86 protein-coding genes (2 of these 86 running past the window's edge) are annotated in these 115,343 nt (G+C 50.9%); 21 read left to right on the top strand and 65 right to left on the bottom strand.

Going from position 1 to position 115,343, the window contains the following annotated elements; translation table 11 throughout:
* The 3 genes from gltB to SH451x_RS21875 form a co-directional block, all read right to left on the bottom strand.
* Positions 1–4,405 carry the 5' portion of a glutamate synthase large subunit gene (gltB, locus tag SH451x_RS21885; protein WP_479359287.1) on the bottom strand. It extends 164 nt beyond the left edge of the window, so 4,405 of the gene's 4,569 nt are visible here — the first part of the coding sequence; its start codon is at positions 4,403–4,405; its stop codon lies beyond the left edge, outside the window.
* A gap of 60 nt (positions 4,406–4,465) precedes the next feature.
* On the bottom strand, positions 4,466–5,611 hold the full coding sequence (locus tag SH451x_RS21880) for a LysR family transcriptional regulator (RefSeq protein ID WP_479359286.1): 1,146 nt from the start codon (positions 5,609–5,611) through the stop codon (positions 4,466–4,468).
* 306 nt (positions 5,612–5,917) lie between these two features.
* A complete protein-coding gene (locus SH451x_RS21875; protein ID WP_479359284.1) occupies positions 5,918–6,190 on the bottom strand; it encodes a hypothetical protein in 273 nt (90 codons plus the stop codon).
* 14 nt (positions 6,191–6,204) lie between these two features.
* Here SH451x_RS21875 and SH451x_RS21870 point away from each other — a divergent pair, with 14 nt between their 5' ends.
* The 4 genes from SH451x_RS21870 to SH451x_RS21855 all read left to right on the top strand — a co-directional run bounded on the left by SH451x_RS21870 (position 6,205) and on the right by SH451x_RS21855 (position 10,799).
* Complete coding sequence (locus tag SH451x_RS21870; protein ID WP_479359283.1) at positions 6,205–6,339, top strand: hypothetical protein; 135 nt, start codon at positions 6,205–6,207, stop codon at positions 6,337–6,339.
* Between the two features lie 168 nt (positions 6,340–6,507).
* The gene (locus tag SH451x_RS21865) at positions 6,508–7,905 is read left to right on the top strand and encodes a MotA/TolQ/ExbB proton channel family protein (protein WP_479359281.1); all 1,398 of its coding nucleotides are present in this window, start codon (positions 6,508–6,510) and stop codon (positions 7,903–7,905) included.
* Positions 7,902–9,749 (top strand): ATP synthase subunit B family protein, encoded by a 1,848-nt coding sequence (locus tag SH451x_RS21860; RefSeq protein ID WP_479359280.1) that lies wholly within the window; start codon positions 7,902–7,904, stop codon positions 9,747–9,749. Before SH451x_RS21865 ends, SH451x_RS21860 begins: the two co-directional genes overlap by 4 nt.
* A gap of 36 nt (positions 9,750–9,785) precedes the next feature.
* Positions 9,786–10,799: a hypothetical protein gene (locus SH451x_RS21855; protein ID WP_479359279.1), complete on the top strand. Its 1,014-nt coding sequence runs from the start codon at positions 9,786–9,788 to the stop codon at positions 10,797–10,799.
* A gap of 38 nt (positions 10,800–10,837) precedes the next feature.
* On the opposite strand, the gene SH451x_RS21850 is transcribed toward SH451x_RS21855, so the two are convergent.
* From SH451x_RS21850 to SH451x_RS21830, 5 genes are all read right to left on the bottom strand, one after another.
* Complete coding sequence (locus SH451x_RS21850; RefSeq protein WP_479359278.1) at positions 10,838–12,049, bottom strand: formylglycine-generating enzyme family protein; 1,212 nt, start codon at positions 12,047–12,049, stop codon at positions 10,838–10,840.
* A gap of 128 nt (positions 12,050–12,177) precedes the next feature.
* Positions 12,178–13,572 (bottom strand): O-antigen ligase family protein, encoded by a 1,395-nt coding sequence (locus tag SH451x_RS21845; protein WP_479359277.1) that lies wholly within the window; start codon positions 13,570–13,572, stop codon positions 12,178–12,180.
* A gap of 360 nt (positions 13,573–13,932) precedes the next feature.
* A complete protein-coding gene (gene gmd, locus SH451x_RS21840) occupies positions 13,933–14,940 on the bottom strand; it encodes a GDP-mannose 4,6-dehydratase (RefSeq protein WP_479359276.1) in 1,008 nt (335 codons plus the stop codon).
* A 113-nt stretch (positions 14,941–15,053) separates the two neighbouring features.
* Positions 15,054–16,052, bottom strand: a complete 999-nt coding sequence (locus tag SH451x_RS21835) for a GDP-mannose 4,6-dehydratase (protein ID WP_479359275.1) — start codon at positions 16,050–16,052, stop codon at positions 15,054–15,056.
* 255 nt (positions 16,053–16,307) lie between these two features.
* Positions 16,308–17,738 (bottom strand): S1C family serine protease, encoded by a 1,431-nt coding sequence (locus SH451x_RS21830; RefSeq protein WP_479359274.1) that lies wholly within the window; start codon positions 17,736–17,738, stop codon positions 16,308–16,310.
* A gap of 249 nt (positions 17,739–17,987) precedes the next feature.
* Here SH451x_RS21830 and SH451x_RS21825 point away from each other — a divergent pair, with 249 nt between their 5' ends.
* Positions 17,988–19,307 carry a glucuronate isomerase gene (locus SH451x_RS21825; RefSeq protein ID WP_479359273.1) on the top strand — a complete coding sequence of 440 codons (1,320 nt, stop codon included), beginning with the start codon at positions 17,988–17,990 and terminating at the stop codon, positions 19,305–19,307.
* A gap of 752 nt (positions 19,308–20,059) precedes the next feature.
* Here the strand turns inward: SH451x_RS21825 and SH451x_RS21820 are convergent.
* The 3 genes from SH451x_RS21820 to SH451x_RS21810 all read right to left on the bottom strand — a co-directional run bounded on the left by SH451x_RS21820 (position 20,060) and on the right by SH451x_RS21810 (position 22,277).
* Complete coding sequence (locus SH451x_RS21820; RefSeq protein WP_479359272.1) at positions 20,060–21,052, bottom strand: hypothetical protein; 993 nt, start codon at positions 21,050–21,052, stop codon at positions 20,060–20,062.
* 1 nt (position 21,053) lies between these two features.
* The gene (locus SH451x_RS21815; RefSeq protein ID WP_479359271.1) at positions 21,054–21,839 is read right to left on the bottom strand and encodes a FliA/WhiG family RNA polymerase sigma factor; all 786 of its coding nucleotides are present in this window, start codon (positions 21,837–21,839) and stop codon (positions 21,054–21,056) included.
* A 180-nt stretch (positions 21,840–22,019) separates the two neighbouring features.
* Positions 22,020–22,277, bottom strand: coding sequence for a hypothetical protein (locus SH451x_RS21810; protein WP_479359270.1), 258 nt, complete (start codon positions 22,275–22,277; stop codon positions 22,020–22,022).
* 391 nt (positions 22,278–22,668) lie between these two features.
* Between SH451x_RS21810 and SH451x_RS21805 the strand changes: the two genes are divergently transcribed.
* A complete protein-coding gene (locus SH451x_RS21805; RefSeq protein ID WP_479359269.1) occupies positions 22,669–23,355 on the top strand; it encodes a hypothetical protein in 687 nt (228 codons plus the stop codon).
* Positions 23,356–23,908: 553 nt separating this feature from the next.
* Here SH451x_RS21805 and SH451x_RS21800 read toward each other — a convergent pair.
* The 4 genes from SH451x_RS21800 to SH451x_RS21785 form a co-directional block, all read right to left on the bottom strand.
* Entirely contained in the window at positions 23,909–27,034 is a 3,126-nt protein-coding gene (locus SH451x_RS21800; protein WP_479359268.1) for an efflux RND transporter permease subunit, read from the bottom strand.
* A 25-nt stretch (positions 27,035–27,059) separates the two neighbouring features.
* Positions 27,060–28,142 (bottom strand): efflux RND transporter periplasmic adaptor subunit, encoded by a 1,083-nt coding sequence (locus SH451x_RS21795; RefSeq protein WP_479359266.1) that lies wholly within the window; start codon positions 28,140–28,142, stop codon positions 27,060–27,062.
* Between the two features lie 146 nt (positions 28,143–28,288).
* The gene (locus tag SH451x_RS21790) at positions 28,289–29,893 is read right to left on the bottom strand and encodes a 2-isopropylmalate synthase (RefSeq protein ID WP_479359265.1); all 1,605 of its coding nucleotides are present in this window, start codon (positions 29,891–29,893) and stop codon (positions 28,289–28,291) included.
* Between the two features lie 251 nt (positions 29,894–30,144).
* Positions 30,145–30,927, bottom strand: coding sequence for a LuxR C-terminal-related transcriptional regulator (locus SH451x_RS21785; protein ID WP_479359263.1), 783 nt, complete (start codon positions 30,925–30,927; stop codon positions 30,145–30,147).
* 347 nt (positions 30,928–31,274) lie between these two features.
* Here SH451x_RS21785 and queC point away from each other — a divergent pair, with 347 nt between their 5' ends.
* The 7 genes from queC to SH451x_RS21750 all read left to right on the top strand — a co-directional run bounded on the left by queC (position 31,275) and on the right by SH451x_RS21750 (position 45,586).
* A complete protein-coding gene (gene queC / locus SH451x_RS21780) occupies positions 31,275–31,997 on the top strand; it encodes a 7-cyano-7-deazaguanine synthase QueC (RefSeq protein ID WP_479359262.1) in 723 nt (240 codons plus the stop codon).
* Positions 31,998–32,175: 178 nt separating this feature from the next.
* Positions 32,176–33,201 carry an AAA family ATPase gene (locus tag SH451x_RS21775; RefSeq protein WP_479359261.1) on the top strand — a complete coding sequence of 342 codons (1,026 nt, stop codon included), beginning with the start codon at positions 32,176–32,178 and terminating at the stop codon, positions 33,199–33,201.
* Positions 33,202–33,266: 65 nt separating this feature from the next.
* A complete protein-coding gene (locus tag SH451x_RS21770; RefSeq protein WP_479359260.1) occupies positions 33,267–34,181 on the top strand; it encodes a DUF58 domain-containing protein in 915 nt (304 codons plus the stop codon).
* On the top strand, positions 34,112–36,469 hold the full coding sequence (locus SH451x_RS21765; RefSeq protein WP_479359259.1) for a BatA domain-containing protein: 2,358 nt from the start codon (positions 34,112–34,114) through the stop codon (positions 36,467–36,469). Before SH451x_RS21770 ends, SH451x_RS21765 begins: the two co-directional genes overlap by 70 nt.
* Entirely contained in the window at positions 36,469–38,778 is a 2,310-nt protein-coding gene (locus tag SH451x_RS21760; RefSeq protein ID WP_479359258.1) for a hypothetical protein, read from the top strand. Before SH451x_RS21765 ends, SH451x_RS21760 begins: the two co-directional genes overlap by 1 nt.
* Before the next feature lie 41 nt (positions 38,779–38,819).
* The gene (locus tag SH451x_RS21755; RefSeq protein WP_479359257.1) at positions 38,820–44,513 is read left to right on the top strand and encodes a coiled-coil domain-containing protein; all 5,694 of its coding nucleotides are present in this window, start codon (positions 38,820–38,822) and stop codon (positions 44,511–44,513) included.
* On the top strand, positions 44,510–45,586 hold the full coding sequence (locus SH451x_RS21750; protein ID WP_479359256.1) for a prenyltransferase/squalene oxidase repeat-containing protein: 1,077 nt from the start codon (positions 44,510–44,512) through the stop codon (positions 45,584–45,586). The genes SH451x_RS21755 and SH451x_RS21750 overlap by 4 nt, the downstream gene beginning before the upstream one ends.
* Before the next feature lie 190 nt (positions 45,587–45,776).
* Here SH451x_RS21750 and flhA read toward each other — a convergent pair whose 3' ends face one another.
* The gene (flhA, locus tag SH451x_RS21745; protein ID WP_479359255.1) at positions 45,777–47,873 is read right to left on the bottom strand and encodes a flagellar biosynthesis protein FlhA; all 2,097 of its coding nucleotides are present in this window, start codon (positions 47,871–47,873) and stop codon (positions 45,777–45,779) included.
* A gap of 159 nt (positions 47,874–48,032) precedes the next feature.
* Here flhA and SH451x_RS21740 point away from each other — a divergent pair, with 159 nt between their 5' ends.
* Positions 48,033–49,145, top strand: coding sequence for a sulfotransferase family protein (locus SH451x_RS21740; RefSeq protein WP_479359254.1), 1,113 nt, complete (start codon positions 48,033–48,035; stop codon positions 49,143–49,145).
* A 13-nt stretch (positions 49,146–49,158) separates the two neighbouring features.
* Here the strand turns inward: SH451x_RS21740 and SH451x_RS21735 are convergent, their stop codons facing one another.
* From SH451x_RS21735 to SH451x_RS21600, 28 genes are all read right to left on the bottom strand, one after another.
* A complete protein-coding gene (locus SH451x_RS21735; protein ID WP_479359252.1) occupies positions 49,159–50,232 on the bottom strand; it encodes an EscU/YscU/HrcU family type III secretion system export apparatus switch protein in 1,074 nt (357 codons plus the stop codon).
* A gap of 3 nt (positions 50,233–50,235) precedes the next feature.
* On the bottom strand, positions 50,236–51,057 hold the full coding sequence (locus SH451x_RS21730; RefSeq protein ID WP_479359251.1) for a flagellar biosynthetic protein FliR: 822 nt from the start codon (positions 51,055–51,057) through the stop codon (positions 50,236–50,238).
* Between the two features lie 33 nt (positions 51,058–51,090).
* Positions 51,091–51,369: a flagellar biosynthetic protein FliQ gene (locus SH451x_RS21725; RefSeq protein WP_479359250.1), complete on the bottom strand. Its 279-nt coding sequence runs from the start codon at positions 51,367–51,369 to the stop codon at positions 51,091–51,093.
* Between the two features lie 49 nt (positions 51,370–51,418).
* Entirely contained in the window at positions 51,419–52,345 is a 927-nt protein-coding gene (gene fliP / locus SH451x_RS21720) for a flagellar type III secretion system pore protein FliP (protein WP_479359249.1), read from the bottom strand.
* A gap of 10 nt (positions 52,346–52,355) precedes the next feature.
* Complete coding sequence (locus tag SH451x_RS21715) at positions 52,356–53,240, bottom strand: FliO/MopB family protein (RefSeq protein WP_479359248.1); 885 nt, start codon at positions 53,238–53,240, stop codon at positions 52,356–52,358.
* Between the two features lie 44 nt (positions 53,241–53,284).
* A complete protein-coding gene (gene fliN, locus SH451x_RS21710; protein ID WP_479359246.1) occupies positions 53,285–53,662 on the bottom strand; it encodes a flagellar motor switch protein FliN in 378 nt (125 codons plus the stop codon).
* 14 nt (positions 53,663–53,676) lie between these two features.
* A complete protein-coding gene (locus SH451x_RS21705; RefSeq protein WP_479359245.1) occupies positions 53,677–54,264 on the bottom strand; it encodes a dihydrolipoamide acetyltransferase in 588 nt (195 codons plus the stop codon).
* Positions 54,265–54,436: 172 nt separating this feature from the next.
* Positions 54,437–55,285 (bottom strand): MIP/aquaporin family protein, encoded by an 849-nt coding sequence (locus SH451x_RS21700; protein ID WP_479359244.1) that lies wholly within the window; start codon positions 55,283–55,285, stop codon positions 54,437–54,439.
* Between the two features lie 44 nt (positions 55,286–55,329).
* Positions 55,330–56,508, bottom strand: coding sequence for a ribosome small subunit-dependent GTPase A (gene rsgA / locus SH451x_RS21695; RefSeq protein ID WP_479359243.1), 1,179 nt, complete (start codon positions 56,506–56,508; stop codon positions 55,330–55,332).
* 72 nt (positions 56,509–56,580) lie between these two features.
* A complete protein-coding gene (ftsH, locus tag SH451x_RS21690; RefSeq protein WP_479359242.1) occupies positions 56,581–58,587 on the bottom strand; it encodes an ATP-dependent zinc metalloprotease FtsH in 2,007 nt (668 codons plus the stop codon).
* Positions 58,588–58,821: 234 nt separating this feature from the next.
* Complete coding sequence (locus tag SH451x_RS21685) at positions 58,822–61,572, bottom strand: RecQ family ATP-dependent DNA helicase (protein WP_479359240.1); 2,751 nt, start codon at positions 61,570–61,572, stop codon at positions 58,822–58,824.
* Positions 61,573–61,721: 149 nt separating this feature from the next.
* Entirely contained in the window at positions 61,722–61,985 is a 264-nt protein-coding gene (locus SH451x_RS21680; protein WP_479359239.1) for a hypothetical protein, read from the bottom strand.
* A 116-nt stretch (positions 61,986–62,101) separates the two neighbouring features.
* Entirely contained in the window at positions 62,102–62,935 is an 834-nt protein-coding gene (gene hisN, locus SH451x_RS21675) for a histidinol-phosphatase (RefSeq protein WP_479359238.1), read from the bottom strand.
* A 130-nt stretch (positions 62,936–63,065) separates the two neighbouring features.
* Positions 63,066–64,868 (bottom strand): multiheme c-type cytochrome, encoded by a 1,803-nt coding sequence (locus SH451x_RS21670; RefSeq protein WP_479359237.1) that lies wholly within the window; start codon positions 64,866–64,868, stop codon positions 63,066–63,068.
* Positions 64,869–64,914: 46 nt separating this feature from the next.
* The gene (locus SH451x_RS21665) at positions 64,915–66,132 is read right to left on the bottom strand and encodes a DUF1573 domain-containing protein (protein ID WP_479359236.1); all 1,218 of its coding nucleotides are present in this window, start codon (positions 66,130–66,132) and stop codon (positions 64,915–64,917) included.
* Positions 66,133–66,242: 110 nt separating this feature from the next.
* Positions 66,243–68,645 carry an O-antigen ligase family protein gene (locus tag SH451x_RS21660; RefSeq protein ID WP_479359235.1) on the bottom strand — a complete coding sequence of 801 codons (2,403 nt, stop codon included), beginning with the start codon at positions 68,643–68,645 and terminating at the stop codon, positions 66,243–66,245.
* Positions 68,646–68,663: 18 nt separating this feature from the next.
* Positions 68,664–69,782, bottom strand: a complete 1,119-nt coding sequence (locus SH451x_RS21655) for an MraY family glycosyltransferase (protein WP_479359234.1) — start codon at positions 69,780–69,782, stop codon at positions 68,664–68,666.
* Between the two features lie 71 nt (positions 69,783–69,853).
* Positions 69,854–70,525 (bottom strand): NYN domain-containing protein, encoded by a 672-nt coding sequence (locus SH451x_RS21650; RefSeq protein WP_479359233.1) that lies wholly within the window; start codon positions 70,523–70,525, stop codon positions 69,854–69,856.
* A 49-nt stretch (positions 70,526–70,574) separates the two neighbouring features.
* Complete coding sequence (locus tag SH451x_RS21645) at positions 70,575–71,393, bottom strand: cupredoxin domain-containing protein (protein WP_479359231.1); 819 nt, start codon at positions 71,391–71,393, stop codon at positions 70,575–70,577.
* Positions 71,394–71,577: 184 nt separating this feature from the next.
* Positions 71,578–71,964, bottom strand: a complete 387-nt coding sequence (locus SH451x_RS21640) for a hypothetical protein (protein WP_479359229.1) — start codon at positions 71,962–71,964, stop codon at positions 71,578–71,580.
* Positions 71,965–71,984: 20 nt separating this feature from the next.
* The gene (locus SH451x_RS21635; protein WP_479362928.1) at positions 71,985–73,601 is read right to left on the bottom strand and encodes a glycine--tRNA ligase; all 1,617 of its coding nucleotides are present in this window, start codon (positions 73,599–73,601) and stop codon (positions 71,985–71,987) included.
* A 234-nt stretch (positions 73,602–73,835) separates the two neighbouring features.
* A complete protein-coding gene (gene prmC / locus SH451x_RS21630) occupies positions 73,836–74,720 on the bottom strand; it encodes a peptide chain release factor N(5)-glutamine methyltransferase (RefSeq protein ID WP_479359228.1) in 885 nt (294 codons plus the stop codon).
* Positions 74,721–74,818: 98 nt separating this feature from the next.
* Entirely contained in the window at positions 74,819–75,892 is a 1,074-nt protein-coding gene (prfA, locus tag SH451x_RS21625) for a peptide chain release factor 1 (protein WP_479359226.1), read from the bottom strand.
* Positions 75,893–76,052: 160 nt separating this feature from the next.
* Positions 76,053–76,295, bottom strand: a complete 243-nt coding sequence (gene rpmE / locus SH451x_RS21620; RefSeq protein WP_479359224.1) for a 50S ribosomal protein L31 — start codon at positions 76,293–76,295, stop codon at positions 76,053–76,055.
* A gap of 299 nt (positions 76,296–76,594) precedes the next feature.
* Positions 76,595–77,395 (bottom strand): 3-keto-disaccharide hydrolase, encoded by an 801-nt coding sequence (locus tag SH451x_RS21615; RefSeq protein ID WP_479359222.1) that lies wholly within the window; start codon positions 77,393–77,395, stop codon positions 76,595–76,597.
* A gap of 251 nt (positions 77,396–77,646) precedes the next feature.
* Positions 77,647–77,931, bottom strand: a complete 285-nt coding sequence (gene gatC, locus SH451x_RS21610) for an Asp-tRNA(Asn)/Glu-tRNA(Gln) amidotransferase subunit GatC (protein ID WP_479359220.1) — start codon at positions 77,929–77,931, stop codon at positions 77,647–77,649.
* A 46-nt stretch (positions 77,932–77,977) separates the two neighbouring features.
* Positions 77,978–78,238 carry a 50S ribosomal protein L28 gene (gene rpmB, locus SH451x_RS21605; protein WP_479359219.1) on the bottom strand — a complete coding sequence of 87 codons (261 nt, stop codon included), beginning with the start codon at positions 78,236–78,238 and terminating at the stop codon, positions 77,978–77,980.
* A 121-nt stretch (positions 78,239–78,359) separates the two neighbouring features.
* Positions 78,360–79,427 (bottom strand): threonine aldolase family protein, encoded by a 1,068-nt coding sequence (locus SH451x_RS21600; protein WP_479359217.1) that lies wholly within the window; start codon positions 79,425–79,427, stop codon positions 78,360–78,362.
* 156 nt (positions 79,428–79,583) lie between these two features.
* Here SH451x_RS21600 and SH451x_RS21595 point away from each other — a divergent pair, with 156 nt between their 5' ends.
* From SH451x_RS21595 to xylA, 3 genes are all read left to right on the top strand, one after another.
* The gene (locus SH451x_RS21595; RefSeq protein WP_479359216.1) at positions 79,584–80,921 is read left to right on the top strand and encodes a zinc ribbon domain-containing protein; all 1,338 of its coding nucleotides are present in this window, start codon (positions 79,584–79,586) and stop codon (positions 80,919–80,921) included.
* 108 nt (positions 80,922–81,029) lie between these two features.
* Positions 81,030–81,938: a TFIIB-type zinc ribbon-containing protein gene (locus SH451x_RS21590; protein ID WP_479359215.1), complete on the top strand. Its 909-nt coding sequence runs from the start codon at positions 81,030–81,032 to the stop codon at positions 81,936–81,938.
* A gap of 127 nt (positions 81,939–82,065) precedes the next feature.
* Complete coding sequence (xylA, locus tag SH451x_RS21585; protein ID WP_479359214.1) at positions 82,066–83,376, top strand: xylose isomerase; 1,311 nt, start codon at positions 82,066–82,068, stop codon at positions 83,374–83,376.
* An 89-nt stretch (positions 83,377–83,465) separates the two neighbouring features.
* Here xylA and SH451x_RS21580 read toward each other — a convergent pair whose 3' ends face one another.
* From SH451x_RS21580 to SH451x_RS21560, 5 genes are read right to left on the bottom strand one after another with little or no spacing between them, the layout of a single operon-like run.
* On the bottom strand, positions 83,466–85,070 hold the full coding sequence (locus SH451x_RS21580; protein ID WP_479359213.1) for an ATP-dependent DNA ligase: 1,605 nt from the start codon (positions 85,068–85,070) through the stop codon (positions 83,466–83,468).
* A 12-nt stretch (positions 85,071–85,082) separates the two neighbouring features.
* On the bottom strand, positions 85,083–86,168 hold the full coding sequence (locus tag SH451x_RS21575; protein WP_479359212.1) for a ligase-associated DNA damage response exonuclease: 1,086 nt from the start codon (positions 86,166–86,168) through the stop codon (positions 85,083–85,085).
* Positions 86,169–86,203: 35 nt separating this feature from the next.
* Positions 86,204–87,163 carry a CNNM domain-containing protein gene (locus tag SH451x_RS21570; protein ID WP_479359211.1) on the bottom strand — a complete coding sequence of 320 codons (960 nt, stop codon included), beginning with the start codon at positions 87,161–87,163 and terminating at the stop codon, positions 86,204–86,206.
* Between the two features lie 11 nt (positions 87,164–87,174).
* Complete coding sequence (locus tag SH451x_RS21565; protein ID WP_479359210.1) at positions 87,175–88,479, bottom strand: CNNM domain-containing protein; 1,305 nt, start codon at positions 88,477–88,479, stop codon at positions 87,175–87,177.
* A gap of 2 nt (positions 88,480–88,481) precedes the next feature.
* A complete protein-coding gene (locus SH451x_RS21560; protein ID WP_479359208.1) occupies positions 88,482–90,323 on the bottom strand; it encodes an ABC transporter permease subunit in 1,842 nt (613 codons plus the stop codon).
* A gap of 316 nt (positions 90,324–90,639) precedes the next feature.
* Between SH451x_RS21560 and SH451x_RS21555 the strand changes: the two genes are divergently transcribed.
* Positions 90,640–90,831, top strand: a complete 192-nt coding sequence (locus SH451x_RS21555) for a Flp family type IVb pilin (RefSeq protein ID WP_479359207.1) — start codon at positions 90,640–90,642, stop codon at positions 90,829–90,831.
* A gap of 4 nt (positions 90,832–90,835) precedes the next feature.
* Here the strand turns inward: SH451x_RS21555 and SH451x_RS21550 are convergent, their stop codons facing one another.
* Positions 90,836–92,056 carry a 1-acyl-sn-glycerol-3-phosphate acyltransferase gene (locus tag SH451x_RS21550; RefSeq protein WP_479359206.1) on the bottom strand — a complete coding sequence of 407 codons (1,221 nt, stop codon included), beginning with the start codon at positions 92,054–92,056 and terminating at the stop codon, positions 90,836–90,838.
* Positions 92,037–93,038, bottom strand: coding sequence for a UDP-glucose 4-epimerase GalE (gene galE, locus SH451x_RS21545; RefSeq protein ID WP_479359205.1), 1,002 nt, complete (start codon positions 93,036–93,038; stop codon positions 92,037–92,039). The genes SH451x_RS21550 and galE overlap by 20 nt, the downstream gene beginning before the upstream one ends.
* 150 nt (positions 93,039–93,188) lie before the next feature.
* Here galE and xerD point away from each other — a divergent pair, with 150 nt between their 5' ends.
* Positions 93,189–94,145 carry a site-specific tyrosine recombinase XerD gene (gene xerD, locus SH451x_RS21540; protein ID WP_479359204.1) on the top strand — a complete coding sequence of 319 codons (957 nt, stop codon included), beginning with the start codon at positions 93,189–93,191 and terminating at the stop codon, positions 94,143–94,145.
* 24 nt (positions 94,146–94,169) lie between these two features.
* On the opposite strand, the gene SH451x_RS21535 is transcribed toward xerD, so the two are convergent.
* The 5 genes from SH451x_RS21535 to SH451x_RS21515 all read right to left on the bottom strand — a co-directional run bounded on the left by SH451x_RS21535 (position 94,170) and on the right by SH451x_RS21515 (position 100,331).
* Positions 94,170–94,661 carry an ExbD/TolR family protein gene (locus tag SH451x_RS21535; protein ID WP_479359203.1) on the bottom strand — a complete coding sequence of 164 codons (492 nt, stop codon included), beginning with the start codon at positions 94,659–94,661 and terminating at the stop codon, positions 94,170–94,172.
* 6 nt (positions 94,662–94,667) lie between these two features.
* Entirely contained in the window at positions 94,668–95,111 is a 444-nt protein-coding gene (locus tag SH451x_RS21530; RefSeq protein WP_479359201.1) for an ExbD/TolR family protein, read from the bottom strand.
* A 32-nt stretch (positions 95,112–95,143) separates the two neighbouring features.
* Positions 95,144–95,914: a MotA/TolQ/ExbB proton channel family protein gene (locus SH451x_RS21525; RefSeq protein WP_479359200.1), complete on the bottom strand. Its 771-nt coding sequence runs from the start codon at positions 95,912–95,914 to the stop codon at positions 95,144–95,146.
* A 147-nt stretch (positions 95,915–96,061) separates the two neighbouring features.
* A complete protein-coding gene (locus tag SH451x_RS21520; RefSeq protein WP_479359198.1) occupies positions 96,062–97,120 on the bottom strand; it encodes a tetratricopeptide repeat protein in 1,059 nt (352 codons plus the stop codon).
* 115 nt (positions 97,121–97,235) lie between these two features.
* Positions 97,236–100,331, bottom strand: coding sequence for a hypothetical protein (locus tag SH451x_RS21515; protein ID WP_479359197.1), 3,096 nt, complete (start codon positions 100,329–100,331; stop codon positions 97,236–97,238).
* Positions 100,332–100,778: 447 nt separating this feature from the next.
* On the opposite strand from SH451x_RS21515, the gene SH451x_RS21510 reads away from it, so the two are divergent.
* Positions 100,779–103,322: a hypothetical protein gene (locus SH451x_RS21510; RefSeq protein ID WP_479359196.1), complete on the top strand. Its 2,544-nt coding sequence runs from the start codon at positions 100,779–100,781 to the stop codon at positions 103,320–103,322.
* Between the two features lie 45 nt (positions 103,323–103,367).
* Here SH451x_RS21510 and SH451x_RS21505 read toward each other — a convergent pair whose 3' ends face one another.
* Both SH451x_RS21505 and SH451x_RS21500 read right to left on the bottom strand, forming a co-directional pair.
* A complete protein-coding gene (locus tag SH451x_RS21505; protein WP_479359195.1) occupies positions 103,368–104,567 on the bottom strand; it encodes a DUF1559 family PulG-like putative transporter in 1,200 nt (399 codons plus the stop codon).
* A 460-nt stretch (positions 104,568–105,027) separates the two neighbouring features.
* Positions 105,028–106,254, bottom strand: coding sequence for an HD-GYP domain-containing protein (locus tag SH451x_RS21500; RefSeq protein WP_479359194.1), 1,227 nt, complete (start codon positions 106,252–106,254; stop codon positions 105,028–105,030).
* Positions 106,255–106,619: 365 nt separating this feature from the next.
* Here SH451x_RS21500 and SH451x_RS21495 point away from each other — a divergent pair, with 365 nt between their 5' ends.
* Positions 106,620–107,681 carry a prenyltransferase/squalene oxidase repeat-containing protein gene (locus SH451x_RS21495; protein ID WP_479359193.1) on the top strand — a complete coding sequence of 354 codons (1,062 nt, stop codon included), beginning with the start codon at positions 106,620–106,622 and terminating at the stop codon, positions 107,679–107,681.
* Between the two features lie 2 nt (positions 107,682–107,683).
* Here SH451x_RS21495 and SH451x_RS21490 read toward each other — a convergent pair whose 3' ends face one another.
* From SH451x_RS21490 to SH451x_RS21460, 7 genes are all read right to left on the bottom strand, one after another.
* A complete protein-coding gene (locus SH451x_RS21490) occupies positions 107,684–109,651 on the bottom strand; it encodes an ABC transporter ATP-binding protein (RefSeq protein ID WP_479359192.1) in 1,968 nt (655 codons plus the stop codon).
* Between the two features lie 92 nt (positions 109,652–109,743).
* On the bottom strand, positions 109,744–110,484 hold the full coding sequence (locus SH451x_RS21485; protein WP_479359191.1) for a CPBP family intramembrane glutamic endopeptidase: 741 nt from the start codon (positions 110,482–110,484) through the stop codon (positions 109,744–109,746).
* A 55-nt stretch (positions 110,485–110,539) separates the two neighbouring features.
* Entirely contained in the window at positions 110,540–111,403 is an 864-nt protein-coding gene (locus tag SH451x_RS21480; protein ID WP_479359190.1) for an ABC transporter permease, read from the bottom strand.
* A 48-nt stretch (positions 111,404–111,451) separates the two neighbouring features.
* A complete protein-coding gene (locus SH451x_RS21475) occupies positions 111,452–111,970 on the bottom strand; it encodes a DinB family protein (RefSeq protein WP_479359189.1) in 519 nt (172 codons plus the stop codon).
* 9 nt (positions 111,971–111,979) lie between these two features.
* Positions 111,980–112,846, bottom strand: coding sequence for an ABC transporter permease (locus SH451x_RS21470; protein WP_479359188.1), 867 nt, complete (start codon positions 112,844–112,846; stop codon positions 111,980–111,982).
* Positions 112,843–113,826: an ABC transporter ATP-binding protein gene (locus SH451x_RS21465; RefSeq protein WP_479359186.1), complete on the bottom strand. Its 984-nt coding sequence runs from the start codon at positions 113,824–113,826 to the stop codon at positions 112,843–112,845. The genes SH451x_RS21470 and SH451x_RS21465 overlap by 4 nt, the downstream gene beginning before the upstream one ends.
* A 210-nt stretch (positions 113,827–114,036) precedes the next feature.
* Positions 114,037–115,343, bottom strand: the 3' portion of a protein-coding gene (locus SH451x_RS21460) for a cytochrome c biogenesis protein (RefSeq protein WP_479359185.1). The gene runs 2,479 nt beyond the window's last position; 1,307 of the gene's 3,786 nt are visible here — the last part of the coding sequence; its start codon lies beyond the right edge, outside the window; it ends in the stop codon at positions 114,037–114,039.

The following is a 115,343-nucleotide window of genomic DNA, read 5'->3' as shown; positions in this document are numbered from 1 at the left end:
GCCCCTTGAGCTCTTCGATGTCTTCGTCAGCGACGACCTCTTCCAGTTCCACAGTTTCAAGATTGCATCGAATGTTGAGTTGTCCATCATTGTCAAGAACGTAAGCTATGCCGCCGCTCATACCAGCAGCGAAATTGCGACCTGTCTTGCCCAAAATGACAACCCGACCACCGGTCATATACTCGCATCCGTGGTCTCCTACCCCTTCAATGACAGTGTAAGCCCCGCTGTTTCGCACCGCGAAACGCTCGGCGGCTCGCCCGCGGAAGTAGGCTTCGCCCATCGTCGCTCCATACAGGCAAACATTTCCTACTAGGATGTTGTCTTCCGGTTTGAAAGTCGATTCCTTTGGTGGATAGATAATGATGCGTCCACCAGACAGACCTTTGCCGACATAATCGTTCGCATCGCCTTCAAGCTCCAGTGTGACCCCGTGCGCAAGGAAAGCGCCTAAACTCTGGCCAGCCGAACCTTTAAAATTGATGTGAATTGTGTCAGTCGGCAAACCAGCTTGCCCGTGCACTTTCGCGATCTCATGACTGAGAATCGTGCCAACAGTACGATTGGTGTTGACGATCGGAAGTTCGAACTGAATCGGCTTCTTGGATACAATCGTTTCGCGACAGCGAGGCAAAATCTCTCTCATGTCCAACGATAGTTCGAGACCGTGATCCTGAGCTTGCATGCATCGCACTTCGACGCCTGCGTGCGGCTTGTGCGCTGGACGCAAGATTGGTGTTAGATCCAAACCATCGCTCTTCCAGTGTTTAATAGCTGCGTCGATGCCCAAGCACTCTGAATGTCCAACCATCTCATCAATAGTTCGGAATCCAAGTTTGGCCATCAGCTCGCGCGTGTCCTCGGCAACCATAAACAGATAGTTGACTACATGTTCTGGTTTGCCCGCGAACTTCTTGCGGAGCTCCGGGTCTTGAGTCGCGATGCCAACTGGGCAAGTATTCAAATGGCATTTTCGCATCATGATGCAACCGAGCGTTATAAGCGGCGCGGTGGCGAAACCGAACTCTTCAGCCCCCAAAAGCGCAGCGATCACAACATCTCGGCCTGTCTTAAGACCACCATCTGTCTGCAGAGTGACCCGCGAACGCAAATCGTTCAAAACTAGCGTTTGGTGAGTCTCTGCAATTCCCAACTCCCAAGGCAGTCCCGCATGTTTGATACTGGTTAATGGAGAAGCCCCAGTTCCTCCAGTGTCGCCGCTGATCAGAATATGGTCCGCGTGTGCCTTGGCGACACCGGAAGCAATCACACCGACGCCGACTTCACTGACTAATTTAACGCTGACACGAGCCGACGGATTTGCGTTTTTCAAATCATGGATCAACTGCGCAAGGTCTTCGATTGAGTAGATGTCGTGATGCGGAGGTGGGGATATCAAGCCGACACCTGGCGTCGAATAGCGGATCTTGGCAATGTAATTATCCACTTTGCCGCCAGGAAGCTCTCCACCCTCGCCAGGTTTTGCACCCTGAGAGATCTTGATCTGTAACTCTTCTGCGTTGGTCAGGTATTCGATCGTAACACCAAATCTGCCGGACGCAATTTGTTTAATAGCAGATCGCTTTGAATCACCGTTTGGCAGCGGGTTAAATCGCACAGGATCTTCCCCCCCTTCCCCGGTATTGCTCTTACCACCTAGACGATTCATAGCAATTGCCAATGTCTCGTGCGCATCGGCGCTGATCGAACCCAGGCTCATCGCCCCTGTACAAAAGCGTTTCACGATTTCTGAGGCTGGTTGCACTTCATCAATCGAAACCGCTGGTCCGAAAACACCAGGCTTCAGTTCAAACAGACCACGCAACGCACAGCGAACTTTCGCATCGTTGTTGATATGATCAGCAAAGCGACGATAGGCACTCTTGTCCCCATTCCGAGCGGCAACTTGAATATCAGAAATTGCATTCGGGTCCCAGCCATGGTGCTCGCCTTCAGCACGCCAATGGTACTCGCCCATATTTGGCAAATTCAAAGTGCCATCGGTCGGCGTTTCCGGGTAGCCGAGTTCGTGGCGTCGAAGCATCTCTTCAGCTAATACGGTAAAATCGCAGCCCTGGATTCGGCTATTCGTTCCGACAAAGCAGCGATTGATGACTTCGTCTCGCAGACCAAGCGCTTCGAAAATCTGAGCACCCTTATAGCTTGCAAGCGTACTAATGCCCATCTTTGCCATGACTTTTAGTAAGCCTTTGGCCACAGCCTTGCGGTACGCTAACACGATTTTCTCATCGTCATACTGTGTGTTATCTAAAAGTCCATCACGCAGTGATTGCCATAGCGCTTCGAATGCCAGATATGGATTGATTGCGTCGGCACCATACCCAACCAACAAGCAATGGTGGTGAACTTCACGCGCTTCACCCGTCTCCACTACCAAACCAATTTGTGTCCGTTTGGCAATTTTGACAAGATGATGATGTACCGCTCCTGTCGCTAAGAGTGTGCTGAGCGCAACACGGTCGGAGCTTACATTTCGATCACTCAAGATGACTAACGTGTACCCATCTGCGATCGCTTGCTCGGCTTCGCTACAGATTCGGTCCAACGTCTTTTCGACGCCGGAGTGCTTTTCGGATCGATCAAATGTAATATCGATCGTCTTCGTCTTCCAACCACGCTTCGTCATATGTGACAACGCTGCCAATTCTTCGTTTGTTAGAATTGGATGCGGGATCAAAAGTCGATGGGCATGTGCTGGTGTGGCGTCAAGCAAGTTCTGTTCAGGGCCAATGTAACATTCCAGCGACATGATCACTTCTTCGCGGATCGAATCGATCGCAGGGTTAGTGACCTGAGCGAATAGTTGCTTGAAGTAATCGTAAATCATACGAGGCTTGTCGGACAAACAAGCAATTGCCGAATCGTTCCCCATCGATCCAATTGGATCGCGAGACTCCTTGACGAGTGGCAACAACATGAAGTTCATCGTTTCGGTGGTGTAACCGAAAGCTTGCATCCTCGCCAGAAGAGTATCAGGGTTGAAACCATGTGGCTCATCGGTAGGCGAGAGCTCTTCAAGCGTAATACGTTGTTCTTGAAGCCACTTTCCATAAGGCATCTTGTCAGCGAACTCTTGCTTGAGTTCTTCGTCAGGAATCAATCGTCCTTCTTTGAAATCGATTAGGAACATACGGCCAGGCTGTAGTCGTCCCTTCTCTTTAACGATGGCTGGATCCACAGGAAGTACACCCACTTCGCTCGCCATGATCACACGATCATCGGTGGTCACGTAGTAGCGACTGGGACGCAACCCGTTTCGGTCCAGTGTCGCTCCGATATAATGCCCATCAGTAAACACGATCGATGCTGGGCCGTCCCAAGGCTCCATCATGCAACTGAAGAATTCATACAGCGCTCGTTTGCCTTCCGACATTGTTTCGTGCTTTTGCCATGCTTCAGGAACCATCATCATGACGGCTTCTTGCAATGTCCGACCATTCATCAGTAGAAATTCCAGTACGTTGTCAAACGTACCCGAGTCACTGCAGTTCGGCTCGACGACAGGGAACAAGTCTTTGATGTCATCGTTATAAAGTGCACTCTTGGCGATTCCCTCTCGCGCACGCATCCAGTTTGCATTTCCGCGGACCGTGTTGATTTCACCGTTATGGCTCATGAATCGCAGTGGCTGCGCTCGATCCCAGCTAGGGAAAGTATTTGTTGAAAAGCGACTGTGGACCATCGCCAAATGCGTCTTGAAATCTTCAGCTTGCAAGTCCTTGTAGTACGGCATGACCTGGGCTGGCGTGAGCATGCCTTTGTAGATTAAGACCTTCGTGCTCAAGGAACAGATATAAAACAGCAGTCGCTCTTTAAGCTTTTCATCGCCACGCAACGCATGGCTAGCTCGCTTGCGGATTAGATAAAGTTGTCGTTCGAACGCCTCGCCTTCGATACCTTCGGCAGCTTCAATAAATAGCTGTTCAATTACTGGTTCCGCTGCACGTGCTGTCGGGCCAATATCGGCGGCGTCTGCATCGACTGGGACCTTACGCCAACCAAGCACCTTTTGCCCGTACTTAACAACAAGCTCCTCAAGTGTTTTCTTGCAGTGCAAACGCGACGTTTCATCGCGCGGCAAGAATATGTTTCCAGCAGCGAATCTATCGTCCGACGGGAGGTTGACTTTCAAATCATCCTTGGCAACTCGATTGAAAAACGCAGTCGGCGAACCTACCAAAATCCCAGCGCCGTCGCCAGTATTGGATTCACAGCCGCAGGCACCGCGATGGTCCATTGCTCGAAGAATCGTGTCTGCGTCAAGGACGATTTGATGGCTAGGTTGCCCTTTGATATGCGCGACGAAACCTACGCCGCAGGAATCTTTTTCGAGTGCAGGGTCATATAAACCTTGCTTGTTGGGAAATCCCGTTTGCACTGCCATGGGTAGAACTACTTTCGTTAAACTATATTACAATTAAATGACTGCGGGAATCGTGGCTTGTCAAACGATGGGCAATGGATCGCTATGTTCGACAACGACGACGCTCTTGGGTGTTTCCGCTGGTCTCGATCCTCCATGTTCATTTCCAGCCTCCAATTCAGAAGAAGCTTCACCAGCTTCACGGCGAGTCTTCTTCTGCTTTTCTTTTCCTCTATCGACATCATTCCTTATCGATTTGTTATGCCGAACCGATGTGCTCGCACTCGCCGCACCTCCATCGTCATCACTGCTGCAATGTGCAGCCGGAACAAGCAACTCTTGGAACTCGCGTGCAACTCTTGATAATGTCTTGTCGCGTCGTTGAAGATAGCCGATTGGACGTGTAAGCGAAAAATCTGCACACGGAAGTCGTTTCAACGAACCTGCGGCTAACTCGTGCTGCACGGTCAATTCCGGCAGGAACGCAAGCCCACTATTCACCACCACCGCATGCTTCACCGAATCGATGTTGTCTAACTCGACAACAATTCGCATCGTAATGTTCACGGCTCGCAGCGCACGATCTATCGCGTGTCGAATGGGCAGCTCCGGAGCAAACGCGACCAAGCCAACTTGCGATAACTCGCTGGGGCTCAAAACCGACTGCGAAGCCAAGCGATGACGCGGCGAACCAACGAGCACCATCGGCTCTTCCCGCCAAGGTGTGGCCAGAATCGTTTTTGTGCTCTCCGGATAGGATACCAAACCGATATCAACCGTACCCTGCTCTACCGCCCGGTAAACTTCGTCCGGATGAGCCATGTGTGTCTGGATCGATGCATTGGGAAACCGACTGCGGAATTCTTCCTCAATGGCAGGAAGGTAGCTAAGCCCAATGGAATAGATCGAACCGACGGAAACGTGGCCGGACACGTCTGCTGCGTTCCCGCGGATTTCGTCAATCAACGCGTCGAAGTTTCGAAGAATGGCATTCGCACCCTCAAAGAATTTCTGACCCTCGGCGGTCAGCCCAAAGGGACGCGTCGACCGATCCAGCAATTTGACTTCAACCAAGTCTTCCAGATGTTGGACCGCTTGCGAAGCCGCTCCTTGAGTCATCCCATGTTCGATTGCGGCGGCTGAAAAATTACGCCTGCGCACGACATCGCAGAAAACTCTCAACGAGCGAAGCTGCATGGAATGGTGCGGTCTGCGGTGATCGAGCATAAATTGTTAGATTAGTTTTTCTAATGCTGGTTTGGGTTGGATTAGAAAGTTCGATAATCATAACTGTGAATGTGCCTCTGTCAACGACTTCCGAAGGAATCGCCGAAATGTGGGCGTGGCAAGCCGCAGATTCGACGTAAACTCTTCCAGATAGGAGGTTTATGACGCGCTCCGTGCGTCTGGAATACAGATCATGCAAGACCTAATGGGCGAAACAACGCCTCCAGGCATCGCTGGCGGAGGAATCGTCGCTATTGGAGCTCAAGCCGCACTTCGGCTCCGTACCGGGAGGTCAGGCGCTGGGAACTAGGTGCGACGGTAGGACGCAGAATAGAGGACAGTTATTGCTCCGGTTGCTAACAAGCTCCACGGAATCCACTCGGCTGGCCGGAAGATTTTGTTCGACGGGGCGGCAAAGCTCGCATTAGAACTTCCACCAAAAAGTGACACAGCTTGCATCTGTTGCTGTATCGGTTGCTCGCCGGCTCCATTTGAAAGTATTGCTTGATCAATCAGCAAACATTCGATGCCAAGGATTAGCAGCACGATTCCGACTGCGGAGAAGAATGCACGCCACATTGGAGATAGGCCTCATGGGATGGATCGCAGGTGACCAGCGATGGGATGTAGCAGCACCAGCTCCGTGGCAGATGGCAGAGTTGCCACCGCAGCTTCCTTTCCGCAGCAACTTCTTCAATCGGTCGCTCCGTTCAAACTTCTTAAGTTAAAGCTAGCTAACTTTGTATCGATAAATTCTGGCGTTGTCCTAACCGCTTCTATTGCCAAAGTCCGCGCGACTAACACTTGCCTTGACGCTCCTTGTTGCAGTCGTGTACTAACCAAGACCCGATTGCAACGGGTGAGCAACGCGTACGAACTATTTTACAGAGAGTCAGATGCAATCAAGAAATCAAAGCGATCAGAAGAATTTTCAGACTTCGCTCTGGACTGGCATTGGGCTGGGCGCGTTGGCAGCTGGTTCATTCTTTGCATTAATCGTACTCGGCCCGCTGGATTACGCCGTTTTGCGACGGTATTCCTTGGGGCATCCCGTATCGATCTCTGCCGTTTTCTTGTTCTCAATCGCCATCGCAGTGCTCGCGCAAAAACTTCAAGCGACCCGTCGCGAAACCCAGGCTATGCGCGTGGCGACCAACAGCTTGCTTGATTTGATGCAATCGATGCCACAAGCGAGTGCGATTGATTCCGTTCGTTGGCTGGATTCGATGTGGCGAGCTCAACGCGAAGCTATTGTTGGGTCCTTCTTCGGCAATCGGTTAAGCAAGTTACTTCGTCGACAGATTCAACGAGGCTCTTGTGAACATTTCGATCAAGACTTGCAAGATCTTGCAGACGACGATGCAACCCAACAGCATGATGCATATTCAATTGTTAGGATAATCTGCTGGGCTATGCCTATGTTAGGTTTCTTAGGAACCGTCGTGGGGATCTCGCAGACGCTTGGTAACATGGACATGAAGTTGTTAGCAAGCGGTGAAGCAAGTGCAATGGATTCGCTCACTGCGGGACTTTACATTGCGTTCGATACAACGGCGGTAGGGTTAGTGCTCACAATTGCTGCCATGTTCGGACAATTTGCGGTCGGAGGCTTTGAATCGAAACTCCGGCAAGCTTTAGATACTCAAGTTGCAGATCGTGCTTATTCTTTGCTCAAGCGAGAAGAAGCGGAACAAGTTGATCATTCAGCACTTGTACAAACGCTTGCCGAACGCATTGTTGATGGCACTGCGAATGCAATCAACCGGTTGATTGAAAGGCAAGAGTCGCTTTGGAGAGAGGCTAACGAGCAGTCGCAGCAAAGATGGCTGAAGCTTCGAAATGAGAGCGGCACGGATCTTAGTGAAGCGTTGAAGAAAGCCATGGATCAATCGTTGGGTGAGTTGAGTCGGGAGGTGGAAAAGGTTCAATCGAACGCCAGCTTAACACTCGAAACACGATATCAACAATGGCAGACTTCATTCTCCGAACAGTCACGCGTAATGCTGCAAAGCCAGTTGGAACTGACCAAGCAGAGTGAGATGTTGGTCGCACTTGTCGACGGATGCGATCGCTTTAAAGCGCTCGATGAAACGGTGCAGCAGACTTTGGGGCGCATGACGGACGTCGATCGTTTTCACGAAGCTGCCGTTTGTCTGGCTGAAGCGGTTGCAATGCTCGGGATCCAGCTTGAAAGATCCGGTCAGATCGGCAAAGGAGTTCGTGGGAATGTACGCCGAACCACCGAGAACAACTTGTTTGACTCGATGGATGGAACTTCGGGGAAAGCGGCATGAGTTCAGGAAAAGCTCGCGGCCAACAAGATTCTCTCGCTCCAGCTCTTTTTCCATTCTTGGCTGTAATGGTTTGCACTATCGGTGCGTTAGTTTTCATATTGACGATCGCTGTGACTCAAGCATCGCAATCAGCTAAGGCCGAGTTGCTTGATGCACATCAAGAGGCTCAGGAAGCTCAGGATTACTTAGACCTAGCAACGAAAGAGCTTCTTGCCGTACGAAAAGATGAGCAGGAGAAGATCGGCCGGGCAATCGCAGCGGTCTCGCACTTGGATAGTCATATTGAACGGCTTGAGAAAGAGCTAGACTCTCTGAAACTAGAAGCAGCCGCTGTTCAAGAAAAGACAAACGATGGCGCTTTGGCGACGTCGCAACATCAAGAGCTGGTCGAACAACTACGGACCAAGGTAGAAGACTTAGAGTTGCAGATCGCGGAGGCTATCGAGTCAAAGAAGGTAAGTCGACCGGCTTTTTCGATAATTCCGTACGTCGGACCGAATGGGACCGCGAGACGACCGATATACCTAGAGTGTGTTGCCGAGGGTGTGCTCATCCAGCCAGAGGGAATTCTGCTTGCCATCGACGACCTCAAGCCACCTCATGGTCCAGGAAACCCGCTCGATGCCTGTCTGCGCACGATCCGCTCAAAAATGCAGGAGTTTGATCAGAGCAGTTTTGCGGCAACGCCCTACCCTTTGCTGTTGGTTCGTCCCGATGGAATAGCATCCTACGCTCTAGCTCGTTCCGCGCTATCGGCTTGGGATGATCAACAAGGGTACGAACTGATCGATGCTGAAATGCCGTTGTCTTTTCCCAGTTCCTTACCTGGCATGCGCGACCAGTTGGAAACCGTCCTAGTCAAAGCGCGCGCTCGCCAAACTGAAATGATGGCCGCGATGCCGCGTCGCTACGCAAGTTCGGATACCTGGGATGACACGCCTTCCGATTTGGCTGTACAGAATGGTGACGAAGCATTTGGCGGTGGAACTCGCGAGTTGGGCGCGGGAGAGCGATTCATCCCCGGAACTGTAGCCAATGAATGGCCGACCATTCCTGGCGTTGCCAGAGCCGATTCACCGCAAGGTTCATCAACTCTCACGTCGATGCAAGATACTCAAATTGGCAGTCGACTTAGCAGTTCCAGCGGTAATTCAAATTTAGCCGAATCCGATTCCGCTTCATACGTCGAAGTTGAAAACGGCAGTGGGCAAGAAGGTCGGTCAGGCGGGCAAGTGAAAGACCAATCCGCTGGTGGAAACCCTCTTGCGCAGTCATCGGGCGCAGCCAGCAACGCAGAACAATCGAGTGCTATTGGTGACCCAGCCGAGGCGATGAGCGCAGAAGCGAGGGCGGAGTTGGCAAAGCAACGGCCCGAACCTGGTACGGCAACGTCTAGCCATACACAGTCTGGCCCGCCATCGGCTGGGCAAGAGCAAGGCGGGCAAGAGCAAAGTTCGGCTGCCGCAAAGGCGCAGAAGGCAAATTCTCAATCCATCGCCAATAGTTTGGGGCATGGGTGGGCGATCCAGCGTAAGCAGCTTTCGAGTACTCCGGTGCATCGGTCGATCGAAATCCGAGTTTTGCCCGACCGATGGCAGATCGTAGACAGTGGGAACCGCAATCGTATCGAACATGAAATATTGCTAGGCCAGGGTCCGCGGGCATGCGCGCAACAGCTCAGCAAGGCCGTTCAAGACCGAATCGAGCAATGGGGCATCGCAGTAAACAACGGATACTGGGTGCCGATCATATCATTGAACGCAACGGCGGACGCACAATGGGCCGAAGAACAGCTGAAAGCTATGCTTGCAGACAGTGGTGTGGAAATTCGGTCTGGCCGCTAACGTATGGGCTTAAAACATAACAAGCAATTGGTATAAATGAAACGCCGTCTCTCTGAAAGCTTCGAAATCAACGCTGATGCGTTTCTCGATACGGTTGCAAACCTTGTCGGGGTGCTCGTCATATTAGTTGTTGTGGTCGCATCGCAGACCAAAATAGCAGCCAAAGCAGTGGTTGAAAAAGTCTTGGCGGAAGAATCTAACTCTATCGTCGACGAACAGCTCGAAACTGCGAAAAGTGTAGAAAAAGATTTGATCCGACAGGCTGAGTCCTTGCGCAAGTATCAGCAAGAATGGTTAGATCGCAAGGCGGAACGGGATCGTTTGCTAACGGAACTGATCGTGCGGCAAGAAGAAGTTGAGCAACAGAAAGAGTCACTTACCGAAGAGCAACAGCAGGAAGTGGCGAATCAAGTCGAGCTCGATGAACTTCAGCAAAAGATTGCATCACTTTTGGCGCAGCAAGGCGACATCGAATCGAGCGAAGTTCCAACTCAAACGATAACCTTGCAGCACTTACCGACACCGATGGCAAAAACTGTGTTCGGCGATGAAGTTCATGTGCTGCTGCAAGGCAATCTGATATCTGTTATCCCGTGGGATACGCTGATTGAGTCGCTGAAAACTCATGCGCAAATGGCGGCATCGCGGGCCGTTCGTTCGGACCGAATTGTCGATACGCTCGGCCCTGTCGAAGGCTTTACCATGAAGTTCGCCCTCAAGGCTCAGCGGGGGTTAATTTCCAATGGCAGTTCCATGTCGATGGCCCAAAGCATATCGCTGGAATATTTTGTTCTTGACCCTACGGCAGATGTGATTCGCGAGGATTTAGAGTCTGCGTTTCAAGTTTCAGGGCGATTGCGAACCGAGTTGTCGCTTCATACACCTCGAAATACAACCATTACCGTGTGGGTCTACCCAGATTCGTTTGGGACGTTCCGGGAGTTGAAAGAACGGTTGTTTGTCGACGGCTATTTGACGGCGGCACGCCCGCTTCCAGAAGGTATTCGCGTAGGTGCGTCGCCGCAAGGAACCTCCAGCACATCGCAGTAGCATGGTAAATGCCGCAACGAGCTTCGAGCAATCCCGCTTTATTGTCCGGCCGCTTTGATATCCTCTGCAAGTTCAGGAACGGGAATTCCTAAAACGCCGCGACCTTCTTCCAGGCGAACATCGACGTCGATTTCGATATCTTCGTTGTCAATCTCCCAGAACTTCGTCAAGAGCTCTTTGTCCAATGGTGTGTACGATCGAGTAAGTCGCATTCCCACGCTGCGAGCTGGGTCGTCGGTAAACCACCAAGGCGATTTTGGAATGTTAGGATCGGAGTCCTTCCACTCTTCATCTTCAGATCCCATGCGAGCCGCACTTCGAAGTCGATCCGCAGTATCTTGAAATCCCCCGCCGCGAACTGTCCTTGACGAGGCCTCTTTAGCCCAGCTGATCGCTTCAGCGGTGCCCAGCGTATCCGCATCGGAAGATGGATATCCGGAAGGATCATAACCATCAATTACCCATTCCCAGGCGTTGCCGTGCATATCAAAGAGCCCGAACGCGTTCGGCGCAAATGATTTGATTTTGGCGGGACCACCGTCAGAATTACCTTCGAACGCTGCATACTCGGCAAGTTTGCTCGCATCGTCGCCAAAGCTATATGCCGATTGGCTTCCAGCGCGAGCCGCATATTCCCATTCGGCTTCCGTTGGCAGTCGATATTGAACTCCAGTCAAACCGCTTAACCATTTTGTGTATTGCTTTGCTGCATACTGTGTCATCGTGACGGCAGGTTGCTGAGGATCGTCGCCCAATTCATAAGTGTGAGAGGGCTCGTACAGCGGCGTCGGAGCCGTAATGGCGTCGACGCGATTGTCTGCCGTTATGCTGCGGATCTTTCTGCGCGATAGGTCTTTGAATACGTTGTACATTCCCATAAACGATTTGTACTCCGCCCAAGACACTTCGCTCTCGCCGATCCAGAACGGATCGATTTTGATTTCGCGTTGTGGACCTTCATCGGCTTGTCTGCCTTCTTCGCTGTCGGGTGATCCCATGGTAAAGGTACCGCCGGGCACGGGAACCATGGTAAACATAAGGTCAGTACCAGGGATTGGAGCCGTATAGGGAACCATGAATTTGCCGTCGACTTCAACGAAAAAGCCCTCAGAGGGCTTCTCTTCGACGATTCCCAGACTCGACCCGTCTGTCGCGGCATCGGCCAGGGTAAAGCTTGTGAGCGAAGCTAAAAACAGGACGGCCAAACAAGGTCGAATTAGGAAATACACAGCGGAAACGTTCAATCGCATTACTTAATCTACTAATGAAGGAAGGTTATCGGAGGGATCAACATTATACACCCGTATGCCAAATCGTAAAATGTCGACGAAACCCGTCAAATCGTGAAACAATATGTGGGTCGATGCCAGACGGATAGTTACGCGGTTGTCGCCGGCAGCAAGTTTTCAGTCTCCGATTGGAGATGCCTCTTGTTGTCGCCTCTCTCTAAAACTAGGTAGACAGGCAGGAGCGTCGTTGCCAACCAAATACAAGTCAACGCGTCTGGAAAGGAGCCTAAGAGCGGGGATTCTACTAGGCCGATGACGACTAGAAAAATTAAACAGCCGCGGACGACCGCAAGATTCAAGCGAATGGCTGTGGCAAAATTCAGCAGAAGCAGCATAAAAACCATCATGCCACCTGGAAAACCAATGGCAAGGATTGGGTGCAATATTATGTTGTGCGAGTGGCCCGACATGTCTTCCATAACTATCGGAGTTGACGCAGCCCCCCAGCCAAATATTGGTCGCTCTACAGATCTCGCCAAGGAATACTGCCAGATGTCCGTTCGTCCTGTAACTGTCGTTACTTCGTCAGCACTTCCCGTTTTGGTGCCTTTCGTGATGATTTTTTCTAACACGAAGTCAAACCCGAGGGAGCTTTCAATTGTCATATAGCCCAGAATTCCAATCAGACAGCCAGCCGCAATGGCTAGATACGTGCCGCGCATTCGCAACAGTGGCAGCATAATCATGAGCGCTGCCGCAGTTCCCGCAATGATTGGTGTTCGGCTTTTCGAAGCGACTAACACGCCTGCAGCAAGCACGAGTATGGGAATAACCCATTTCCAATTAATGTAGCCATCAGCAATACACCCGATGGTAAGTATCAGCATCAGCACCGCATACTTGCCAAGGATGTTTGGATGTGACAAACCGCCGAACCGCTCGACGGTCACAATCCGATTCATAACTTCTTTAAATGTCGCCATCTCTGGTGCGACAACGTACAAGCCGATGCTTACGAGAACATACAGCAGCGCGCCGAACAATGTGGCAAGAACAAACTTGCGGAAACCGAATTCTGCAAGCATGGCCGTCGTTATTATTACGATCGCAACAAAACTGAAAGCGCTGACGAACGCTTTTGTTGGATCCAACGCCATGGGAACTGTGACGAAATGCCAACCCGCTAAGGCAAGGATGAAGAGGCCTGGAAGCGACGAAAGCAACAGTCGAACTTTTTCGCGGTGCCACCATCCCCAAGCTCCTACGACCAAGGATAAAGCCAGAAACGCGAGCCTAATCAAGTTTTGAAACGTGAAGCTTGAGCCACCGGTTTGGATCTCTTTGGCCAAATCGATGTTATTGACAAACACCATCCCGATGTAGCTCACCTGCAAAAAGATCGGGTATAAGACCAAGTTGAAGAATCCTGCCAGATCCATTCGCGCTTGGCGGCTCGCCTGCATCGCTGGTACAGCGTTAAGGCTTGGTGGTGAGAGTTCGCTTGAAAAAGACCGGCAGCGTCGATCAGGAATCAAGGAGTCCATGTTTGGCAGCGATCCACGGAGCTGGCCCGGCCAGCAAAATAGGACAAGAAAAGAACGAAATCTAACGATTTGACATTTAGCCTTACCTGTAAAGATAGTCCGGCCTCGATCGTTGCCAACCGCAGACCGGGATCTAAGCGAATGATTGACCGGTTTAGAGCCGCGGCTGCTAGAATTTATCAATAATGCCGGTAGAAGCGGTCCTAGTGGCTGCTTTCAGCCGGTGACCTTTCTCGTTTGTCGCCTTCAAACCTTGCCGTGTGGGTTCGTTCGCTCTTTCCATCTTGCTGCGGCCAACAAAAAAAGCGGACCGTTTGGCCCGCTTTATTGTTTATCGCGTAATCGTAGCGCACAACCGCTCTAGGCCGCTTGGCGAATTCGAACTTGCGTGCGGCGAAGGGCGATTTCTCGTTCAGCGATTTCAAGATCGCTGTCAACCATCATATTCACCAATTGCTGTAGGTTGGTCTGAGGCTTCCAGTTGAGTTGCTTTTCGGCTTTGGTAGGATCGGCAAGCAAGAGGTCAACTTCGGCAGGACGATAGAATTGTGGGTCGATGACGACAAATTCTTCTGGATCCAAATCGACTCGCTCAAATGCCAAGTTTACGAAGTCTGCAACGCGGCTGGTGATGCCTGTTCCAACTACGAAGTCATCTGGCTTGTCCTGCTGCAACATCAGCCACATCGCTTCGACATAGTCCCCTGCAAAGCCCCAGTCGCGTTTCGCGTCTAGGTTACCAAGCCGCAATTCGCTTTGTAGGCCGCACTTGATTCGAGCCACAGCCGACGTAATTTTGCGAGTGACAAACTCCAAGCCGCGGCGGGGCGATTCATGGTTGAACAAAATTCCTGAGCAAGCATACATGTCGTAGCTTTCACGAAAATTGATCGTTAGATAATGCGAGTAGACCTTCGCAACCCCATAAGGGCTACGTGGATGAAGCGGCGTTGTTTCACGTTGCGGAGTCTCATGGACCAAGCCAAACATTTCACTGCTACTGGCTTGATAAAATCGAATCGATGGGTCAACGCTCTTGATCGCTTCCAGTACGCGAGCAGTCCCCAAACCAGTAATATCGCCTGTGGCAAGCACTTGGTCCCAGCTGGTGCCCACAAAACTTTGCGCACCCAAGTTGTAAACTTCTTGAGGTCGAATCTTTTCGATCAGCTTATACAAAGACGATTGGTCGCTGAGGTCCGATTGGTGAAGCTGGATCTGATCCTGAATATGTTCAATCCGCTCGAAGCTAGGAGTACTTGCGCGGCGAAATGTGCCGTGGACTTCATAGCCTTTTTCTAGCAGAAGCTCTGCAAGATAGGATCCGTCTTGGCCGGTAATGCCAGTGATCAGGGCGGTAGAGCTCATTCCTTTGAATCTCCGATGCGGATGCGTAATGTGATTAATGGGGAGTTTTATGATTAACAAATACAAGCGGGGATGGCTACGCCACTTTTTCTAAATCTCGCAAACTGCACAGACTATGCAGCCTTACGATGTCCTGCGTCTTGTCCGCACAGATTCAAGTCGTGTTCGACCATCATCTGCATTAGCTGTTCTATGTTCGTTTCAGCTCGCCAGCCGAGCTCGGAATACGCCGCCGTCGAATCAGCATACACCGACGCCGCATCGACGGAGCGAGCAAATTTTGGATCAGTCGTAACAAAATCTTGCCACCGGAGATCAACATATTGAAAGGCGATGTCAAGCAATGTTCTTATCGAAGTCAAACGCCCCGTGCCAATTACATAGTCGCGCGCAACGCTGGTCTGCATCATCCGCCACATGCAGTCTACGAAGTCGACGGCATATCCCCAATCGCGGGAAGAATCGAGACAGCCCAATACCAGTTGATCTTGCTGTCCAGTCGCAATCGCAGCTGCTGCCGCAGAAATCTTCCGCGTCAGAAATGTCTTTGGCCGACGCGGCGATTCATGGTTGAACAAAATGCCGCTACATGCAAACAACCCATACTTGTTGCGGTAGACGTCAATCATGTGGTGCGAAGCGGCCTTGGTAACCCCATAAGGCGATATCGGGCGCAGTGTTGTGTTCTCATTTTGGGGACCCTTCTCCGGCCGACCAAAAATTTCGCTCGAGCAAGCATGGAAAAGTCTCGTGTGCGGGCTGTAGTTCCTAATCGCTTCCAGGATCAGGAGCGTAACCTCAGTATTGGCGCGAATCGCTTTGGCGGGAGCCAGCCATGTTTCGGGAACGAAGCTCATGCCGGCCAAATGGTATATTTCATCAGGCTGCAACGTAGCTAAGAGTTGATTCCACTCGTCTTGGCAATTCAGTTCGAATGGGCGAAGGTCGGCGCTGATGGTGTCGTCTAACTGCAGGAGACGCACCGCTTCGCTTTGCCAATAGGTCTCTTTGCGAAGCAAACCTGTTACGGAATAACCGCGCCCGTTCAGTAATGCTGCCAAGTAGTAGCCATCTTGGCCCGAAATGCCAGTGATAATCGCCGTCTTGGACATAAACTCCGCCCCACCATCCATGGTGCTCGCGTTCGAATCGAAAGATCAAGGTTTTGGATCCAGCCATACCCGCTTGCCAAAACCCTTGTACTTACGCGGTTTATCACTAATTTTGCAATCCGCAGTCAATACGAATTAGCGGTCGGAACGAAACCACGCTGTATTTTTGCGGCAAACCAAATGCTTGCAATTAAACAGCAATCCGAATAAACAGATGCGGCACAGCTACCAATTGCAACAAGAATGTGGAACGCGTTATCTTTGCAGAAGAGTTTCCGGACGCCGCCCCAGCTTTACTTTCAGCTCGAGCTCGTTGCCACTACGGGTCACCTTTAGCGGAATAGGGATGCCGCTATCTGTTTCGCCAATCATGCGAATCAAGTCATTGGCGTCTCGGACCTGAGTACCGTTGAACTCAATGATGCGATCACCGATCCTAATGCCTGCACGCAGCGCAGGGGACGCCTTGCCTTCCGCAAAACCAAGCACACGAGCGCCAAGTTCTTGCACGCTCGAGGTTCCAATTTCAACATCATCGAGCGTTTCATTTTGTGAAGCGGGCTTGCCATACAAAATGCTTGGCTTGGCAGCCATGTCCAGTTCCACGCCCAACCAGCCACGCTCCACTTTTCCGTTAAGCCGAATCTGTTCGTAACAACGTTTCGCAACGCGGCTCGGAATCGAAAAGCTTACGCCGCGATAGGTCTCGCCCAGAATGGCTGTATTGATTCCAACGAGGGAGCCATTCTTGTCGACCAACGGCCCACCGCTATTGCCTGGGTTGACCGCCACATCGCTCTGCAGCAAATCGCCATAACGCGGTGCGAGCGCGTTAGCTGACTGCATGTACCGAGTACCGGAGAGGTCGACGCGGTGTTTGCTGGAGATGATCCCGAACGTGATGGAGCCACTCAGTCCAAAGGGGCTGCCTACGGCCCAAACCGTCGAACCCACATCGAGTTTATCGCTATCGCCCCAGTCGATCGCGATAAGGTCCGGCGCATTAATTTTCAGTACAGCCAAATCTGTAGTAGGATCTGAGCCGACGATTTTGGCGCTCACTCGCCGACCGTCCGCCAAGTGTACTTCGACCTTCTCGGCATCCTCGAGAACGTGGTAGTTCGTCAAAATATAGCCGGAACTATCAACGACCACGCCGCTGCCCTGACCCAAGGCAAATTGCCTTGCAAACTCTTCGTCATCGATGACTTTGGCAGATCGTTTGGTCGCGGCGGCAGAAGAATCCCGTGCATGCTGACGCACATCAATTTGAACCACGGTGGGCGTAACGCGGCGACTCACGAGTGCCGACACATCGGAGAGTGTATCAAGGCTGACATTCTTAAGTTGCTCGCCAGCTGTATCGTGTTCTGCTCGCAACTGCCCGCGATACCACGAATACCGTGCCGTTTCCAACATGGGCGGCAGCAAGAAACGTACAGCAACAAGCAGCGTCAACACGATGGAAAGCGAAACAAGCGTAGAAACGAACGCTGCTCGCCAATTTGAATTGCTGGACAGATCTTCAGCAGGATTTACGTGCGAGGAGACATGGGGGGCTTTCACAACGGGTTCCAAAGCGTCAGAATCGAAACCGCTGCCCAAAGTATCGTACTGAAACTGCGGGTAACTAGACGCAGTGACTAGCACTTGGTGTGGAGTCGAATTTTGATCGCTTTGATCCATACGCTCACCTTTTTTCGCAGCCTGACGCGTGCGGAAATTGTATCGAGGTGGTCCTGGGCTTCACGGCCTACGCTCCACAATTGTAGCTGCGCGACCATCACATAAGCAAACGTTTCTCGCCAATCGAGATCGCCCGAAGTGAAAGTCAGCCCCCTTTTGTTGGGCAAATGGACCTTTGCATGCTCTGCGCGAATAGAGGCGGAGACCTATATTCAGCACAATCCATAACCTCTAGCCCCGAAAACATCAATGAATCAGTCAGCCAGTAGCTCGGACAGCACGGTCAATCTGCAAGCAAGAATTCTTCAGGAACTGGCCAAGATAACGCTGCTGGATCCACATTCCCACGTGAATCCGCACTCACCTAGCAGTGAAAATCTCTTGGATCTTCTGGGGTACCACTACTATACCGAACTCGCTCATTCTGCAGGATTGGCAAGAGAATTAATTGAAGATCCAGCGGCCGACAAAAAGACCCGCGTGGGCAGATTGGTTGAGACACTTGGGGCTATCGACAATACAGTTCAATGGAGTTGGATGCTCAAACTGGCCGAGGATCTATTTGATTGGAATGAAGGGACCATCGACCTTAACAACTGGGAACGCCTTTATGATCGGGTCGAAGAATTTGGAAAGCGACCCGATCGTGCTCAAGAGGTCTTGCAGCGTTCCAACGTTGCGAAAGTCTTTCTCACGAATGATTTCGATGACCCATTGACTGGCTTTGATACGGAAAAGTATGTCCCATGTCTGCGGACCGACGACTTAGTTTTTCACTTAGCCGACCCCGCCGTTCGAAAACGCCTCGAGTCTGCCGCTAAACTGGAGATAACTTCGCTTGAGCGGTTGGACGAAGCGGTGCAGCACTTGTTTGATCATTTTTGCTCTCATAATGCAAAGGCGTGCGCAATCTCTTTGCCACCTTCGTTCACACCACGAAAGATTGATCGCGTATCGGCCGTCGCCTCACTACAAAACTTACTCGTCGAAGGAACACTGGCCGATCCGGCGCACCGCGAAGTTATGAGCTACTGGACTTTTTGGAGACTTGCCCAGTTATGCGAAGAACGAAAACTGCCGTTTGATTTGATGATCGGAGTCAATCGGAAAGTCTATCCGGCGGGAGTTTACCAAGGGCAAGACTTGTATGATTCACGTGTATCGATGATTCAATACGGCGAACTCTTTCGCAGTTTCCCGAAAGTTACGTTTCCAATCTCCGTCCTTGCCTCGGTGACAAACCAAGAGTTAGTCGACTACGCTTGGATCTTCCCAAACGTCGTGACGAATGGACATTGGTGGTACAGCAATACTCCATCGTTCATCGACCGGGATTTGCGTAGCCGTATCGAAGCGATTCCGCGCACCAAACAAGTTGGGTACTACAGCGACGCATACAAAGTGGAATTTATCCTGCCGAAGTTTTCGATGTACCGCGATATCTTGGCGACGGTTCTAGCCGAAGATTTCGTGGTCAAGCGACGTTGGAGCGAAGAGCAAGCTGTCACGTTGGGCTCCGATATATTGCGTGGTAATGTCGAGCGAATATTCTTCGCGAACCATTCGTAGCTACGCTCGCGTAAAGCGTGATCGCACTGCGCGTCTTCCCGTAGCTGCGTTCGCCTAGAACGCGGTTGAAGTTCGGTGCGATTTCTGAAAAGTCAGAGTGGGGTTCCTAAAAAGGGTGCCACTGCTGGCTTGTCCAGCAGTGCTCGTGGCCGACGGGTGCGACATGCGAAATGAAGAAGCTCAGCAACTTTTACTTGTCTATTTTCCGTTTGATCCCCAAGCCTGAAAGGCTGACACATCCTCTGCCGGTGGTGATAACCACCGGAAAAGAGCAAGCAAAAAATAAAAAGCCTGAAAGGCTGACACATGTCAACAAATGTGTCGGCCCTCCGGGCCTTAAGGCTTTACAAAGGCTTGGTTCCGGGGCCTTCGACCCCGGCAGAGGATCTGTCAGCCCTTCGGGCTTATATTCAACTACGTGCCCTACGGCTTCTAGGCGTGTCTTGAAACGGGTGCCACTGCTGGCGGTTTCTAAAACGGGTGCCACTGCTGGCTTGTCCAGCAGTGCTCGTGGCGAAACAGCAAACCTTCCCAACACATGCCTGGCTTCTGGCGAAGTCAGCTACGATGCACTTGTATCCTCTTCCGTAGCTGCGTTCGCCTAGAACGCGGTTGAAGTTCGGTGCGTTAACCATTACGTCCCCGGCTTCTAGGCGAAGCCAGCTACGATGCGTTTGCACTTATTCCTGAACTGCGACCGGCAAACAGCTGGCACCAGTCAAAGCAAACTTCCCCAGCCCGCCGCGTTCAGATTACTTCGCAGCTTGACGAATAAGATTTACGGTGCGAACGTCGAAGACTGCATTCTTTTCAATTGCCGATGCTTGGATGCTGATCGAGTATTTGCCTTTAGCATCCAAGTCCACAAAACCAAGCTGCTGCCAGCGAAAGTTTTGAAAGTGGCCGGTTTCGGTCGAAGTGAACTCAAGCGGTGGGATTTCTTTCGATGCGTCGTCGGCCATCGCAAAGCTGACTTTGATCTTGCTGCCCCCCTGCCCCGCTCCGCAACCAGCCAGCGCTGCCACCGCGAAACGTCCTGGCTGGTCCACTGAAAATTCCCAGACGACTTTGTCTTTCAAACTGGTCCAATAACCAACCGTGTTTTTCTGTGGCAGTGGTTCGTACCGGACGGAATCTCCGGAAGTTGCCGCGTGATGACCAGGCAGAATAATCATTCCATCTGCTTGCTGAGTCAGTTGGGCCGACTGCTCCAGTGTTACCGGTCGAGATTGGCAATCGATGGTGATCGATATCTCAAAGGTGTCTTCCGGATCGGCTTGGACTGGAGCTCGCCACCGGATTCGCCATGCGGCGGGCAATGGCATCAAATCGACTGGGCAAAGTTCGCCGTCGAACTCCGCACGCAAACCGATGATAGGCGTTGCCAATCGAGGAATGGAGATACTGCCCGCAGGCTTAACTTTAAATCCATGGAGAACTAACGAGTTGCCAGTGCTGGAAACCATCCAGTCAGGATTCTGCGCAAGCCATGGTGATGTCCAATGAAGCACGTCATCTGTCGGAGTACCGAAGAGCTCCATTAAGCCGAGGTCGTCTGTACCGGCTGATGATTGCACGTTTTGAGCGGACGCCTTAGCATCCGCATTCTGTGCAAGAGCAGCAATCGGAGAGAAACCGATTGCCATCAATCCAAATAGAAAGACAACTGGAGACCAGTTTGTCCGGAGCCGAACGTTGCTGAGTGAAGACCAAGGATCGTGACTCAGCAACGCAGGCATATTCATATTAACTTCCAAATTCTGGACGACGACGTCCCAGCTGTTCTTGCAATCGTTGCACGATGCTGGTGTGCATTTGACTGACGCGGCTTTCGCTCAAGTCGAGCGTTTGGCCGATTTCCTTCATGGTCAGTTCTTCGTAGTAGTACAGGATTATAATCAATCTTTCGTTTCGGTTTAACCCTTTGGTTACCAAACGCATAAGATCGCCTTTTTGGATGCGGCGCGTTGGATCTTCACCCTTTTTGTCTTCCAGGATGTCAATTTCGCGAACATCTTTATAGCTATCCGTTTCGTACCACTTTTTGTTCAGTGATACTAAACCGACCGCAGCGGCTTCGCTCTTCATCTTTTCGAGCTCGCCAAGTGGCAATTCCATATGTTCGGCAAGTTCGTTATCAGTTGGATAACGACCATATCGCTTTTCGAGCGTCTTAATCGCCTCGGAAAGCTTGCTGGCCTTGCTTCGGACCAACCGCGGCACCCAGTCCATAGTGCGCAGTTCATCCAACATGGCACCTCGTATTCGAGGCACACAGTAAGTTTCAAACTTGACACCTCGGCCCATGTCAAATGCGTCGATGGCATCCATCAACCCGAAAACGCCAGCGCTGACCAAGTCGTCGATATCGACGCCGTCGGGCAGCCGCGAACGCAATCGCTCCGCATTATAACGAACCAAGTGTGTGAAAGCTTCAATTAGCGTATTACGCAGCGTCTGATTACTTTGGTCCGCTTTGTAACGAACCCAAACGTCTTGAAGATCGACTTTTGATGCGATCGTCGTTGCCATCCAAACCTCCATGATTGTCCTGGCAAAGGCGTGGCCGAAGAGCCACAAGCTGGCTACTACAACCGAACCGGACTCTAGCGAATCTTGACCCGCAAAGCCATGCCAGTCGTAGCGAATGTTAAATGTGTGTTACGCGAAATCTGAAAGCTTAGCTATCAAACTCTGCAGTTGTCGATCCGATCAACTTGAACTCGTATTGGTCGTACTGTTGCGTTGATCCTGGAAACGTTGAACTGTTTGGCGAAAGTTCGCTTCTACCGATTGCCGAATTAAAGAGTCGGTGATGGTCCCGACGACATATCCGAAAACGGTGAAAGCAAAAGTTAGCGTTAACGCCGATGAAAGCGTTTCGTAGGAAGGCTGTGCGTCGAGAATGGCTCGCAGAGAGCTAATGAGCAGTGCAATTGCTCCCAAACATGCTGCGTATCCTCGCGCCACTGGCACCTCCTTGTGCAAGTACTTCTTCTAGGACAAAACGATCAGTAAGTCTTTTCGACAGGCAAAATAGCCGTGTGCTAGCCAGTCGCACTTATTTCGGTGCGTGCCTCGCAGCAACATGCTTATCGGACCGGCGGCGCTGGAGACTTGAGCGAACGATCGAAAAAAGTCAGAAATTCGCGAAGCCTCAACCGCACACTTTACCAAGTGCATCGGATTGTACCGGTTGTGCCGTTTCAAAAGGCTTTAGGAATTTCGGAAGATTTTCATAAAAAGTTATCTCCTGTAAATCGGCGTAACCTAACTTTGGTTGTTGCCGCGAACCAACGGCATGTGCAAAGGCGATTGGTGCATTCCAAGCCGTTGGGCCAGTTTACTAAGAGATAATTTGATGAGTTTAATGCCTCGACAATCCAGCAGTACCGCTCCAGCTAAAGAAACAACCACTAATAAAGGTTCGTCCAGCTTTGTTGGGCTCACCCACGATGACCTTGAAGCTCATCTGGAAGTGTTTCGCTACGGCGTCTTTGAATTGACCGAAGCGATCCGCCCTTCCTTCGATCTCAAAGTCGTACCGCGGCAAGGCTTTCGTCACGAAGTATATTCGGACGAACAGGCTGGAACGAAAATACCGGTTGTAATGGCTGCGGCTACACGTGACCGACTGTTTGATTTGTTCATCGACATGCTCGAGCCTTTGGGCGAAGTGGTCGATGTGGTGCTCGAGTCAAGCCACAATGGTGATGGCGAGCATTGCGATTTGCTGCGGGAACACATTGATACGCCCGTGCTCAAGAGTGTTCTCTATGATTTCGAAGATCTCTTGCTCAATGACGGCTGCACTGGAATTGCCGTCATGAATCCTCGCAAGCGTCAAGAAATCCAATTTGACGAACACAAGCTGGTGGTCGCCTATGGCTCACCTTTAGAATCGTTCGAACGCATTTTGATCCAGAACGACGTCTATCCCGATGAAGACATGCGATTTTTGACCGAAGCGGAACATGTCCATAGCAGCTCCGATACCTACGCCAACGAATTCGCCAAACTTCGTATGCGTCTAGGCATCGATGAATAAGTCTTTCGAAGCCAGTTCCAAGGGCAAAATAATATTCGTAGCTGCGTTCGCCAGAACGCGGATGATCAGCAAATCGCCACGTCTCTCTGAGACGCTATTTCGAATCGCCGGCAGACTTGAATATGCAGTTCGAAAGGGATGGGACGGAGCGGAGTGAGCTGTGCCGTGATAGGTCGACAACTGCGGATCAAATTTAATCGCTTTTTCAGATGAGCAGTTTGGTTTGAACAACCATGACAAAAAGCTGAGCAGCGATGCAACCCGACCGAGCTTGCCTCGGTCGAAACGGGATCAAAACCAGCCTAAGGCGTCACTGCCCTTGCGTCACGATTGGCGCTTGCCCCCGTCGAACGATGATCCAATCGCTGCGTTCAAGATCATCTATCCACCAAGTCAAGCTTGGTGGTGATATTGAAGCATTCAAACAAAACCTCGCGGCCTATATCTACGTTGGATGTGCTCGCGTCGAACTGCACTGCTGAAGAGTGCAAATCAATTTCGCACGGCGTTGGTTCTAGCATGTCGCTACTCAACCGCTGAGCGATAACGCTTGCTAGCGACCTGCGATGCTGGGTTCGAGCTTGGTTTCGCTCTTGCCAGGATACTCGGACCGAGGCGGTTGCAACTGGAAGTCGAGTAAATCGACCTCCGAGTCATGCTTGTGCTGGGCAGCGATCATCGAATAGAGAGCTGGTACGACAAACAGCGTAAAGATCGTACCAATCGCCATACCAGCGACTAACACAATGCCGATACTGTTGCGCGCTTCTGCGCCAGGGCCAGTGACCAAAACCAGTGGGAAGTGACCACACACGGTCGCAACCGAAGTCATTAAGACGGGACGGAGCCGCGTCTGAGAAGCTTCAATGATCGCACGTTGCTTTGGCACGCCCTGCTCTTGCAAACTGTTGGCAAATTCGACGATCAATATTCCATTCTTCGCAACCAAACCTACCAACGTGATGAGGCCGACTTGGGAATAGATGTTGATCGTCGTTAGATTTAGGCAGGTTAGCACCAACGCCCCACTAATCGCCAAAGGCACCGATCCAAGAAGTACGATCAGCGGATCACGAAATGACTTGAACTGGGCGGCCAGCACCAAGTAAATCAACAATAAAGCAAAGCCGAGAGTGACCGTCAGCGCTGAACCTTCGGAACGAATCTGCCGCGATTCGCCGGCGTAGTCAAGTTGAGCCGAGGTACCGATGACGTCGTTGGCAATGTCCTCTAAAGTCGTTAGCCCTTGCTCTTTGGTGACATGCGGCAGGACTGCGGCGAAGATGCGCACGGCGCTTTGCTGCTGGAATCTTTGTAACGAACGTGGCGCGGTCTCCGGTTCAATCGAAGCAAAGGTTGATACGGGAATCAGCGTACCAGCAGGTGTTCGCACTTGAAGGTCCATCAAGGCAGCCGTTGACTTGCGTTCCTCAGGATCTAACTGTGGAATGACTTGGTATGATCGGTTGAAATAGTTGAAGCGGTTGACATAGCCGCCCCCCAGCAATACTCCCAGTTCTTGCCCAACCGCAGCTTGGTCGAGTCCTAAGTCCGCTAGTTTCTCTCGATCGACGATGACGCGAGCTTGCGGCAAATCGATCTTGAGATCAGTGTCGCAAAACATGAACTGATTCGATGCGCGTCCGCGCTGCGTGATCTCTTGCACAATTTCGAGTTGGCGTTCAACTGGCAAATCGCTCTTCAGGATCAGTTCCACATCGTAGTTGCCAGCACCGGGCAAAGGTGGAACCAACACAGGGAACGCTTCCAGGCCAGGGTTCTGGGAAGCGATCCCGTAGACTTGCGGATAGATCTCTTGTGTATTTCGTTCACGCTGGTCCCAATCGGTGGTTATGACACCTCCAAATCCGCCTGCGGAATTGATGAGCGCCCACATGTAATCGGACTCAGGGATTTCTTGAAACGATTCTGCCAACTGCGAGGCCCATTGGGTGGACGAAAGCAGCGTCGAGTCGGGAGCGGCCGTCAAAGCTACCGATATCGCGCCCTGATCTTCGACCGGCGCGAGTTCTTTGGGAGAAAACATGTAGAGCGGGACAGCAGCGAGGGCGACGATTAGCGTGGCGGCGGCGATTCCCCATCGTAACGGCAGAACGCGCGCAAGTAGCCTTCCATAGGCCGCTTGAGTTTTCGCAAACAAGTGATTTACAAAACGGGTCAAACGGCCCTCTTTCCCCGATTCGCTCAACATGATCGCGCTCATAACAGGGCTGAGCGTCACAGCGACGACACCAGAAACGACAACAGCCGCAGCGAGCGTGAATGCGAACTCGCGGAAAAGCATGCCGGTGAGTCCACCTTGAAAGCCGATCGGTGCATAGACAGTCGCCAAGGTAATGGTCATTGCTATGATCGGACCGACTAACTCGCGTGCGCCGATCAGGGCCGCACGTCGTCGCGAGTTTCCTTCTAGGATATGCCGCTGCACGTTTTCAACGACGACGATGGCATCATCGACGACCAAGCCCACCGCCAAAACGATCGCCAGTAGCGTCAATAGGTTCAGTGAGAAGCCGAGCAAGAACATGATGATCGTCGCTCCGACCAACGACACAGGCATCGCCACCAAGGGGACAATCGCGGTGCGAATAGAGCCCATGAAAACGAAGACGACGATTCCAACGATCAAGATTGTTTCGACTAATGTTTTCGAAATCTCTTTCAGCGCTTGCTCCATGAACTTTGTCGCGTCAAACGCCAACTGCATGTCGACATGCTCGGGCAAAGTGGAGTCTACTTCTTTAAGTGCTTCACGCAGTCGGTGTGAAACATCGATTTCGTTGCTGCCAGGCAGCGGCCAAACGCTCACATAGACCGCCTCTTTGCCGCGATACATGGCTGTCGTCGCAGGTTCTTCCGATCCTAGTTCGACCTTAGCGATATCGCCTAAACGAATGATTGAACCTTCGTTTTGCGATACGATCATATTGCTGAATTCGTCGACACTTTTCAAATCCGTGTTTGTCAGCAGATCGATTTGGACCGTGTCGCTTTTCACGCGACCGATCGCGGCGAGGAAGTTGTTCCTCTGCAGTGCTCGAAACACGTCCCCTGGTGTCAAATTGCGTTCGCTCAAACGTTGCGGCGAGATCCAAATGCGCATCGCAGGAACTTGGCCTGCTTCGATCCCGACTCGTTGAACGCCAGGCAGAATCGATAGTTGCGGTTGGATATTGCGGCTCAGATAGTCGGTCAGGGCAGGAATATCAAAACGATCGGAAGTAAAACTTATATAGAAGGATGCGTAAGGACGATCTGCCCGAGAAAGCGCGATCACGGGGGGCTCGGCTTCCGCTGGCAGCTCGCGGCGAACTTGTTGAAGCCTAGCATTTACTTCCGCCAGAGCTTGCGTACTATCGTGGTTCAAGTTCAAGCGAATCGTAACGGAGCTGACACCAGCGGTGCTGCTGCTTTCGACAAAATCAACGCCCGCGATCGATGATACCGCTCGCTCGATCGGAGTGGTAAGGAAGCCACGCACCGTTTCGGCGCTTGCTCCGATGTAAACCGTGGTAACCGAGATTGAGGTGCTTTCGAGCTTGGGGAACTGCTGGATAGGCAGCGACATGGCGCAGCGAATTCCGACCAAAACGATGATCAGATTTACTACACCAGCCAGCACCGGGTGTTTGATGAAGACGTCTGTAATAGTTTTCATGATGAATAGAATCCGCGCTCGATTGCTATTGTGAGCTTATTTCCGTTTCGGCGAGCAAGATGTTGTCACGGACTTTGAACGAACCATCAGCCACAACGCGTTCGCCTGCTTCGACGCCAGATAGAAGGGCGACAGAATTGCCTTGAGTGAGTCCAACGTGCACCTCACGCGAGACTGCTCGCGGGACACCTTCTTTATCCAACACGGACAGAAAAACAAAGGTCCCCGTCGGGCTGCGGCGCACGGCAGACGCTGGTACTGAGACCGAGTTGATCGAGGCACCGTACTCCACAAGGACTTTTAGTGAATCGTTTGGCTTTAGAGACTCTGGCGGATTCGTGAGTTTAGCTCGTACGTTCAAGCTCCGCGAGACGCGGTCAGCTTGCGAGTCAATAGCGATGACTTCCGCTGACAGATCTGCACCGGCCGACAGCAATAGGACTTGCTGACCGATCTTGATTTCGTCGGCCACGTGCTGAGGGACCGTAAAATCGATATGCAGGTAATCTTCGATTCCTTGCAGCGTGGTGACGAGCGTGCCTTCGGGAAGGTATTGCCCCAGGTGCAAATCGAACAAGCCCACTTCCGCATCGAAGGGGGCTCGCAAAGTCTTCTTGTCGATTAAGGCTTGAAGTCGTTCGATTTCTGCATCAGCTTGCGCCAGAGTCGCTTCCGACTGTTCCAGTTCCATCTCGCTGATAGCGCTGGCTGCGTTGGCTTGTTTATTGCGACGGTAGACGGAGTCGGCCATGCGGCGCGTCGCCTTCGCGCTCTTTAGTTGAGCTTGTTCGATGCGTGAATCGAGTTCGACCAACAGGTCGCCGGCTTTGACAGTCGATCCTGCTACCATGGGAATCTGGGTGATTGTTCCGGTCAGCTCGGTCTGCAGGCGAACCGACCTGGGGGCCAGAGCGGTACCGACAACCGTCGAACTTAAGCGAAACGAGGTGGGCTGCGCGACGGCCGTTCGTACCGCAACGGGCGACTCTGGCGTTGGCGGAGCGGCTGCGGCTTGTTCAATCTGCCAATACTTGGCGTAGGCGATTCCACCCAAAATGCACAAGACTACTACCGTTATGGCGATAGAGCCTACAATCTGACGCAACATACAAAGCAGTCCCAAGATTAACTGAGCACCGATCGGGCAACGATGGCCGACCGATTCCGAGCGAAACGAGCGTAGCCAGGAATTGTAATTGGAAAAACAAGATCTGTCTCAAAAATCGCAAGTTCCGCGGCTTGGCTGCTGCGGAATCAGGGATCTTGATAACGGACAGGGGTATCGCTGCGAAGGTTCTTTTCGGTTTCGATGCGGTTTGCCGCGTTCAGCATGGCAAGAATGGTGGCTTCGACCGAATCGGTAGACACGCCAACGCCGCGGTAAATTTGACCTTCGTGTTCGATTTCCAAGGTGACTTCGCCTTGAGCGTCTCGTCCAAGAGTAGCGCTGCGGACCTGGAAATCTTTGCAAATCAATTTCAGCCCCGTCAGCTTTTCGACAGCCCAAAACGCCGCATCGATCGGTCCGTCCCCCTGTTCAACTTCGGCATGCAACTGCTCGTCGCCATGTTTGAGCCGCAGCGACACTCGGGGCGATTGGTTTGTACCGCTGGAGACACTGAAATCGACAAGCGACCATGCCGGCGTAACGTGACCACTCATCTGACTCTGGATCAACGCGATAATGTCGCCGTCGTAAATTTCCTTCTTCTTGTCGGCCAACTGTTTAAAGCCATCGAACAACTCTTGAATCTGCGAACCAGTCAACTGATAGCCCAACGTACGGACGCGATCAGATAACGCCGCGCGACCGCTATGTTTGCCTAACACAAGGTCGGTCTTAGAAAACCCTACGTCTTCCGGACGCATGATCTCATAAGTCAACGGTTGTTTGAGCATACCGTCCTGATGAATTCCTGACTCGTGCGCAAATGCGTTACGACCGACGATAGCCTTGTTTCGCTGGACGTCGATACCCGTAATCTTGCTTACCAAGCGACTGACAGGAACCAACCGCTGCGTGCGAATCCCGGTGTTACAGTTGTACAAGTCGCTGCGGGTTCGCATCGCCATGACTACTTCTTCCAAAGCGCAATTGCCGGCACGTTCACCGATGCCGTTGATCGTACATTCAATCTGTCCAGCGCCAGCTTGAACAGCCGCCAATGAATTTGCGACCGCAAGTCCCAAGTCATCATGACAGTGGACGCTGATGGTGGCCTTGTCGATGTTCGGCACGCGATTGAAAAGCATCTCAATTCGCTGGTACATCTCCAGCGGAGTCGTGTAGCCGACGGTATCGGGGATGTTGATTGTTGTGGCACCTGCCGCGATCGCAGCTTCGACAACTTGGCACAAGAAATCGTGTTCGGTTCGCGCCGCATCCTCCGGCGAAAATTCAATGTCATCACAATAGGAATGAGCTCGCGAAACTCCAGCAACTGCTTTGGCAATGATTTCATCGCAGCTCATTCGCAATTTGAATTCACGATGGATGGCGCTGGTGGCGAGGAAAATATGAATCCGAGGTTGCTGAGCCTCTTTCAAGGCTTCCCAGGCACGATCGATATCGCCATCGTTGCAACGCGCCAAACCACAAATCGTCGCGCCACGAACGACCTGCGCGATCTGCCGTACCGAAGCAAAATCGCCCGGTGAAGCAATCGGAAACCCGGCCTCGATCACATCTACACCAAGTTCCGCCAGCGCTTGAGCAACTTCGAGCTTTTCAGCAGCATTCATGCTCGCACCCGGCGATTGTTCGCCGTCGCGAAGGGTCGTGTCAAAAATGCGGATCTGCCGCGCAGCTGTGCTAGCAGTAGGACTTTGAGCCGAATTTGCGGTATTTTTATCAGTCATGGGAAGCGAAATCGGAAAAACATTGGAAGTGGCTGCGATCTTACGAGTCCATTTCGCAAGCCAAACGGTCGAGTGTAGTGTAGCAAGTCCAGCAGATTTGATTAGCGAGGCTTGCTGCGGCCCGGTATCAAACTTTGAGTATTACCGAGCGGTACCTAGAAGAGGTCTAGGTTGTAGGAAAGGTTCGGCGATTGATCCGCTGGACGAGAGGCTTCAGGAATCATCTCATCGTCTTCAACGTGTTTTTGCAACTATGACTGCAATTTTGCATCGGTTGTGAGCGGCTGGGATTCGTGGTTTGGAACCGCTGTATCCTTCATTTCGGCCTTAGATAATTTATGGTTCCTTGGCACGAAGGAATGAGCCTCATGTCGAAAGTATCGGTTTCGAAGCGAATCAAATTCGTTGACCGTCTTGACCAAATCGACGACGGAACGCGCTGCAAGTTTGCCGTAAAGTTTGTGCCGCCTCGATTCGATTGCACGTTGCGACACGCCCAACTCCCGTGCGATTGCCTTGTTGGGATCGCCCCGCAAAATCGACTCGAGAACTTCCGCTTCGGCATCGCTGAGCGCCGCAAACCGCTCCTGCAACTGACAAAATTTCCGAAATTCGCTAGCCAAATCCAACATAACAGCCATCGCAGTATGAATCGTCACATCGAATTGCGACTGGGTGTAAGCCGAGTCGATGTAGCTGAACATGCCACGCTGCATCCATTCGACGACGCTGAAGGTGGGAACCTTGTTTCCGATGACCACGACAACGTTATTGTCAGCGAGACGCAACAAGTCTGACATAAAGCTAGCTAATCCACGCTCATCTTCGGTTTCTTCATGGTCAGAAATATTAGGCTGCATCGAGCTGATTTCGACGATGAACAGGCATGCAATACTCTTGGATGTCCGATCGTCTGCAAAAAAGTTGGAGCAGATAAAACTAGACTCTCCCTTGGCAATACGCAGGGCCACTTCAACTCGCTCAGCGGTCGACTGGGATGTGGCGAAAACGAAGGTTTGTCCCGAATTGAGCATTCTTAAGTCTGCGGATGAGGCACTGCCAGCACGCTGGAAATGCGAGCAATATTTGAAAAGTCCGAGTGGTTGTAGATCCTTGAAGTGCGTCGTGCTAAAGGAGATTCAGGCCGCATAAAAGGCTCTTTTAGTGTAATGAAGCGCAATTGACGATATGAACCCCTCAAAATAACGGAAATATTTTTCGAAATTTTTGAACAGCCTAAAAGTCGGCAGCTATTTGCTGCTTGTAGCATTAGCTCGCTATTGGTAACAACTAAATAAACAATCAGCGTGAGTCAGGATACCGATTCGAGTGGACCGGTTTCTGAACTTTCCGCGAAGCCGTAACGATTGAAAACCAATTAATGATAGATCCAAGGAAACGGTCACGGGCCATCGTTCTGCTGAGCGGCGGTCTCGACTCGGCAACTGTGCTAGCGATTGCACAGGAGCAGCAGTTTGACGTGACGGCACTTTCATTTCGCTATGGACAGCGTCATGCCAATGAAACGGAATGCGCAAAGTCAATCGCCAGTAAAGCCAGGGTTGCAAAACATGTTTTGGTTGATGTGGACCTTCAATCTGTCGGCGGTTCAGCGCTCACCGACTCCACTTTTATTGTTCCGAAGCACGAAAATGCACATCAAATTGGAAATTCGATTCCGATTACGTACGTTCCAGCGCGTAATACGTTGTTCTTGTCATACGCCCTTGCTTGGGCGGAAGCAATCGGAGCGCGGGATATCTTTATAGGCGTCAATGCGCTCGATTACAGCGGATATCCCGATTGCCGACCGGAATTTATTGAGGCCTTTGAAAAACTTGCGAATCTCGCGACAAAGGTTGGGGTCGATGCGATTGCAGATCCGTCAAAGCTCTCTATCAAGATCCATGCGCCCCTTATTGCGATGACCAAAGCAGAAATAATCGCCCTCGGAACACGACTGGGGGTGGACTATGCGAGTACTTCGTCCTGTTACGATCCGCTTGAAAATGGTGTGGCCTGCGGATTTTGTGATTCCTGCTTGCTGAGGAAGGCGGGATTTGCTGCAAATCAGCAAGTTGATCCGATTCGTTACGCTGAATAAGCGCGCGTTAAAACGACTTCTGGTTATATTGGTCCGTAGGCATTCAAACCGTCCCATGTTGCAGCGTATCTCCGAGACGCTGATTCGAGTCTCGGAGAGACACGGCTACATGGAAGTTATCTGCCACTGGACTTAGCAAGTTACCGCATTCCCGCCCGCCCTTCCCTCCGCGCATTTCATGCAAACCGAACAGTTATTAAATCAGTCTGATCTTAAGGTTGCCCTCGAACTACAAGAAAAAATGCAGGCGGTGCTCACCGCAATCAGCCAGAAGGTCGTCGGTCAGCATGAGACTCTCGAACAATTGTTGATCGCACTGCTGGCGGGTGGCCACTGCCTGTTAGAAGGTGTGCCGGGGCTAGCGAAAACACTAATGGTCCGTTCGTTGTCGGAATCGATTCATCTGGCGTTCGCGCGGGTTCAGTTTACGCCCGACCTAATGCCGTCGGACATTATCGGAACTGACATCATCCAAGAGTCGCATGAGGACGGTAGCCGTCAGTTGGTGTTTCAAAGCGGCCCGATTTTTACGCAAATTCTGCTGGCTGACGAAATCAACCGTACGCCTCCGAAAACGCAAGCGGCACTACTAGAAGCAATGCAAGAGCATTCAGTAACAGTAGGCCGACAGACTTACAAACTGCCCGAACCGTTCTTCGTGTTGGCAACACAGAACCCGATTGAGCACGAGGGGACCTATCCGCTGCCGGAAGCTCAACGTGATCGCTTCTTACTCCAAGTCATCGTTGGATACCCGTCGCGAGAAGACGAGTCGGCGATTATGGATCTGACGACGGGCCGCGTTCGCAATGAAATTGAAGCAGTCTTGCACGCCGAAGAGTTGCTCCGTTTTCAGACACTAGTCCGCTCGGTACCGCTACCGGAGAACGTGAAGGGCGTGATTCTTGATTATGTCCGGCAACTGCGACCGCTGGAGCCTGACGCTGCTGACTGGGTGAAGGAGCTGATTGATTGGGGACCTGGTCCACGTGCCTGTCAGCACTTGGCGCTGGCGGGTAAAGCTCGAGCGTTGCTTCATGGTCGAGGCGTTGTAACTGTCGATGACATACAAGCTCTCGCCTTACCAGTACTTCGGCACCGTATAGTCCTGTCGTTCGCCGCGACAGCACAAGGTTTTACAACCGACACGGTTCTTGCGAAAGCCTGGAAGCAAATTGCTCCCAAGTCTGTCAGCGCGCTGTAGTTCCGATTGGGCTCTTGTTGCACCGTTTGTTGCGCGTTGCATGGAGCACGCCAAGGATAATTGTTATGAATCCAACTACGCACGCCCACGATCACCTTACAGCGGCTACAGTCCGTGACATTCAGTCGCTGCAAATCTTTGCGCGTCATATCACCGATGGGCTCGCATTGGGACGGCATGCCTCCAAGCAAAAGGGGTTCTCGACGCAATTCAAAGAGCATCGGTTCTATGTTCCCGGAGATCAACTACGGGCATTAGATTGGAAACTGTACGGCAAGACGGACCGTCTTTACACTCGGCAATACGAAGAAGAGATCAATCTGCAATGCGTGTTGGCCGTAGATCAGAGTGATTCGATGAGCTACAGCGGTTCCCGTGCAAACGGTTTGACCAAGTACAATTACGCATGTGCGCTGGCCGCTAGCATTGCATACCTCTTACTTCGCCAGCAAGATGCCGTTGGACTAGCGTTATTAAATGCGGGCGTGACCAATTATGTTCCGCCTCGCAGTCGCCCCGGCTATCTGCAAGATATATTGCAATGCCTGACCACACCAAAACAAAACACTTCATCGCGGCTGGTCGATGCCCTTACGCAATTAGTAGACAGGCTTTCGGGAAGAACTTTAGTGTTCGTTATCTCCGATTTCCTCGACGATCCCGAGCGGATTGTTCACATACTGAAACTGATGCGGGGAGCTCGTCACGATGTTATCGCCATCCAGGTATGGGACTACGATGAAGTCAACTTTCCGTTCCAGCAACTATGTGAGTTTCAGGATCTGGAAGTATCAGGTTCAAAGCGAACCGTCGACTGCAGTCAATTAGCAACTATTTATCGTCAGAACGTTGCCAAATACCAAGATCAGTTAACGAGCGGCTGTCAGCAGCATGCCGTCGATTTGCTTCGATGCACGACAGACCAACCATGTGGCGAAGTGCTGCGAGATTTCTTGACGGTTCGAGGGCGTTCAAAATGATATTCTTGAACTCCTTGCTTCTATTCGGCGCGTTTGCAGCTTCTGTTCCGTTGCTAATTCATCTACTAAACAGGAACAAAGTGCGTGTCGTTCCATGGGCTGCTATGCAGTTCTTGAATGAACGTATTGATCAGCGGTCGCGTCGAATTCGTTGGCAACAGTGGCTATTGTTAGCCATAAGATGTGCAATCCCTCTTTTATTAGCGTTTGTTATGGCGAGGCCTGCCGTCAGCTGGCTAAGCGCCCGGCTAATGCCTAGCACACAGCCGACTTTCCTGATCGTCGATAGTAGCCCTTCAATGCTTGCGATGGAGTCGGTCAAGGCGCTTAGGGTCCCAGATAGTGATGCAAAATATGAACAGGCTGCCATGGGCTCCATCATGAAAACTCTGGAAAGCACGGGAGTTCGCGATCTGAGCCCGACGCTTATACTACCAAACGCAAGCGATTCAGGCAGTTCGCCGAATGCCTCGGCCTCTACTCTCGATTCCGACTTGGATCTACAACAATTTTTCGATTTTCCTCGCATGAGCTTGCGAACTCAACTGGAAGAACTGAAAAAAATCGTACGCGAAAACGTGGATCGTCAGATACGCTGTGTCGTCGTTACAGATTTTCAAAAGTCAATGATAGATCAGTTCAGCAGCTCTCAGCGGGCATCGCTACGGGAAGAGCTCAAACAAGCAGTTTTTCCTCCGGAGTTAGTCTTTGTTCCAAAAACACAATTGCTAATGGGCGGCGTTGAGCGAGAGAATATTTCGCTCCATTTCCAAGCAACCAGCGATAAGCTAGTAGGCTTGAACCAAATTGGGCAAGTCGATTTGCAAATTGCGAATCATGGTCGTGAGCGTGTGGACGGGCTTTCGGTACAACTGACCATCGATGGAAGGAACCATGAGAACTTGCGGGTTGATGTTGCTGCCGGAGAATCGGTGAGTCGCTCTGTGATTATCCCGCCACTTCCAGTCGGCGATCATCTGTGCCAAATTCGCATCGATCGTACTGATTCACTTGCCGCAGATAACCATGCGAATTGGGTTTTACAAGTTGTTCAGCCCGAGCCTGTCTTGATCATCCGCGGCGATACTCAACGCAGACAAGAGTCTACCGTGAGCGCCGATGGAAGTGTATACCTGCAATTCGCCATCGAACCTCCTGATTTTGGTCGCGACAATACCGACGTTGGTACGAGGTTACCGAGGTTGTTTAAAGTGCAAGGTCCCTTTCGCGCTAACGAAAACAACTCGATCGCGAATGCTTTAGAGCAACATGTACAGCATGTGATCCTTTCCAACGTGCCGCGACTGGATGAGGATCTATGGAGCAAAATAGGCGAAGCTACAGAAAATGGATCGTTGGTGGTCTTCGCTGGCCCGGACATCGACCCCAGATGGTACAACGAAGTCGTCCTGCGAAATCAAAAGACTGCTCCTGAGTCCGACGTGCTGATCGTGTCAAATGAACAGCAAAAATATAGCAGTTCCAAAATTGCAGCTCATCCCAATCTGGTCTTACCGTTCAGTCGAACAGTTGCAGGATTCTTTAACGCAACCGACGCCGTGACTGTTGCTCGTGCTTGGGAGATAAAATCGGAGAAGAACGATGGGGAAGCGACTGCGTCGATCGATCATAGATTCGAATCGATTCTATATCATGGTCAAGACGCCACCGTTGCTGCGGCATTTGAGAACGAATCGGGTGGCCGTATGCTTTTGTTGGGTTTTGATACAACTCCTGATCAATCGAGCTTACCGGTAAGCGAAGTCTTCGTGCCGCTGGTGCAAGAGACCTTACGTACTTTGATCTTTGGTTCGCAGGTCAGTCGAAATTTGGAACTTGGGGAAGCACTGCCAGTGCTCGTCAAAAGCAAGTCGGAAGAGGCGAATCACATATGGTACGAATATGCTCCAGCGGACGTTGCGTCGGAGGACAACGAAGATGACCAAACGCAACGAGTTAAAGTCCCGCAGACGGTGGCGAGTCGGCCGCTAGCGTATGCTTATGAAAGGAGTGGCGATGAGCCGAACATTTTGGTGGCTACGCAAATTCCACCCTTCGAGTCAAATTTAGATATAGCAGACACCGAGACAATTATTGGTTTCGTCAGCGAGCTTGGAGGTCGATTGCTAGAGAGCAGCGAAGCTGCCGATGCTCCTGTTGCGCCAGCAAGTGTTGCCGACGATATGAGTCGGTTCAGCGAAGTCTGGCGTTACGTCTTGGTCGCTCTCTTGATGCTGTTGTTTGCGGAGCTACTGGCGCAACAATGGCTAGCACGGAGGGCTGCGTAGTGTCGTTTGATTTTGATGGGAACGGCAACCGTTTGTGGTTATGGGTGGTAGGCCTATTGCTGACCGCCCTGGCATTTTGGTTGTATCGGCAAGAACTCCGCCGCAGAAAAATCGATAGCTGGTTGGGAAAGGCGGCGGCTGCGATGAGAGCATTGGCTGTGCTGCTTATCTTTCTGATGTTGTTGGAGCCTACTTTGCGTTTCCGCCACATCGCAGGTGAGCCCGGTCGTTTGGTGATCGCAGTTGACGACTCGCAAAGCATGGAGCGTGTCGACGAAAATGGTCGTTCTCGCTGGGACGCCGCTGCTGCTGCACTGCTTGACCCAAATCTGTTTCCACTCGCGACCTTACAAGAACGATTTGATTTGACGATCGTTCAATCTAACGGCGAGAACGAGAAGGTGCTTTGGGCTTCTACGGCCAAAACGATAAAAGAGCAATCGATTCCGACAGAGATCATTCAACCCGAATCTTATTCGTCGCAAACGGCACTGGGTGAATTTGTAAAACGGCATGTGAATGATTCAGTCCTGATGTTCACCGATGGCAATGTGACTCAAGGACGATCGTTGGTTGAAGCAGCCGAAGGACGCAGCGTATCTTCGCCTCCACTGTTTTTCGTTGAAATCGGAGATTCGCAGTCCGGTGGTGACTCCCGTATCATTTCCTTGAGTGCGCCGAGCAACGCCGACCGCAAGGATTTGCTTACCGGCGAGATGACTTACGAAGTCGAGACGGCTGAAGACGTGATACTTCAAGTAACGCTAGGCCAGGAGATTGTTTGGCGAAAGGAAATCGATAAAGAAGACTTGAAAGGCGTTAGCACAGGTACCGCTAATTTTGCCTTTCTCATGGAGCCGATTGTTGGTCGGCTGCTCGAGGATCAGTCGCGAAGAAATTTGCAAATTGAAGAACGCTCGATCGCGCTGGAGTTTGTCGCGTCTGTACAGCAATCCAAGCCGGATGTTGAGCTCCGGAATAATACTTTTAAGTTTCGAGTGTGGGTGAGCCTTATTCGAAACCGCGCAATCATGCTTGAAAGCAGGCCTCGCTGGGAGACTCGCTATATTCGCAACGCGCTGGATCGGGACCCAACTTGGGAGATTGAATCGATCGATCTGAGTTCAGACGAACGTTCAGAAAAGCTCAAGCTGGCACGCGTGTTTCAGAATGTCGATACGTTATCACAATATGACTTAGTAATATTTGGCGAGTCGCCCGCGGCTACCTTTCCTGATGCCATGCAGCAAGTCATGGAGGAATATGTTGCGGAAGCAGGTGGAGGAGTCATTTTTCTAGACGGGAGTTTTGGCTATTTTCGAGACGAAAAATGGGGCCGTTTACAGGATCTGCTTCCGGTCGAATTTGTGCGAGACGAAGACGCGTCGGCTGCTGATATTTTGGTGCAGCGTCAGGTCGCATTGACCGAGCGAGCCGCAGCCCAAAATGCTTTCCGCATAGACTCCCAGGCGACAACTTCCGACGAGCAAGCGAGTGCTTGGAGCGAACTACCACCTTTATATGTACAAGCTCTTGTAAGGCCGACAGCGACTGCGACCACACTTGCCGTTGCCCGTAGTAAAGACGATGCTCAAGAACCGCCGGTGTTTGTCGAGCAACGTGTCGGCGCAGGGATGGTGTTCTATTCCGCCACCGATCAGACTTGGAAGTGGCGATATAAACGCGCTGACGCAGTTCACCGATTGTTTTGGACGCAGATTTGCCGCCAGTATTCCCGGAAGCCATTTCTCGTGCGGACGGAAGCGATCGATCTTGACGTCGCGCCTCGTAGCTTTACACCTGACGAGGAAGTACCCATACGAGTGCGTTTGAACCAAGACAAGATTCCTGCAAGTAGCGATAGGCTCGTCTATGCGATCTTGAACTCGCATGATGCGCCGGGCGAGCGGCGATTCTTGTTGCAACCCGAAGGATCTTTACAAGGTTACTATAGAACGTCCATCGCTGGATTGTTGCCCGGCCACTACCGTTTTTCAGTTGAAACGGCGGGGATGTCGCCACTTGAACAAGAAATTGCTGCCGATATCTATGTGGAGCAAAGCAACCGAGCTGAAATCCTGAGTGGCACCCCAGATCATGTTGGCATGATGAAAGCCGCTGAACTAACTGCGGGCACATGTGTCAGGCTAAATGAAATTGGTAAACTTGTAGAACAACTAGATGCAATCGCAAGCGGGCGTGTAGTCCGAAGTAATCTAGCGTTATGGCAGTCTTACTGGATGTTCATACCACTGATTTGTTTGTTAGCCGCAGAGTGGCTCCTTCGAAAACGCGTTGGACTTATATGAGCTGGTTAAACAAAACTTTCGCAAATTCGAATAAGTCGAAATTGAGAACTGAATTCGATCTGGGGGCTGTGCCGCTAGTCAGCTTGTCGACTGAGATTCCAAAAGTCACTTTTGTAAGGCTGCGGTTAATCGCTCAGCGAATACAAAACGTATTGCTTACGCGTTCCGCATGTGCAGCTTGGATTGCATTCGCGATCGCTACGTTGATTGGAATCGTGATCGATGGCAGTTTCTCGCTCCCAATGTTCGGTCGTTGGTTGATGACATTCTCGATTTTGAGTGTGGCTATCGTAAGTTTTTGTTATGCCTACTTTCCACGTGCACGCAGGCTTGCTTCCCCAATGTGGTTAGCACGAGTAATCGAATCGAACGCTCCAGTGTTACGGAATCGATTGCTGTCGTCATTAGAGCTGGCTGCGATGCCACTACTCAGTCGATTGCGGCAGGAGCGGTCGCTTGTGTTAACGCCTCTAACGACAGGCATACGGGTCGGATCGGTTGACTTTGTTGATGCGTTACAAATGCAAGTGGCTGCTCGAATTGAAACAGTTGCGCCTAAACATATCTTACGTTGGAGCTCGATTCGAAACTGGATTTTGGCGGCTATCCTGCTTGCAATGATCTGTTCGCTGGCATTCTTCATACCTGGCATTTCATTTGGCCGGCGTGTCGGGCGTGTGCTTTTCCCGTCCGCGAATATCGGTCGCGTTGCAGCCTATGAATTAGTCATCATCACACCGGCCGATCCGTGGATCGAGGTTCGAAGTGACTTGTTTGCCGTCAAGGCGAGATCAATTGTCGGAACGCCGACGGAGTTAACACTGCAAGTGTTGACTGGCGATGAGCCTGTCAAAGAGATTGTCATGCATCCTAGTGAGCGCGAGGACAATGAATTCGTTCAGAACATTTCACTCTCTGGTGATTATGCAAAACTACGGGTTGTGGCCGAGCAATCAGAAAGCAGTTGGTATGAGCTTCGAATCGTTGACCGTCCAGTTGTTGCGCCCAAGTCGCTATTGCTACGGTTCCCGGAGTACGCACAACTTCCGCCGCTTGAGGTAACGCCATGGGATGGAACAATTGAGGCAGTGACAGGAACTACAGCAACTTTACAGTTCAGCGCCGATAAGGAACTTAGTTCGTCCCAGCTAATAGTGGAACGCGACATTGCCGCGCGATCGAGAGTGATTCAAAACGACGCTAGGAATCAGCCCGAGGTCGTTACTCTCTACCGCGGCAAGAATGGGACGCTGGATGGCGATCTTACTATCGCAAGCAACGCTTATTATTCGATCCGTGCGCAAGACGCCGACACAGGTAAAGAAACCGATCACGCTCGGAAGTATCAGATTGTAGCAATGGAGGACAAGCCGCCCATGTTGGAATGGGCCCATGACTCACCGCACAGCGCCCAGTACGTTTCATCGCAAGACATTCTGCCTTTAAAAGTAAGTTTTAGCGACGAATTTCCGCTAGCCCAAGCCGCGGTGCAGTGGCGAATCGAAAACTCGCCATGGAACGAAATTGTTCTCGATTTGCCTGAGGAACGTTCCGGAGCACTTGAGTGGATGCTCGATCCGATCAGCCTGCAAGGAGAAATGGCAGAACTGATTGAAGTCCGCTTTAACGCCACCGATCGCTTGGCTCAAACTACAACCAGCGCAATTACGCAGTGGGTTATAAGCGAGAGTTACGTATCGGCCGATCGCTGGCAAGTGCTGGAAGGACGATTGCTTTTGGCAAAAACATCGATGGAGCAAGCATCGCAGTGGAAGGGATGGGCTGACCATATCAGAACGATTTCTAACGAAAACCAGGATTTGGCAAGCCAAGCGTTGCCTAAAGTTCCTAGTGACCGTGGAACGCTCGACAAGATGCGGGCGATAGTGTTGACGTTGATTCCCGCAAGTAAAGACTTTGCCGAACAAGACGCTTTGATTGATCTTGAACATGCACTGAACGCCCTTGTGACTTTTGAAATACCACGCTACTTGAATCTCGCCAAAAATCTCCCTGCGCAATCTTCTGATGGTGCTAATCAACGCGATGAAGTTGAGCATGTCAAGAATGAAGCGAATCATCTCGCTAATCGATTCGTATCCTTAGATCGTTCGATTCGGATGCTTCTAGGAGAGGATGTGATGAATGCAGCCGGTCAAGACATGGTGAGTATTATCGAAAGCCAGTCGATTTTTGAGCAAACGCTCGGCTCCATGAACGCTGAACAGATTCAAAATCGACAAGCAGCGATTGGCGGAATCCTAGGGAGATTGCTTACGAGACTAACTAACTTTGCAACGGTATTTGATGATGGCGAAAAGACTGCCCTTCAGTCACACCTGCGAAACCTAAAGCAAATTCATTCCAGCATCTTGTTGACGACGAATCGCGGAGTACTGCAAAATAAGTCGTACTGGGATTCGGAAGAATCACGTCGTTGGATTCGGCAAAACGGAGAACGCTTTAAGCAGTACGATCGATTGTACTCGAGTGTTGGGCAGTTTTCGAACTTGCATCGTGAAAGCCGAAAAGCAACCCGCCACCAGTATGCCGCCTGGATCGACGGCATGCAAACGATTCAAGCGTTGCTTGATTCACTTCAATCTGCGAGCGATGCGTCCGAAACTCTGCTTCTAGTCGAACGATTGCAGCTTGCTACCGATGCGTTGCAAGAATCGTTGAAAGGAACGCGTGAAGCCGAATTATTGCGCACGAGCATTAATCGATACTATGTATCAGATCTAGGCAATATTCGAAGAGCTATAGAAAACATTCTTTCGGCAGGCTTTGGCGACCGTCAAGAAGTAAAGCGAGCACTGGCTGAAGTTTCCGAGGCCAGCAAAATGCTTATTCTGTCGCACCGGTTGAAGCTTGTTGGAGACATGAACGGAACATTTCTGGAAATAGAATCAAGTCCGGACTCGCCTGAAATCATTTTGCGATCGATTCAGCCAAGGAACTACGAAGAACTAATTTTTCAAGTGGAACGCACACGCGAAGGTCTGGATCTCAAGCCAATCGACGACGAGACAAAGCAACAGTTTAATGCAATGTCTTGGGGGCCGCTGGTGCAAGTCATTGGTCAAACAATCAGTCCGCGGCGGTGGTCTAAAGACACAATTCAACGCATGGCTGCATCCATGCGCGAATATGGCGAACTGCTTCAGAATACGATGCTGATGCTGGAGCCGCCTGCAGAAGAAGCCAGACGTACAATTGCGAAATATGTACCGGCGATATCGGAACTGGCAAAAGAAGCGGCGGACGCGGCTTCTAAGACAAAAGAAGCCATGTCGAAGAAAGAAACAGTACCGGATTCACTGGAGAAGCTAGAGAAGGATACTCAGAAAAAAATCGATCAGTTGAAAGAGGGGCTGCAAGACGTCGCGAATGTCCAAGATCTATTAGATGAAGAGCAAGCCGATCTGGCTCGCGATGCAGACGCTGCACTTGAGGCAATCGAAGAGGCTTCAGCGAAAGCTGCCGAGTCTATGAAGAGATCGCAAGCACCGGAGCAGCAGCAATCGGCGATGCAAGACCAGCAGTCGCTGGAGGAACTTCTGACGAAAGTTGGCGAACATTTTGAAAAAGTTGAGCAAGCAAGTGAGCAATCTGAACAACCCAACTATGGCGAATTAGCAGATGAACTTGAGGAAAGCTCACAACAGCCGGCGGACAATGTCGAAGAATACGAAGAAGCTAGTTTCTTGAGGGAAGTCGCGCTGATGACTCCAGAGGACATTCTAAGACAGTTAGAAGCAAAACTAAAGGAACGCACGGAGATGCAGGCGGATTTAAAGAAGATTAGCGAACAAACGGCAAAGCAATCCGACGCCACCATCCAAAGCCTGGCACAAAAACAACGTGAACTGCAGCGAGAATTGGAACAGTCGGACGCATTGATTAGAGCGGCAAAACAAGCTGCCGTTGATCGGATGCAACAAGTGGCAAGGCATGCGAGCAAGCTTGGTGACCAGGAGATGTCTTGGATTCAGCAATCGGCCAGTAGAGCTCAACTAGCAGAATCGCAAGAGAGCATAAACAAAGTCCGCAACGAAGTTCGCTCTGCAGCTCAACAGATCTATCAATTATCTTCTGACGATGCGGTAGCCGACATCGCAGACAAAGTCGCCTCGATTCAGGAGAAGCTACAGACCGTTCTTAAAAATTTCGAAGATGAAACGGGCAAAATACAGAGCGCTGAAGATAAACTGCCTGCACAGGAGCCGCGTCAGTTAAGCAACTTGCAACGTGAAGCTACCGATTGGCAAAAGCGGTTTCGTCGCGACAAAGAAAACTGGTTAAAGGGAGAAACGAATCATCGCACCAACCATGAACGAAACCTTCAGCGGCAAGTCGAAAATGAACAGAAATCGCTAGACCGTTCGCTAGAAAAATTGGAACAGCAACGTAACCGCTTTGAACAATCAAAAAAAGAGGCTCACGATTATCATCAACTGCAAAATGCAGAAAATCAGGTCGCCATTGATCAAACGGAGCTTGATGGTGTACGACTTCGAGCAGCGGCGGCAAGTGAGATGCTAAACGACGTAGAGCGAATGTCAGAGCAACTGCAGAGCCTTGAGACGTCAGAGCTGAGTGCGAATGATCGACACTTAGAGTTAGCAAAGCAGCTAAGTCAGGAAACAGTTGATGAGGTCAGAACTTTAGTTGCAGAAGCAAGCCGAATAGACGAGCAGTTGAACGCTCTGCAGGCTCCTTTGACGCAACGCAATAGCGCTGAATTGGTTGCGATGAAAGAACAAGCGATGATCAACGACCTTGTACGCACAGGAAAAGATTTCGCACGTGTTGGTCGTCATTCAGCGCGACTTGAGCAAGAAGGGATGAGTGAGAAGCTAGAGGAGCTGAAGACTGCTGCAGAGAAAGTCGCGCAAGGTGCTATGAAAGAAGTCGTCGATGGCTTAACACAAAATCTCAAACAGAGTGATCCGAACGTCCTACCTCCGGCACGGCTTACGGAACAAGCAAGCGAAGCAGTAACGAAGAGCCTCGCCAAGTCCGAAGATTTCCTCAAACAAATCGAGGCACGAAGTGAAACTACGCTCGAGGCCTTAAGCAATGCAACTCCGAGGGCTCGTGCAGAGCCGACGGAAGCTTCTTCAGGAAAGGCCCCTTCCTTTAGCGACTATCTCACCGACTCCGAAATGGCGAGGTTGCTCGATGATCTGGACCGAGTCATTTTTGATTCAGAAAAAGCAAACGAGGAGGAGTCAAAAGAACAAGGTCAGCAAAACCAATCAAACTCGGGGCAAAGCTCGGGTTCATCACAAAGTTCTGGGAAACAAGGCTCTAGTCAATCAGCATCGAACGGCCAAAGAGATTCGCAGGGAGCACAAAAGGGAAAAGAGGCAATGCAGTCTTCTGCCGACAAACTTGCAGACATGCTCGCGCAGAAACGTACCAAACCTGAGCCCCCAAAATCGGGCCAGTCTTCCGCAAACGCCGCCAGTCGCCAGAAGTCAGCGCAGTCAACAGGTACTTCAACTGCGTCGGCTGCAGGGGATATTGAATCTAAGTATTCGGCCGGCGGGAGTATTGAAGTTCCTGAACAGAGTGAGGGCGAAGGAGATGCGAAAGACGACTGGGCAAAACTGCGGGAGAGTCAGCTTGAGGATGTATCGTCTGAGAGGCGAGCAGATCGGAACTCACCGCATCAAGAGAGTATCGATGCATATTTCCGAGCATTGTCCAGATTGCGAGTATCGCCATGATGGAACTTAAGAAATTGTGGGAATACCTTTCGGCGTGGCTGCTTATTTGCACTATGACAACCGCGTGTTGGGCTGCGCCACCGTCGGGGGATGTGGAAGCTTCGATTCAACGGGGGATTTCATTTTTGCTTACGCACCAGCGGCCTGACGGTGCGATTGCGGATAGAGCCAACGAGTCGGCGATGACTGCATTATCGATCATGGCGATGGCTTCAACTGGAATAATGCCAACAGACCCTTCGCCTGAAGGAGAAGCAATACGCAAGGCACTGGATTACATGCTGTTGGATGCGAGGCACAATGAAGAGGGATATTTTGGACAGGGAGACGGTTCAAGGATGTACGGTCATGGAATCATAACTTTGATGTTGACCGAGATGAGTGGGATGGGGGTCAATCCGGAACAAGATTCAGTTTTGCGAGATAAGTGTCAGCGTGGTATCGATTTGATACTTGCAGCTCAGAAGATGCCGAAATCGGGCGACTACCAAGGCGGCTGGCGATACGCCCCGAACAGCCATGATTCCGATCTTTCGGTAAGCGTCTGGCAGCTGCTTGCGCTCCGGTCTGCTGCAAACGACCAGTTTGATGTACCTCCCGAGGCAATCAGTCAAGCGGTTGCGTACCTCGACCGATCTTATACAGGGCAACGTGATGATAATGGATTACCCAAACAGGATAAGGCTGGGTTTGGTTATATGCCAGGTGACGGGAATCCTTCGTTTGCTATGACTGCTGCAGGAACTTTGGCGATGCAGATATGCGGAAACTACGAATCACCGTTGCTGAATACGTCTGAAAAATGGCTGTTAGATAATCCGCCGAAGGCGAACGATCGCTTCTTCTATTATGGGATTTATTATTATGCTCAAGCGTTGCATCAACGCGGGGAAAGCGTCGCTGAAAAAGCAGAGCAGCAAGTCAAGAATGTTCTCTTACCCATTCAGAAAGAAAATGGACGCTGGGAACCAAGCAATGGAGAAGAGAACAGCGCGGGGCATGTCTACGCAACAGCGATGGCTATCCTGAGTCTTTCAGTGCGATATCATTACTTGCCGATATATCAACGATAACAAGCGACTGTGCCCTTAAGTTTCAAGACTTGAGTTGTTGTGGCAGAAGAATGAAGGCAAGAGAATAGAGCAAGAATTCATTCTTCTGCCTTCATTCTTTTGCCAACTGATCTCCGGCGCAGTTTCGCGACTATGGATTGCCGGAGTGGGCGTGGATCACTAACTGGCACTAATCATGATTAATGCGATATTAAGCGGCGGCTGACGAGATTGCATCAGACACAATCGCGACCGCTTCTGTGTTGGTGTCGCGGGTTACTTCGTTATAGCTCAACACTCGCAAATCTGGTAAATGCTCTGCTGTAATCTGGCGCAAGGCAGCGCGGATTTTCGGACTGACCAGAACGATTCGCTGTCGACCGAGTTGTTCCAAACGAGTTAGTGCTTTGGCAATTTGGTTGTTAGTTTGTGTCACCGCCGCTGGCGACATTCGTATAAACATTCCGCGGTCGCTATGTTCAACGCCAGCCGCAATGCGGTCTTCCATGGCTGGATCGAGTGTCACTACGTTCAGCACACCATTTTTGTCGCGATATCGATGCGAGATGGTGCGAGCAAGCCGGTGACGCACATACTCGGTCAAGAAGATCGGATCCTTAATGCGCGTAGCGTAATCCCCCAGCGTTTCAAGGATCGCGCCGAGTTGCCGGATCGGCACGTCTTCGCGTAGCAAGTTTTGAAGCACCTGTTGCACTTCAGATAGTTTGAGTACTGCTGGGATCAACTCTTCGACGACGGTCGGTGAGCTCTTCTTTAGCTGTTCGATGAGTTGTTTCGTGACATCTCGTGTCAGTAGCTCTTCCGCATGCCGACGTGCAACTTCTTGAATGTGAGTCGCCAGAACTGCGCCGGATTCAACGACGCGGTAGCCATAGATCTCAGCTTGTTGCCGTTTAGTGGGCTCAATCCAGAAAGCACGTTTACCAAAGGCTGGCTCGGTCGTTTCTTCCCCGGCAATGATCCCTGTGGTTGAACCGGTGTCGATGGCCAGCAACCTATCGGGACGAAGATAGCCGGTAGCCACTTGGTTTCCGGACATCAAGACCTCGTACTCAAACTGCGGTAAGGTCATTTTGTCTTTAATGCGGACCATGGGGAGCAAAATGCCCATCTCAGTCGCCAACGTAGCACGCACGGTAGAGATGCGTTTCATCAGATCTCCACCTCGGTTGGTATCGGCTAGTACGATCAGGCGCGCTCCTAGTTCCAGACGGATCGGATCGACATCCAGGTACTCTTCCACTTTCTTTTCCTGGACAGGCTTGGGCGCCGAATCAACGGCTGCTTTATCAGCGACGGCTTTGGCCGCTTTAACCTTCGCGTTCTTTTGCATGACTACTGCCAAGCCAATGCACCCAGCGCCCATGGTAAGGAGCGGTAGGGTTGGAAGCTGAGTGGTCATCAATAACAAAAGGAAACCACCCGAGACGATCAATGCGCGTGGGTGGGCGAACGTTTGTGAAAGAAGATCGTTCGAGAGATTGCTTTGCTGCGTACTGCGGGTTGCGAGAAGAGCGGCGGCTAGGGAGATCAATAAAGAAGGAATTTGACTAACGAGCCCGTCTCCAATCGTTAGTTTAGAGTAGACTTCGCCTGCCTCGGTTAGTGTCATGCCACTATACTTGGTGCCAATGTAAAGTCCGCCAATAATGTTGATCATCGTAATGATGATTCCCGCAATCGCATCTCCACGAACAAATTTGCCAGCACCATCCATAGCCCCGTAAAAGTCAGCTTGGCGGGTGACCTCTTCGCGACGCTGTTGAGCTTCTTTCTCGTTGATCGATCCAGCCGCCAAGTCAGCGTCAATCGCCATTTGGCGACCAGGCATACCGTCTAAAGCGAAACGTGCGGCTACTTCACCTATGCGAGTCGCACCTTTGGTAATCACCACAAAGTTGATAATGAAGATAATGATGAACAGGATGATGCCGACTTCCAATCGGTCGCCGGAAACAAATTCACCGAACGCTCGAACGACTTCACCAGCTCCGCCCAAGTCATCGCCGCTGTTTTGCGTTAGAATCAGCCGCGTCGTGGCGATATTGAGTACCAGTCGGCCCAACGTCGTCGCAACCAGCAACGAAGGGAAAATGTTGAAGTCGAGCGGCGTCGAAATCGAAATGGTTGTCAGCAGAATAACGACAGAGATCGCAATGTTGAATGACAACGCGATGTCCATCAAGAAAGGCGGTAGGGGGATGAGGATGACTAATAGACACCCAATGATCCCAATTGGAAACAAAAGCTCGCGAAATCGGAAAAGCGTCTGTAGTCCGGTGAACATATAAGCTGAAAACCAATAAGAAAGCAAAATAGCCGCCGTCGCTTTTTAGCGAGTTTTGCTGATTGAAGTCCAGATGGAACAACGCGCCAAATCGACACTTGAGTTTGCAAGTCGTCCGTCTAGAATCGAAATCTTTCAATCCTAAGCCTTTCTGATTGCATGCAAACCAAAAACAAGTTTCCTTGGTACGCACCCCTCTTCTGGCACGGAATGCCCTCGAGAGTTTGGTGGCCGTTGCTGAAAAGCCATGACTGGTCGTTCGACTGGAAACGCTTGCATTTTGTCACTTCCGTATCGCTTACAACACTCTTTACCGATCCTGCAGCAGCTTGCCAGCATTTGCTGTTTGGCAAAGCGATCGAGACCACGAAGTTAGTGGGGCCACCAGTCTTCATCTTAGGCCACTGGCGGAGCGGTACGACCTTACTGCACGAGCTGTTGCATCTGGATGACCGATTTGCTTCTCCCAATACTTACCAATGTTTTGCCCCGTGGCATTTTTTATTGACCGAAGGATTGATGACTAGGTTTGGCAACTTTCTAGTTCCCAAACGGCGGCCGATGGACAATATGAAAGCTGGCTGGAAACTGCCGCAGGAAGACGAGTTTGCATTGATGGCTCTAGGGGCAGAATCGTCGTACACGCGAATTGCATTTCCACGATATCCAGTCAGTATTGATACACTAGCAACTGGGACCTTTCCGCCTGACAAGTTAGAATCTTGGAAGCGAAATTTCGAATGGTTGCTTAAAGCGCTTACCTACCGCTTGCAGAAAACACTTATCTTAAAGAGTCCACCACATACTGGACGGCTTGGCCTGTTGTCCCAAATGTACCCTGATGCGAAGTTCGTTCATATCTCGCGAAATCCAATGTCAATGATTCCGTCGACGATCAAACTTTGGAAATCACTGGACCATGTTCAAGGCTTGCAAGCTTATGAGGATGACGCTTCCGTAGAGGACTATGTGTTCAACTGTTTCGAGCGAATGTATGAGGGTTATAACGAAGCGCGACCTACTTTGCCCGCTGATCGGCTGATCGAGATCGAATACGAAACGCTGATTGCCGACCCGGTTGCGAGCGTTGAAAAGATATACGACAGTCTGGGGCTTGGTCAGTTCGAGTCGGTTCGTCAGAAAGTGCATGATCGCATGGATGTCGATCGAGACTACCAAACCAACGTTTGGAAATGTGAGAGCTCGCTAGAAGAGAAGATTAAAACTCGTTGCAAGCAATATTGTGATCAGTACGCCTACGCATCAAGTTAGGTCATTATGACGCCTACATTCCCGGCATCTTCTTGCCTTTGACTTCGTAGACATACTTGAGTATTTCAGCCACGGCCGAATATTCGGAAACAGGAATAGCTTGACCAACTTTTACGGCTTTGAATAATGCTCGCGCAAGTGGTTTACGTTCAACGATCGGGATTTCATTTTCCAGAGCAAGGCGACGGATCCGAGCAGCGATTAGATCTGCACCTTTTGCGATCACGATCGGTGCTTTCATGGTCAGCGGATCATACTGAATTGCGACGGCTAGTTCTGTAGGGTTAGTCACGACAACGTCGGCTTTCACAACATCGGACTGTAAACGTTGCGTTGATAGCTGACGCTGGACGCGTCGCCGTCTGGCCTTAATATGAGGATCGCCTTGCGTGTTCTTGGCTTCTTCTCGAATTTCTTCGTCAGTCATGCGCAGATCTTGCTCATGCTTCCATTTTTGGAAACCAAAGTCAAGGACTGCAAGAATTACAAGAGCAACCGCAGTTCGCCGAATCATCGCAAAGACGGTTGACCAAACAAATTTTGATACGTCTTCGATGCTCATGCTGCCGGTTTGCATGATCGTGTCCCATTCCATGACTACTCCACCGACAAGGAGTAGTCCCACGAGCGTGACTTTGATGAGACCAAAACCCAGTCGGGTTGAATTCGTAAGAGAGAAGAGTCGTTTGAAGCCTGCAATTGGGTCAATTCGCTGAAAATCGAAAGATAGCTTATTCGGTAACCACACAAGCCCAGTCTGAGATACGTTTACGATCAGAGCCGTAAGGAACAGCAAGCCGGTGATCGGGGCTAGCGCAAGCATGCAACGGTAAGTCACACCTACAAACTCACGTAAATGCGTATTCACATCGTGATTTCGATACGCGGTACTGGTGAGTTGGTCTGCGATGACCTCTGAGAGAACCGTTATCAAGTTTGGGCCAAAGATGTTTAATGTATAAACGGCAGCGAGCAATAGAGTTGCAGACGCAAGGTCCTGACTCTTGGCGATATTTCCTTCCTCCCTAGCCTTCTCGCGACGGTAGGGAGTAGCCTCATGTTTCTTATCACCACCCGAATCAGCCATCGTCTAAGGTGACTCCTCCGGGCGAAAATCATTTGATGCAGAACCTACGATCAAGACCGCTCGGGTCTCTTCGATCCAAGTCGCGATCTCGCGCTGGAATATCCAACCGACTGTTCCAATCGACGCCATCAGTACCCAGGTCATGACAATAACGTTGATGTTGAATCCAATCGCCATAATATTTAATTGAGGCAAGGTGCGTCCGAGCAATGCTGTTGTTAGGTTGGCAAGGATGAGCGCAATGGCAGCGGGCGCAGCGGCTCGCAAACCGATAGCTGCAGCGTGATGCAACATTCGATGGGTATGCATAAGCCATGACTCCTCAAGAAGAACACCCCCAGCTGGGTAGTATTGAAAAGTCTCGATACAACACTGGAGCATTTCCCGATGGCCGCCGACAAATAAGAATATTGCCATCGCCAACCACGAAAAGATCTGGGCAATGACGGAACTTGATTCGTTCGTTGTTGGATCTGCCGTTTCTGCCATTTCCATACTCGCAAGCGACGCAATGATCTGAGCTCCCATTTGCAAGCCCGTAATGATCAAAATTACGCTCCCTCCGAGCATCATGCCGAGGATCAGTTCTTTGGCAATTTGAATTGCCAGCATGGGCAACGCCGATGGAAGTGGAAGGGCATTCTCTAGCGCTAATGGTGTTAGACTGGCGGCGATACTGATGGCGATCAGCGCGCGAACTTGCATTGGTACCGAACTTCCCCGAATCGGTGGCATGAGAGCGAGAAGCGGTCCGATACGCGACAGAACACAGAGAAAGGTCCACAGAAGAGGGTAGAGCAATTCAATTTGTCGGCTTACCTGCATCTGTTCCTCTTTCGAACCAAGTAGTATGGCGTACTATTTCTGTCCGGCTACAAGCGCAGGAATTTGAAGGAACAAGTTTTGACAATAGGAAACAAGTTGACCTGTCATCCATGGCAAGCACACAACGCCTAACAGACCAATGGCGACAAGTTTTGGGACCGTGCTGACCGTTTGGTCTTGGATCTGGGTCAATGCCTGAACTAGCGAGATAAGCAACCCCACAAACATTCCGATAAACAGCAATGGTGATCCAATGATCAGCGCCGTCAGGAGGGCGGAGCGAACTAAATCGATGGCGTCTTGAGTCTGCATGAGGTTGTCAGTTCATTTCATTCGCATGAGGCAACTGAAGAGAGTCGTATCAGCTACCGTAGGTACCGAAACTATCGATAAGCATGTGGACGACGAGGTTCCAACCGTCCACTAACACAAACAGTAGCAACTTGAATGGAGTTGAGATAATCGCGGGCGGTAGCATCATCATACCCATCGAAATTGTGATCGATGCGATGACAATATCTAAAATTAGAAACGGCAAGTAGATAGCAAAACCCATGATAAATGCGGTCTTCAATTCACTGAGCATGTACGCTGGTAGTAAGACTTGGAGCGGCACTTGATCAAAATTCTCGGGCATCGCGCCATCAGGCTTGTACTTCGAATAGAACAATCGAACGTCGTCGTAGTTTTCGGCCATTGCAATTTGATTTGCCATAAAGCGACGTACTGGGATAATTCCGTTGTCCCACGCTTCTTCAACAGACATAGTGGAATTCGGTGCGGTGTATGGCTTAATTGCGTTGTCGTAGACTTCCATCCAGACGGGGGCCATCACAAACAATGTAATGAACAAAGATATTGACGTAATGACTTGGCTGGGCGGAAGCTGCGGCGATCCAATGGCTTGCCTTAACAGTCCAAAGACAACAATGATTCTGACGTAACAAGTTGTCATCAGCAGGATCGCCGGTGCGAGCGATAGGACGGTCAGCAACAGAAGGATTTGCAAGGATCCCGACAGTCCCTTGGGGCTTAGCCAATGCTCTGGACCTGCCAGCAAACCATTCGGATCAGTTGTATCGGAGCCTACAGAATCCTTGAGCCGCTGATTTTCCGCCACGACATCAGCGAGACGTTCGATCAACGTTGTCGTTGGATCGGAGTTTGAAACTGCTGGACCTTGCGCGTGCACATAACTGCTTCTCGAAGCAAGCAACAGGAAAAAGCAACACAAAATGCAACGTTTGACGTTGGACGAGGTAAGGCGTTGGTTTAAGTTGGTCGTCATTTTGTTACCCTTAGACCGCTTCCCTTTTCACTTGCTGCCGAAGTCTGCTCGAGACTGACCTTGTGTTAAGCGTGTCCCTCTTTGAGCCCTCGGCGCCGATGACCTGATTTAAGACACTCTTAAAGCTGGCCGTAATACTGCTCTGGGATTGTTGTTCACAAAGTCCGCAGATGCGGTCAACTTCTTCTTGGGAATCTATCTCGCAAAGCGTTTGCACATTTCCGATCTCATGCGAAACCAGCAGGAGCTTGTTTGCAAATCTGACAACGAGTACTTGTTGTCGCGGAGCGTAACTAGAACGTCCAAGAACTTGAAACACGTCCTTTGGCAGATTGGATTGAGTTGGCTGCCATTTCTTGCGTGTTGCCATGATGAGAACAGCAAAAATCCCAATAACAATCATCAGCGCAAAAACGGTCGTGACTAGTGATTGCCACATTCCCTTCGGTGCTGCCGAGTGCTGTCCGGTTGTCGAGTCGGCGGGTGGAATCGCAATCGATGCGGCTGTGCGTCCAGATTTTTGAGAAATGGGATGCGGGGCAGCGGTTCCGTTGGACACAGGCTGAAGGCTTGCTGTGAAGCTGGCTTGTTGAACTGGCGCATCAACGACTGCGGCCACGTTGGATCGCGGAACTTGCGTCTGTGCAGTTGGGGGCTGCCAATTTGCTGGCGGTGGTGCGCTGTACTGTTTTTCTGTGGTGTTGTTGACGCTAACGCCAGCTGGTCTAGACACTAAAGGACTGCGAGCATTGTCGGACTGCGAGTACGTTCCGGGAGGCGGGAGCGAGAAATCGTCTTGAGCCTTGGACGGATTTTCAGACGGCAGCAGGATGCAAATCGCAATGAAGCATGTAAGCAAGCGATTGCAATTGATGGTTTCAGTGATATGCCGCATTTGTCGGCCTCCATGCCAACTTTCCAATGGATTTTTCAGTCGGATCAGTCTGCGATTTGATCGCTACCAATCAATTGAGCAACGCGGACGCAGAAGTTGTCATTGAGTACCAGCACTTCACCCCGAGCCACAAGTCTTCCGTTGACGTAGATATCAACAGGGTCGCCAGCAAGCTTGTCGAGCGTCACAACCGATCCTCGACGAAGTTTGAGTATCTCATCGAGATGCATTTGAGTACGCCCAAGCTCGATCTTCATTTCAAGATTTACATCTCGAAGTAGATCCATGGAGACCTTTTCGGGCGGTCCCCCATCCCCTATCAATTCTTCTAAATGATAGGGCTGCGCTTTCGGTGTTTGCAGTGCCGCTTCGACATCTTTGAGCGCGGCTTCCGCTTGGTCCAGAAGTTCGTCAGCATCCATGCCAGTCTTTCCTGCTAATCCTCAATTACTTGGTAATCCTGAAACCCCACGCTTAACAGGATTGCCTCTTCTAACAATTCGGTACTTGTCGCCAATATTCGCCGCTGAATCAACCCCAGTTGGTTTTCGTTCAGCTCGTCGAGCGACGAATTCCGTATTTCCAAATGCAAGCGATGACGAAATCTGCCTTCGCGTTCAGTAAAAAGAGCTTTCATCTTGTCCAAGTCTTTAGCTTGCAAAGTCCCGAAGAGTTGGAACTCGACGCGAAACTGGCGATCGCTTCCGGAAGGTGTGAACGTAATTCCGTGCGAGCCCAAATCGAACTCGACAATTCGTTCACCGCTGTTTTCTTCGTGGCTATCAAGTAGGTGCTTTACTTCGGCTTGATGGATCAGCCGAGTTTCCGCCAGCGCCGCGACTTCCTCGCCGCTTGGCACCATAAAGAAGAAGACGGCGGTTTCAGCCATAATGACGAACCCAACAAACCCTACCAAGGCTAACTTGCCCATGATGGACTTTTTTGGCGCGGCGGCGTCACCGTGGCTCGCAGGTGTTTCTGCAGGTGCGACTGGCTTTGGTTCTTCTGTTTTCTTTGCGGACACAACTTCAACCTTTCACAACTCCGTCGCTGAAATGCGACCTCGATTTTTGACCAAAGAACTCTAGGTCTGCGAATCCGAAGATGTGAAATGCAAGCGCTCAGGTTATTTCCCGAAGCTTAGAAAGCTTGATGGTTGTACCGTTTTTGACGGTTACGAGAGAAGTTTAGCCTTTTTAGCGATAGCCGTTGAGCTTCGAAATCCCGCCACCAACAACACCACCAAGAATGGGCGCAACGATATAGACAGTAAGCCAAGAGAGGTCGTCCAGCATTGGCCATGCGACAGTTCCCCAGCCGGCAAAGTACGCAAATAGTCGTGGGCCAAAGTCTCGTGCTGGATTGAAGCATGCTTGCGTCAATGGCCCAATGACGCTTATCAAACAACTGACGGTGAGCCCTATCCAGATAGGTTCAAAGCCAGCGAGGGGCTTTCCGGAATTTTTGGGGGCTGTCAGTGAGAATATGGCAAAAACCAAAACGGCGGTGCCAAAGAACTCGGCAACAAACGCTTGTGAATGGCTAACACGAGTTCGCAGTTCATCGAGCTGCGATTGCTCGAAAGGCGTTTTGCTGCTGGCGATGCTTCCAGGAGCCGGATAGTACTCTCCATAGCACATCGCAGTTGCGATACTACCTGGCTCACCGCGCCGCACCTGTAAGTGCTCTTCTTTCGCAATGATCCAACCCTGGAAAATAAAGAATAGAAAAGCTCCTGCGCAAAATCCGCCAGCAACCTGCGCTAGAATGTAGGGGACGACCAAAACCTTAGGAAAGTCGCGAAATACCGCCAGTGCGATTGTTACCGCAGGGTTCATATGTGCTCCGCTCGCAGCACCAAAACAGTAGATCGAAATCGCAATTGCCATCCCCCAGACGATGGCAATTTGCCAAACACCTGATTGCGCATCTGTGAGTACAGCGGCGTGGACAGCGCCCAGGCCAAAGAAGAGAAAGATGAAGGTCGCTAAGAATTCAGAGAAACATCGGCGCGGCGGTGACAAGTGGTAATTCTCTTCTGCCATTTTAAATACCGACTGTAAATCTACTGTTGAAAATCGCGTTAAAGCTACTCGAATTCATACTCATCTGAAATCGATTGTTGAGTTCCTTGAGGATCGTCGCGCATTTGTACATAGCTCTCGTAACGCCGCACATCTAGCCGATAGTCGGCGACTGCGTCCTTAACAGCACAATCTTTCTCGTGCACATGAGTGCAATCGGGAAAGCGGCAGCGTGACGCTAATGGGCGTATATCACGAAAGAGTCCAGACAGTTCCTCGACGATAATATCCCATAACTGGAACTGGCGGACACCCGGGGTATCAATCATCGCTCCGCCACACTGTAGCGGAAAAATTTGAGCGGTAGTTGTGGTGTGTCGGCCTTTTTGGTTCTCGCTGCTGACTGTTTGCACGCGTTGCAAAAGGCCAGGTTCGATCGCGTTCAAGATAGACGACTTACCGACACCGCTTTGACCGATCACCACGGTATATTTATCGCGCATCAGCCGACGCAACATATCGATATTCCAGTGCTTGGCAGCACTTAGCAGCAGAATTCGATATCCCATTTGAGCGTAGGTGCCAGCTAACGCTTGCAGTGAAGCTGGATCGATCAAGTCGCATTTGTTAATACAAATGCAGGCTTCAACGTGGCTATGTTCGGCTGTTGCAAGTAGCCGATCAATCAGGTTTGGCTTGATGCCAGGTTCAGCGGCGCTAGTCACGATAAGCAGTTGGTCAACGTTGGCAGCGATCACATGGCGTTTTTCCCGACTCGTTCGAGCAAGCTCGCTTCGCCGGGGTTCGATGCGTAAGATCCAGCCCTGCTCTTTTCCTTCCGGGCGGAAGTGAACGTGGTCACCTGCAACGACGACGTGCCGTTGGTCGGTGGCCATGCTTTTTAGAAGTCGCCGTACAGCGCAGCGGAATTCGCGACCATCGTCGCAGCGAACGATCGATTCCAACCCGTGGACGCGGAGCACAAGACCTCGCAAGACTCCAGCTTCGTCGACTCCCAACTGCGGAGTGTCTGAATTCTCAGGATCGCCCTGACTGCCTTCGACGGTGATAGTTCTCCGTCGCGTCCACTGCCCCTTACCGCTTACCCGCTGACGATTCTGCGTATCGATGTCGTCTGATTGCGCCGAGTCGCGGTAACGCTTGGTCAGATCTGCTTCATCTCGCGTTCGAGACTCATACTTTTTGCGAAACTCGACGCGTATCTGTCGCTTCTTTTTAGCCACAACAAAACATTGCCATTGAAAGTTGCTTAATTTTTGTGACCACGAAGCGTGATAACGTTTCGGAAGCGAATGCTAGCTTGGGGTATTAGTAACTTGGAATTCCGCTGGAATTTCATGTTCTTCGTTCTTACCCGCGTGAACACTCGGTCCAATTAAGCTAGTAATTTCGTTCTCGTCCAGCTCTTCTTTTGTCATGAGTGCTTCTTTGAGCGCTTCGAGTTCGCGTCGTTTCTCATGTAGCAAATCAATAGCGCGACGTTCTGCAGCACGCAGAATATCACCGACTTCTGCATCAATGGTCTCTTGGGTATGCTCGCTGAATTGTCGCTGTTGATGCATTTCGCGGCCTAAGAATGGATCTTCATCCGACGTCTTGTAGCTCACGGGGCCGATTTTTTGACTCATGCCCCAGTGCGAAACCATTCGGCGTGCAAGGCTCGTTGCACGTTCTAAATCGTTTTCCGCTCCGGCACTCGTTTCGTCAAAAATGACCCGCTCTGCCGCGCGACCGCCAAGCAGTACAACGAGTTGGTCGCGAGCCTCACTTTCCGAGATAGTCATGCGGTCTTCTTGTGGCACAATGTGAGTGCTGCCCAAAGAACGACCGCGCGGAATGATGGTGACTTTGTAGACGCGCTGCGCACCAGGTAGGTACCAAGCCGCTAAGGTGTGGCCCGCCTCGTGGTACGCGGTGTTAATCAAATCGTTGCGGCTGAGCACTTCTTCACGTTTGGCTCCCATAACAACTTTGTCTCGCGCATGGTCGAAATCTTCCATCGACACGCGAGATTTGTCGTTTCGAGCCGCCCACAGCGCCGCCTCGTTTACCACGTTGCGTATGTCTGCACCGGTCATTCCAACGGTAGATTCGGCAAGTCGTTTCAAGTCGACGTTATCATCGAGCGGAACATCGCGGACGTGCACCTTGAAAATCTCCGTTCGACCCTTGAGTGTAGGTCTGCCAACATTGACGTGTCGGTCAAAACGACCAGGCCGCAGAAGCGCCGGATCAAGGACATCAGGTCGATTGGTCGCCGCCATAATAATGACGCTGTCGGTTGGAGAGAAACCATCCATTTCCGAAAGAATCTGATTCAACGTCTGTTCACGTTCGTCGTGCCCGCCGCCTAAGCCAGCACCACGTTGACGACCGACGGCATCTATTTCATCGATGAAAATGATAGCAGCGCCAGCTTCCTTGGCTTGTTGAAAGAGGTCTCGCACGCGGGAAGCACCGACCCCAACAAACATTTGGATAAATTCGGAACCGTTGACGCTGAAAAAGGCAACGCCAGCTTCGCCTGCCACTGCTCGCGCCAGCAATGTCTTACCCGTTCCTGGAGGTCCGCAAAGGAGTACACCTTTGGGTACGCGACCGCCTAGCTTTTGAAACTTTTCAGGCGCCTTCAGAAACTCCACGATCTCTTGTAAGTCGGCTTTGACGCCTTCCAATCCGGCAACATCATCAAACGTAATTTGCTGTTCGGTCGCTTCGTAGCGTCGTGCTGTGGATCGCGAAAAGCTTGACAAGAACCCTCCACCCATCATGTTTTCACGGGAACGACGTAAAAACATCCAGATCAGTGCTAGGGTCGCTAGTGCAATGGCGACGTACAAGAAGGTTGTAAACTGGCCGGTCATGTCGCCCGGCACCACGTCATAGACAAATTTTGGGTTCTTTGCCCGAAGATCTTCAAGCTGTTGTAGCAGCTTACCGCGACTGACATCGTCGCCGGGTAGTTTGACGTAAAAGTTCTTGCGGTACCGCGCTGGGTTGCCCTGCACATCCTTAGAAGGCTCAATCAACTTACCATCCGGGCCGTACGAGACGATCCGGTCTGGAGGCACGTCAAACGTACCATAGGCGCTGTCGTCATAGATTTTGACATCTAAAATGTTATTGGCGCGTAGTTGTTCGTAAAAAACGGGCGTTTCGATATCCGAAATATTGCGCGCGCTTCGAAACAAGAAGACAATTGCAATGCCTGCGAGGATGATGAAAACGATCACCCATCCTTGCCCCTTCCGCGGCGCTCCTTGAGGCAATTCTTTCTTATCTTCCCTAGCCGGACTGCTCATTCAAATACTTTCGTCAAATTTAGCGATTCGATTCCTCTGCGATCATCGCGCGTAAATAACGCAAAGATTATACCGCTGCCACTACGAAATCCGTAGTACCTAAACCTGTCTGTCCTACGCATTTACATCGGGAGCGGTTTCTTTTCACGTACAAACAGTCTATCGCTTGTGAAAAGTGGCCGAGTATCGCACGCAGTTACCACGTTTTTGAGCTTTATCGACGTTTTCGACCGTTCAAGGCTTAAGTTGCCCTTTGATCAGTGCCGCGAGACGCCCCACGATGACTTCGTCCGTATCGAGGCGAAGTGTCGCGGCGGAGTCCTCTAACCTAAAATTTTTAACGGCCAGTTGCGTTCTGCGATCAAGCAATTGTTCGCAGGAGATCGTTTGTCCAGCATTGGTCGCCGCCACCAAGTCGTCGATGACTTCGCTAATTCCCATGCGGCGAATCGCCATAATTTCCGTGAGCATAAAGCCCTTATCCGCCAGCTTCGCAGTCCAAATCCAGTCGCGGGCATCAATTTTTGAACGCAGCGACTGACCGTCTTGCTCAGAAAGCTGATCGTTTTCCAGTTCTACCATTTGCTGAGGTGTCCGAGCCACAACAACTTCCGAATAGTGAGGCGTCGCATCAAAAGCGGAAGAGGAAGCAGATTGGCTGAACAAATCGGACGGTTCGTTGCTCGATGGCGGAACATTATCGATCAAAGCCTTATCGATCAGCACCTTGTCAACAGAGGCCTTTGGTTCGGAAGACGTTGTCAGGTCGGTTGTTGGTTTTGCGTTAGCCGCCGTCTTCTTAATGGCACTCGACTTCTTCGCAGGTTGAATAAAGCCAAACGCTTCTAATACTGGAGTCGGTATGTCGTACTTGCCAGATAAAAGTTGTTCGCCGTTGGGAGCAATGAATACGGTTGGACGGTTGGCATTCATTTCCTTTTGCTCAAGCAGGCCCGTAAGCAAAAGTGAATCAAGGATGTTAACAACGTCTTTCTTGCGGAAGCTCTTCAAAAGTCCGAACTCGCTGAGCTTGTAAAGTTTCAGACGTTGGACTTTGACTGTTTCGGACCCGCTCAAGTATTCCGCAATTAGTAGTTTGCCGAGACGTCCATGCAATCGTTGAATCGATAGCAAAGATTTTCGAACTAAGTCGGCCTGCTCTTGCGTTATCTCGAGTAATGGCTTAGCCGAATGATCGAGGTGCTCGGGAGCTGATACGTGTTTATTATCTGGTGTATCCGCAGCGGCTTCGTCGCAATTCGGTACAACTGGCCAGCCAACGTGGCCCTGGCAGCGATCGCAACCGCCGCAGGCCTTGCCCGACATGTCGCCAAAGTATTCGAGGATGTTCTGCTGACGACATTGCGGGCTCCGCGCAAACGCTACAACACGATCTAGTTTGTCGTAGTCCGCTTTTTTACGATCTTCCAGCGCCTTGAAATCAATCTCCAGTTTATCAAACGGGACGTTCCGTTGCCGAAAGTGAATCGCTCGCCCCCGAAACGGAGGCACATAATCGAACGCTTCGAGTTTTCGCAATTCGCCTAAGGCTCGTGTTAACGCGTCTCGCTCAAGCCCGCTCAACTGCATCAAGTATCTGGGGTGTACATAGACTGCTTCTTCGCGTTGGTCGCCGACGATTTTTTCGACAGCACGTAGTACCTTACGTCGATTTTTTGACTCTTTTGGCAATAGATCAACAAGTGTCGGAAGAGTGCTGTCGATGCGGACCATGGCGAGGCCGCCGCCGACTTCCAAGCGGTCGAATACACCGGTTTTGGCAATGATTTGTATTGCCGTGTTGACTGCTTCGCCCGACATCTGTGAATTAATTCGATCGCGAATTTCTTCGGCGGTCATCTCAATAGGATCGACGGTTTGTTCGCAAAGAAATTCATATACTTGCTGTACTAATTTCGCCGGTGGATTGGCGTTTTCGATAAAGAATTCTTGGACGTAACGGTCTTGGCTGCTGTACAACAAAACGCAAGCGCTTGGCAGGCCATCTCGCCCTGCCCTACCCGCTTCTTGATAGTACGCTTCTAGCGTTCCAGGCAGATTGTAGTGCACAACAAAGCGTAAATCGGATTTGTCGATGCCCATACCAAAGGCGTTAGTCGCAACGATCGCCCGCAGCTGCCCCGACATGAATCGTTCTTGAATCGACTTGCGTTGATCATTCATCAAGCCAGCATGATAAACGTCAATCGACAGCTCGGGTATTTCCGCTCGGATCATCTCCAGAACCGCTTCGCAGCGTTTGCGAGTCGCAGCATAGATGATGCCAGAACCCTTTTGAGCTCGCAAGTAATCCAAGAGTTCCTTGTTCTTGTCTCGCTCACCATTACAAATGCAAGCGCCAAAGTGGAGGTTGGCTCGCGCAAAACCCGTGATGAATTGCTTAGGCTTCTTTAATCGCAAAATCGATGAAATGTCTTCGCGAACTTTCTCCGTTGCGGTGGCAGTTAAAGCAATGGTTTGCACCATCCCTAGAGCTTCGCGGAATTTACCTAAACGCGCATAGTCAGGGCGGAAGTCATGTCCCCACTCACTGATACAGTGCGCTTCATCGATCGCCAATAGACTGATCGGGGTCGCGCGAATCGCCTCCAAGAATCGATTGTTCCGCAATCGCTCCGGCGCGATATAGACGAGCCGATACTCGCCACGCATTATCTTGTTGAGTCGATCGTTCTGCTCTGTCGGAGATAGCGAGCTATTGATGACGGTGGCGGGAATTCCACGTGCCGCTAACGCGTCGACCTGATCCTTCATCAACGCTATCAGTGGTGAGACGACAATTGTCAAGCCATCGCGGACGATTGCCGGAAGTTGATAGCACAAGCTTTTGCCACCACCCGTCGGCATGACACACAAGCAATCATGACCGTCCACAACGTTGGAGATGACTTCGCGCTGACCGGGCCGAAAACTCTTGAGTCCGAACTGTGGTAATGCAGCGTCGATGTCGTTTAAACTGAGCATCCAATCGTCAGCAATTTCCGCGGGTCAAAAAAAATGGGCAACATGAACGTTGCCCATTATACAGAATCTTGAAAACTACATCAGGCGAAGTTCTGTTTACCTTGCCCAAAGCAGTTTCCACGACAGCTTGAAATTGCGATTTTGCTGATTTATCGGTGGTAACCCAACGACCGAACGACGTTTAGCATCTCGTCGGGCGTGATGTAGCGACGTCGATTTTCGACTTTATATTCGTCGATCGCAATCGCGAGCTCACGGCCATCTTCCGAAAGTTCGGGATAAGAATTACCAAACTGACGCCTTTCGCCAGCAACCGAGCCTGATCCGGTCCGCCGCCGGTCCACGAAACTAGAGCCAGCGTTTACGTTGGCATTGGATTTGTGGTCGGCTGGAAGAGCGAGGGATGCGTCCATTGAGATATTCGTCCAGTTGTGAGGAAAAGTCTATATCACCAAAAACTTAGCTCACGAATCCTAACGAAGCAAAATGAAGTTTCGAAAAACCTAGCATTTGCATCTCGTGAATAAAATCAAAGCTGCGCCCCCCGAAGAGCATCGAGCACTGGGAGATGGACTTTTCCATTTGAGCCGACTGCATGGCCGCTATCGATTCGGTTTTCCCCACGCCAGTCAGTGAATTGTCCGCCAGCCTCCAGCACTACGGGCATTACTGCGGCCACATCCCAAGCATTGACAATTGGATCGAGCATAAATTCCGCTCGCCCCGTTGCAACTAAGTAATATCCGTAGCCGTCTCCCCACGTCCGTGCGATGTAGCACTTGGATTCCAACTGCTGGTAAAGGTCAAATGCGTTGCGTTTTTGAAAAGAGTCCAGCTGGGTTGTGACCAAGACTGACTCAGCCAGCGTGTCGACATTGCTTACGCTCGCTCGGACACACTCTTGCGTTTCCGAGTTTGTCCAAGCGCCGGCGTTTTGGACGCCGAACGCGATCTGACCAAGAGCTGGCATGTAGATGACGCCCGTGTGCGGCTTGCCTTGAAAGCATACTGCCACCAGCGTTGAATAGAGCGGAACGCCTGTGATGAAACTCTTAGTACCATCGATCGGATCAATAATCCACTGGTAGTCGCTGCTGCCCGCTTGTTCACCGAACTCTTCTCCCAAAATCGCATCGTCCGGAAAACGATCCTTAACACGGTCTCGGATAAGAGTTTCTGCAGCGCGGTCGGCAATTGTTACCGGCGAGCGATCAGCCTTCTTTTCCACTTGAAAATTGCGTTGGTTGAAATGTGGAAGAGTCGCATTGCCTGCTGCAATCGCAAGTTCAACAGCAAGCGAGATTCGCCCTTCATGTCCACTGCAAACATGCGAGGGGACTTTCCAGTTTTCGGGAAGTGACATCTTGGTAGTCAGACTCTAATGGGGCTAGATATTGCGACATCGCCTTTTCGGCACAATACCCGAATCTAACCAAGAGGCAACAGGGCATTGCCAGCAAACTTTCAATGTCGCTACCAGGAGATTCGCAAAATCAATGTTCGATCTGCTTCCAATATTTTTCGAAAGCACCATCGTTGTGAAACGCTGGGCTGTTGTCCAAGTCATGGCATTCAAGGCATTTGTCACGGGCAGAGTCCAGCGACAGTCGCATCTCATCTCGCAAGCTTTTTTCAAGTTTATCGTCCACGTCCAGCAAGCCATGTTCATACGCGACATGTTCAGAACCGGGACCATGGCAGTTTTCGCACCCATTACCAGTCAAATGCGCCGACTCCTCCAGCGATAAGTACCCTGTTCGATAAGGGTAATATTGTTGCGCATTCCAGCCCGTGACGTGACAAGATAGGCATTCCGGGTCGAAGTGCCTTGGGACATCGCCGCGTCCTGGAGGTGAAATTATGGAATCCGTTGCATGCGCGTGGGGCGAGTTTTCCCAAACGTCGAACTCGGTTTGGTGGCAATCTGCACATGCCTTGGAACCAACGAATTCTCGATTGCTCGGGTGTGAAAGAGGCTTCAGTCCAAGCCCTTTCAGACCAGCCTTCTGCAGAATCTGTTGATAGTTTGCAAACAGTTTCATCATCCTGTCGGAATCTTCAAACTGGCTGCTCAGTGCAACACGCTGATAGCGAACAGGCTCCTGTGCATCGTCATACAAACCAATTAAACCGGTATACATTCCTTTGACACCGACTTGAATAATGCTGGTCGGAGTGCCTGCAATCGGTTCGGGCTTGTAAGTTGGCTCGCCGTGACCACCTGTCGTAACGACCAAATCAAATAGTGGGACTTTCTGTGCAATCTCGCGAGACTCCTCAAGTGTTCCGTTGACGATTAGCACTTTGTAGTCACATTTTTCGGCCACAATTTTTTGAGCAACTGGCGTTAGCGATGTTACTGCGTCCTTGATAGTGATCTCTCCCTGCGGGACGTCTTTAGCGTATTCATTGCTCAGTACCGAAGTGATTCCAATTTTTCTGCCACTGGGCAAGCTGATAATCTTAAATCGCTCAGGTGCTGCGTCTGTTAAGACGGAGACATTGGCTGAAGTGAAATGCGAGTTAAACTTGCCTTGCAAGTCAGTCAGTTTTACCAAGAGATTCGTTGACTGCAGCTGTAGTTCCTCAGCTCCAAACGCAACGGCGGCATATCCCATCTGCTTCAAAGATTCATTCGTATTCGAGAACTTAATCTCTGCTTGCGGTCCGTGTCGGCGCACTTGGTCGCCAGCATCAATGGGGACCACATTCCAACCCCGTTCACGGATCATTGTCAACAACGTGTCGCGGCGATTGAGTCCACCCTTTTGATTCTCCAAACCGGTGCAGCCACAAGGTTCGATGTAACCATGCTGCCTGCCCGTAACAAATAGACACGCCCAAGGTTCTGGCCAATCCTCAGCAATCTTCTGTGACTTTTCTGCTTCAGAAGCAATAACCAACGGTTGCTCTTTCGCAGGCGGAGTCGCGATTGCTTGTGGTTTCAGCCCAGCGGCCGATTGCAGTGCCTCTTGAAATTGAGGCGAAGAAGACTGCATGCGCACCGTCTCCGAATTGGGCTCGCCAGTCCTTTGAAGTTCGCCGACGACTGGCGTTGCCGGAACCGGCGGATTATCAGCCGAGGCTGAAGACGGAGTTTCCGCGGGGCGAGCCTCTGGAACTATAGGTTTCTCGGCAGGTAGTCGTCCGAGCAATCTTTGTGGGATGTTGCGAAGTCTGAACCGAGGCTCCTGCGCTTTGACAGCTAAGATTCCAGCTGCGGAAATTGCCGAAGCGAATACTCCTGCGACTGCTAAGTTCCTGGCTAAAGTACGACGATTAAGGCGAATCTTCATGACAACAAAGCAATCAAATGGTTAACGGAGTAACGGTTCGCTTTTTTTACTCGACTTTGAAGCGGAGATACATCGAGATTTCCTCAGAGTTCTCGATATTCGCCCGAAAGTAAACTTTTCCGTATTTGCCTGGATTAGAACCCCCACGGTCAATCGGTTCCGTTCCAGGTTCAATAGCAATAGTGCAAGGAAAAAGCATCTTGCGGTCGCTCACAATCGGCTTGCCGAAAGTAATTTTAAGATCATCGGCAATCGACTCGGGCAAAACTCTGCCAACTTCTAAAGTAATATCTTTTTGCTCGCTAACCGCGGAGATGTAAAAGCTTTTGCTCCCACCATCTTTACCGTTAATTCTGCCTAAATCAAAAATGCTCGTTTCTTCGTCGTAGTCTGGACCTGCCAAAATTCGTAAGTCTGAGACACACCGGCCAGTGGTCGGCACCGACATCGGGAATTCGTCAGGGCCAACTACCAAACGAACCTGACCATTAATCGGGCCTGCTACCATGCCCGGTTTGACCGTTACTGTAAAATCCGCAACATATCGGGCGTCGGCATGTTCTGGAACGGAACCTGGTTCCACTCGTGACACTTCATTTTCGACGACAACCGTCTCGGCAAGATCTAAATCTCCCCAGTAACCGTTACACTTGAGCGGTGTGTCTTCGTACGAATAGAGCTTGAACGTTTTCACCACAGTGTCGCGTGAGAGGAACTCGCCAAGTGCCAGCGAGTCTGGCTGCAGAATATAGCTTTGGCCAATTCGTCCTGTGATCGTCAGTTTGACTTCTCGCATCCGAGGGTCGGTCGTACCAATTGTGGCCGTTTGGGCAAAGTCAGGCAGAATCCCTTCAGCGTGCCAGCTCAATTTAACCGGCGCCTCTTCTCCGGGCTCGATGTAGTTTTGATTCACCGATCCAACGGTACATTTGCATGTACTACCGAGCACTTCCAACTTCAGAGGGGCTTCGCCGGTGTTCTTGAAGACAAATTCGTGCGTCCGCGTTGTTCCACGCTTCATGGTTCCAAAATCAAAATCGGTTCCACCAATTACCTCGACTCGCGGCAAAACGCTCGAAGGGAGCATTCCTGATTCTTGCGCATCGGCCCCGCCATCTTTCAAGGAGAGAATTCGCTCTTCCTGAACTGGGTCTAGGGATGCGCCGATGGCTTCGGAACGCTCGGATTTGAAACCGTAAGACTGAACCGCGCCACACAGCGCTCCCAAGGCTCCACCGATGAAAAGGAGTAGGAATGGTTTCATGAAGAACTCGTTAAGTCAAAAATGCGGAATGTCTGAAGAAAACAAAGCTTGGATGAGGTGCGACATCATACCAAAGAGCCGCTGTCGGTGATGCCCTCGGGCATACTATCCTAACGTATTTGCGCTATGGACCTACGAAGGGCTTGGGCCAGTGGTTCAGCTCGTACCCAGCCTTGCTGCCCTCCCACAGGATCGCGACCGTTCTCCCAGAGCTCTTTATTTTTCAAATTAATTTCCGTCTGAACCTCGTTCTGTCCTCCCGTCGAAAAATTTCGCAGTAGAAAAGGAGACCAGTAGACGATGCCAGCCGCAAGCTTACGGTCGAGATGTTCGGTGAATCGGTCGACTTCTTCTGCCTTGGTCAAGAATTCGTCTGCACCTTCGTAGTCGCCGATCATAAAATGGGCAATCGCCGCTTGTAACAACACTTCAACATCGCTCGGATATCGCTCGACCGCCATCTCGTAATCTTTGGCCGCTAGAGTTAGCAACTGGGTGTCGTAGGCAGCCAAATCTTGCCGCCAATGGCCCCGCTGAGTCCAAGCTTCCCAGCTTTGTTGGTCACTCCTGACGTACCCGTCACTCCAATGATCAAAGCGTTCCAACAAAGGTGGTGAAATCTCACTACCTGCGTTTGAGACCAAACCTAAGATCCGATTGTGCTCAGCCGCTCCCGCTAGCCGCCACACGTAAGGGTTCCAACGATCGGAGGCAACGATGTTCGCGGCCGTGACATCGTCAAAACGTGCACCTGGTTGTTGCAGCTGTAACAGAAGAAGTTCAGTTTTGCGAGTCGGCAACCACGCGGACCATATGAAACAACAAAGAAGACCTAACGTAAAAATGCACCAAACCAATCTCTGCGGTCTCCGCATCGCTAATTCTTCGTCTAGTTTGGACGAGGGGCCGAACGCCAGCAAGTGAGCTAACAAAATTAGGACGATATTGCCAACACCCGGCGTCATCCACCCTCCAGCAAACGAAAGCGCGACCAGGCTCGTAATCAGCGCGGCGACGATGGTTGGGCGGGTGAACAAAAAACTCGAAGGATCGTCTGTGTACTTGACTACAAAAATGTAGAATACAATCCCCGATACTGGAATCAAGAATGAATATGGCAACCAATCGGGTGCCGCTCCTGCCAATCCGTATGTTAGCCAAATGCAGCCACATGCCAGCACGATCCCGCTGACGAAAGCTACAGATGTTTTGTAACTGCCTTGCTGCTGCTCAATGCCTGCCAGCATAGACGAGCCGCTAATATCGTTCGTCGCAAAACCCGATTGCCAATTGTAGAAAACAGTCGTGACGAGAAAACATATGAGCAGGATTAAGGCGAGCGGTCCAGCCACAGCTAACGTTTCGAACCACAGACTGTGAGGATCTGAAACTGCCTCCGAGGATAGTGATGGTTTGTACTGTGTGTAGTAGTCTTGGAAATTTCCAACACCGATTCCCAGCAGTGGATGATCGGCCATAATCGTTAGAGTGGTCTGCCAGTAACTTGCACGAAAAAAGAGCGACTTGGCTGACTCGGAAACGATCAGCGGATCCCACCAGTAAACGGCTGATAGCACAATCCCAGCTAAGCAAAAAACGCCCAGCGCGGTTTTGATTGGAGTCCGGCGTGCAAACGCACGCAAATTTTGTTCGTGGAGGATAATCCAGGCAATTCCTGCCAAGCATGCTAGCCAAGCTGTTCGGCTTTTGGTCCAGATCAAGCACATGGCCAGCGGGAGGACGACTATGAAAAAGATGCTGCTTCGCAAAGCTATCGACGAATCGTTGGAATTCACTAAGACGCCGCACAGCAGTACCAGTGCGACGGCTAAAACGATGGCCAGCGAATTGGTTAAAGCAAAGGTTGCCATGGGAGCGCGATCGAGCAGTCTGCTTTCAAAAAGATTTCTCATGGCCGATCCTTCAGGTGCATCAATTCCCGATTCTCGCAAAACAGACTCGGGGTCTTCTTGATAAAGCCGAATATCGTTCTGAAAGGAAACGAGTTTCTGGTAACCACCATGCAACGCCAAGGCCCAACTTGCGAAGATGACGAACCACAAACAAGCTCGGGAAATCTTTTGAGGGGTTAAGTCGGATAGGCCGTTAGAACGAAAAAGACCAATAAGCGTACCTAACGCGACGCCACTACCTAACCATTGCCACAATGTGTTAACTGCGCTGCGAAAGTTTGCGTTCGGACCAGCGTAAAGTGTCGAAAAAGTAACCAACGCTAGCAGCATGGCCCCGCAGAATATGGCAATCCAAAAAGTCAGGTTTTTGCTCCGGCGCTGCACGTTTGGGTTTGCTAAGCAGGCAAGCGACAAACACGAACCGGCACAAAGCCAAACAAGATTTTGGAAGAGAGTACCGCCGTCGGCGATTTCGTTGGTTGTGCTCGGAATCGCAATGCCGAGTGTAAGGCCTAATCCGACAAGGACCACAGTCGCGAAGACAGCTATCTTAGGCAGAAGCGATGAAAGCGCCGGCTGGGACTGGTCGCGGATATTCATAAAACTCCATTCCAATGATCAGGAAGTTCTGCCACGTCCTGCGAGAACTTCGAGCATTGCCATCAAGCTGCATGTGCACAACACAATTATCATGACTATAACAGCACCAAAAACAGTCGTGCGTTGTAACAAAAGCGCGCCCAAAGATGTGGTCAGCGTCGCTAAATAAATCGTGAAAACGGCGCCCCGCTTCGACAGCCCCAGTTCTACCAGCCGATGAGAGAAATGCTTCTTGTCGGCCTGAAAAGGACTGCGGCCTTCGCGGAGCCTTATTAATACGACGCTGAACGTATCGTAGATCGGAATCGCCAGCGCACAAACGGGTGCTAAAATCACGTGCGGCGTGTCAGATCGATATCCTGTGTATGTTGTCAGCAACGTTGCCACTGCAATCCAGAATCCGACCAAGTAGCTACCTGCATCACCCATAAAGATCGTGGCTGGCGGCCAGTTGTGCCAAAGAAATCCAAGCAAGCTACCGAGTAAAACCAAAAGCATGCAGGCAACAAATATTTGGGGCTGAATCCCTGTGACGCTTGGACTGCTGAGCAGCATGACGGCAAGTACCGTACAAATGATTGCTGCCACTCCGCCACTTAATCCATCCATATTGTCGAGCATATTGAAGGAATTGATCAAGGCAACAATCCACAGCATGCTCGCAAATCCAGTGATTACCCCGTTGTCGATAAAAGCCGTAAAGCGGATTCGGAGTCCAAAGACTACAACTGCGGCGACGAGGAACTCGACGACGATTCGTATTTGCCAAGACAACCCGCGTCGATCATCCAACAGCCCGACAACAACCAGCACCATGGCACAGGCGAGCAAGCACCAGAGCTCCACACTCTTGGCACGCATGCCTTCCAAATGTTGTCCCAGAAATCCAAAGCCGAACTGCTCTAATGTGCTCTGGTTGGCTCCGTAGACCACGGCCGTGCCGATTGCGAAGGTGAACAGCATCCCTGCCCAGATGCCCAGCCCGCCTCCAAGAGGAATGGGCGTCGAATGAACCTTCCGGGCATTGGGCTGATCTAACAGCCCCAATTGTTTGGCCGCCTTTTTAACAGCCGCGACCGCGAGCAAGCTCACCACGAGGGACGGAAGCAAGATTGCAACCGCTAATATCCAGACCATCTCCGCCCCGAGTTTAAATTGCCGGACCAAACCTACAAAAGTGCAAGTATCGTCTGACTCAAGTACTTTGCCTACTCGTCCAGATCAAAATCGTCGAACCCCGAGAAATCGTCGTCGGTCAGCTCGCGATTAGCACGAATACGCAGGTTAGGATCATTTGAAATGCTACCGGGGCGATCCCGTTCCAGAGTGGCTGACGGAGCAGAAACGTTGTGAGCCGGCGGTGACTCGCCTTTGCCAATCCATGCTTGAGTTGCAACTGGAATCTTTGTGAGGCTCTGATAGTACCACGCCTTTGAATCCAAAACCGTCGCGCTGTACGACCTCGCCGTCGATATGATTTTCCCGTCTGAAGTAACGACCGAAACAGTTTTCGGCCGCGCATGTTGAATGATTAGATCCTCGATCAGTTGGTCAGCTTCGTCATAGTTTGACGCAAACACGACCATAGGCCCGCCGCTAACTTGTTCGATACAGGGAGCAAGCGTCCGAGTCTTCTTGGAATCAAATACGATCAGTGTTTGCTCAAGTATTTTCGCATCGACGACTAATCGCACGAATCCTACCAAGCGGTCGCGGCTGATCTGCGAGTCGATCGCTCCCCGATTCGCCACCATCAGCGGAGTTTGAAACAAAACGTTGTAACCGTCAATTACCAGCCGAATGTCATTGATCGCATATTCCTCGAAAGGCATGGCAGGACCGTTTAGCCGTTGCGCAAGAATAAAATAGAAAAGGCCCACGCTAGAAATCTAACATGGGCCTTCGAAAAAATAAAACAGTGCGGATCGCTTACTTTTTGAAGTGATCTGCCTTCAATTGGACGACGCCCAGGTCATTCATGCCTGGCTTAAGCGTGATTTCCATAACGCCTTTCTTCCAAGTCGTTGGCTTTCCGTCCATAACGACATCTTCAATCGACCCGTCCGAATTTTCGTGCCAGACTTTCATCGTGATTTTCTTACCGGCTGGCATTTTTTCAATGACAAGTTCACCTTTTTCATTGCTGACGCCAACATAAGGAGAATCTGCAACAATAACAAACGCTTTCATCCAAGGATGGATATTGCAGTCCACGGGAATCGGTGCTCGTTCCGCTTTTGCAACTTTAAACTCTTCCTGGCCGCCTTGCGGAATGATTTTGTTCGCTGCTGGATTTGCAAAGAAGTTGAAGTTGGCATTATGACCGGTTTGATCGGAGTTCTTGACAACAACCGATCCCCCTGCCATAACCGAGAAGATATGAGGCACAAAAACACACTCGACGTTGTCGAGCGTCGCAGGTTGTTGTGCTTTTGCCAACAGATCAGGGTTGATGTCTTTCTCGTCGATCCCACTCTTGCGGTCAGGCAATATGCAGATGTTGGCAATTCCTTTGCTCGCAGGATCAACAATGAGCGTTTGCTCCAACACAGGCTGCGCATGAGCGCCCTGGCACCAGGCGTCTTTGCCCATATTGATCGGATTACGCTCGGGAATCTTGTCGTCTGCGTAGACGAAGGTGACTTTCAGATCGGCCCAATCAGCGGCGGTCGCGACAGCTGAAAAAGCGACGCTCAACGGTGCAGCAGCACAGCTCGCGAGCAACAGACGACTAAGTGTGAATTTCATGGAATCCTCGTTGTAAGTAATCAGAGATTCCCCGCCGCAATCGCAGCAGGGCAAAAGTAGGTGGGTTTATGGATCGAAGCCAGTCTTAAATTTAATCGGCCAGAACGAATGCGTCCACCTCCCGGGGTTTTCCGCAAACGCGTCAACGTTTAAGAACCCCTGGAAGCGTCGAAAGTCTTGTCAATTATGGTTGGCTGCCCGGCTGCGTGACATTACGTACGTCACTTGGCGTCGGTTTTGTCGCGTTGAACTCGTCGAGCCGCAGGTCGGGGCCGATTTGGCGGACACTCATCAGTTGGATCGCCCCTTTTTCATCGACGTGATAACTTGCCAGAGTGCGGATGCCCGCGTCCAGCACGATGATTTGAGTCTTTCCATTGGCGAGCAACTGGACGCTTGAAATTAGGTCGCCGGCAGCTGCGGCCGATGCACTTGATTGGCCGGTAACCGCGTTGGCTGGCCAGTTTTGACCTGCGGATGCCGGACCTTGGGACTGACCGTTGCTCAAGAGTATCGGGCTGCAAGTCAGCAAACTTGCTATTGCGAGCCAGGAAAGTTTAGTCATTTTCATTCGATATCGCTCGCTAAATTTTATTTGTAGCCCTGTACGCGTTGCGTGATCTCTTGCACAACAGCATCCTTATGAACTCGCCATTGCTCTAACGTATCGCGATCGCGGATCGTCACCGTACCATCTTGAACTGTCTGGCCGTCCACGGTGATGCAAAATGGAGTACCGGCTTCGTCTTGGCGACGATAGCGGCGTCCTACAGCACCTTTTTCATCGTAAAACGCGTTGTACTTCTTCTTGAGTTCGCCGTAAATCTCTTTAGCAATTTCCGGCATGCCATCTTTCTTGACCAGGGGAAATACAGCTGCTTTGATCGGAGCAATTCTCGGATGCAGTCGCATTACGACACGCGTCTGCATGTTTCCATTTTCGTCAGGAGCTTCATCTTCGCAGTAAGCTTCACAAAGAAACGCAAGCGTTGCACGATCGGCTCCTGCCGACGGTTCGATAACATGCGGTATAAACTTTTCATTCGTCATGTTGTCACGGTAGCTCAAATCTTTTCCGCTGCCGCGATGACGTGGTTGTCCGTTCTCATCAAGCTCGACTTGCAATGGCCTTGTCTTAGGATCGAGTTTGCCTTCCATGTGCGATCGCAGGTCGAAATCGCCTCGGTGGGCAATGCCTTCGAGTTCGCCATATTCACCTTCGGATAAGAACGGGAACGCATACTCGATATCGGCCGTGCCAACGGAATAGTGGCTAAGCTCATCCTGCTCATGTTCACGCAGTCGTAAACGTTCGCCAGACAGGCCTAACGAAGTGTACCATGCGAGGCGGCGATTGCGCCAATAGGTGTACCAGTCTTTTGAAAAATCGGGATGGCAGAAGAACTCAATCTCCATCTGCTCAAACTCACGAGATCGGAAGGTAAAGTTGCGTGGCGTTATTTCGTTTCGGAAACTCTTGCCTACTTGAGCAACGCCAAATGGTACGGCGACTCGGGTGCTATCGACGACATTCTTGAAGTTTACAAAGATGCCTTGTGCGGTTTCAGGTCTCAGAAATGCAGCGCCTTCTTCGCCCGACAAAGCTCCGACGTAAGTCTTGAACATGAGATTGAACTCGCGCGGTTCCGTCAACGTTGCTAAAGCTGTTGCATCAGGTGCCAAAATCGATTCGGCATGTGCGTGGGCAACTTTATCAAGCGAAACAAACTCGCTGTCCCAAGTCAATTGGTCAGCATCTTTGTTTCGCATGTTGAAAAATTTGATTGCCCGACGTTCCGTGTCTTCATGCTGCGTTTCGGCATCGCCTAGAGTCGTAACAAAAATTCGCTGCCCTTTGGCCGTGACCCATCGACCGCGGACTTGATCAAAGCGGTACCGCTTTTTTGATTCCTTGCAATCGACCATAAAGTCATGGAACAAGTCATAGTGCCCCGAGCACTTCCAGACTTGCGGATGCATCAAAATGGTGCAATCAAGCCCCACCATTTCGTAACACGAAGGTGCGCCTTCAGGTTGGACCATCTCGTTGTGGCCGGAACACATGTCGCTCCACCACGCGTCCTTGATGTTGCGCTTCAGTTCTACGCCCAGTGGGCCGTAATCCCAAAAGCCATTCATCCCGCCATATATTTCACTCGACTGGAACATGAATCCACGTCGCTTGCACAGTGAAACTAGTTTTTCCATGCTAATCATGATGTTTAATTCCTGCTGGTTGATAGCGTATTGACGCTTTGGAGGCGTCAGTCGCCTGGACGGCACTGTTGGCCGCGTTCGATTTTGTTATGTAGGGATTGTTCTGAAACAACTTTCTCAAATCAATTTAAGCGGTAGGGCGCAAGCCCTCCGGTTTTGTGACACAGGACGGCCTGCGCCGCGCCGCTAAAATCGGAAACTGTTTCGGGACAATTCCTTAGAGCCTTAAACTTTAGTAGCTTGCAATACGCGGTGGTGGCCGGCCAGATCCCTGACCAGCTTGACATTCGTCCAACGCGACTCGTCTGAAAACATGGACTTTACTGCCTGAGCAATCATGGGCGATAGTTCGATTAACAGGCTACCACCTGAAAGCAATCGTACATGCGCTTGGGATTCCAAAAGTTGGATCAGCTCGGTCCCTGTTTCACCTGCGACCAACGCAATTCGCGGTTCAAATTCCCGGACGCTGCGATCGAGCGCTTGGTATTCCGATTCACTGACGTAAGGTGGATTGGACAAAATCAGGTCAAAGGTAGGTTCGGCTGGCAACTCGCTTAGCAAGTCGCCTTGGCGGATTTCAATGCGACCGTCAAGTTCATGTCGTTCGACATTTCGCCGTGTCACTTCAAGCGCCCCGTTGTCTACGTCGATTGCTAGCAAACTGGCCTTACTAAATTGCTTGGCAACTGCGACGGCGATGCAGCCGCTGCCGGTGCAAACGTCGACGATTTTCAAAGAGTTGCCGTTTGCAGCCAGCCGGAGCTTGGCCAGATCGAGCGCTGCCACGACGAGGTGTTCTGTTTCCGGCCGCGGTATCAGGCAATCCGAATTGACGTAAAAAGGGAGCGAATAAAATTCCTTGAAACCGACCAAATAGGCGACGGGAGTACCTTCGGCCCGGCGTTTCACCATTTCGCGAAATGAAGCTTTGACAACATCATCTGGGACAGCTTCAAACGCCGTGTACAATTCGATTCGCTTGCAATTCATCGCATTTGCAAGCAGGACTTCAGCGTCCAGACGGGGCGAATCGGAGCCGTTTTTCTTTAAATAGTCGGTGGTCCAGCTGAGCAGCTTGCCAACAGTCCAAACCTCTGGTTGTGTCATACGGCTATTCATTCTTGGTGGCCACAGTCAGCGGCATTCGCATTATTCGCATTGAGACCATGCCAACTCTATCGCAGTGCGATCGCTTGACAAGACGCTCATTCATCCATATCGCCACGCAGTTGGTTACGTTCGTACTCGAGAAGCGCATCGGTTACTGGCTGAAGGTCGCCATTTACGATGTGGTCTAACTTGTACAGCGTCAAATTGATGCGATGGTCCGTAAATCTATTCTGAGGGAAATTGTATGTTCGAATTCGCTCGCTTCGATCACCTGAACCCGAGAGCGACTGCCGCTCAGTGGATCGCTTTTTCTCTTCTTCCGCACGTTTTACTTCGTAGATACGAGTTTTAAGAACGCGAATCGCCCGAGCCAGATTCTTGTGCTGGCTCTTTTCGTCCTGGCACTGAACGACGATGCCGGTTTCATGGTGAGTCAGCCGAATAGCTGATTCCGTTTTATTTACGTGCTGGCCGCCCGGGCCCGAGGCGCAGAACTTATCAACTCGATAATCGTCAGGCTTTAGATCGACTTCTACATCTTCAGGTTCTGCCATTACAACGACGGTTGCTGCCGAAGTATGAACGCGGCCCTGGGTCTCTGTTTCTGGCACTCGCTGAACGCGATGTCCACCGCTCTCGAATTGCAGTTCGCGATAGACCCCATCGCCTTCGAACGCCATAACGACTTCTTTAAAGCCGCCACGTTCACTGACGTTCGAATCCATCACTTCAACTTTCCACCCCTTGCTCGCCGCATGTGTTGTGTACATCCGGTACAAGTCGCGCGCAAAGAGTGCGGCTTCTTCACCACCGGTGCCGGCGCGGATTTCGATCAAGCAACGAGTTCGATTGGCATCCTCACCACCGATCGTGAAATCCAGCAACTCTTTCCAAAGTACTTCGCGTTCGGACCGGATTCGTTCCAGTTCTTCATTGGCCATCGCCCGCTCGTCGGAATCATGCGACTCGCTCATCGCGACCAGGTCGTTGATATCATCGCTCAACTTGCGATAGTGGCGGTACTTGGTCGCAAGCTTCGACATAGCTCCGTGCTCGCGCATGACGGTAGCTATGCGACTCGAATCGCTCAGCACATCGGGATCTGCCATCTCTTGTTCGAGACGTTCATACTTCGCAAGTGCTTCATCCAGTTGGTCACGGATTTTCATTACAAACGGTCGCTCAAGATAGATGGCTGGCGGTTCAAATTCAAACTGAGCGATATTTCAAAATGGCATGCATGAAAATATCGCATCAAAACGCAAACCGCCGTGGACGCTTTCAAATTGAGAGCGAACGACGGCGGTGGAAATTTTGAATTGAACGAAGCTACTTCTTCTTGGCCTTCTTCGGCGGCTGTAGCGACGCATACGTTCCAGCAGCAAACTTCGTCTGGAATTTCTCAATACGTCCAGCAGTATCTACGTACTTGAGCTTACCGGTGTAGAACGGATGGCACTCAGCGCAAATGTCGATTTTCAGCTCTTTGCGAGTGCTGCCGGTAGTAAATGAATTACCACAGCCGCAGGTAACCAGCGTCTCGTAGTATTTTGGGTGAATGTCGGTTTTCATCAACCGGAACCTTAGAAAATGTAAAATTCGCTTCTGCGAGGCCTGAACGATACAAGCCGCAATTCGGAGGGAAAATCTTATCGATTACCCGCTGCCTAAGCAAGTCCAAACTCGCCGCACCGGCGTTCAGGGCCGAATTTAAGCCATTCCTTCACTCGTTTGCGGCTCCAGATCGGGGTTTAACGCTCCGACCCGGCATTGGCTTTCTGCCCGAGCAGGCTGCGTCCAGAGATCGCTCAAGCCGGATGGCTCGCTGCCTGTCCTTGCCGCGAGCCACAAAAGTCGTCTACAGGAATACCTTATTTGGCGATCGGAGTTTCTTGGTCGCCGCGGCGGATGAACGGATCTCGTGTCTGCTTACCGACGATCGGCTCGATTTCCCGAACCCAAATATTGCGAAAGCGAACTGGGTTTCCATGGTCTTGCAAACCGATGGGGCCCTTGCTCTCGTGCTTGTTATACTGCGGTGGACGATCAAATGGATTGTCACCCTTTAGTTCAAAGTGGTTCAGGATTAACACACCATTGTGGACTGCGGTAATGTACGCGGGAGAAGCAAGACTTCCATCCTCGTTAAATCGTGGTGCAGTCCAGAAAATATCGTAAGTGTTCCATTCGCCAGGCTTGCGCATGGCATTCACCATGGGAGGAGTTTGCTTGTAAATTGCCCCGGCTTGGCCGTCGTAATACGTCTCATTGTCGTAGGAATCGAGCACTTGCAACTCATACTTGCCCATCAAGAAAACGCCGCTGTTGCCTCTGCCCTGCCCCGAACCCTTCGGCGGAGTCGGTGCTGACCATTCGATATGAACTTGGCAATCGCCAAATTCCTCAACGCTCGTGATCGCCCCACGACCCGATATTAAGCATCCATCTTCTACCTTCCAACGCTCGGCATTCTTCCAATGCGACGCATCGGCACCATCAAAGATTACGGTCGCGTCTGATGGGGGCGCATCGTCGGTTTCACCAGGCGTCACGATCGGTGGTTTAGGCCATTCAATACCGTTTAGATATTCTTGCGCATCCAGCTTGCTGTTGGTGTTGAAGGTGGCAAATGCTAGGGATGCCATTGCAGAAAGTAGCCAGGCTCTTTTCATGATTTCGTCAGTCTTGGAGAGGTAGGAGGCAGGAAACAGTGGAGGCATTATCAATCGAAACGCTTACGATTGCAACTCGCCGAAGTCACTCGCTGCTCATGAATATTGAGCCTGGCGAAGTTCGACGTACGAGCGTGGAAGGCGGTTTCGCGCATTGTTGATTCGAGAGGGCCTGTGACAAGGATGTGTCAGTTGCCTTCATGACGGCATTCGTCGGCAGCGTGAATGCTCGTCGCCGAGAAAGAGTTGGTCTATAGAACCGCGGGGACCAAAAAGCACTCGCCGTCTTCATCGGGAGCGTTCTGAAGTGCCTGCTTGCGCGTAAGAGATTCGCCAAGCTCATCTGGCACAATCGCGTTGGTCAGCTCAACAGCATGCACCATCGGTTCTATACCGTCGGTGTCCACTTCGCTCAACTGATCCACTAGCTTGAGCATATTGCCAAGGTCGACAGTCAATTGATCAACCTCCGCGTCGGTAAAAGAGAGCCGCGCGAGCTTTGCAATTTTGATCACTTGTTCGCGTTGAATGCTCATCGGCGTCCACCAGCAAAATCGGAGGAGTTATCAAGCAATCCGAGTGCTACTTTGGCAGAGCGAATGGCTTCTGACGAACAGCCTTACGAACACGACCGCTGCGGATGCATTGTACGCAGACTCGCATCGACTGCGTGCCACCTTCAGGTGTCGCAGCTTTGATTGTTTGCAGGTTTGGTAAAAAACGTCGCTTGGTGATACCGGTAATCTTCGTACCGACGCCGCCCAAGTACTTTGCCTTACCACGAGTTTCGACTTGATTGCCAACTTGCGGGCCTTTTCCGCAAACTTCGCACATTCTTGCCATGATCTTGTCCGCTTTTTTCAGAATCGTCAGCTAATAAGAGGGAGCGAGTATAGCGACGGCCCGCTATGAATCAACAGCAAAACGGACCATATATTGGGCGACTTCCGCAAGAATACGCGATTTATGCGTTCATTTCACTCGAAATCGACGTGCCAGCGAGTTCAGTCAGCGTTTCAGGCAGTATTTCGCAGGCTTGACGAATCTGGTCCGCATCCACATCCAGATGCGTCACCAAGCGAACATGTCGCTGGGATATTGCCATCGCGCGAAGCCCTCGGGTTTTTAGAGCTTCGACGACATCACGTGCCGCCGGCAAGCTTTCACCTAACTCCAAGACGACGATGTTCGTGTCGACCTGGGCCGGTACCAACGCGACAGACGCTATCTCGCGTACTGATTCGGCGAGCAATTTTGCATGTTCGTGATCCTGAGCCAGACGGTCGCGATGGTTTTTCAAGGCGTAAAGTGCTCCGGCAGCGATGATTCCGGCTTGACGCATGCCGCCGCCGAACAGCTTGCGAGCGCGTCTCGCTTCCATTACGAACTCACGGCTGCCCGCCAAGGCTGAACCGACGGGAGCGCCTAAGCCTTTCGAAAAACAAACCGAAACGCTTTCAAAATGCTCGCTCCACTGCCGTTCAGAGATTCTGCTGGCAACGGCCGCATTGAACAAACGAGCACCGTCCAAATGCCGCGTTAATCCAGCTTCACGAGCCCACTCGCATACTTCAACAAGCTGCTCGAACGGCCAAATTCGTCCGCCACCTCGATTGTGCGTGTTTTCCAGACAAATCAATTTTGTCCTGACGCTGTGTTCGGAAAGAGGCCGAACTTTGTCCCGCAGTTGAGCGACGTTCAAAATCCCGTCCTGACCTGGAATTGTGCGAGCCACCAAGCCGCTTAACTGTGCGAATGCTCCTTGTTCCCAGTTATAGATATGACAAAACTCTTCGCACAGAAATTCATCACCCGGCTTGCAGTGCACGCGAATTGCAATTTGATTCGTCATCGTGCCGCTAGGCATAAAGATGGCCGCCTCTTTGCCGAGCAATTCTGCCGTGTAAGCTTCCAGTTCGGCTACGGTAGGATCGATATCGATGACATCATCGCCAACTTCTGCTCGCGACATCGCCTCGCGCATGGCCGCAGTTGGTCGAGTCACTGTGTCGCTTCGTAAGTCAATTTCCATGTTATGCAGCGCCGTTGCTTTTCGTCGGTTTCTGGAAAGTGGGAAGTCCGCAACAAAGGTTCACGACTGACGGACGAACTACATTGAGTTTTAAGGCATATCCGATAATCGCCATAGGTATGTTATCTTGAAGGACCTTCGGAAAGCACATAGGAAATGCCGCGCGAGTTTGAATCTGAATCCACTGACCAGTCTGCCGACAAGCCGCACTCTACCGCGATTCGGCCTGATCGTTCGCGCATGGTCCCACCGCGAAACGAAGTTGCTGAATGGAATGAAATTGTAACGCAGAACGAAAAACGCCAGCGAACGCGCGGACGAATCAAGCAAACAGCCACGGTCGATGGCGGAACATTGGTGGAATGGACCGACCAACTCTCGCCGCCGCAGCAACCTGTCCCGGGACCGGTGACCACGCTTCCGCTTCCCTGTTCCGCTTGCGGGTCGCCTCGGTCATCTGGATCCAAGTTCTGCAACGCTTGTGGATTGCCATTCGACAATACTCCTGTGGTCGCAAGCTCGTCACGTCCGCCGGCATTGCCCCAAACAACTGCAGCAGCCCAAGATGATCAGTCGCACGTATTTCACTGTCAAAATTGTGGCAGTGACATAGCGACATCGGCTGGCCAGCGAGCTTACCGTTGTCCGTTTTGCGATTCGAATTACGTCGCAGAGATCGATTCGACAGCGACGGACAGACGTGCTCCTGAATTTGTAATTGGGTTCGGAATAACTCGCGAGCAAGCCTTGGAAAAGTTTGGCGAATGGATTCAACGTCGCAGTTGGTTTCGGCCGAGTGATCTTTCGCTGCGGGCGGTATCGGAAAAACAGATGGGCGTTTACGTTCCCTTCTGGCATTATGCTTACGCGGCCAAGAGCAGCTGGAATGCCATGATCGGCCAGTATTGGTATCGGACGGAAACGTATCGGGTTAAAACATCGGATGGTAAGTGGGAAACGAGGACACGCACCGTGCGTGAGACCGAATGGGATCCGCTTTCAGGTCAGCATGAACGATACTATTTCGGTTACTTGGTTTCAGCCTCGAAGGGCCTAACGCAGCAAGAGTCACTGAGCATCCAGCCGTATGATCTGCGCGCACTCACTCGCTTCCAGTCGTTTTACTTGGCGGGCTGGATTTCCGAGGAATACGCCATCGACTATACTCAAGCGCAAACGATTGCGGAAGAAGAGTTTCGCTCTCGTGAGATCAACAATATTCGGCAGATGATGCCGGGCGATACGCACTCGGGGCTGCAAGTAAATACTCATTTCGAGCTGAACGAGACCGATTTGATTTTGCTGCCGGTTCATATCCTGAGCTATCGCTATCGAGATCGCGTCTATCGTTTTCTCGTCAATGGACAGACAGGCAAGTTTGCCGGTGAAAAACCGATCTCTTCCGTCCGTATAGCTGTGGCTATCATCATCGGGCTGATATTGCTCGCAGCCATTGTCGTGTTGGTTCTGATTTTGAATGGAGCTGCCAGTTAAATGGATGAGCTCAGTTCCGTAAAACCTCGTTGTCGCATCTGTCGTTGCTTTGTCGAGAAAGAAGATCTCTTTTGCTCGAACTGCGGGACGGAGAACCGTACAGCGACGATGGCCGCCAAGCGTAAAGCGAACGCAGAAGCGCAAGAGGCCGTTGCGACGACTCAGGTCGCCTCAGTGTACGCCTTCCAGTGTGATAGCTGCGGCGCATCGATGAGTTATGACGCTTCTGCAAAGACGCTGCGCTGTCCGTTTTGCGGTTCAACGAGGATGCACGAGTTGAAGGACGCACGGACGCTGCGGGCTGAAGCTGTGCTTGTAAATCAAATCGATCGTTCTCAAGTTGAACAAGCCTTGCGGGCTTGGCTGGCTCAAGGTTTCTGGAGGCCCGGCGACACCGCGGCTGCTTCGGTAATTGCCTCAGCCACCGCGGTTTATGTTCCGTTTTGGGTCTTCGGAGCGCGGACGAAAACGTATTGGACCGGTGACCAATCGCCACCACCAAAAGCTTCTCGAGCCGACTGGTACGCTCTCAGCGGTCGTCATCAGGGCGAACACCATGCGATTATGGTTCAGGCCAGCAGCGTGCTGTCGACTTGGGAAGTTGATCAGATCGCTCCGTTTCGAATCGATCTAGGCGTTGATCCAAAGACCGTCGACTTGGCAAATTCAGTCGTGGAAGATTTTCGATTGCCTCTGACAGAAGCTCGCATGATCGCCCGCAGCAAAATTGAAGCTGCCGATGCGGCACAATGTCAGCAGTATTTCAACGGCCGCGTGCGAAACTTACGAGTCAACGTTGTGATTTCGGACATGATCGGCCACCCCTTGCTTGCACCCGTCTGGATCATGGTTTATCAGTACCGCGAGAAACCTTACCGCGTGTTAATCAACGGACAAACAGGAAAAATCAACGGAACTGCTCCAATTTCTGTGGCCAAAATCTCGATCACGATCTTGGTCGTTTTCGCCATAATTGTCGCCATCTTATTGCTGATTTTTTTCGCGAACGCCGTTTGATTGTTAAGTACGAAAACCAAAAGTCATCGCGAAATATGGTCTTAGTGGTCTGGCTGACTTGTCAGACTTGGTACACAATCGACAGAAATTGTTCTCACTGTCAAATCTCCTCGAATACTAAGAAAAAATGAGCTATTTCCCAGAAATTTCGAAGATCAAATACGAAGGTCCGCAGAGCCGCAATCCGCTCGCATTTCGCTGGTACAATCCAGAGGAAATGATCGAAGGCAAGTCCATGAAGGAACACTTGCGATTTTCGATCGTCTACTGGCACACGATGCGTGGAACTGGCTCCGATCCGTTTGGACCTGGTACAGCCGTTCGTCCTTGGGATGATGGAACTGATTCGGTCGATAATGCGCTTCGCCGTGTGGAAGTCGCGTTTGAGATTTTCGAGAAGCTGGATGCACCGTATTACGCATGGCACGATCGGGATATTGCACCGGAAGGCAAAAGCTTGAAGGAAAGCAATCAGATCCTCGACCGGATTGGTAAGTCGCTGAAAGAGCATCAGCAGAAGACTGGCGTCAAGCTGTTGTGGGGCACGGCGAACATGTTCAGCAACCCTCGCTTTATGCATGGGGCTGCTACCAGTTGCAATGCGGACGTGTTTGCATTTGGTGCGGCACAAGTAAAGAAGGCCATCGAGCTCACGTACGAACTGGGCGGTGAAAACTACGTTTTCTGGGGCGGTCGTGAAGGCTATCAATGCCTTTACAACACCGACATGAAGCGTGAGCTTGACCATTTGGCAAAATTCTTCCACATGGCAGTCGACTATGCCAAGAAGATCGGCTTCAAAGGCCAGTTCTTGATCGAGCCAAAGCCTAAGGAGCCAACCAAGCATCAATACGACTCCGACGCAGCAGCATGTTTGAACTTTCTACGAGCTTACGATTTGCTGCCTTACTTCAAGTTGAACCTTGAGACGAACCATGCTACGCTTGCCGGGCACACCATGATGCACGAGCTTGATTATGCTGGACATCAAGGTGCTCTTGGCAGCATTGACGCCAACACGGGCGACTTGTTGCTGGGCTGGGATACCGATCAATTCCCAACCGATTATTATCTGACCGCCCAGTGCATGTTGGCTATATTGAAGCACGGCGGCCTTGGAAGCGGCGGTGTGAACTTCGATGCCAAAGTTCGTCGTGAAAGCTTCGAGCCAATCGACTTGTTTCACGCCCATGTCGGCGGAATGGATGCTTTCGCGCGAGGTCTCAAGATCGCTGCGGCCATTCGAGCCGAAGGTGTCGTAGATAAGTTCGTTAAGGACCGCTACAGCACCTGGGATAGCGGTATCGGTGCAGATATTGAAGCGGGCAAAGCTGACTTTGAATCGCTAGAAAAGTATATGCTGGGCAAAGGCGAAGCAGATGCTAACCAAAGCGGTCGCCAAGAAATGCTCGAGAACATTATCAACTGGTATCTCTAATCAGTTAGCTGATCTGACGTAACCAATTCAAAGCTCGCGTGGCCCCCATGCGGGCTTTGATCGTTTTACGGCTCGCAATGTCTGGACGGCTATTCTGATTTACTCTCCGAGTTTGGCATCAGCGCGGTCAGATCGTCCAGGCTGTTGGCATGCTCGGGTAGCTTGTCATGCCGCCAACGTAGAATCCGTGGAAATCGAACTGCGACGCCAGATTTGTGACGCTTGGAAATTTGCAGATTCTCAAAAGCAATCTCCATCACCAGCTTGGGAGTAACTGTTCGTACGGGACCAAAGCGGTCGATGGTATTCTGCCGTACAAACTGATCAACTTTACGCAGTTCTACGTCAGTCAACCCTGAGTATGCCTTGGCAAACGGCACGAGTTCATTGTTGTGCCACAGCGAAAATGTGTAATCAGTGTATAGACTTGCACGGCGACCATGACCACGCTGTGCAGCGGTCAGCACGGCATCGATCGCGTATGGTTCGATCTTCCATTTCCACCACGAACCCCTGGCTCGCCCAACAGCATAGGCTGAAGACAAATGCTTTAACATCAAACCTTCAGCACCGACAGAACGGCAGGACTGTCTGTCGTTCTCAAGTTCGCTCCAACTGGAACGCACGACTTGGCGAGAGAGTTGTAGCATTGAACAATCGGCTTGACTCACCAACGACTCGAGCACATGGCGACGATCTTGGATGCTCTGGTCCCGTAAGTCCTGTCCGTTGTGTTCGAGCACGTCGAACGCGACAAAGGCGATTGGGACTTCTGCTAGAAGTTTCTTGCCAATTGTCTTCCTTCCAATCCTGCGTTGCAATTCTGCAAAGGGCAGCGGTTGAGCGTCTTTCCAAGCAAGTATCTCACCATCCAGTACCGTACCATTGGGAATGCAGATTGAAAGTTCTTTAAACTCTGGAAATCGATCCTCAAGCCTTTCTTCGCCGCGTGACCAAACAAACAATTGGCCTGAGCGACGAATAACCTGGGCCCGAATTCCATCCCACTTCCATTCGGCTAAATAATCAGAGGCGACTCCTAACTGCGATATATCTCCTTCAATCGGATGAGCCAGACAAAAAGGATAAGGTTGATAGTCTTGAACAAAGTTCTGGTTAGGATTGATGACTTCGCGGAAAAATTCAGGTGTCGGCTTCCATTTTCCCATCAAACGGTGTGAGAGAACTTCCACCGGAACAGCTGACCAGTTCGCCAACGCGCGGACCAAGAGCTTTTGGCTTACACCGACTCGTAATGATCCCGTGACGAGTTTGTTTAGCACAAAACGTTGAGGCAGGCTCATCTCCTGCCAATATTTTTGTACTAAAGGACGTTGCTCTTCAGGAGAAAGATTGCGAAGCGGTAGAAGTTTGGATTCCACCCACTCTGTCAGCGTCCCTTCGACATCGATATCGGCATCTGGAACAACGGCTGCGAGTGTTTCTGCGAGGTCGCCGACCCAATCATAAGACTCTTCAATCAGCCATAGCGGGATGTCGGCAAGTTCAGCTGCCCATTCCCTAAGCCGACTGGTATTGATCAGCCGTTGGAGTTTTTGACCGCTCAGAAAGTACATCGCCCAAGCCGCATCGGCGGCGGAAGCAGTCGCAAAGTATGCCTCCATGGCAGCGACCTTCTCATTCGTCTTTGTCGTTTGATCGATCGACTGATACAACTCTACAAAAGCTCGCATGGTTCCCTTTTATTACTCGCTGCCTTCGGCGACGGGTTGGTTTGAAGACTCTGAACCTGGAATGTCCTCGTCTTTTCCGTCGCTAGTTTCACCTACAAATTCGGTCTTCAACGAGTTAGCGGGAGTGCCCCTTTCGCTTAAGTATCTGGCGACTGTTTCCGAAAAACCGTGCGTAACCCACACTGCCTCCGGCGCACATTCGTCCACAGTTTGGATCAATTCCTGCCAGTCCACGTGATCTGACAAAACAAATCCTCGATCGATTGCTCGACGTCGGCGTGAGCCTCGAATTGCCATCCAGCCAGAAGCCATCGCTGTAGAAATATTGCCGAAACGGCGCAGCCAGGGAGTACCGTGCGCACTCGGGGGCGCAAGCACTATGCCCTCGTGCCATTTTGCATTGCGACCGTCGCGGGCCTCTACGTTCGCAACACTGTCATAGGGCGGAAGAGTTGCGCCGGAGTCCAAGTAAGCTTGATTGCCGACCATCACAGCGCCATGACAATAGATGGGACCGATGGATGCATCTAGTCCTGCCATGATGCGTTGCGTTTTACCAACGGCGTAGGCATAAATGATACTTGTTCTACCGTCTGCTTTATTCGACGCCCACCATCGATTAATTTCATCGTAAACAGATTCTGGTTTAGGCCAACGAAATACAGGCAGACCGAATGTGCTCTCCGTTACCAGCAAGTTGCAATTAAGCGGTTCAAACGTCTCTGTCGTTGGGTCAGTACCACGCTTGTAGTCGCCAGTCACAACAGCGATTTTGCCTTGATGTTCGATACGAACTTGCGCAGAACCGCGAATATGTCCAGCGGGATGAAGCGAGACTCTTGTTGATCCGAGTGTAATGATTTCTCGGTACGCTGTGGTTTGAAGGTTTAGATCCTTTCCTAATCGAACTCGCAAGAAAGACTCACACTGTTTCGTAGCAAGATAGCTTTCTGAGCCCCAACGTGCGTGATCGCTGTGGGCATGCGTAATAACCGCACGTTTGACTGGTCGCCACGGGTCGACATAGAAGTCACCCGCGGGACAGTAAAGTCCGTTAGCCGTCAGCGTTAACAGTGTGGAAAAGTCATTTGGTTCCATACTGCATTATCACAGGCAGACCAGTGGCAGTCCAACTAGTCTTGCTGCAACATTTGACCGAGCAGTCGTTGTTGGAGGACAACACCAACCAGTTCGCCTTGAGCGTCAATAACACGTGCTAACTCGCAGCCTTGGCACATCATTTTACTCAACGCGACTGCTTGCGTCGTCTCTGGCGTCAAGGTGACTAATGCACGCAGTTTCGGGACTTCTCGTGGATTCGTTAACAAGTCGGACTTGCGGTAATAACCTACAAGACGGTCCATCCGCGGATGTTTGACTGCGATAATGTTCCCGGTTGTACGCGTGGCGGCAGTGGCGATCTCCGCAAGACTCGTATCGCTTGCGATTAACTTCAGTCCTCGAACGGGCATACAGTATTGCTTGATCGTAGTGCCACCATAAGCCAAAATGTTTTGCGAAATATCTCGTTGTGTGTTCGACAATAGTCCAAGTTCGGTACTCTCGTGTAACATTCGCTTGAGCTCTCGCCGTGCCAAGCCCGGAAAAACTTTGAGAGGTGTATGGCCCGAAAATCGTTGGACGGCAAGGCTGGCGGAATAAAGCAGCAAGGAAATCGGTGACAGCAGGATTGAGACTACAAACAGCGGTCCTCCACAGAAGGTAAGCAACCGAAACGGAGCGTTGTAAAAGAGCGACTTGGGAAGAAGTTCACCATAGATGAACAGGATGGGAGTCGCCAATAATGTCATCGTTAATTCGATAGTTGTGTTGGATTCGCCAAACAGTGCACCTGCGAACGCCACCATGCCGAACGAGGCGCAATAGTTGGCAATGTTATTGCCCACAAGGACCGTTGATACAAAAGCCGCGGGGTGATTGGTGAGCCAAAGCAGAAATTTGGCAGTCCATGATCCAGAGACGCCGTCCAGCACTAATCGCACTCGAGGGACACGGTACAATCCGGTCTCTGTTCCGCTAAAAAAGGAGCTAGCGATTAGACCTATCAAAAATATTGCAATTGCGAGGAGCATAGATTCAGCTGTTACTCCGTAGTCGTTTCGGCAGCAGGGTCACGTTGGCTCATGCGCAACAACATTTCTCCACGTCGCGGGACTTGGCAAACTTCGATGTTGAAATCTCCCCACTGAATGGTGTCTCCGGTTTGCGGTAGTCGCTGCAGCTCGTTTTGTAGCACGCCAGCAACGGTCACATGTCGTCCCTTCGGCAGCTTCATGCCAAGAGCTCGTTCGATGCGTCGAAGACTAGTCGATCCGGTGACTTCCCATTGTAAGTTTCCGGTTTGGTCAAAGGCGGGCTGTGAAAAAGCTTCGGATTTTGAGTTGTCGGTGCAGAACACGGATTCGATTAAATCTTCGTAAGTAACTACTCCGATGGACTCGCCGAACTCATTTACAATCAAGGCAACATGATTTCCCGAACTTTGCATTGACGTGAAAACATCACCAAGTGTCTGGCACCAAGGTACGATTAAAACGGAGCGGATGTAGGTTGGCCAGTGTACGTCACGAGAATACGGAATGTCGGCCAGCCGAATCGAAGCGGCTACTTCTGACGCGTCGCTACTGACCAGGACATAGTCGATACTGCTGGTCTCGTGCGTTTCCGTTTGTGCGTAAATCGCGGAAGCGATATCAGCATGCAAATCAACAGTGAGAAACGAAGATCGAGGCCGCATCCATTCTTCGATTCTGACCACGGACAATTGAACGGTGTTTTGAAGCATGTCCTTCTCGTGCTTGATCAAAGATGCATCGCTACCGCTCAGTTCGATGGCACGTTCAAGGTCTGTAACGTCCATGTATTGCTCGGGCGACATTCCTGGCCAGATCAGACGCCGCGAAAATTCGCATATGCTCTGCAGGAGCGGCGTTATCGGGGCCGCCACAGATACGGCCCAGGATAGCGGAATTGCAAGCGAGCGCGACACATTCATCGGTGCCGCAACACCCAAGCTTTTCGGGACAAGCTCCCCGAACAAAATGATTGCCGCGAGGCTCGCCAGTGGAATCGCAATAGCCGCAGTTGGGCTCGTCACAGTGAATGAGTTGGCAAGAATCGTGGCAATCGCAAAGTAAGTAACATTGATACTTAAATTGTAGAACAATATTGATGAAAGCAAACGATCAGATTTAGCTAGGAGGTGCGAGATTACTCGGTCAACCAACCGTGACTTATTCGTGCTATTTATCTGATTCCAATTCAGTGAGAAAAGTGCAGCTTCACTGGCTGAAAAGAAGGCCGAACCGGCTAACAAGAACAGCATCGCCACAAAGAGGCCAGATGCTTGAATCGTATTGATCGACGCTGCGAGAAATTCCGCGAGCAAAATTATCCTCCCTCCGCATCTTCCGCTGTTGGCGTTCGTCCCAAGGCAAAGTCAAATTCGGTCAATGCGGGGATTGCCATTGCCAGTGTTGTAAAACCATACGCGACAGCAATCACGCTAAATACGGTCAATTCCTGGTTACGCAAAATAAAGCTGGTGATCGAGAAAAAAGTCAGGAACGGCAAGGCAAATGCGCCCAGTGCAATCGCAGGCGAAGGGTTGCGATTGCCAAGTGCATAATACAGGCCAGCACCCCCTCCCAATATGATTGCAAGAAACGGAGCAAGTTGCCGACTGAAAGATCCTTGGAATGAGATCATGATCAGCATGCACGTGACTACTCCTAGGAACAAAAAGAAGACTGTCCCAAGACTTGTTGCAATCGCGGTGCGGGAACGAAAATAAATAATTCCGCAGTGGATACCAAGCATGCCTACAAAAAAATCTAGCACAATAAGCCCACAAATTGTGAAGACGAGATTCTCTGAGGTTATGCCATTGAACGACCACAAATAGACGCACAACGCAATCGGAACGAGCAACATTTCCTTACAAACGTACAGCACTCCAAATAACTTGCCAAAAAGAAAGCTCGGAGGCGTAATTTCTGTTACAAGCAACAGGTCAAGAGCCTGGCTGTCACGCTCATTAGAAATCGAATTGACGGCCAGGGCATTAATAATGATCAGCGAGATCACGAAAAAAGGTGCTAACAATTTGGCCGCACTTGGAATCAACTCTTGGGCCATCATACTGCGTGACGACAATTCACCGGCATGTTGCATTTGGAATAAGCCGGCAGCTACAAGCACGCCTAACAACAAATAGGCAAAGCGAACGATCAAAACTTTTCGACCGTAAGCCCAAGTCCTCATCTCGCGCCACAAAATTGGATTGTTCCAAACCGGACGCGGAGCTCGGCTTTTCCAGGCCTTTACTTCGCGTTTAGTGTTCGGCTGATTAACAGACGCGTCCGTAGTAAATGCTTGTTGTTCATTTGTTGCCAGGGCCACCACATGATCGTCTTCATCTTCAACAGCTTGAGGGCGAGCTTCACGAGATGGATTCCAAATCCGAAGCATAACAATTGCACGCCACAAGAGCATCGTAGTCACCAAGAGCATCCACGAGCCGCATAAAAATGACAAGCCTCCTACGGAGTCGGCGATGGACTCGGGCGGCATTGGTTGGCACAAAATCCACGCTGCGCGAAACGGATTCAAGATCGTTGCTATTTCTGGCGAAACGCCGCCGATAAAGCCTCGCGCAATGATCTCGCAAGCTGTCACCCAGAGAACGACCGATAGAATCGTAATGGCGATCGCTTGGAAGGTTTTTTCGCGCCAAAACGCAACGATAACCCCCAACGCCGTCGCAGCCGCCACGGTCGTGACGGTAACCCAAGCAAGGAGCATAACTTGGGAAGTCGACACGCCTCCCAGCAGCGTCAGCATTGCCAGGACCGGCAACCCCGAAAGAAAAAGGTTCATCGCAATCAGAAAGCCACCACCGGCTTTGCCCACCACCAACTCGCTGTTTCGCAAGGACGTCATCAACAGCAGGATCAGCGTTTTCCGGTCTTTTTCATGCGCTACGGAAATCGTGCCAGCAATCGCCGCCACGCAAACCAAGATTACTAACTGTAGCGGCCCCAGAATCTGGAACACCAAAGATCCAAACCTTGCAAAATCACCTAGATTTCGGATCGGTTGAATGCCCGCCATCAACAGCCAAGCGGTGCATAACAGTACGAACAACGATAAAGCGAATACGACACGCCCGAAATAGTGTTTGCCACGTCGTGGTAAGGTGGTGAGTTCTCGTTCGAAAATTGGCCCGAGCATGCGGTACTTACTTGGAATCTGGCATTAAGAATGGACTGAGACGCATTATGGTCCAAGCAATGGTATCTGACGATATGCCGGTGGCAAGTTTATCGAGGTCTGGAAAAATATGCCGAATTTGCCGGTTCCACCGAATAAATTACCAAATCTCCTTGTCAGGCTAATAAAAACGACGCCAAAAGGGGACTTCAAGCGCGTCGCTGCCGATAAAGAACTATCGTTCAAATGCGGCGCGAGGTAATGGATCACTCTGAAAAGATCCAGCTGTCGTCTCGCTCGAATCCACAGATCGTTAGATGATGAGACTGACGCGCTAATGTTTACGCAATCTATAGCTCGCTTTGGCCGCTTTTTACGACAGGAAGATGGTCCAACCGCGACAGAGTACGCAGTTCTGCTGTCGCTGATCGTGGTCCTTTGCGTCGGTGCTGTTAAGCAAATGTCGAACGCCACGGGCAGCTCTTTCGATGCGTCCGCTCAAGCAATCGACTCCGCGTTTAATCCGTAGGCAGCTACATAATCGGCTTCGAAAGCTTTGCTAGTTCGCTTTGCATCGACTCAATCCTTTTCCGTAGCAGCTGCATCAAGTCGAACTTATCTTCTCCACGGCCGCGGCTTGCCGGAACAACAATCGCCTCGTCAATTTGAATAATCACTTTGAGCGGCCTGACTGGAAATTGCTGATCAGTCAAATCTTCGTAAATCTGTTCGACGGTTTCTAGCAACCGAGCTTCTGTTGACGGTGCCTGCAGATAGTCTAGCGAATAGGATGCAATCTGTTGTGCCAAATAAATTCGCGAGAGCTGATCCCATAAATGCCTGCGTGTTGCCGCTGCTTCTGTCGCTGCGAGTAATTCCGGCACTATTCTGGAACGGATCGCTTTGATCCGTGGAATGATCGGACCCGCCCCGCCCTTGCCCAAATATTCTAGCTCGGAAGGCCGCAGCAGTTCGTCGATCAGTCCCAATTGCCGTTCGATCCAAGTTCCTTCGCGCGTGTGACCGAAATATTCGATCTCCTTCAAGCAAAGCAGTCCGAACATCGCGCGGTTTGTGCGATCAACAAGCGTCGCAGTACGCTGCGAATGCGCTTCCCAAGTCAATCGTTTCTCAATTTCATTCAGCATCGGTATAACAAGCGACTCTACCGGGGCAAGCGGCAAATACTTAATGGCCACAGGATGCACGACGACCAAATCCTGCTCGTTGACTTTCGCTCGCTTCTTTGCCGCTGCACGTGCTATTAAAGAGACACCATCGAGCAGATCTTGGAGACGATCATTCGTTCTGAAAACTGCGCCTTCTGGAAATAGAACCAGTGGACGCTTGGCCTGTGTCAGAATGTCAATCGCTGTATCCAATGATTGGCGATCAGGGCCTTCGCGATAAATACTGAACCCTCCCAGTGCAGTCAACGCCCAACTCTGAAATGCACTGTGATGAAATAGATGCCAGCTGGCCATCTGGAATGGATAGACGTTCAACGACCGAGCGATGAAGCCCATTGCCACAGGATCTGCATATCGACAATGATTGGGCGCAAGTAATGTGCCATGCCCTTGCGCGATGGACTCCTGCAGATGTTCAAGTCCCCGCAACTCGTAGTCGACGACTCCTTCCTTTCGCCGCAAGTACCAATCGATAAAACGAAATTTTTGCGCAATGAAAGGTAGAAAAGTGCCACGCCATGGAGGAATGAACTTGTAAGGCTTTTCAATTATTATCGGCTGCATAATCTTTGTAGCCGTGCGGATGTTTGCTATGCCAGTTCCACGCGGTAGCTACAATCGATTCAATGTCGTTGTACTTGGGCGCCCAGTCGAGCGTTTTCTTGGCAAGCGTGATGTCCGCAATGAGCGAGGCTGGGTCGCCTTCCCGCCGAGGGGCATCGACAACTGGAATTGCGTGGCCAGTTACTTTGCGGCAGGCTTCGATCACTTCCAGAACACTAGCTCCTTTACCAGAGCCAAGGTTCATCTTCATCACTTGACCTGGCTCGAGCAACTGCATCGCCGAAAGATGTGCTGAGGCCAAATCGTTGACATGGATATAGTCGCGAATACAACTTCCATCGGGAGTCGCATAGTCACGACCAAACATGGAGACGAACTTTCGCTGACCCAAAGCAACTTGCAATACAATGGGAATGATATGAGTCTCGGGATCGTGGTCTTCGCCAATCGATCCATCTTCACTAGCGCCTGCAGCGTTAAAATATCGCAAGCAGGCAACGCCAAAACCGTACGCGGCCGCGTAGTCCTGCAAGGCGCGTTCAATTACGAGTTTCGAGAAACCGTAAGGGTTGATCGGGAGCTGCAGATTGTCTTCGGTAATCGGCATCTTGGCGACTTCACCATAAGTCGCCGTAGTACTGGAGAAAACGAATCGCCAGACGCCTGCTGATCGCATCGCTTCCATCAGATCCAACGCAGCCACAACGTTGTTTTGGTAGTACATCGCCGGCTGCGTTACAGATTCATTTACCAGCGCATAAGCCGCAAAATGCATAACCGCATCGATCTCTTTCTCCTGCATAACCTGCACGAGCTTCGAACGGTCTGACATGTTTCCTTCAATCAATCGACCAGCAGGTACCGCCGCCGCATGTCCTCGGGAAAGATTATCGTAGACCCACACTTCTTCGCCATGCTCCATCAGTTTGCGAACTGTATGCGAACCGACATAACCCGCGCCACCAACAACTAATACATTCATTCCAAGCTCTGCTTCTGAGCGAATCGAAATAGGGAAGCCTCAATAATAATCTCCGTGGCATGATTATAGGCAACGCCAAATTGCGATTCCTGATTGCTGCACTTCGATTTACCAAGTTTGGCTTATCCTGACAAAGAATCAACTCAAACTATGGCCGCAAGTAAATTAAAAAAACTACGAGCCGGTGATCGCCCAGAAGCCATTTCGCCTGTCGCATCGATGCGCAACTGGCTTATTGGTTACGAGAATTACCTGCGCAGCGAATGCCATTTGGCTGATAATACCATCGCTGCCTATGGTCGCGACCTCCGAAGATATGAAGAATGGTTGAAGGGACGCGATCCCAGCCGCATCGGGATCTCGGATCTTACCGATTTTCTTTCCTTCCTAAAATCGGCCAAACTAGCGGCCGCCAGCGTCGCCCGGCACGTCGTTGCAGTGCGAATGTTTTACAAGTACCTCCAGCTAGAGTCCGCAATCGTCGACAATCCCGCGGAACTCCTAATGCTTCCGAAAATGTGGCAGCGAGTTCCTAAAGTCATGTCGACGGCGGAGGTTGATCGTTTCTTGCGGGCGCCGTCGCGATTCGATCCGCTTTATTTACGCGATCGCGCGATCCTGGAGTTAATGTACGCCACCGGCTGTCGTGTCTCCGAGGTTAGCGACATGCTGCTGATGAACGTTCGCTTGGACGAAGGCTATTGTTTAGCCGAAGGTAAAGGTCGCAAGCAACGCATGATTCCGCTGGGCCGAAATGCCATCGTTGCGATCCGAGAATATTTGACCGAACAACGACCGAAGCTAGCCCGCGGGCGTGATGCATCGATCGTTCCGTGGGTTGTACTTTCGCGCAGCGGGCGTCGACTCCGTCGCGAGGCGATTTGGGAATTGGTTAAGCGGTACGCCTTGCGAGCAGGTGTAAACGTCGAGATCTCTCCTCACACGATGCGTCACTCATTTGCAACACATTTGTTAAAGGGCGGAGCCGACTTGAGGATCATCCAAGAGATGTTGGGGCACGCAAGCATCCAAACGACTCAGATCTACACGCAAGTCGAGAACTCGCGGCTCAAGAAAGTACACCAGATGTACCACCCGCGAGCTTAATCGAGCGATGAGCCCGAGTATTGACTAAGGCTGCTTACGGGGCGGAGCAAATTTAATGCGCTCGACCAACCGTATAACTTCGCTGTTGCTGTCACGATAGCCAGTGACCGATGTGATCGCCTGAATTACGAACTCATAGCGCAAGTTGTAATCAAGATCGATTTCAACTTCCGGACCTTCTTCACCCGACGGTCCCGACTCGCCTCCAGTCAATTGTAAAATGTAGCCTCGTAAGCTCTGGAAGTCGGTACCGAATGATCGATTGTCATTCACGGTAATGTCGGACAAATTGCCGTCGGCATCCGCCTTCAATCGCAGCTTGATTGGCAAGTCCATGTTCTCGTCCGTCGTGCCGCTGCCTTGATTAGCCAGGGGCATGCGGACGCTAAAGTCGCCTTCCTGCGCTGCGATCTTAAACGTCATCACGAAGAAGATAAGTAACAGGAAAACGACGTCGATCATCGACGTTAGTTGTAATTCCGCGCGGTCCAATCCACTTTTGCTGCGAATCTTCATAGATTTCTAACTCGGATCTTCTTCTTTGACGCGTAGAGCAAAACTCTCGAAGCCAGCATCTTGGCACTTAGTGATCAAGTCCTGAACTTGGCCGCCCGAAGCGTTCTTGTGGGCACGGATGATGACATTGCCATCCTTTGCCTGTTTTCCCGACGATTGCAATACACTTCTCTCAGTGTTCAGCAAAGGACCAATCGCTTCAACACTCGTGACATTCGCACCCATATAAATGGTGCCATTGGTATCCAAGTTGATAACAATCGGAAACTCAACTTTGCCCTCGGCTGGCTTAGCAAGTTCGCTTTGCGGCAAGGAAACTTTTTGATTCTGCTCGTCGACAGAAAAGTTTACCAGCACCATAAAGAATGCAATCAACTGAAACACCATGTCAATCATGGGTGTCATGTCAGCTTCGGCGATTTCTTTGCTGATTGAATTCTTGAGACGCATAATATTTCAAAACGTGAGTCGAGTAACGCGGTCTAGCGAATGGATTCGGAGAAACGATCAAGCATTACTTCGCCTTCGTTTCCTGCGGCGGCCACCATTCGTTGCAAACGACTCTTCAAGAGGTTGTAAGCGATGATCGCAGGAATCGCAAGAATCAGTCCCACCATCGTCGTATAAAGTGCGGTCTGGATGCCTCCTGCAAGCTCTGAAGGCTTGGGAGTCTGCTGGCTGTTCGCGATTTTGCCGAACGAGATGATCATCCCGTTAACTGTGCCTAACAAGCCGACCATCGGCGCGATGTTGCCGATCAACGCAAGGTAGCCAAGCTTATGTTCAAGCTTCATTGTCTCATCTTCGCCGACAACTTGCATCGCTTCCATCGCTTGTTGTTTGCCTAACGAAAGCTTGGTAAGTCCCGCGCTGACAATTTGACCCAGAAAAGATTCATCAGCTCGCACCAAGTCAACCGCGGCTTGCGGGTCGCCGGCTTGCAGGCTTTCGTCAACGCCTTGGATCAGGTCTGGCGGAACGAAGCTTCCCTTTCGTACAGCCAGGATGCCCATCACCAAAAGAGCAACCAACAAAAAAGACATGATCAAGAACGCGAAGAAGTAGATCGGTCCCAAATTGTTATAGAACGCAAAGAGCACATTCTCTTCACGTACAGTGGTCTCTTCCGTAGCGCCGTCCTGTGCCCATAAGGAAGACGCGGTGCTGGCTACGATTGCGACGACCGCAAAACCGTATCCGAGAATGGTCGAAATGTTGCGAGCTAAGGTTCTTGGAATGCTAACTGAGACCACACTGGCTTCCTTCAAAACTACGGTTGTCGAATCGTTTGACTGATTTAGGGAGTTATCTAAAAACTGCGAGCAAGTTTATACAAAAATACACTAGGTGTGTTTTTGATTCTTATTTTTGATGGCAAAAATTGTCACGTCTTACAAGAACTACTTTCTGGCCCAAATGCTGGCCGCGTAGCGTTCCTTTAACCTACTTCGTGCCTCAATTGATTTCTGCGGATTCCCAGTCTTTTCCCATAAAATCCCCAGTTGGTAGAGTGCTTCGGCGTGATTATCGGCATCGCCCGAAAACATAAGGTCCGTGTGCAAGTAGGCCAGTTTTGCTTCGGCCAGCTGCGATAATGCCAAATGAGCTTCGCCAAGTGTGTTGTAGATCTCACCAAAAAGCAAAATGTCAGCCGAGTCGCTGGTCGAAACCAACTTGAGCAGCTTATCGACCGCTTCTTGAGGAGAGCCTGCGACGATCTCCGCACGGATCGAAGCGACGGTTGCGAGTTTCTGGTAGCGTTGGCTCTCCGCATCGATAGCCGATGCCGCTACGATCTTGTCGAACTCTGCTTTTGCCTCGGCGGCTTTACCCTGAGCTAACGTTGCCGACCCGACAAGGTAACTACTTTTTAGTTTGTACGCGGGAAAAGGTGCGTTTCCAATCGCCGAAAAATACTTGACGGCCTCGGCATGCTGGCCAAGTCCCACAGCGAGACCGCCCACAATTTCGCACAACTCATAAAAATGGTGTGACTTTGGATTCGACTTTGCAAATGCAAGTAACGCTTTTACAGCGGCAGTGCTATCACCTTGTCCCGCGAGAGCAAGTCGACCAGCAATAGCACCTCTATAATATGCGTAGTCATTCTTCACTGCTTCCGACTTAAGCGAAGCCGCTGCTACCGCTTTAATTTGCTGTTCTGCTTGATCAAGCTGATTTTGCGCTAAAGCTTCTTTGGCTCGTGTGAGATCGTTCGGTTCACCATCAAATTCAACAGTTGAAATATCGATCGTCGGGACGTTCTGGGCTTTGCCCCGCACGGTAATTGAAATTTCATTAGGCGAAGCGTTTGTGATTTCACCCGTTAAAGTCGTTCCTGAGACTAATCGAACTTTATCTTGTTGCGCAAACGTTTGAACTGCCGAACTGGCTGACAGGATGAGAGAAAGCAGCAAAACGCTCAACGAGCGATGTGTGGCTTTGACTGGGCAATGCATTGTGAAAACCTTCTAGCTAACAATCGATTTTAAGTGAACTCGGATGCGAAGGCGTGTGTGCAAGTGTGGTCGCTCGATCAAACATTTGCAACGCCATCTATAACGAAGTGAAGTATTACCGGAAAGCGTTGAGGCCAATTGGGGGCTTGCCTAACTCCGTTTGGATAGCTTTCGTCAGGTCCTCAAATTTCTTTTTGGTGTCATCACCTCCTAAAGTTGGGTAGGTGATAAAAGTTGATCGAATATCGCCGATGGCAGCTTCCAAGCCTTTTGTCTTCTTGGCAGGATCTGCTTCCGTACGAGCCGCCGCAGCGCGGCAAACGGCCAACTGCAATCTTGCATTGAAGAAATACTGTTCCAAGTTCGCTTGGTTTGCGGTCCGTTGTGAAAGTCGCCCCCAACCCCAAACGATGTTTTGGTTCTTCGGCCCAGGTTCGGCACCGAACATTGCATTTCGAAGTTTGTCCGCATCGGTGTTCTTGGACCAGTCTTGATAATTTTGAGCCGCTTCCACTTGAGCTAGCAGCATCATGTTGTTGGACCGCAGAACGTCTAAATAGAGTGATGCTGCTTTGTCGTACTGACCGCTGGAGCTATACGCAGACGCTAGGAGTCGCTGTACATCTTCCAGCTTTACATTTAATTGCTGCAGAGCTGAAGCGTCACCTTTCACTAATTGAACAAGTTTTTCATACCCTTTGACCGAATCGTCCGCCATCTGCGTTGAAAGCGCGGCGACATTTGCATCTTGACGGATGCCATTTGACAAATCGAGCAAAGTCTTCGAACTCCATTGCAGGACTGTGGCGTCCTCGCTGACGGAGATCAATTGTGATAGCAACAATCGCAGACTGTTGCCTAGTTTTTGCTTGTCGGCGGAAGACTTTGCGTCATTGAGTTGGGCCTTGAGTTCGTTGGCAAGCACGATGAGGGCGCGCGTCAGCAAGGCTGGTTCTGCGCCATCCTCCTGAGCAACGGCCTGCATTTTCGCGACTAGTTCTTGAATCTTAGTCGGATTCAGAGCCGCGCCGTTTGCTGTTGCGTTTGCGACTTCGGTTTGAAGTGCGAGCCGCAACGATTCCATTTTTGTTCCAGAGCTCAGTGGAATGGAACTGTTAGATGTCACGGCCAAAGGACCGATTTCTGCTTTTTCGAGTGTTGCCAATGCCTCTTTCGTGCGGTCAGTGCGCAAGTAAATATCAGTGAGTGCATTGGCGGCTTGCATGGCTCGCTCATCTAAAGTCGAAGCATCCAAACCCTCGAAACCTTCACGCAACAGATTCTCCACGCGTTCTCGCAATTCAATGATGGCCGGACTGTCCGCCGCGCTTGAACTGTTCTTTGCCTCGGCGATAGCCGCTAAAAAGTCCTTTGCGTACAATAAAAAACCAATATCACGTTGTGTTTGCGCCGCAATCTTTGGCGACGAATTTTTTAGGTACGTGATCGCTTTTTCGGCATCTTCGATTCGATTTTCCTGCAGCGCGAACTGAAGAACTGTCGTAGCTGCACTTGTTGAAACATCTGTGTTAGGCCATGTTTCAAGAGCGTACGAAGCGAACTCTTGCAACGCATGAATCGGCTTGCTATCCGCATCGCTTTGATCCAACAATTGACGATAATGATACAGCGCGATCTGGGCACCATTCATCCCCATTTCGGTACCAGGATTCGTCCGCGCAGTCAGATCGCCCATGGTAGCCGCGTTCCAGTGATCTTCTGCAGTGTGGCTAAGGTAGGCTGAGCGAAAACGAGCCGTTGCCAATTCTTCACGGCTATCTTCTTTGGCATTGAACAGCTCAAACGAACGCCGATAAAGTTCGATAGCTTGTGTGCGCGAGAGTTCCGTACTTGCCAGAGCTTTAGCGATCTGATCTTGAAGGCCCTGATTACTTGGCTGAGCTTTCAGTTGATTTTCGAGAATCTGCACCGTTAACTTATCTTGACTGATTTTTGTCACACGATCGTTGGCTTCTTTATTCGCTTCGGCAAAAGTTCGCACCCGAGGAATTTTTGCATCCTGTGGAGCACCGAGCTCAACGCCGTACTTAGCTAACATCGTTCGGGATTTGTCCCCGACGGGCCCCTGAAGCCGAGCCAGTTTCTGAAGTTCATCGCGGATGTCCTTGGTCAAGACGCGTGCGCGACCTTCTTCCTGTGGATTGTTCTCCAAAGATGCAACCCAAGCATCTTTTGCTTCTAGAGTAGCCAGTTGCAATTCTTGCCACTCCGGTGCAGCTTTCTCAAGGTCGGTCGCTTGTTTAAGCAGCGTTTCACCACGCTGCACTGCCGTTTCGTACTTGCCACTTTCTTTGCTGGACAACAGTTTAACCAGACTCGCGGTTGCACGAACTTGCAACTGACGGAGCACGCCGCCTTCATTGAGATCTGCAACACGCAATAAACTTTCGGTTGCCTCGTCGACCTTCTTTAATGCCGCTTGTGACTGACCGCGATATAGCACACTCAAATAGTAAGTGCCCGCTTCCGCAGTACGCGACGCTTTGCTACTGACTTCATTGAATTGCTGTTCCGCCTTTGCCATCCAAGACTTGAACTCAGGAGAATCCTCTGGCGAAGCTTCAGCGATGTACTTCCGAGCCAAGCCGATCATGATTTGAGACTTGCGGTAATCTTCTTGCATCGCTTCGCGCCGAGCCAGCGCGACGGTGTCTTTGGGGTCGATGTTCCCGCCCAGCATTGCTTTGAGTGGCTCGAGCATCTCTTGCACGCCATTTGTAAAAAGCGACTCCGCTTGCTGAAAGGCTTTGCGGGCTGTAGCCAGCAACGTGTCCTTTTCTGCTTGATCAAGCGTTCTGGTCGCAGCCTGTTTGGCCTGGTCTCCTTGCAGAATGTACAGATCGGCGAGCCGTATTCGAGCTTCGCCACGTCGAGGATGATTTGCTTTTTGAGCCAGGAAAGCCTCGTAGCCCTTCTGGACTTCCGCAATGCGCTGCTCGCGTTTGTCGGGGATGTTGATCGTCGCAAGTTCCTTTTGCAACACATCCAGCTTGAGAAGAGAGAAATCTTCCTTCAGCTCTTTTGGCAGGAGATTGTGCTTTTCGATGTAGTTCAAATAATCGGCGGCGGCATCGTAAAGCTGTTCGTTCTGCAACAGATTCAAAAATTGTTCTACTGGTTCTGCGCCGTACGTTGAACCGCCCAAAAGTGCGGTCAAGGACATAGCGACGGTGGCGATCGATTTCCGCATATGTAAATTCAAAAAATGTCTGATCCTGGAAGACCAGGAAAAGGTTGAAAACAGATGAGTAATCCTACGGCACGCACGCGACGTACGTACAATAATGGCACAAAGCGTTGAACTGCTTCACTATGATGAACATATCGCCAATCAAGTGTCGCAGTACAGCTAGCCGAGCAGCAGACAAGTTCGTATCTCGTTGCGGCGTCTTTTGGGACGCTGCCATGCGAGATAGCGATAGTTTAATCTGTCGCTCGCCTTCGGACGTTGTTTCGTACGCTTCCCGGTTGCAAGGGGTGCGGCGAAATCGCCCAGAACTAAAGTATAGCACGCCTGGGAGACGAAACCGAATAACGTAAATACTTCGTTGTTAGCTGCTTTTTCCGTTCATTCTAATTTTGCCGGTGCGGCAATCGCCGAATCCAAGCCCAGTTTTTTGATGAGAATGGTTGATTTGTGAGATTATCTCGAGAGCGTTGGTACAACACAGACGGGCAACGAGAGCTTTCCCAACGCGTTCGAGTCGAATCGGGCGGAATGCGTCGCGTCATTGCTCTTTCAGTTCTGCTCGCCCTCGTCCTGATGTGCATGCTGCAACTGCAGGAAAAAGATAAGTATGAACCTGTCTTTCAGGCAATCGGATTAGCGCCCATCACCAAACCCGCTTCTTCGCCACGATCGGAATTGATTGACGATGACTTGCCAGCGTCCGAGCTTGAAAAAGAAACGCCGGCCGAGTTTTCTGCGCTTCGGATTTGGACGGCCTTATTAAACAGCGCGTCTAAAGACGAACTGAACAAAATATGCATCTTTCTCTTTTCTCATCCAACGACCGAATCTCAAGCCACGCTACCTGATGTATGGCTTGCCAAAGTAGATGACCTTCTGAACGCCTGGTCTGACGCAGTCAAAAATCAGGATTTGGGGGACAGTTCCGACCTGTCGTCCTTCATTTCACAGTGGGAGAAGTTCCGCTCCAATCCAACCGAACCCCTCGACGATTCGCAAGATGCCGCTGAAAGTTACTCCTTTTTTCGGTTGTTCAAACTCGCCGTTGACAAAAAACTGCTCACGGGCATCGTCGACGCATCGAGTTGGCAGTCGACTGAAACGTTGCCCTTTGCCAGAACGTTACAACGTGGGAGCGCGGCGAAATTAATTCTGGATGAAGTTAATCCAACAGAGGCTAGCTCGTTCGTTTCCGCGTTGCCGCTCGTAGAACTTCCATTGCTCACGAAACAACCCGAAGTGGTCCGAGGCAGGCTCGTCCGTGTCCGAGGCTATGTAGTCAGAGCCGATAAGAAGCCGGTTACCAAACTGACCAGACTGGGGGCTGCTTCCTATCATGTTTTGTGGTTGAAGCCCGAACAAGCGAGCAATGTTCCGTTTTGCGTTTACTTGTGTGCGGAGGATGAAGACGCTGACTGTCCGCTGCCCGTCGACGAAGAAAATATTGTCGAGTTGGCGGCTATTCCGTTAAAAAGGCTCGCGTATGCATCCGAAAGTGGAATCCAGGTAGCTCCGGTGCTGGTTGGTACTGGCTTCCAGTTGGCTGCTGAAACCGCGGTGAAGACAGATGTCGCTTCTGCCTTTGCGGCGCGCCTTCGTCAACAAGATCCCATGTTGTTGCCCACCAGGAATGTACGCGAGGCATTTGCAGAACCATGGCTTTCCCCAAGTGAGCGGATCGCGAAAAAGCAGGTTGTCGAGAGTTTGGTCTTGGCCCCATTACGAGAATTTAATCAACAGGCTACTTCCTTAGATACAATTCGAAACGGCGATCTTGAGGCGGACGTTTTGCGGTCGGTCGTGGCGATCGTTAACGGACTGGAGCGAACGGCGAAGGTGGGTATTGATCCGGCTTTGCTTGGTAATGACATTCCCAATGGTTCATTTGCAAGCGCCGCAGGGCTTGTTAATAAGGTCGATTCGATTCCACTGCCAAGCGAGCTGGCCGAGGGTGTTGGCTTCAAGCAGCTTTATCGCTTGCAGGTTTTGCCTGACTCCAATGAGAGTGACCGCAATACGCCCGACAAAACGAAGACATTGTTCGTCCCAAGTATTCCTGATTCGTGGAAAGGAAAGTCCGAGACGCGACAATATCTTCAGTTCCATGGGCTGCGCATTCACCAGGGCGGAAATGACGAGTTCTGGTGCGCCGATCGAATCTCTTGGGTGATTCCCGATGACTTACCATCCGAAGAATTGGATGATCTATCGCCAAGAATTGCGCCGGAGTTGTTGCCGCTAGTGAAGGTTGGCTGGGATTTCAGTTGGCTTGATCTGATCCGCAGTCGTCAGAAAGCTGCTATTCAAGACGACGAATCCGAAGCGTTCTATACGTTTATCGCGGCTGCAGCCAAGGATGAGACGGTAACTCGCGGAAAAATGTCGAGCGTGCCGGAATGTTTGAGCGATCCAGACGCAAAGATAGGGTTTCCCATTCGCGGCAGCGTGAGGACGGTTCGCATTACCCGCATTGCAGTCACGGATGCACGTACCGCCAAACTATTGGGTAGTAGTCAGTATTTTGAAATAAACACGTTGGCCGATATTGGCGACGGCGCAATTCGCCTGGTCGGCAGCGACAAGGAAAATACAATTCTGTTTGTCGGGGAGTTTCCATTGACCATTGTATGTCGGGACTTACCGAGCCAACTGCTGCCACGCGAAACTGTCGGGGATGTTCAAAACGTCGTTGATGGTTCCGAGTCTTGGTATATCTCTACACCGCTTAAGTTTGAAGGGCGTTTCTACAAACTCTGGGCTTACAATTCCAAACAAACGGATGCTCAAGTCGACGGGGATGCACGCCAAGTTGCGCCTTTGGTCATGGCGAGCCATTTGACGGTGATTGATGAGATCGGTGATGCTGCTTCCAGGAATATTGTAAACATGTCGTTTACAATTATTGGAATCATTGTCATCACCGCGTTTGCTATAGCTCGCTTCATGGCATATCAAAAAAGCGCACGAAAAAACGCTCGAACCAAAATTTAGTTCGAGCGTTATTCGAAATCGACAAGTTATCGATTGTCTAGAGAACTAGTCAACCAACGGATTCTTCTTTGGCATCAACTGTTCAGCACGAGTCACTAAATAACGCAATGTTAAGCCATCAATGGTCTCGGATAGGAAGTGAGTGCTGCCGTCGGAGAGAGCAAGGTTGACTCCACCCGTGTGGAACGAAAACGGCTCGTCGTTAGGACCGCAGTTGTTCTTGGTCCAAGGGCAATTGTTCTTATCAAAAGTGCCAGTACCGTTATTCGGTCCGCCCAGCGGCGTTTTCGACTGGTTAACGAATGCGGTTGGAACGATTCCGCTGCTGTATGGAGGACCCGAAACTCCGGAGCCGGCAGCGTCGGAGTCCGCCCAGCGGTGAACAGCGTAATAAGTCAGGTCTGTTGGAGCACCATCGCCAGGAGCACATCCATATCCAAAGCCAGCTACGCAGGTCGGACTCTTTCGCTTGGCTGCAGTGTTCCATCCCTGTGTTGCGTGGGTTCTACCAGCGTCTTCAATGATCGCGATGGTATTCGAAGTACCGTCAGTGATTGCAGAAATATTTGCATTGTAAAGGCTCAACGCACCGTCTTTAGAGGTTCGCTTGTCACGAATTCCCACAGGACCATAACTTGCGTTGATGGCAGGACCAGGGCTAATGTCGGTATAACATGTAGCGTAGTAGTCAAGAGAGCCGAAGCCTTGGGGATCTTGAACGTCAGCGACCGGGTTTGAAGGGCACGTATAAATTGGAATCTCGGTACGCGCTGTACCGATATTGCCATAGTTAGCATCGTTAGGATTAAAAACGCCAGCAGGGTTTCGACTAGCTCGAGTATCCATGTACTCGAATGCAAAATCGTATTGGTTGTAGATCGCAGTTTGCTCAATGTATGGCAAAATCCCGAGGAAGACGCTCACTGAGTTATCGAGTTGACCACGGCCGTTGGTGAACTTGCCTGCCATCGTGAAATCACCTGTCCCTGAAGACAGATAGTTGGAAAACAAGATCGGCTCGATACCTTCTCCGGCTGTAGGTAGCTTGCGGTAAGCACTCTCGTATCCAAGAATGCCGATGCCCATTTGCCGAGTATGATTCGAGCATTGCATCCGCCGGGCGGATTCGCGTGCCTGTTGAATGGCTGGAAGAAGCAATCCGGCCAAGATACCGATGATTGCAATGACCACCAAGAGTTCGACCAGCGTAAAAGCTCGCTGTTTAGCGTAATACTTACGCGACATAAAAATATCTCTCCAAATGAGTGATTGATATCCGCCTGCTTGTGACACGATCGTCTTCGCTCGCAGGAAAACCAAAAAAACCGAAAACTTGAGAAGCACATTGATCCAGAAGTCAATCATGTGTTCGGTTGGCTTTCGCCTTGTGCCACTTAAGTTGCAGAGAGAATATGAAGGTGATGGCTCTTCTGAAATGGCTTTCACCGTAATTGTTTGTTAAGACAATGTGAATCGATTAAGCGAAGCTAAGGCAAAAAAAAAGATCTGGTTAAGAAATAGCGGGAGGCGTGAGAGGCAACAGGCAATCTTGCCGGTTAAGGTGACTTTGAAGCTCATAACAAGATCAGCATGGCCTGATGCACAACAGGGATTGCTGGCTTAACTTCTTGGAATCTTCATATTGCGGCAATCGAAAGAGTTTTTGGTTGCTGACATCGGGAATGTCGCAAAAAGACGGGAGCAATCAGGCTGTTCGAACGACGTGATCACGCGCACTCGTCCGCCAAACAGGCTCTGCAACCATCGATGCTCGCAGCCGTCCAATGCGGTCATTGCTAGGAACGATTGGGGCCAGAATCCGAATGGGACAGCAGCGTAAATCGAGAATCCGATCTCGGTCATTGTCCAGAAGCACTGCCGGTTTTAAAAGATTCGTTCGGCAACTGCGTACTACGGTGGCGCAGACGTCGTTCTCCAAAGTCACGCGTGAGCCAATGGGGTAGATCGCTGCCGACTCCAGAAACGCGCGTACGGCTCGCGTACATAGCCGTCCATGATTGGCGTGAAACAATAAACAATTCATGGCATCTGCCGGGACGATACCCATCTGAGAGCCAATCGGTTCAGTCAAGCTTAGGTAGATATCTGCTACATTCAAAATGCGTGCGAGAGGATGGATACGGGACGAATTCAGGCCGAGCGGAAATCCTTTACCATCAAGCTCTTCGTGCACTTGAGTGATCAGTAGCCGCGAAAGTGGCACAAGTCCTCGAACATTGCCAACCAGCTTACTACTACGAATCGGGTGTTGAAGGTAGCAATCTATCGATGTAACGTCGCCGTCATTCCTGCTGATCGCTTCCTGGTTTTCAGGTTCGAACAGCGATAGGTCGTGGAACATGCCCGCAATTCCTAAAGAGAGGATATCATTCGGGCTTGCATCCATTGCGACTCCAAGAGCAACCGACAAGGCTGATAGCTTTACCGACCGAGTCAGGAGGGCAGAGCTATACTGGGACGACAGATCAAGCTCTCGCGTAAACAACGTCGACAGGAACGCAGCCAAGTCATCCTGGCAATCATTGCTAAAACGATGGATCGATTCTTCTAAGATTTGAGAGTTCGCTGAACGACCTTCAAGCAACGCATTGACGGTTGACTCTAACGCTCGAACTGTATTGTTGAAGTTGGTCTCGATTGAGACTAGCGTTTCGGGATCGAACGGACGCGTCTGTTCGGCCACCGACACTTCTTCGCTAGCGCTCAGACTGATTGCGTCTTCGTCAATGAGCAGCCAGTTTACGTCTCGCGACAGCAAGTGATCGATCGTCCCTTGGCTAACCACTTCGCCAGAGGGCACAAGCAGTTTGCCGAGATCGTCATAGAGATCGTAGGTCAGCGACGAACCGGCCGTTAGCGACGAAATCGCGACCTTCCAACGGCGTTTTTTTCGATTGCTGGTTTCAGACAAATTTAACCTGCATCAAAATAAAGGTCTACATTGCAAGGGCATCACATTCTGGCCGAACCGGGCTTCGAAAAGGATTTCCGTCACAAAGGAACACAATGCAAGCTTACGACTATCAGCTGGGGGGATGCCGAAATTTTGCACATTTGAATGCTTCGGTATTACGAAACTCATGCCTAAAACGGCAGTACAACTCGCACGATCGCGCCATCCGACGCTCGGTTGTCGGCAAATTTCCGCAGATTCGGCGCGATGAAAGCAAAAACGACGATTCGAAATCGCCCCCAACTTCCTACAATAAATGAGGATTTGTCGCGCATGCGACAAGTGTTTTACACGTGCGTTTCTCTATGAGTCAGATTTGATTTATGTCGATTGACCGTCGAACTTTCCTCAATCGTACCATTCAGGGAGCCATTGCAGCTTCAGCAACTTCATTGGCCGCGCTCCCGTGCCCCGCTGTGCAATCGATCGCTGACTCCAGAAACCCAAACTGGTTGGCGGCAACTCGGAAAGGTTTGGACTATCTTGCCAGAACCCAATCTACTCGCGGCCAGTGGAATACGCCTCCCTATCCCACTGCTCTGTCAGCGCTGGCGGGAATTGCAATGCTATGCTCAGGATCGACGTCGACTCAGGGGCCTTACGCCAAGAATATTGCAAGAACTACCGACTTCTTGCTGACCAAAAGTCGCCCCAACGGTCTGATCGGCGAGCCGACATCGGACCAGCGATACACCTACGGTCACGGATTTGCCATGTTGTTCCTATCTCAAGTATTGGGTGAAGAAGGTGTGGCTGATCGGCGTGAAGAGATTTTAGAGGCTTTGAACAAAGCGATTGAGTTTTGCGGCAATGCCCAGACAGCCTCAGGTGGTTGGGGTTACGTCAGCGCTCGCGACGGAAACGACTACGACGAGGGCAGTACGACCATCACTCAGGTGCAAGGACTGCGCGGCTGCCGCAATGCAGGTCTAGCCGTGCCAAGCGAGATCATCGAGGCGGCAAAACAATATATGTATCGATGCCAAAACGAAGATGGCGGCATCAGCTACTCAAGCACTCAAATGGGGACGTCGCGTCCTGCAATTACCGCCGCATCACTGGCTGCACTCTACAACGCCGGCGACTACGACAGCAGCAACGTGCCAGAGATGCAAAGCTACTGCAAGGATCATTTGTACGACATCAATTCATCGGATGAATCGTTCGGACATTGGCATTATACTTATTTGTACTACAGCCAAGTCGTCTATCGCGAAGGAGACGAGCAATGGCTGCCGTTTCGCGCGCGGCTGTACGACAAGATTTCGAACGAACAACGCAGCGACGGATCGTGGGATGGACAAATAAATCCTGTCTACATCACCGCTTGCAGCTTGATCATGTTGCAAATCGACTTAGGCTATCTGCCGATATTCCAACGATAGCGTTAGAGATTCGGAAGCGACTCCTGAGTATCTCGGTACGCGGTTCCCTCGGTTTGAAGGGTGAGCATGTGGCGGTAAATGCCATTGGCTTCTAAAAGTTCACGGTGCGTTCCACGTTCAATGATGCGTCCTTGATCTAACACCAAGATTTGGTCAGCGTGCATAATGGTGCTCAGCCGATGCGCGATAACAAATGCAGTGCGACCTTGCAGCAAATTTGCAAGGCTCTGCTGAATGGCTTGTTCGCTTTCACTATCAAGATTGCTCGTTGCTTCGTCTAAAATCAAAATCTTGGGGTCTGCAAGAATTGCACGTGCGATGGCGAGACGCTGGCGTTGTCCACCTGAAAGTTTAACGCCTCGTTCGCCGATGATCGTATCGTAACCCGCTTGCGTCGCAATGATGAATTCGTGCGCTGCCGCTGCACGTGCTGCATCAACTATCTGTTCGTCGCTCGCGTTGCGTCTTCCATATGCAATGTTCTCTGCGATCGTACCATCGAACAAGAACACGTCTTGCTCCACGACGCCAAGCAAACGCCGAAAGCTGTGAAGCTGAATCTGCTTTAAATTAACGCCATCTAGAAAGATATCACCGCCCGCTGGATCGTAAAACCTAGCAATCAGATTGCAGAGAGTCGTCTTGCCGGCTCCACTGCGTCCAACTAGGGCCACGGTTTGTCCCGCTAGCACGTCGATATCGATATCTTGAAGGATCCATTGGTCGGATTCTGGGTAACGAAAGCTGAGTCCGCGAATCGAAATGGCACCTTGAACGCGAGCACGTTCAACAGCAGTCGCACCAGGTGCGTCGGTCATTTCAGGCGACATCTGCAGCAAGTCCAGTACTCGATCGAGTCCTGCGAGATTATTTTGGAAGGTCGTCGCACTGCTAGCAAGTGTTGCTATCGGACCCAGCAACATCGTTAGGTAAACCAAAAACATCATCAATTCTCCTAGCGTAAGGCTGCCATTGAGAATCTGCCATCCGCCGTAAATCAGCAGCAGTGTCGAGGAAAGCGGAATGAGCACTTCCCATACAATTTCAATCAATCGTGTCTTCCACCACACCATTAATTGCTGACGAATGAGCATGTGATTGCCGCGCACAAATCGTCCAGTTTCGCTTTTCTGCCGTGCAAACGTCCGCACGACTCGGATACCGGCAAAAGTCTCTGTCGCATTCGCATCGACTCCTTGACGTTGGCTACGTACGTCGCGATACAAAGGACGAATTGAGCGAATCCAAGTCCGGTGCGAGAAATAGACGGCTGGCAAAAGCAAAAACGCAGATGCCATCAACCTCCAATCAACGAGAACTAAAACCAACAAGCTGCCGATTAACTGTACGATCGCTTGCGTTGGATTAAACAACATGCTGAAGATCAGCTCTGAGACGCCGCCCGCGTCTTCGCGAAGCAGACTGGTAACTCCGCCGCTCTTGAGCTTGTAGATGTTGTGTAATGGCAAGTCTAACGCATGCCGAAAAACGCGCTGCCGGATGGAAACTGCAGTTTGATTGACTGCTTGTGTGGCGAGCCACCGGCACGTGAGATGAACGACGGTTTTCAGCAAAGTGACCGCTACGACACAGACTGCGATCCACGACAAAATCTGCATCGGCGACAGACCAGCAGTGAATGAATCCATCCAGCTGGGCAACGGCAAGGGCGGCTTGGTTAAAACGCTGTCGATTGCCAGCTTTGTGCCCAGTGGCGGAAGCAAACCCAGCGCTGTTGAAATGACGAGTGCTAGAAGACTCAAAACAACTTTGCGCCGATTACCCTCTAACAACCGAATGAATTCAAAGAATAGCGTTCTAAACGACCGGATTCGCGCTGGCTTTTTTTCGCCCGACGAGGAATCGTGACTACCATGCGGATGCCCAGCAACAGCGGGCTGTTTTTCACTGCGACGTTTTTTTACCTGGTCGAGATACTCGCGAAAACGAGCTTTAGAACTTAGTGTCATTCGGTCAGAGCCTGCTTAACGTCGTACGAAAACAATCCTTTTTATCATAGCGGGGTGTCGAACCGAAGATGCTAAAGCTGTTCCGTATTGAATTAACCGAAGGCGAGTTCGTATCCAACCAGGAAAATAGCCGCGTCCACGATTCCGTGACTAAGCCACGGACCGAGCAACGTACCATGGCGACGATACAGCCACGCCCACACAATCCCGCCAACGGCAACACCCAGCGAAGCAATTGCGGTCCAAATGCTAAAGAAGCCAAAGTACCGCGAAAGGACCAAGATGTGATGCAACATGAACCCAACAGAGGACAAACCGATCGCAGTTTCGACTGAGACTAATTTGCAAAGGTTGCCAAACACAAACCATCGCCAGAAATATTCTTCGAGCAGACTGTGGACGAACGCATAACCCAAGGCGACTGCTAAATATGCTGGCAGGGTGGCTATACCTACCTCCTGCAAGCGAAGTTTGACTTCTTGTTGCGGCGCATCCATTACGCCCATCGGAACCAACACGAATCGGTTAAAGCAATAGATTGTTACGCCGATGGCTAGGCCGCTGCCAAGTCCCAATAAAAGACTGCGCCGATACTCGGGGTTGCAACTAACAATCCAGTTACCCAGTAGGTAAAAAGCGAGAACTGGAAGCGAGAATTGGATCGTTTTTCCGATCGAGTACGCTGCCTTCTGAAAAATTGGCGGTTGCCCAGCCAATGCTGTGAAGTAGATCCATGTCACGAGTGTTGGAAGTAGCAAGCCTGCAACAACAAACATCCATCGCAGGTTGGTCGAACTTGTATCGGCAGGCGTCGCGGGCGGCGAAGTGATCATGATGCGTCTTGTATGCAAGAAGTGTTCGTTGATCGAGTATTAACGGTGAATCGCATCAGCTTGAAGCACTACGATAGCTGAGCAATGATTGTCGAAAAATCCAACGGCTCACGACGAAGCTTGCAATCGTAGCGACCAACGCAAAGCCAATGAGCATCCAGTCTTGCTGAGTGGTTGGAACAATTGGTTGCGCAAGCAGCCTTGCCGGGACATTTACAACAACTAACACAGGTATTATGAACGTGAAGATAAAATAGAGCGGCAACCCCCATCCTTGCTGATAGATCTCCATGGGATAACGCGAAAAGTTGGTGATGTAAAACCAAAAATCGTAAAGACTTTGATTGCGGCCGAGCCAAATGCTGGTTGCGGCCAGCGAAATCATCAGCGAATACAAGATAACGACTCCGCAGCCGACGTACACAATATAGAGCGGCACAGAATACCATTCCAAGCCCCACGCTGGATCTTGTCGTGTCGTCAAATGAGCAAGTCCCCAGCCTCCAATCCCAATCCCAACAAAGAGGTTGGACAGAGACGACCAGCTGATCTTGCGAAACGAAATAAGGAACTGCGTGTCGATCGGTTTGAGCATGGCAAAATCCAGCCCGCCGGTTCGAATCAGCTCGCTGAACTCTTCTGCATTAGGCATAAAGAAGGTCTGCACGATTGAGTTAATGATCCAGGTCGTTCCCAAGAATACAAAAAACTCATATTGTCCCCAACCGCTCGCGCTGCCGATACTTTTGGCATGATGAAACACGATTAGGTAGAAGCCAATATTCATCGCCGTCCAACCCATACTCGAGATCATGTCGAGAACAAAATTGGTACGAAAGCTCAATTCGCGAATCAGAGAATTCTGTGCGAACTGCAGCCAGACTCGAGTATAGGACGGCCTTTGGTTGGACTCACGCATGACGTAGATCTATTGCTTAAGGAACGAAGCTCGGTTCGCCGTAAAGTTTTACGCTGCTGGAAGTCCCGCGGCTCGTCTCCAAGCGCTCAATTGTCCCAAGTGCATCATCATGTGCCCGCTGACATAGAAGGCATGCATGGCTCCAATCGTGGGAAAGCGACTAATCGCTGCAGCGTTGCGATTGGGTTGCTCGAAGGCAGAATTGTCTATCTGTTTAAGAACCGAAATAGCAGCTCTGTAAGCTTCAAAATAAGTCTCGACGACGCGTCCCATTTCCGGGTAAATCGTACCGTCAGGATCGTCGACGCAAGAAGCGTCCTTGGAATACACTTTGGCGAAATCGTCTTCCATCGCGAACGAACCTAACTGCTGCCCAAGGTCTTCGGCAATCTTCTTCGGATAAAGGCTAAGATGCCCGAGTATAAAAGAAGGATGATTCGACTGTATTACACAACCGTTTGGAGAAGCGTATCGAGCAAAAGCGTCACTGGTAATCCCAACAAGCAGGCGTTCGGTATAGCTGAGCGATTGCGAGCAAGAGTAGGAGATTGTTGTCCCAAAGTGCATAAAGACCTTTCATCCGCCATATCCACTGTAACGCTGTAGGCCGCGTCGATAGGCAAATCGAGTTAAGAAAATAAAAAACGCCGTCCAACCAAAAAGCATAACCATATCTCGCACCAAATCCCAGCCTTGGATCTTGCCGAGAAACACTGCTGCTGGAAAATACGCCATGTACTTGAACGGCAAGAATGACACGGCCGATCTCCATGGTTCAGGCATAATGTCGATGGGAAACATATGACCTGACAAGAAGAACGAGAATAACATGTAAACAAACAGCAGGGACGAGACTTCTAAGAACCAGAAGCCAATGAGGCCAATCCATGCTTCCAAAAAGAAACCTAACACAAAAGCCATCACCAACGATACGAGAAACGCTGCAAACGTTGCCGGGTCGGGAAATGGCGCAGTAAAGTAACCTCGGCAGAGATAAAACACGATGGCGAACGGAATTGTCGCAACAATGTAATACGCCAGCTTATGCGCGATTCGCGAAATGAACATAAACCAGACCATATCGATTGGCTGCACCAAAAACTTCTTGATGTCTCCCTCACGGATCTGTCTCGCGATGCTAGTTGCGAGTCCCGGCATGCTTGAAAACGCACGACCGAGCATCGTGATGAGATAATAAGCAACCATGTCGGAGAATGAATATCCGACGATTGACGCCTGCGATGGATCGGAAGGGTTCAAGCTTTCAAAAATTGCCCACCACAGAAATATCTGTGTGATGATTGGCAGGAATCGCATCAACGTGCCGATTGCAAAATCACCGCGGTAAACGAGCCTTTCTTGCAAAGCGATTTTTAATACGATGTAAGTCGTCTGCCAACGTTCTGATAAGGTCGGCGTTGTCTCAAATTCCGTTGTGCTCATTGACTGCCCACCTTATTGAAAAGGTTCGCAATCACTTCTTCCAATGGCGGGTCTTCAACTACAACGTCCGCAACCGTAAAGTTAGCCAGAATTGCAGCAAGACGACTTGCAACTTCACTTTTCTGAATTCGAAAACTGACGCGAGGCAACTGAACCGATTCAATTTGGCCGAAACGCTCTAATCCTTCTTCTGATTGCAAATCGGGGATTTGAAGCGTAATGATTTTCGAACTACTGAAACTATCAATTACGCCGGAGAGCGAGCCGTCGTATTGGATGAGGCCGTCTGCAATTACAACCACACGTTTGCAAAGTGCGGCGATATCCTTCATGTAATGGCTGGTGAGCAAGATCGTGATCTTGCGCTTCTCTTGGTAATACTTGAGAAATTGCTGAATATTATGCTGAGCAATTACATCCAGTCCAATCGTAGGTTCATCTAAGAACAGCACTTCCGGCGAATGCAACAACGCTGCAGTAAGCTCCATCTTCATGCGTTCGCCTAACGAAAGCTCTCGCACGGGACGCTGCATAAGATCCTTAGTGTCCAACAGCTCTGAAAGCTCCGTCAACGTTGCATCAAATTGACGAGCATCGATACGATAAATCTGTTGATGTAAGCGGAACGATTCTTGAGCTGGCAGATCCCACCACAACTGGTTTTTCTGCCCCATCACCAATGCAAACCGGCGCCGATACTCCAACGGTCTTTCCCAAGGTACGAACCCCATCACAGTCGCATGACCGCTTGTCGGATAGATCACTCCGCTCAGCAGCTTGAGAGTCGTTGTCTTGCCAGCGCCATTGGGACCCAGAAATGCGACGAACTCCCCCTGCTCTACTTGCAAGCTAACATCGCGAACTGCATGGACCGTTCTGTATTGGCGATTGAAGAGCCCTTTAATAGAATCCCGCAGACCTTCTTTTTTCTGAAAGACGCGGTACGTTTTTTCTAGATTCTTGATGTCGATCGTGGGCATGGTCATGGTCCAATAAAACCATTTTACAGCTGACGCAGCAACGACACGCTGCAATGCTGCAAAATGGTTGATAAGAGGGTGACATGATGCTAGCCGGAAGTCCCGAGATCGACTAGACCTGCCAACGCAACGTGACAAAAACGGCCTGCATCAGCATATCAGCAAATGTTGATGCTTCGTTGGCCGTTTTACGTTGATTCGTTAATGAGCTCACGAAACCGTTGGGCTTTGCAAGTTTCGATCGAGCGAAGGTCGCGACAAGACTGCCGTTGCGACGATAAGCAAGATTTGGCTCGCGACAAAAATCGTCAAAATAAACAACACGCTCTCGGTAAACCCATAGCTATGCAGTCCGATGCCGAGTTGGTTGGTTCCGAACCAACTCCACGCTGTCATAATATTGCCGCCGATAGCAAGCAAGTAGAAGCCACGTTCCGCAACCATGCGGTCCCAACGCGCGTGCAACAGAATCGCATTCCACATTACGATCATCAAAGCGCCATTCTCTTTCGGATCCCATCCCCAGAACCTGCCCCAAGAATCATCCGCCCAGAGTCCGCCTAAGACTGTGCCGATGAAGCTGAAGAACAGACCGAAGCACACGATACCGTAGCAAATCTTATAAAGGATTCGCTGCTCGGCAAACAGCGACAGACGTTTCTCGGAACCCTCCGGAGCTCGCATGGCTACGATCCGATGAATAATCGCATAAATCGCAATAAACCCAGCAAAGAATGTCGCGGCATATCCCAGCGTAATGCATTGCACATGCGTCGTGAGCCAAAACTGGGTATCCAATACAGCCTGAAGCACGGGCATGGTGTCGCTAGTGTCTAACCCCCAAGCGACCAACAACGTAAGTACACCCAACGCCGTTCCGACTAACACTCCCAAGCGAATTGGATAGATCGCTTCAATAACAAGTCCCGCAAGAACTCCCGCCCAACCAATGTAAACGGCTGACGAATACAAGTTGATCACGGGTGGACGATCCGAAATGTAAATGCGCATCACGATCGCAGCGGTATGAACCACGAACACTACTGCGCAAATCCAAAACGCACTTCGGCGAAATGGCTGGCGGAAAAAGATGAAGCTGAGCAATGTCAGTACAAACGCGATGATATAAAAGACAATCGCCTGCATGAACGGGTTAAACTTGTTGTACCACGCCTCAAAGTCGACCTTCTGCTGCACGCCCTGCCCTGCAGGCAGTTCGGAAACAAATCGCAAGTGAGCAGCTAAAGCCTTCTGGGCGTCCAATTGCGAGCCTTGATCGTACTCTTGGAAAAGCTTGTAAACCGAGCGTGTCGCTGCGTCATCGAAGTCGGTCTCTACAAAGGCCGCCTTTTGCATATCGAATACGGACGGATTCAATGCTCGCCATCTTTTTTCTTGTTCAGTCGCCTTCTCAAATTCTTCGGCATCTAACATCGGGGGAACCATGCCAGCCACATCGCTGGAGTCAATCGACTGCATCTGACGCTGTAGGGCAATAAACTGTTGGCCGAGTCGCG

It is taken from the genome of Njordella aestuarii (assembly GCF_056494165.1).
This window is presented reverse-complemented; position numbering and strand designations above follow the sequence as displayed.

What these genes read in the sequence shown, in the direction of transcription:
- SH451x_RS21880 (WP_479359286.1), bottom strand. Translation starts at nt 5,611, where the DNA reads ATGCTCGATCACCGCAGACCGCACCATTCCATGCAGCTTCGCTCGTTG.
- SH451x_RS21875 (WP_479359284.1), bottom strand. Translation starts at nt 6,190, where the DNA reads ATGTGGCGTGCATTCTTCTCCGCAGTCGGAATCGTGCTGCTAATCCTT.
- SH451x_RS21870 (WP_479359283.1), top strand. Translation starts at nt 6,205, where the DNA reads ATGGGATGGATCGCAGGTGACCAGCGATGGGATGTAGCAGCACCAGCT.
- SH451x_RS21865 (WP_479359281.1), top strand. Translation starts at nt 6,508, where the DNA reads ATGCAATCAAGAAATCAAAGCGATCAGAAGAATTTTCAGACTTCGCTC.
- SH451x_RS21860 (WP_479359280.1), top strand. Translation starts at nt 7,902, where the DNA reads ATGAGTTCAGGAAAAGCTCGCGGCCAACAAGATTCTCTCGCTCCAGCT.
- SH451x_RS21855 (WP_479359279.1), top strand. Translation starts at nt 9,786, where the DNA reads ATGAAACGCCGTCTCTCTGAAAGCTTCGAAATCAACGCTGATGCGTTT.
- SH451x_RS21850 (WP_479359278.1), bottom strand. Translation starts at nt 12,049, where the DNA reads ATGCGATTGAACGTTTCCGCTGTGTATTTCCTAATTCGACCTTGTTTG.
- SH451x_RS21845 (WP_479359277.1), bottom strand. Translation starts at nt 13,572, where the DNA reads ATGGACTCCTTGATTCCTGATCGACGCTGCCGGTCTTTTTCAAGCGAA.
- gmd (WP_479359276.1), bottom strand. Translation starts at nt 14,940, where the DNA reads ATGAGCTCTACCGCCCTGATCACTGGCATTACCGGCCAAGACGGATCC.
- SH451x_RS21835 (WP_479359275.1), bottom strand. Translation starts at nt 16,052, where the DNA reads ATGTCCAAGACGGCGATTATCACTGGCATTTCGGGCCAAGATGGCTAC.
- SH451x_RS21830 (WP_479359274.1), bottom strand. Translation starts at nt 17,738, where the DNA reads ATGGATCAAAGCGATCAAAATTCGACTCCACACCAAGTGCTAGTCACT.
- SH451x_RS21825 (WP_479359273.1), top strand. Translation starts at nt 17,988, where the DNA reads ATGAATCAGTCAGCCAGTAGCTCGGACAGCACGGTCAATCTGCAAGCA.
- SH451x_RS21820 (WP_479359272.1), bottom strand. Translation starts at nt 21,052, where the DNA reads ATGAATATGCCTGCGTTGCTGAGTCACGATCCTTGGTCTTCACTCAGC.
- SH451x_RS21815 (WP_479359271.1), bottom strand. Translation starts at nt 21,839, where the DNA reads ATGGCAACGACGATCGCATCAAAAGTCGATCTTCAAGACGTTTGGGTT.
- SH451x_RS21805 (WP_479359269.1), top strand. Translation starts at nt 22,669, where the DNA reads ATGAGTTTAATGCCTCGACAATCCAGCAGTACCGCTCCAGCTAAAGAA.
- SH451x_RS21800 (WP_479359268.1), bottom strand. Translation starts at nt 27,034, where the DNA reads ATGAAAACTATTACAGACGTCTTCATCAAACACCCGGTGCTGGCTGGT.
- SH451x_RS21795 (WP_479359266.1), bottom strand. Translation starts at nt 28,142, where the DNA reads ATGTTGCGTCAGATTGTAGGCTCTATCGCCATAACGGTAGTAGTCTTG.
- SH451x_RS21790 (WP_479359265.1), bottom strand. Translation starts at nt 29,893, where the DNA reads ATGACTGATAAAAATACCGCAAATTCGGCTCAAAGTCCTACTGCTAGC.
- SH451x_RS21785 (WP_479359263.1), bottom strand. Translation starts at nt 30,927, where the DNA reads ATGCTCAATTCGGGACAAACCTTCGTTTTCGCCACATCCCAGTCGACC.
- queC (WP_479359262.1), top strand. Translation starts at nt 31,275, where the DNA reads ATGATAGATCCAAGGAAACGGTCACGGGCCATCGTTCTGCTGAGCGGC.
- SH451x_RS21775 (WP_479359261.1), top strand. Translation starts at nt 32,176, where the DNA reads ATGCAAACCGAACAGTTATTAAATCAGTCTGATCTTAAGGTTGCCCTC.
- SH451x_RS21770 (WP_479359260.1), top strand. Translation starts at nt 33,267, where the DNA reads ATGAATCCAACTACGCACGCCCACGATCACCTTACAGCGGCTACAGTC.
- SH451x_RS21765 (WP_479359259.1), top strand. Translation starts at nt 34,112, where the DNA reads ATGCACGACAGACCAACCATGTGGCGAAGTGCTGCGAGATTTCTTGAC.
- SH451x_RS21750 (WP_479359256.1), top strand. Translation starts at nt 44,510, where the DNA reads ATGATGGAACTTAAGAAATTGTGGGAATACCTTTCGGCGTGGCTGCTT.
- flhA (WP_479359255.1), bottom strand. Translation starts at nt 47,873, where the DNA reads ATGTTCACCGGACTACAGACGCTTTTCCGATTTCGCGAGCTTTTGTTT.
- SH451x_RS21740 (WP_479359254.1), top strand. Translation starts at nt 48,033, where the DNA reads ATGCAAACCAAAAACAAGTTTCCTTGGTACGCACCCCTCTTCTGGCAC.
- SH451x_RS21735 (WP_479359252.1), bottom strand. Translation starts at nt 50,232, where the DNA reads ATGGCTGATTCGGGTGGTGATAAGAAACATGAGGCTACTCCCTACCGT.
- SH451x_RS21730 (WP_479359251.1), bottom strand. Translation starts at nt 51,057, where the DNA reads ATGCAGGTAAGCCGACAAATTGAATTGCTCTACCCTCTTCTGTGGACC.
- SH451x_RS21725 (WP_479359250.1), bottom strand. Translation starts at nt 51,369, where the DNA reads ATGCAGACTCAAGACGCCATCGATTTAGTTCGCTCCGCCCTCCTGACG.
- fliP (WP_479359249.1), bottom strand. Translation starts at nt 52,345, where the DNA reads ATGACGACCAACTTAAACCAACGCCTTACCTCGTCCAACGTCAAACGT.
- SH451x_RS21715 (WP_479359248.1), bottom strand. Translation starts at nt 53,240, where the DNA reads ATGCGGCATATCACTGAAACCATCAATTGCAATCGCTTGCTTACATGC.
- fliN (WP_479359246.1), bottom strand. Translation starts at nt 53,662, where the DNA reads ATGGATGCTGACGAACTTCTGGACCAAGCGGAAGCCGCGCTCAAAGAT.
- SH451x_RS21700 (WP_479359244.1), bottom strand. Translation starts at nt 55,285, where the DNA reads ATGGCAGAAGAGAATTACCACTTGTCACCGCCGCGCCGATGTTTCTCT.
- ftsH (WP_479359242.1), bottom strand. Translation starts at nt 58,587, where the DNA reads ATGAGCAGTCCGGCTAGGGAAGATAAGAAAGAATTGCCTCAAGGAGCG.
- SH451x_RS21685 (WP_479359240.1), bottom strand. Translation starts at nt 61,572, where the DNA reads ATGCTCAGTTTAAACGACATCGACGCTGCATTACCACAGTTCGGACTC.
- SH451x_RS21680 (WP_479359239.1), bottom strand. Translation starts at nt 61,985, where the DNA reads ATGGACGCATCCCTCGCTCTTCCAGCCGACCACAAATCCAATGCCAAC.
- hisN (WP_479359238.1), bottom strand. Translation starts at nt 62,935, where the DNA reads ATGTCACTTCCCGAAAACTGGAAAGTCCCCTCGCATGTTTGCAGTGGA.
- SH451x_RS21670 (WP_479359237.1), bottom strand. Translation starts at nt 64,868, where the DNA reads ATGAAGATTCGCCTTAATCGTCGTACTTTAGCCAGGAACTTAGCAGTC.
- SH451x_RS21665 (WP_479359236.1), bottom strand. Translation starts at nt 66,132, where the DNA reads ATGAAACCATTCCTACTCCTTTTCATCGGTGGAGCCTTGGGAGCGCTG.
- SH451x_RS21660 (WP_479359235.1), bottom strand. Translation starts at nt 68,645, where the DNA reads ATGAATATCCGCGACCAGTCCCAGCCGGCGCTTTCATCGCTTCTGCCT.
- SH451x_RS21655 (WP_479359234.1), bottom strand. Translation starts at nt 69,782, where the DNA reads ATGGTCTGGATATTAGCGGTTGCAATCTTGCTTCCGTCCCTCGTGGTG.
- SH451x_RS21645 (WP_479359231.1), bottom strand. Translation starts at nt 71,393, where the DNA reads ATGAAATTCACACTTAGTCGTCTGTTGCTCGCGAGCTGTGCTGCTGCA.
- SH451x_RS21640 (WP_479359229.1), bottom strand. Translation starts at nt 71,964, where the DNA reads ATGAAAATGACTAAACTTTCCTGGCTCGCAATAGCAAGTTTGCTGACT.
- SH451x_RS21635 (WP_479362928.1), bottom strand. Translation starts at nt 73,601, where the DNA reads ATGGAAAAACTAGTTTCACTGTGCAAGCGACGTGGATTCATGTTCCAG.
- prmC (WP_479359228.1), bottom strand. Translation starts at nt 74,720, where the DNA reads ATGACACAACCAGAGGTTTGGACTGTTGGCAAGCTGCTCAGCTGGACC.
- prfA (WP_479359226.1), bottom strand. Translation starts at nt 75,892, where the DNA reads ATGAAAATCCGTGACCAACTGGATGAAGCACTTGCGAAGTATGAACGT.
- rpmE (WP_479359224.1), bottom strand. Translation starts at nt 76,295, where the DNA reads ATGAAAACCGACATTCACCCAAAATACTACGAGACGCTGGTTACCTGC.
- SH451x_RS21615 (WP_479359222.1), bottom strand. Translation starts at nt 77,395, where the DNA reads ATGAAAAGAGCCTGGCTACTTTCTGCAATGGCATCCCTAGCATTTGCC.
- gatC (WP_479359220.1), bottom strand. Translation starts at nt 77,931, where the DNA reads ATGAGCATTCAACGCGAACAAGTGATCAAAATTGCAAAGCTCGCGCGG.
- rpmB (WP_479359219.1), bottom strand. Translation starts at nt 78,238, where the DNA reads ATGGCAAGAATGTGCGAAGTTTGCGGAAAAGGCCCGCAAGTTGGCAAT.
- SH451x_RS21600 (WP_479359217.1), bottom strand. Translation starts at nt 79,427, where the DNA reads ATGGAAATTGACTTACGAAGCGACACAGTGACTCGACCAACTGCGGCC.
- SH451x_RS21595 (WP_479359216.1), top strand. Translation starts at nt 79,584, where the DNA reads ATGCCGCGCGAGTTTGAATCTGAATCCACTGACCAGTCTGCCGACAAG.
- SH451x_RS21590 (WP_479359215.1), top strand. Translation starts at nt 81,030, where the DNA reads ATGGCCGCCAAGCGTAAAGCGAACGCAGAAGCGCAAGAGGCCGTTGCG.
- xylA (WP_479359214.1), top strand. Translation starts at nt 82,066, where the DNA reads ATGAGCTATTTCCCAGAAATTTCGAAGATCAAATACGAAGGTCCGCAG.
- SH451x_RS21580 (WP_479359213.1), bottom strand. Translation starts at nt 85,070, where the DNA reads ATGCGAGCTTTTGTAGAGTTGTATCAGTCGATCGATCAAACGACAAAG.
- SH451x_RS21575 (WP_479359212.1), bottom strand. Translation starts at nt 86,168, where the DNA reads ATGGAACCAAATGACTTTTCCACACTGTTAACGCTGACGGCTAACGGA.
- SH451x_RS21570 (WP_479359211.1), bottom strand. Translation starts at nt 87,163, where the DNA reads ATGCTCCTCGCAATTGCAATATTTTTGATAGGTCTAATCGCTAGCTCC.
- SH451x_RS21560 (WP_479359208.1), bottom strand. Translation starts at nt 90,323, where the DNA reads ATGCTCGGGCCAATTTTCGAACGAGAACTCACCACCTTACCACGACGT.
- SH451x_RS21555 (WP_479359207.1), top strand. Translation starts at nt 90,640, where the DNA reads ATGTTTACGCAATCTATAGCTCGCTTTGGCCGCTTTTTACGACAGGAA.
- SH451x_RS21550 (WP_479359206.1), bottom strand. Translation starts at nt 92,056, where the DNA reads ATGCAGCCGATAATAATTGAAAAGCCTTACAAGTTCATTCCTCCATGG.
- galE (WP_479359205.1), bottom strand. Translation starts at nt 93,038, where the DNA reads ATGAATGTATTAGTTGTTGGTGGCGCGGGTTATGTCGGTTCGCATACA.
- xerD (WP_479359204.1), top strand. Translation starts at nt 93,189, where the DNA reads ATGGCCGCAAGTAAATTAAAAAAACTACGAGCCGGTGATCGCCCAGAA.
- SH451x_RS21535 (WP_479359203.1), bottom strand. Translation starts at nt 94,661, where the DNA reads ATGAAGATTCGCAGCAAAAGTGGATTGGACCGCGCGGAATTACAACTA.
- SH451x_RS21530 (WP_479359201.1), bottom strand. Translation starts at nt 95,111, where the DNA reads ATGCGTCTCAAGAATTCAATCAGCAAAGAAATCGCCGAAGCTGACATG.
- SH451x_RS21520 (WP_479359198.1), bottom strand. Translation starts at nt 97,120, where the DNA reads ATGCATTGCCCAGTCAAAGCCACACATCGCTCGTTGAGCGTTTTGCTG.
- SH451x_RS21515 (WP_479359197.1), bottom strand. Translation starts at nt 100,331, where the DNA reads ATGCGGAAATCGATCGCCACCGTCGCTATGTCCTTGACCGCACTTTTG.
- SH451x_RS21505 (WP_479359195.1), bottom strand. Translation starts at nt 104,567, where the DNA reads ATGTCGCGTAAGTATTACGCTAAACAGCGAGCTTTTACGCTGGTCGAA.
- SH451x_RS21495 (WP_479359193.1), top strand. Translation starts at nt 106,620, where the DNA reads ATGTCGATTGACCGTCGAACTTTCCTCAATCGTACCATTCAGGGAGCC.
- SH451x_RS21490 (WP_479359192.1), bottom strand. Translation starts at nt 109,651, where the DNA reads ATGACACTAAGTTCTAAAGCTCGTTTTCGCGAGTATCTCGACCAGGTA.
- SH451x_RS21485 (WP_479359191.1), bottom strand. Translation starts at nt 110,484, where the DNA reads ATGATCACTTCGCCGCCCGCGACGCCTGCCGATACAAGTTCGACCAAC.
- SH451x_RS21480 (WP_479359190.1), bottom strand. Translation starts at nt 111,403, where the DNA reads ATGCGTGAGTCCAACCAAAGGCCGTCCTATACTCGAGTCTGGCTGCAG.
- SH451x_RS21475 (WP_479359189.1), bottom strand. Translation starts at nt 111,970, where the DNA reads ATGCACTTTGGGACAACAATCTCCTACTCTTGCTCGCAATCGCTCAGC.
- SH451x_RS21470 (WP_479359188.1), bottom strand. Translation starts at nt 112,846, where the DNA reads ATGAGCACAACGGAATTTGAGACAACGCCGACCTTATCAGAACGTTGG.
- SH451x_RS21465 (WP_479359186.1), bottom strand. Translation starts at nt 113,826, where the DNA reads ATGCCCACGATCGACATCAAGAATCTAGAAAAAACGTACCGCGTCTTT.